106 protein-coding genes, 2 pseudogenes and 1 CRISPR repeat array (2 of these 109 running past the window's edge) are annotated in these 114,361 nt (G+C 64.2%); of the genes and pseudogenes, 45 read left to right on the forward strand and 63 right to left on the reverse strand.

Annotated elements, in window-relative coordinates:
* The 6 genes from HUTA_RS07020 to HUTA_RS07045 form a co-directional block, all read left to right on the forward strand.
* Positions 1–1,686 carry the 3' portion of an ATP synthase subunit A gene (locus tag HUTA_RS07020; protein ID WP_015789187.1) on the forward strand. Its footprint begins 78 nt before the window's first position, so the window shows 1,686 of its 1,764 coding nt (coding positions 79–1,764); its start codon lies off the left edge, out of view; it ends in the stop codon at positions 1,684–1,686.
* The gene (locus HUTA_RS07025) at positions 1,683–3,098 is read left to right on the forward strand and encodes a V-type ATP synthase subunit B (protein ID WP_015789188.1); all 1,416 of its coding nucleotides are present in this window, start codon (positions 1,683–1,685) and stop codon (positions 3,096–3,098) included. Before HUTA_RS07020 ends, HUTA_RS07025 begins: the two co-directional genes overlap by 4 nt.
* 27 nt (positions 3,099–3,125) lie before the next feature.
* Complete coding sequence (locus HUTA_RS07030) at positions 3,126–3,323, forward strand: hypothetical protein (RefSeq protein ID WP_015789189.1); 198 nt, start codon at positions 3,126–3,128, stop codon at positions 3,321–3,323.
* A gap of 50 nt (positions 3,324–3,373) precedes the next feature.
* Entirely contained in the window at positions 3,374–4,426 is a 1,053-nt protein-coding gene (locus HUTA_RS07035; RefSeq protein WP_245529147.1) for a Brp/Blh family beta-carotene 15,15'-dioxygenase, read from the forward strand.
* 398 nt (positions 4,427–4,824) lie between these two features.
* The gene (locus HUTA_RS07040; RefSeq protein ID WP_015789191.1) at positions 4,825–5,502 is read left to right on the forward strand and encodes a V-type ATP synthase subunit D; all 678 of its coding nucleotides are present in this window, start codon (positions 4,825–4,827) and stop codon (positions 5,500–5,502) included.
* Between the two features lie 88 nt (positions 5,503–5,590).
* A complete protein-coding gene (locus HUTA_RS07045; protein ID WP_015789192.1) occupies positions 5,591–6,712 on the forward strand; it encodes an RNA ligase in 1,122 nt (373 codons plus the stop codon).
* A 27-nt stretch (positions 6,713–6,739) separates the two neighbouring features.
* On the opposite strand, the gene HUTA_RS07050 is transcribed toward HUTA_RS07045, so the two are convergent.
* From HUTA_RS07050 to HUTA_RS15850, 4 genes are all read right to left on the reverse strand, one after another.
* Positions 6,740–8,581, reverse strand: coding sequence for a UvrD-helicase domain-containing protein (locus HUTA_RS07050; RefSeq protein ID WP_015789193.1), 1,842 nt, complete (start codon positions 8,579–8,581; stop codon positions 6,740–6,742).
* Between the two features lie 75 nt (positions 8,582–8,656).
* Positions 8,657–8,959 (reverse strand): DUF7521 family protein, encoded by a 303-nt coding sequence (locus HUTA_RS07055; protein ID WP_015789194.1) that lies wholly within the window; start codon positions 8,957–8,959, stop codon positions 8,657–8,659.
* A gap of 72 nt (positions 8,960–9,031) precedes the next feature.
* Complete coding sequence (locus HUTA_RS07060; protein WP_015789195.1) at positions 9,032–9,382, reverse strand: ArsR/SmtB family transcription factor; 351 nt, start codon at positions 9,380–9,382, stop codon at positions 9,032–9,034.
* A 103-nt stretch (positions 9,383–9,485) separates the two neighbouring features.
* Positions 9,486–9,671 carry an HVO_0416 family zinc finger protein gene (locus HUTA_RS15850; RefSeq protein ID WP_049941231.1) on the reverse strand — a complete coding sequence of 62 codons (186 nt, stop codon included), beginning with the start codon at positions 9,669–9,671 and terminating at the stop codon, positions 9,486–9,488.
* 117 nt (positions 9,672–9,788) lie between these two features.
* On the opposite strand from HUTA_RS15850, the gene HUTA_RS07070 reads away from it, so the two are divergent.
* Positions 9,789–10,136, forward strand: a complete 348-nt coding sequence (locus HUTA_RS07070; protein ID WP_015789197.1) for a hypothetical protein — start codon at positions 9,789–9,791, stop codon at positions 10,134–10,136.
* Between the two features lie 203 nt (positions 10,137–10,339).
* Positions 10,340–13,721: a CRISPR direct-repeat array (repeat unit 30 nt; unit sequence GCTTCAACCCCACGAGGGTCCGTCTGAAAC).
* Positions 13,722–13,823: 102 nt separating this feature from the next.
* On the opposite strand, the gene cas2 is transcribed toward HUTA_RS07070, so the two are convergent.
* The 8 genes from cas2 to cas6 are packed head-to-tail and all read right to left on the reverse strand — an operon-like array spanning position 13,824 to position 23,103.
* Complete coding sequence (gene cas2, locus HUTA_RS07075) at positions 13,824–14,087, reverse strand: CRISPR-associated endonuclease Cas2 (RefSeq protein ID WP_015789198.1); 264 nt, start codon at positions 14,085–14,087, stop codon at positions 13,824–13,826.
* A gap of 1 nt (position 14,088) precedes the next feature.
* Positions 14,089–15,081 carry a type I-B CRISPR-associated endonuclease Cas1b gene (gene cas1b, locus HUTA_RS07080; RefSeq protein WP_015789199.1) on the reverse strand — a complete coding sequence of 331 codons (993 nt, stop codon included), beginning with the start codon at positions 15,079–15,081 and terminating at the stop codon, positions 14,089–14,091.
* A gap of 3 nt (positions 15,082–15,084) precedes the next feature.
* Entirely contained in the window at positions 15,085–15,663 is a 579-nt protein-coding gene (cas4, locus tag HUTA_RS07085; RefSeq protein WP_015789200.1) for a CRISPR-associated protein Cas4, read from the reverse strand.
* Positions 15,660–18,254: a CRISPR-associated endonuclease Cas3'' gene (locus HUTA_RS07090; protein WP_015789201.1), complete on the reverse strand. Its 2,595-nt coding sequence runs from the start codon at positions 18,252–18,254 to the stop codon at positions 15,660–15,662. Before HUTA_RS07090 ends, cas4 begins: the two co-directional genes overlap by 4 nt.
* On the reverse strand, positions 18,255–19,049 hold the full coding sequence (gene cas5b / locus HUTA_RS07095; RefSeq protein ID WP_015789202.1) for a type I-B CRISPR-associated protein Cas5b: 795 nt from the start codon (positions 19,047–19,049) through the stop codon (positions 18,255–18,257).
* Positions 19,050–19,051: 2 nt separating this feature from the next.
* Positions 19,052–20,131 (reverse strand): type I-B CRISPR-associated protein Cas7/Csh2, encoded by a 1,080-nt coding sequence (cas7b, locus tag HUTA_RS07100; RefSeq protein WP_015789203.1) that lies wholly within the window; start codon positions 20,129–20,131, stop codon positions 19,052–19,054.
* Position 20,132: 1 nt separating this feature from the next.
* Positions 20,133–22,304 carry a type I-B CRISPR-associated protein Cas8b/Csh1 gene (gene cas8b / locus HUTA_RS07105; RefSeq protein ID WP_015789204.1) on the reverse strand — a complete coding sequence of 724 codons (2,172 nt, stop codon included), beginning with the start codon at positions 22,302–22,304 and terminating at the stop codon, positions 20,133–20,135.
* Complete coding sequence (gene cas6 / locus HUTA_RS07110) at positions 22,288–23,103, reverse strand: CRISPR-associated endoribonuclease Cas6 (protein ID WP_015789205.1); 816 nt, start codon at positions 23,101–23,103, stop codon at positions 22,288–22,290. Before cas6 ends, cas8b begins: the two co-directional genes overlap by 17 nt.
* Before the next feature lie 893 nt (positions 23,104–23,996).
* Here cas6 and HUTA_RS07115 point away from each other — a divergent pair.
* A complete protein-coding gene (locus tag HUTA_RS07115) occupies positions 23,997–24,752 on the forward strand; it encodes a ribonuclease H-like domain-containing protein (protein WP_015789207.1) in 756 nt (251 codons plus the stop codon).
* On the opposite strand, the gene HUTA_RS07120 is transcribed toward HUTA_RS07115, so the two are convergent.
* The 4 genes from HUTA_RS07120 to HUTA_RS07135 all read right to left on the reverse strand — a co-directional run bounded on the left by HUTA_RS07120 (position 24,753) and on the right by HUTA_RS07135 (position 27,782).
* A complete protein-coding gene (locus tag HUTA_RS07120) occupies positions 24,753–25,388 on the reverse strand; it encodes a rhomboid family intramembrane serine protease (protein ID WP_015789208.1) in 636 nt (211 codons plus the stop codon).
* A 68-nt stretch (positions 25,389–25,456) separates the two neighbouring features.
* Entirely contained in the window at positions 25,457–25,639 is a 183-nt protein-coding gene (locus HUTA_RS07125; protein ID WP_015789209.1) for a hypothetical protein, read from the reverse strand.
* Positions 25,636–27,540, reverse strand: a complete 1,905-nt coding sequence (feoB, locus tag HUTA_RS07130; RefSeq protein WP_015789210.1) for a ferrous iron transport protein B — start codon at positions 27,538–27,540, stop codon at positions 25,636–25,638. The genes HUTA_RS07125 and feoB overlap by 4 nt, the downstream gene beginning before the upstream one ends.
* A gap of 2 nt (positions 27,541–27,542) precedes the next feature.
* A complete protein-coding gene (locus HUTA_RS07135; RefSeq protein ID WP_015789211.1) occupies positions 27,543–27,782 on the reverse strand; it encodes a FeoA family protein in 240 nt (79 codons plus the stop codon).
* A 169-nt stretch (positions 27,783–27,951) separates the two neighbouring features.
* Between HUTA_RS07135 and HUTA_RS07140 the strand changes: the two genes are divergently transcribed.
* From HUTA_RS07140 to HUTA_RS07150, 3 genes are all read left to right on the forward strand, one after another.
* Positions 27,952–28,380, forward strand: coding sequence for a GIY-YIG nuclease family protein (locus HUTA_RS07140; protein ID WP_015789212.1), 429 nt, complete (start codon positions 27,952–27,954; stop codon positions 28,378–28,380).
* A 39-nt stretch (positions 28,381–28,419) separates the two neighbouring features.
* Entirely contained in the window at positions 28,420–29,055 is a 636-nt protein-coding gene (gene thiE / locus HUTA_RS07145) for a thiamine phosphate synthase (RefSeq protein WP_015789213.1), read from the forward strand.
* A gap of 119 nt (positions 29,056–29,174) precedes the next feature.
* A complete protein-coding gene (locus HUTA_RS07150; RefSeq protein WP_015789214.1) occupies positions 29,175–31,166 on the forward strand; it encodes a PAS domain S-box protein in 1,992 nt (663 codons plus the stop codon).
* Here the strand turns inward: HUTA_RS07150 and HUTA_RS07155 are convergent.
* The 3 genes from HUTA_RS07155 to HUTA_RS07165 form a co-directional block, all read right to left on the reverse strand.
* Positions 31,126–33,603: a heavy metal translocating P-type ATPase gene (locus tag HUTA_RS07155; RefSeq protein WP_015789215.1), complete on the reverse strand. Its 2,478-nt coding sequence runs from the start codon at positions 33,601–33,603 to the stop codon at positions 31,126–31,128. The genes HUTA_RS07150 and HUTA_RS07155 overlap by 41 nt on opposite strands.
* Before the next feature lie 566 nt (positions 33,604–34,169).
* Complete coding sequence (locus HUTA_RS07160; protein WP_015789216.1) at positions 34,170–35,045, reverse strand: hypothetical protein; 876 nt, start codon at positions 35,043–35,045, stop codon at positions 34,170–34,172.
* Between the two features lie 91 nt (positions 35,046–35,136).
* Entirely contained in the window at positions 35,137–35,883 is a 747-nt protein-coding gene (locus HUTA_RS07165) for a helix-turn-helix domain-containing protein (protein ID WP_015789217.1), read from the reverse strand.
* A 328-nt stretch (positions 35,884–36,211) separates the two neighbouring features.
* Here HUTA_RS07165 and ppc point away from each other — a divergent pair, with 328 nt between their 5' ends.
* Positions 36,212–38,908: a phosphoenolpyruvate carboxylase gene (gene ppc, locus HUTA_RS07170; protein WP_015789218.1), complete on the forward strand. Its 2,697-nt coding sequence runs from the start codon at positions 36,212–36,214 to the stop codon at positions 38,906–38,908.
* Positions 38,909–38,984: 76 nt separating this feature from the next.
* On the opposite strand, the gene HUTA_RS07175 is transcribed toward ppc, so the two are convergent.
* From HUTA_RS07175 to glpA, 3 genes are read right to left on the reverse strand one after another with little or no spacing between them, the layout of a single operon-like run.
* The gene (locus tag HUTA_RS07175; RefSeq protein WP_015789219.1) at positions 38,985–40,364 is read right to left on the reverse strand and encodes an anaerobic glycerol-3-phosphate dehydrogenase subunit C; all 1,380 of its coding nucleotides are present in this window, start codon (positions 40,362–40,364) and stop codon (positions 38,985–38,987) included.
* Positions 40,365–40,368: 4 nt separating this feature from the next.
* Entirely contained in the window at positions 40,369–41,661 is a 1,293-nt protein-coding gene (gene glpB / locus HUTA_RS07180; RefSeq protein ID WP_015789220.1) for a glycerol-3-phosphate dehydrogenase subunit GlpB, read from the reverse strand.
* A complete protein-coding gene (gene glpA, locus HUTA_RS07185) occupies positions 41,645–43,402 on the reverse strand; it encodes an anaerobic glycerol-3-phosphate dehydrogenase subunit GlpA (protein ID WP_015789221.1) in 1,758 nt (585 codons plus the stop codon). Before glpA ends, glpB begins: the two co-directional genes overlap by 17 nt.
* Positions 43,403–43,610: 208 nt before the next feature.
* On the opposite strand from glpA, the gene glpK reads away from it, so the two are divergent.
* Complete coding sequence (gene glpK, locus HUTA_RS07190) at positions 43,611–45,143, forward strand: glycerol kinase GlpK (RefSeq protein ID WP_015789222.1); 1,533 nt, start codon at positions 43,611–43,613, stop codon at positions 45,141–45,143.
* Between the two features lie 3 nt (positions 45,144–45,146).
* Positions 45,147–46,211 (forward strand): hypothetical protein, encoded by a 1,065-nt coding sequence (locus tag HUTA_RS07195; RefSeq protein ID WP_015789223.1) that lies wholly within the window; start codon positions 45,147–45,149, stop codon positions 46,209–46,211.
* Positions 46,212–46,245: 34 nt separating this feature from the next.
* On the opposite strand, the gene HUTA_RS07200 is transcribed toward HUTA_RS07195, so the two are convergent.
* Both HUTA_RS07200 and pyk read right to left on the reverse strand, forming a co-directional pair.
* Positions 46,246–47,220: an ROK family protein gene (locus HUTA_RS07200; protein ID WP_015789224.1), complete on the reverse strand. Its 975-nt coding sequence runs from the start codon at positions 47,218–47,220 to the stop codon at positions 46,246–46,248.
* A gap of 128 nt (positions 47,221–47,348) precedes the next feature.
* Positions 47,349–49,097, reverse strand: coding sequence for a pyruvate kinase (gene pyk / locus HUTA_RS07205; protein WP_015789225.1), 1,749 nt, complete (start codon positions 49,095–49,097; stop codon positions 47,349–47,351).
* 353 nt (positions 49,098–49,450) lie between these two features.
* On the opposite strand from pyk, the gene HUTA_RS15750 reads away from it, so the two are divergent.
* From HUTA_RS15750 to HUTA_RS07245, 8 genes are all read left to right on the forward strand, one after another.
* Positions 49,451–50,086, forward strand: coding sequence for a VOC family protein (locus HUTA_RS15750; protein ID WP_015789226.1), 636 nt, complete (start codon positions 49,451–49,453; stop codon positions 50,084–50,086).
* A 135-nt stretch (positions 50,087–50,221) separates the two neighbouring features.
* The gene (locus HUTA_RS07215) at positions 50,222–51,175 is read left to right on the forward strand and encodes an endo-1,4-beta-xylanase (protein ID WP_015789227.1); all 954 of its coding nucleotides are present in this window, start codon (positions 50,222–50,224) and stop codon (positions 51,173–51,175) included.
* Between the two features lie 431 nt (positions 51,176–51,606).
* Entirely contained in the window at positions 51,607–52,281 is a 675-nt protein-coding gene (locus tag HUTA_RS07220; RefSeq protein WP_015789228.1) for an HAD family hydrolase, read from the forward strand.
* A gap of 292 nt (positions 52,282–52,573) precedes the next feature.
* Positions 52,574–53,113 (forward strand): pyruvate ferredoxin oxidoreductase subunit gamma, encoded by a 540-nt coding sequence (locus tag HUTA_RS07225; RefSeq protein WP_015789229.1) that lies wholly within the window; start codon positions 52,574–52,576, stop codon positions 53,111–53,113.
* Entirely contained in the window at positions 53,110–53,403 is a 294-nt protein-coding gene (locus HUTA_RS07230; RefSeq protein ID WP_015789230.1) for a 4Fe-4S binding protein, read from the forward strand. The genes HUTA_RS07225 and HUTA_RS07230 overlap by 4 nt, the downstream gene beginning before the upstream one ends.
* A 1-nt stretch (position 53,404) precedes the next feature.
* On the forward strand, positions 53,405–54,640 hold the full coding sequence (locus tag HUTA_RS07235; protein WP_015789231.1) for a pyruvate ferredoxin oxidoreductase: 1,236 nt from the start codon (positions 53,405–53,407) through the stop codon (positions 54,638–54,640).
* A complete protein-coding gene (locus HUTA_RS07240; protein ID WP_015789232.1) occupies positions 54,640–55,596 on the forward strand; it encodes a thiamine pyrophosphate-dependent enzyme in 957 nt (318 codons plus the stop codon). Before HUTA_RS07235 ends, HUTA_RS07240 begins: the two co-directional genes overlap by 1 nt.
* A gap of 148 nt (positions 55,597–55,744) precedes the next feature.
* On the forward strand, positions 55,745–57,229 hold the full coding sequence (locus tag HUTA_RS07245; protein ID WP_015789233.1) for a methyl-accepting chemotaxis protein: 1,485 nt from the start codon (positions 55,745–55,747) through the stop codon (positions 57,227–57,229).
* Between the two features lie 134 nt (positions 57,230–57,363).
* Here HUTA_RS07245 and HUTA_RS07250 read toward each other — a convergent pair whose 3' ends face one another.
* Positions 57,364–58,545 carry a polymer-forming cytoskeletal protein gene (locus HUTA_RS07250; protein ID WP_015789234.1) on the reverse strand — a complete coding sequence of 394 codons (1,182 nt, stop codon included), beginning with the start codon at positions 58,543–58,545 and terminating at the stop codon, positions 57,364–57,366.
* Between the two features lie 126 nt (positions 58,546–58,671).
* Here HUTA_RS07250 and HUTA_RS07255 point away from each other — a divergent pair, with 126 nt between their 5' ends.
* On the forward strand, positions 58,672–58,869 hold the full coding sequence (locus tag HUTA_RS07255) for a DUF5800 family protein (protein ID WP_015789235.1): 198 nt from the start codon (positions 58,672–58,674) through the stop codon (positions 58,867–58,869).
* A gap of 26 nt (positions 58,870–58,895) precedes the next feature.
* On the opposite strand, the gene HUTA_RS07260 is transcribed toward HUTA_RS07255, so the two are convergent.
* The 4 genes from HUTA_RS07260 to HUTA_RS07275 form a co-directional block, all read right to left on the reverse strand.
* A complete protein-coding gene (locus HUTA_RS07260; protein WP_015789236.1) occupies positions 58,896–61,397 on the reverse strand; it encodes a DEAD/DEAH box helicase in 2,502 nt (833 codons plus the stop codon).
* Between the two features lie 90 nt (positions 61,398–61,487).
* Entirely contained in the window at positions 61,488–62,111 is a 624-nt protein-coding gene (locus tag HUTA_RS07265; protein ID WP_049941432.1) for a diacylglycerol/polyprenol kinase family protein, read from the reverse strand.
* A 28-nt stretch (positions 62,112–62,139) separates the two neighbouring features.
* On the reverse strand, positions 62,140–63,900 hold the full coding sequence (glyS, locus tag HUTA_RS07270) for a glycine--tRNA ligase (protein WP_015789238.1): 1,761 nt from the start codon (positions 63,898–63,900) through the stop codon (positions 62,140–62,142).
* Entirely contained in the window at positions 63,897–64,748 is an 852-nt protein-coding gene (locus HUTA_RS07275) for a CBS domain-containing protein (protein WP_015789239.1), read from the reverse strand. Before HUTA_RS07275 ends, glyS begins: the two co-directional genes overlap by 4 nt.
* A 158-nt stretch (positions 64,749–64,906) precedes the next feature.
* Between HUTA_RS07275 and HUTA_RS15565 the strand changes: the two genes are divergently transcribed.
* Complete coding sequence (locus HUTA_RS15565) at positions 64,907–65,077, forward strand: DUF7556 family protein (protein WP_015789240.1); 171 nt, start codon at positions 64,907–64,909, stop codon at positions 65,075–65,077.
* A gap of 165 nt (positions 65,078–65,242) precedes the next feature.
* The gene (locus HUTA_RS07280; RefSeq protein WP_015789241.1) at positions 65,243–66,829 is read left to right on the forward strand and encodes an NAD(P)-dependent oxidoreductase; all 1,587 of its coding nucleotides are present in this window, start codon (positions 65,243–65,245) and stop codon (positions 66,827–66,829) included.
* 26 nt (positions 66,830–66,855) lie between these two features.
* Here HUTA_RS07280 and HUTA_RS07285 read toward each other — a convergent pair whose 3' ends face one another.
* From HUTA_RS07285 to HUTA_RS15255, 3 genes and pseudogenes are all read right to left on the reverse strand, one after another.
* Entirely contained in the window at positions 66,856–67,164 is a 309-nt protein-coding gene (locus tag HUTA_RS07285; protein ID WP_015789242.1) for a hypothetical protein, read from the reverse strand.
* Positions 67,165–67,264: 100 nt separating this feature from the next.
* Positions 67,265–68,536: a threonine synthase gene (gene thrC / locus HUTA_RS07290; protein ID WP_015789243.1), complete on the reverse strand. Its 1,272-nt coding sequence runs from the start codon at positions 68,534–68,536 to the stop codon at positions 67,265–67,267.
* Between the two features lie 162 nt (positions 68,537–68,698).
* A pseudogene (locus HUTA_RS15255) lies at positions 68,699–68,827 on the reverse strand (ornithine carbamoyltransferase); the annotation flags it as partial.
* A 61-nt stretch (positions 68,828–68,888) separates the two neighbouring features.
* Between HUTA_RS15255 and HUTA_RS07295 the strand changes: the two are divergent.
* Together HUTA_RS07295 and HUTA_RS07300 are read left to right on the forward strand one after the other, a co-directional pair.
* Positions 68,889–69,134, forward strand: coding sequence for an AbrB/MazE/SpoVT family DNA-binding domain-containing protein (locus HUTA_RS07295; RefSeq protein WP_015789244.1), 246 nt, complete (start codon positions 68,889–68,891; stop codon positions 69,132–69,134).
* On the forward strand, positions 69,134–69,562 hold the full coding sequence (locus HUTA_RS07300; RefSeq protein ID WP_015789245.1) for a type II toxin-antitoxin system VapC family toxin: 429 nt from the start codon (positions 69,134–69,136) through the stop codon (positions 69,560–69,562). Before HUTA_RS07295 ends, HUTA_RS07300 begins: the two co-directional genes overlap by 1 nt.
* 207 nt (positions 69,563–69,769) lie before the next feature.
* Here HUTA_RS07300 and argF read toward each other — a convergent pair whose 3' ends face one another.
* Genes argF through HUTA_RS07340 form a run of 9 tightly spaced genes read right to left on the reverse strand, consistent with a single transcriptional unit; the run spans position 69,770 to position 78,514 of the window.
* Complete coding sequence (gene argF / locus HUTA_RS07305; RefSeq protein ID WP_015789246.1) at positions 69,770–70,663, reverse strand: ornithine carbamoyltransferase; 894 nt, start codon at positions 70,661–70,663, stop codon at positions 69,770–69,772.
* Positions 70,660–71,736 carry a [LysW]-lysine hydrolase gene (locus HUTA_RS07310; RefSeq protein WP_015789247.1) on the reverse strand — a complete coding sequence of 359 codons (1,077 nt, stop codon included), beginning with the start codon at positions 71,734–71,736 and terminating at the stop codon, positions 70,660–70,662. The genes argF and HUTA_RS07310 overlap by 4 nt, the downstream gene beginning before the upstream one ends.
* Positions 71,736–72,863: an aspartate aminotransferase family protein gene (locus HUTA_RS07315; RefSeq protein ID WP_015789248.1), complete on the reverse strand. Its 1,128-nt coding sequence runs from the start codon at positions 72,861–72,863 to the stop codon at positions 71,736–71,738. The genes HUTA_RS07310 and HUTA_RS07315 overlap by 1 nt, the downstream gene beginning before the upstream one ends.
* Positions 72,860–73,702 carry an acetylglutamate/acetylaminoadipate kinase gene (locus HUTA_RS07320; protein ID WP_015789249.1) on the reverse strand — a complete coding sequence of 281 codons (843 nt, stop codon included), beginning with the start codon at positions 73,700–73,702 and terminating at the stop codon, positions 72,860–72,862. Before HUTA_RS07320 ends, HUTA_RS07315 begins: the two co-directional genes overlap by 4 nt.
* 16 nt (positions 73,703–73,718) lie before the next feature.
* Positions 73,719–74,777, reverse strand: a complete 1,059-nt coding sequence (argC, locus tag HUTA_RS07325) for an N-acetyl-gamma-glutamyl-phosphate reductase (RefSeq protein WP_015789250.1) — start codon at positions 74,775–74,777, stop codon at positions 73,719–73,721.
* Positions 74,777–75,652, reverse strand: coding sequence for a lysine biosynthesis protein LysX (gene lysX, locus HUTA_RS07330; RefSeq protein WP_015789251.1), 876 nt, complete (start codon positions 75,650–75,652; stop codon positions 74,777–74,779). The genes argC and lysX overlap by 1 nt, the downstream gene beginning before the upstream one ends.
* The gene (locus HUTA_RS15570) at positions 75,649–75,807 is read right to left on the reverse strand and encodes a hypothetical protein (protein WP_015789252.1); all 159 of its coding nucleotides are present in this window, start codon (positions 75,805–75,807) and stop codon (positions 75,649–75,651) included. The genes lysX and HUTA_RS15570 overlap by 4 nt, the downstream gene beginning before the upstream one ends.
* Positions 75,800–77,296 (reverse strand): argininosuccinate lyase, encoded by a 1,497-nt coding sequence (argH, locus tag HUTA_RS07335; RefSeq protein WP_015789253.1) that lies wholly within the window; start codon positions 77,294–77,296, stop codon positions 75,800–75,802. The genes HUTA_RS15570 and argH overlap by 8 nt, the downstream gene beginning before the upstream one ends.
* A gap of 3 nt (positions 77,297–77,299) precedes the next feature.
* Complete coding sequence (locus tag HUTA_RS07340) at positions 77,300–78,514, reverse strand: argininosuccinate synthase (protein WP_015789254.1); 1,215 nt, start codon at positions 78,512–78,514, stop codon at positions 77,300–77,302.
* 331 nt (positions 78,515–78,845) lie between these two features.
* Here HUTA_RS07340 and HUTA_RS07345 point away from each other — a divergent pair, with 331 nt between their 5' ends.
* Both HUTA_RS07345 and HUTA_RS07350 read left to right on the forward strand, forming a co-directional pair.
* Positions 78,846–79,025, forward strand: a complete 180-nt coding sequence (locus HUTA_RS07345) for a DUF7554 family protein (RefSeq protein ID WP_015789255.1) — start codon at positions 78,846–78,848, stop codon at positions 79,023–79,025.
* Between the two features lie 42 nt (positions 79,026–79,067).
* Positions 79,068–79,571, forward strand: a complete 504-nt coding sequence (locus tag HUTA_RS07350) for a 2'-5' RNA ligase family protein (RefSeq protein ID WP_015789256.1) — start codon at positions 79,068–79,070, stop codon at positions 79,569–79,571.
* A gap of 28 nt (positions 79,572–79,599) precedes the next feature.
* On the opposite strand, the gene HUTA_RS07355 is transcribed toward HUTA_RS07350, so the two are convergent.
* Complete coding sequence (locus tag HUTA_RS07355; protein WP_015789257.1) at positions 79,600–80,838, reverse strand: CBS domain-containing protein; 1,239 nt, start codon at positions 80,836–80,838, stop codon at positions 79,600–79,602.
* A 104-nt stretch (positions 80,839–80,942) separates the two neighbouring features.
* Here HUTA_RS07355 and HUTA_RS07360 point away from each other — a divergent pair, with 104 nt between their 5' ends.
* On the forward strand, positions 80,943–81,227 hold the full coding sequence (locus tag HUTA_RS07360) for a DUF5808 domain-containing protein (protein WP_015789258.1): 285 nt from the start codon (positions 80,943–80,945) through the stop codon (positions 81,225–81,227).
* Positions 81,228–81,339: 112 nt separating this feature from the next.
* Positions 81,340–81,924, forward strand: a complete 585-nt coding sequence (gene rdgB / locus HUTA_RS07365) for an RdgB/HAM1 family non-canonical purine NTP pyrophosphatase (protein ID WP_015789259.1) — start codon at positions 81,340–81,342, stop codon at positions 81,922–81,924.
* A gap of 23 nt (positions 81,925–81,947) precedes the next feature.
* Here the strand turns inward: rdgB and HUTA_RS07370 are convergent, their stop codons facing one another.
* From HUTA_RS07370 to HUTA_RS07390, 5 genes are all read right to left on the reverse strand, one after another.
* Positions 81,948–83,354: a sensor histidine kinase gene (locus HUTA_RS07370; RefSeq protein WP_015789260.1), complete on the reverse strand. Its 1,407-nt coding sequence runs from the start codon at positions 83,352–83,354 to the stop codon at positions 81,948–81,950.
* Positions 83,355–83,520: 166 nt separating this feature from the next.
* A complete protein-coding gene (locus HUTA_RS07375) occupies positions 83,521–83,928 on the reverse strand; it encodes a hypothetical protein (protein ID WP_015789261.1) in 408 nt (135 codons plus the stop codon).
* Between the two features lie 252 nt (positions 83,929–84,180).
* Entirely contained in the window at positions 84,181–85,458 is a 1,278-nt protein-coding gene (locus HUTA_RS07380; protein WP_015789262.1) for an adenosylhomocysteinase, read from the reverse strand.
* Positions 85,459–85,611: 153 nt separating this feature from the next.
* Positions 85,612–86,712 carry a surface glycoprotein gene (locus HUTA_RS07385; protein ID WP_015789263.1) on the reverse strand — a complete coding sequence of 367 codons (1,101 nt, stop codon included), beginning with the start codon at positions 86,710–86,712 and terminating at the stop codon, positions 85,612–85,614.
* A gap of 184 nt (positions 86,713–86,896) precedes the next feature.
* Entirely contained in the window at positions 86,897–88,186 is a 1,290-nt protein-coding gene (locus tag HUTA_RS07390; RefSeq protein ID WP_015789264.1) for an amidohydrolase, read from the reverse strand.
* A gap of 193 nt (positions 88,187–88,379) precedes the next feature.
* On the opposite strand from HUTA_RS07390, the gene HUTA_RS07395 reads away from it, so the two are divergent.
* Both HUTA_RS07395 and HUTA_RS07400 read left to right on the forward strand, forming a co-directional pair.
* The gene (locus HUTA_RS07395; protein WP_049941235.1) at positions 88,380–89,054 is read left to right on the forward strand and encodes a helix-turn-helix domain-containing protein; all 675 of its coding nucleotides are present in this window, start codon (positions 88,380–88,382) and stop codon (positions 89,052–89,054) included.
* Positions 89,051–89,746 (forward strand): nucleotidyltransferase family protein, encoded by a 696-nt coding sequence (locus HUTA_RS07400; RefSeq protein WP_015789266.1) that lies wholly within the window; start codon positions 89,051–89,053, stop codon positions 89,744–89,746. Before HUTA_RS07395 ends, HUTA_RS07400 begins: the two co-directional genes overlap by 4 nt.
* A 78-nt stretch (positions 89,747–89,824) precedes the next feature.
* Here HUTA_RS07400 and HUTA_RS15045 read toward each other — a convergent pair whose 3' ends face one another.
* Both HUTA_RS15045 and HUTA_RS07405 read right to left on the reverse strand, forming a co-directional pair.
* On the reverse strand, positions 89,825–89,983 hold the full coding sequence (locus HUTA_RS15045) for a ribbon-helix-helix protein, CopG family (RefSeq protein WP_015789267.1): 159 nt from the start codon (positions 89,981–89,983) through the stop codon (positions 89,825–89,827).
* A gap of 83 nt (positions 89,984–90,066) precedes the next feature.
* Positions 90,067–91,692 carry a sensor histidine kinase gene (locus tag HUTA_RS07405; protein ID WP_015789268.1) on the reverse strand — a complete coding sequence of 542 codons (1,626 nt, stop codon included), beginning with the start codon at positions 91,690–91,692 and terminating at the stop codon, positions 90,067–90,069.
* Positions 91,693–91,839: 147 nt separating this feature from the next.
* Between HUTA_RS07405 and hisG the strand changes: the two genes are divergently transcribed.
* The gene (hisG, locus tag HUTA_RS07410; RefSeq protein WP_015789269.1) at positions 91,840–92,688 is read left to right on the forward strand and encodes an ATP phosphoribosyltransferase; all 849 of its coding nucleotides are present in this window, start codon (positions 91,840–91,842) and stop codon (positions 92,686–92,688) included.
* Between the two features lie 64 nt (positions 92,689–92,752).
* The gene (locus tag HUTA_RS07415) at positions 92,753–93,031 is read left to right on the forward strand and encodes a DUF7536 family protein (RefSeq protein ID WP_015789270.1); all 279 of its coding nucleotides are present in this window, start codon (positions 92,753–92,755) and stop codon (positions 93,029–93,031) included.
* Between the two features lie 26 nt (positions 93,032–93,057).
* Here HUTA_RS07415 and HUTA_RS07420 read toward each other — a convergent pair whose 3' ends face one another.
* Positions 93,058–94,275, reverse strand: a complete 1,218-nt coding sequence (locus tag HUTA_RS07420; protein WP_015789271.1) for a potassium channel family protein — start codon at positions 94,273–94,275, stop codon at positions 93,058–93,060.
* Between the two features lie 211 nt (positions 94,276–94,486).
* Here HUTA_RS07420 and citZ point away from each other — a divergent pair, with 211 nt between their 5' ends.
* Complete coding sequence (gene citZ / locus HUTA_RS07425) at positions 94,487–95,626, forward strand: citrate synthase (protein ID WP_015789272.1); 1,140 nt, start codon at positions 94,487–94,489, stop codon at positions 95,624–95,626.
* A 75-nt stretch (positions 95,627–95,701) separates the two neighbouring features.
* Positions 95,702–96,133: a universal stress protein gene (locus tag HUTA_RS07430; RefSeq protein WP_015789273.1), complete on the forward strand. Its 432-nt coding sequence runs from the start codon at positions 95,702–95,704 to the stop codon at positions 96,131–96,133.
* Between the two features lie 90 nt (positions 96,134–96,223).
* Here the strand turns inward: HUTA_RS07430 and HUTA_RS07435 are convergent, their stop codons facing one another.
* Positions 96,224–97,087 carry an aldo/keto reductase gene (locus tag HUTA_RS07435; protein ID WP_015789274.1) on the reverse strand — a complete coding sequence of 288 codons (864 nt, stop codon included), beginning with the start codon at positions 97,085–97,087 and terminating at the stop codon, positions 96,224–96,226.
* Positions 97,088–97,188: 101 nt separating this feature from the next.
* On the opposite strand from HUTA_RS07435, the gene ilvA reads away from it, so the two are divergent.
* Positions 97,189–98,400 carry a threonine ammonia-lyase gene (gene ilvA / locus HUTA_RS07440; protein WP_015789275.1) on the forward strand — a complete coding sequence of 404 codons (1,212 nt, stop codon included), beginning with the start codon at positions 97,189–97,191 and terminating at the stop codon, positions 98,398–98,400.
* A gap of 28 nt (positions 98,401–98,428) precedes the next feature.
* On the opposite strand, the gene HUTA_RS07445 is transcribed toward ilvA, so the two are convergent.
* Entirely contained in the window at positions 98,429–99,118 is a 690-nt protein-coding gene (locus HUTA_RS07445; RefSeq protein WP_015789276.1) for a PT domain-containing protein, read from the reverse strand.
* Between the two features lie 94 nt (positions 99,119–99,212).
* On the reverse strand, positions 99,213–99,560 hold the full coding sequence (locus HUTA_RS07450) for a hypothetical protein (RefSeq protein ID WP_015789277.1): 348 nt from the start codon (positions 99,558–99,560) through the stop codon (positions 99,213–99,215).
* A 129-nt stretch (positions 99,561–99,689) separates the two neighbouring features.
* On the opposite strand from HUTA_RS07450, the gene HUTA_RS07455 reads away from it, so the two are divergent.
* On the forward strand, positions 99,690–100,814 hold the full coding sequence (locus tag HUTA_RS07455; protein WP_015789278.1) for a tRNA (guanine(26)-N(2))-dimethyltransferase: 1,125 nt from the start codon (positions 99,690–99,692) through the stop codon (positions 100,812–100,814).
* A gap of 39 nt (positions 100,815–100,853) precedes the next feature.
* On the opposite strand, the gene HUTA_RS07460 is transcribed toward HUTA_RS07455, so the two are convergent.
* The 5 genes and pseudogenes from HUTA_RS07460 to HUTA_RS07480 all read right to left on the reverse strand — a co-directional run bounded on the left by HUTA_RS07460 (position 100,854) and on the right by HUTA_RS07480 (position 104,053).
* Positions 100,854–101,153: a hypothetical protein gene (locus HUTA_RS07460; protein ID WP_015789279.1), complete on the reverse strand. Its 300-nt coding sequence runs from the start codon at positions 101,151–101,153 to the stop codon at positions 100,854–100,856.
* Positions 101,154–101,227: 74 nt separating this feature from the next.
* Positions 101,228–101,500: pseudogene (locus HUTA_RS07465) on the reverse strand (winged helix-turn-helix domain-containing protein); the annotation flags it as partial.
* A 72-nt stretch (positions 101,501–101,572) separates the two neighbouring features.
* Positions 101,573–103,042, reverse strand: coding sequence for a molybdopterin-dependent oxidoreductase (locus HUTA_RS07470; protein ID WP_015789281.1), 1,470 nt, complete (start codon positions 103,040–103,042; stop codon positions 101,573–101,575).
* A complete protein-coding gene (locus HUTA_RS07475; RefSeq protein WP_015789282.1) occupies positions 103,035–103,475 on the reverse strand; it encodes a hypothetical protein in 441 nt (146 codons plus the stop codon). Before HUTA_RS07475 ends, HUTA_RS07470 begins: the two co-directional genes overlap by 8 nt.
* Positions 103,476–103,675: 200 nt before the next feature.
* Positions 103,676–104,053: a hypothetical protein gene (locus tag HUTA_RS07480; protein ID WP_015789283.1), complete on the reverse strand. Its 378-nt coding sequence runs from the start codon at positions 104,051–104,053 to the stop codon at positions 103,676–103,678.
* Positions 104,054–104,344: 291 nt separating this feature from the next.
* Between HUTA_RS07480 and HUTA_RS07485 the strand changes: the two genes are divergently transcribed.
* Positions 104,345–105,754: a YihY/virulence factor BrkB family protein gene (locus tag HUTA_RS07485; protein WP_015789284.1), complete on the forward strand. Its 1,410-nt coding sequence runs from the start codon at positions 104,345–104,347 to the stop codon at positions 105,752–105,754.
* A 2-nt stretch (positions 105,755–105,756) separates the two neighbouring features.
* On the forward strand, positions 105,757–106,608 hold the full coding sequence (locus HUTA_RS07490; RefSeq protein ID WP_015789285.1) for a phosphatase PAP2 family protein: 852 nt from the start codon (positions 105,757–105,759) through the stop codon (positions 106,606–106,608).
* Positions 106,609–106,630: 22 nt separating this feature from the next.
* On the opposite strand, the gene HUTA_RS07495 is transcribed toward HUTA_RS07490, so the two are convergent.
* A complete protein-coding gene (locus HUTA_RS07495) occupies positions 106,631–108,001 on the reverse strand; it encodes a glutamine synthetase family protein (RefSeq protein WP_015789286.1) in 1,371 nt (456 codons plus the stop codon).
* A 126-nt stretch (positions 108,002–108,127) separates the two neighbouring features.
* Here HUTA_RS07495 and lrp point away from each other — a divergent pair, with 126 nt between their 5' ends.
* The gene (gene lrp / locus HUTA_RS07500; RefSeq protein ID WP_015789287.1) at positions 108,128–108,586 is read left to right on the forward strand and encodes an HTH-type transcriptional regulator Lrp; all 459 of its coding nucleotides are present in this window, start codon (positions 108,128–108,130) and stop codon (positions 108,584–108,586) included.
* A 189-nt stretch (positions 108,587–108,775) separates the two neighbouring features.
* On the opposite strand, the gene HUTA_RS07505 is transcribed toward lrp, so the two are convergent.
* The 4 genes from HUTA_RS07505 to HUTA_RS07510 all read right to left on the reverse strand — a co-directional run bounded on the left by HUTA_RS07505 (position 108,776) and on the right by HUTA_RS07510 (position 111,814).
* Positions 108,776–109,444: a potassium channel family protein gene (locus HUTA_RS07505; RefSeq protein ID WP_015789288.1), complete on the reverse strand. Its 669-nt coding sequence runs from the start codon at positions 109,442–109,444 to the stop codon at positions 108,776–108,778.
* Between the two features lie 483 nt (positions 109,445–109,927).
* Complete coding sequence (locus tag HUTA_RS16100) at positions 109,928–110,071, reverse strand: rubrerythrin-like domain-containing protein (RefSeq protein ID WP_143920340.1); 144 nt, start codon at positions 110,069–110,071, stop codon at positions 109,928–109,930.
* 147 nt (positions 110,072–110,218) lie between these two features.
* Complete coding sequence (locus HUTA_RS16155) at positions 110,219–110,311, reverse strand: hypothetical protein (protein WP_015789289.1); 93 nt, start codon at positions 110,309–110,311, stop codon at positions 110,219–110,221.
* 42 nt (positions 110,312–110,353) lie between these two features.
* Positions 110,354–111,814: an MATE family efflux transporter gene (locus HUTA_RS07510; protein ID WP_015789290.1), complete on the reverse strand. Its 1,461-nt coding sequence runs from the start codon at positions 111,812–111,814 to the stop codon at positions 110,354–110,356.
* A 377-nt stretch (positions 111,815–112,191) separates the two neighbouring features.
* Here HUTA_RS07510 and HUTA_RS07515 point away from each other — a divergent pair, with 377 nt between their 5' ends.
* The 3 genes from HUTA_RS07515 to prs form a co-directional block, all read left to right on the forward strand.
* Positions 112,192–112,731 carry a pyruvate kinase alpha/beta domain-containing protein gene (locus tag HUTA_RS07515; protein ID WP_174256016.1) on the forward strand — a complete coding sequence of 180 codons (540 nt, stop codon included), beginning with the start codon at positions 112,192–112,194 and terminating at the stop codon, positions 112,729–112,731.
* Between the two features lie 86 nt (positions 112,732–112,817).
* Positions 112,818–113,630, forward strand: a complete 813-nt coding sequence (locus HUTA_RS07520; RefSeq protein WP_015789292.1) for an HVO_0234 family beta-propeller protein — start codon at positions 112,818–112,820, stop codon at positions 113,628–113,630.
* 54 nt (positions 113,631–113,684) lie between these two features.
* Positions 113,685–114,361, forward strand: the 5' portion of a protein-coding gene (gene prs, locus HUTA_RS07525) for a ribose-phosphate diphosphokinase (protein ID WP_015789293.1). The gene runs 163 nt beyond the window's last position; the window shows 677 of its 840 coding nt (coding positions 1–677); the start codon lies at positions 113,685–113,687; its stop codon lies beyond the right edge, outside the window.

Genomic DNA, 114,361 nt, shown 5'->3' on the forward strand with positions numbered 1-114,361 from the left:
GGCCTGCAGGCCCGGATGAACGACGTGGTTCGCGTCGGTCGGGAGGGCCTGATGGGAGAGATCATCGAGATCGAAGGTGACCTGACGACGATCCAGGTGTACGAGGAGACCTCCGGCGTCGCGCCGGGCGGCCCCGTCGAGAGTACGGGTGCGCCGCTATCGGTCGACCTCGGCCCTGGACTGCTGGACAACATCTACGACGGCGTCCAGCGCCCCCTCGAAGGGCTCGAAGAGAAGATGAACTCGGCATTCCTCGACCGTGGGGTCGACGCCCCCGGGATCGACATCGAGAAGACCTGGGAGTTCACCCCCGAGGTCGAGGCAGGCGAGGAGGTCACCGCCGGCGACATCGTCGGGACCGTTCCAGAGACCGAGAGCATCGACCACAAGGTGATGGTGCCGCCCGACTACGACGGCGGCGAGGTCATCGACACCAAGAAAGGGAACTTCACCGTCGAGGAGACGGTCGTCGAACTCGATACCGGCGAGGAGATCCAGATGCGCCAGGAGTGGCCGGTCCGGCAGGCCCGGCCCGCCGGCGACAAGGAGACGCCGACCGATCCGCTGGTGACGGGCCAACGCATCCTCGACGGCCTCTTCCCCGTCGCGAAGGGCGGGACGGCCGCGATTCCGGGGCCCTTCGGCTCCGGGAAGACAGTCACCCAGCACCAGCTCGCCAAGTGGGCCGACGCGGACATCGTCGTCTACGTCGGGTGTGGCGAGCGTGGCAACGAGATGACCGAGGTCATCGAGGACTTCCCGGAGCTCGAGGACCCGGTGACCGGCAAGCCGCTGATGAGCCGGACGAGTCTGATCGCCAACACCTCGAACATGCCCGTCGCGGCGCGTGAATCGTCGGTGTACACCGGCATCACGATGGCCGAGTACTATCGGGACATGGGTTACGACGTCGCGCTGATGGCCGACTCCACCTCGCGGTGGGCCGAGGCCCTCCGGGAGATCTCCTCGCGGCTCGAGGAGATGCCCGGCGAGGAGGGGTATCCCGCCTATCTCGGGGCTCGCCTCAGCGAGTTCTACGAGCGTGCGGGGTACTATCAGAACGCCAATGGCACCGAGGGATCGGTCACCGTGGTCGGTGCCGTCTCGCCGCCCGGCGGTGACTTCTCGGAGCCGGTCACCCAGAACACGTTGCGGATCGTCAAGACGTTCTGGGCGCTGGACGCCGACCTGGCCGATCGCCGGCACTTCCCGGCGATCAACTGGGACGAATCGTACTCGCTGTATCGCGATCAGCTCGACCCGTGGTTCGAGGCGGAGGTCGCCGACGACTGGGCCGAGATCCGCCAGTGGGTCATCGACGTTCTCGACGAGGAAAGTGACCTCCAGGAGATCGTCCAGCTGGTCGGGCAGGACGCGTTGCCGGCCGACCAGCAGCTCACCCTGGAGGTCGCCCGGTACATCCGGGAGTCATATCTCCAGCAAAACGCGCTCCACGACGTCGACACCTACTGTGAGCCCGAGAAGACCTACCGCATGATGGAGGCGATCCGGACGTTCAACGACGAGGCCTTCGACGCGCTGGACGCGGGCGTCCCGGTCGACGAGATCACGGACATCGACGCCGCGCCGCGGCTCAACCGGATCGGGACGACCGAGGAGTACGACGAGTTCGTCGCCGAGCTCGAAGACGACATCGAATCCCAGCTCAGGGGGACCTACCAATGAAAGAATATCAGACGATCACCGAGGTCAGTGGGCCGCTCGTGTTCGTCGAGACAGACGAGCCGATCGGGTACGACGAGATCGTCGAGATCGAAGTCGGCGACGGCGACACCCGTCGCGGACAGGTGCTCGAATCGACCAGCGATCACGTCGCGATCCAGGTCTTCGAGTCCACCCAGGGGATCGACCGAGAGTGTTCGGTCCGGTTCCTCGGCGAGACGATGAAGATGCCCGTCACCGAGGATCTCCTGGGACGGGTACTCGACGGGACCGGCCGGCCGATCGACGGCGGGCCGGACATCGTGCCCGAGCAGCGCCAGGACATCGTCGGCGCGGCGATCAACCCCTTCTCCCGGGAGTACCCCCGGGAGTTCATCCAGACGGGGATCTCCGCCATCGACGGCATGAACACCCTCGTCCGGGGCCAGAAGCTGCCGCTTTTCTCCGGGTCGGGGCTGCCCCACAACGAACTCGCCCTCCAGATCGCCCGGCAGGCCGAAGTGCCCGAGGAGGACGACGACGAGGAAAGCGAGTTCGCCGTGATCTTCGCGGCGATGGGGATCACCGCCGAGGAGGCCAACGAGTTCATGGACGACTTCGAGCGTACCGGCGCACTCGAGCGGTCGGTCGTCTTCATGAACCTCGCGGACGACCCCGCCGTCGAGCGGACGATCACGCCGCGGCTGGCGCTCACCACGGCGGAGTACCTGGCCTTCGAGAAGGGGTATCACGTCCTGACGATCATGACGGACATGACCAACTACTGTGAGGCCCTCCGGGAGATCGGGGCCGCCCGCGAGGAGGTTCCGGGTCGCCGGGGCTACCCCGGGTACATGTACACCGACCTGGCGAACCTCTACGAGCGGGCGGGCCGGATCGAGGGCGTCGAGGGGTCGATCACCCAGATCCCGATCCTGACGATGCCCAGCGACGACGACACCCACCCGATCCCGGACCTGACAGGGTACATCACCGAGGGCCAGATCTACGTCGATCGTGGCCTCAACAGCCAGGGCGTCCGGCCGCCGATCTACGTGCCGACCTCGCTATCGCGACTCATGGACGAGGGGATCGGCGAGGGGCTGACCCGCGAGGACCACGGTGACGTCCAGTCACAGCTGTATGCGGCCTACGCCGAGGCCGAGGACCTGCGTGACCTGGTGAACATCGTCGGTCGCGAAGCACTCAGCGAGCGTGACAACAAGTATCTGGACTTCGGCGACCGCTTCGAGAGCGAGTTCGTCGACCAGGGCTACGACACCGCCCGGTCGATCGACCAGACGCTGGACATCGCGTGGGATCTGCTCTCGGACCTGCCCAGAGAGGAACTCAACCGTATCGACGAGGAGTTCATCGAGACCTACTACGACGAGGGGTCGGACGCGACGGTCGAAGCCGCCGAAGCCGACGACTGAAGCCGATCGCGTTTCCGCTCCTCACACATGGTCGAAGCCGACCCACTCGTTCGCGCCGCCCGGAACGGGTTTCTCGCGACAATTCTTCTGCTGGTCGCCATCGGTGGCTATCAGTTCGCGACGGGCGGGACCGTCACGACGCCGGTCGTGGCGACGTGGGTCGTCGCCGTCCTCACGTTCTACGCCTCGAAGTACTACTATCGCCGGCGTGACGACGGTAGCTGACGGCGAGGGCCGACCCAACGGTTTTGCACCTGCCCATCGAGTTCGAACGCGTGCAACAGCCGACCGAGCGGGGCGGGTTCGACGGGTCGGTGGCCGCCAGCCTCGGGGTCTTCCTCCGGTGGACCGGGTGGCTGCCGCTACTCGCACTCGCCGTCGTCGTCCCACTCCTCGCCCCGCTACCGGAGTCCGTCCGCTACCTCCCGCTGGTCGCGAGCGTCGTGGTCTTTGGCCTGCCCCACGGCGCGCTGGACTACGTCGCCCTGCCGCGGGCACTGTCCGGCCGGGTTGATGCGCGGGGACTCACGATCGTGGGCGTCCTCTATGCAATTCTCGGCGGGGGCTACCTCGTGGCGTGGCTGATCGTACCCGTCCCGGCCGCCGTGGTGTTCATCGCGCTGACGTGGTTCCACTGGGGGCAGGGCGAGTTGTTCGTGCTCCGGGACGCCTTCGGCGGCGGCCACCTCGACGATCGCATCCAGCAGGCGCTGACGACGGTGGTCCGCGGCGGATTGCCGATGGCGGTTCCGCTGGTCGGGTTTCCCGAGCGGTATCTGGCCGTCCTCGAAACCTTCGTCGAGCCCTTCGGCGGGTCGATCGGGTCGGCGTGGCTGTTCGAGCCGAGCGGGCAAGCGATCGTAGCGGTCGGGTTCGGGCTGGTGACCGTCGTGACGCTGTGGCGCGGGTGGCGGCTGGCGAAGGCGAACGGTCGTCGGCAGAGCGACAACGGCGGTTGGCGACTCGACGCGGCCGAGACGGCACTGCTTTGGGTGTTTTTCCTCCTCGTCGAGCCAGTGCTCGCCATCGGGGCGTACTTCTGTCTGTGGCACTCGCTGCGTCACATCGTCCGGGTCGGACTGCTCGACGAGCGGACAGTCTCCGCGCTTTCGGCTGGCGAGTGGCTCCGGCCGGCCGGACGGCTGGCGGTCGAGGCGTTGCCGACGACGCTCGCTGCCGGCGGTTTCCTGTGGGCGCTGTACGTCCTGACGCCGGCGAGCGAGGGGGTCGCGAGCGCGATCGGGGTCTACCTCGTTGGCATCGCCGTCCTGACCCTGCCCCACGTGGTGATCGTCACCTGGATCGACCGTGAGCAAGGGTTCTGGTGAGGCGTTACGTGGGTGGATTCGGATATGCAGGCCCGACTGTGAACAGCATGAAAGCCCCGAGCCGTTCGAGTCGGGAGGCTCGTTGCGCGCTTCCCTCGCTTCGCTCGGTCCAGTGCTTACGTCGCCCGCCGTCCCCGAACGGCTCGCCCCTTTCAGTCCCACCCGCGTGTCCTGGCTGGGCAGCCGAAACGGGTGGGACTGAAAGGGGCCGCTCGCTCGACCTGGCCCGGACGAAGTAAGGACCGCAACGGAGTGAGGACCGCAGCGAGTCCCGGACAGTCGAGCGAGCGGGGGCTTTCATGCTGGTCTCATATCTGTCAGACCTAAAGTAGCGTATCAGAGCTCTATCTCATACCGACTGAAAAGCGTTAACTGAGTGGCTCGGTTATCGGGTGGTAATGGCCCAGGACGTCAAGCCGACGCGAAAGAACCTCATGCAGATCGAGGACCGGATCGAACTCTCCGAGCGGGGCCACGACACGCTCGAGCAGAAGCGTGACGGCCTCATCATGGAGTTCATGGACATCCTCGACCAGGCCCAGAACGTCCGTGCGGATCTCGAAGAGACCTACGACCGCGCCCAGGCCCGCATCGACATGGCGCGGGCGATGGAGGGCGACGTCGCGGTGCGAGGCGCGGCGGCGGCCTTGAAGGAACACCCCGAGATCACCACCCAGTCGAAGAACATCATGGGCGTCGTCGTCCCCCAGATCGAATCGACGAAGGTGCGCAAGAGTCTGGACGAACGCGGGTACGGCGTCCTCGGGACGAGCGCCCGGATCGACGAGGTCGCCGAGGCCTACGAGGAACTCTTAGAACAGATCATTCTCGCTGCGGAAGTCGAGACCGCGATGAAGGAACTGCTCGACGAGATCGAGACCACGAAGCGGCGTGTCAACGCCCTGGAGTTCACGCTGTTGCCCGATCTCCGATCGAGTCAGGACTACATCGAGCAGAAACTCGAAGAGCAGGAACGCGAAGAGATCTTCCGGATGAAAAAGATCAAAGCCAACAAGGAAGCCGAGGAGAAGGCCGAGCGCGAGGCCGAAGAGGACGCCGAATCCGCGTCTGCGTGAGGGCTTCGGAACTCAGTTGCGGTATCGAGTGGCAGTTGGCGTGTTATCAACCCCCATAGCTATTGCGCACGGCATCGTAGCCCTCAGTATGGACGAGGATCGCGACTGGGCGGCGGTTCTCGGCGTCAGGAGTGCGGAAGTCGATTCGGTCCTCGCGGCGTTCGAGGAGAGCGTCTTCGAGGGGCGGCGCTACCGCCACCTCTCGGCTGCCCGCCACGGGATCGAGCGCGGAACGGCGATCGTCGACGGGACCGTGATCCGTGGGTTTCCGTCGATCCCGCGGACGCTTGTGCTCGACCCGGGGATCGTCGAGCACTTCGACGGGCGAGTGACGATCGAGGAGAAACGCAACGGGTACAACGTCCGCGTCGCCCGGATCGACGGCGACGTCCTGGGGTTCACCCGGAGCGGATACGTCTGTCCGTACACCACCAGCAAAGTCAGGGAGCTACTCGACCCCGACTCGTTTTTCGACGCCAATCCCGAGCGCATGCTCTGTGGCGAGTTGATCGGCCCGGAGAACCCCTACACGCCACACGAGTATCCCGACGTCGAGTCCGCGGCTTTCGAGGTGTTCGACGTCCGCGATCGAGAGACGGGCCGGCCATTGGCGGTCGATCACCGGCGGGACCTCTGTGCGCGCCACGACCTGGCGACGGTTCCCGCGTTCGGCGAGTGCGATCCGGTGGAGGCGGCCGAGGCCGTCCGGGAGGTGATCGCCGACCTGGACCGGGCAGGCAAAGAAGGGGTCGTGATGCAGTCGATGGACGGTACCCGGCAGCTGAAGTACACGACCTCGGCGACGCATCGAGCCGATTTGGAACACGCGTTCTCGCTCCCCTTCGACTACGGGCGGGACTTCGTCTTTCCGCGGGTTCTCCGGGAGGTGTTCCAGGCCGTCGAGCTGGATCGAACGAGGGGCGAGTCCCGCCAGCGAGCCCAGGAACTCGGGGAGTCGATCCTCTTGCCCGCGGTCGAAACCGTCAGGGCGGTCGAGCGCGGCGAGACTGTGGGGGAGGAACACACCGTCCGGGACGACCCTGCCGTGATCGAGGCACTCCTCTCGCACTTGCAGGAAATGGGCATCAAGCTCGAAATCCAGCAGGATCGAGACGAGAACGGCGAGCGCGTCGTCTCGTTCGTGAAAGTATCACAGTCGACCCGTGACAACGTCGAAAACTATCTCGACGGACAGGTGATCGACGAGTGAGCGAGCGTGGCTATCGCTTGGGTGCGATCAGTGGACGGCAGCCGCTTCCTCGCCGAGGATCGACGCGAGGACTGCCTCGGGATCCTCGCTGGGTTCGTTGTTCAACAGGACGTCGATCGGCAGCGTCGGCGCGCCGCTGACGAGGTTTTCGAGGATCACAAGTCGCTCGCGGGCACGGGAGAGTCCAACGTAGAAGACCCGGCGCTCGTTGTCGGTCAGCGTCGGGACCGGATCGGTGTGTTTGGTGAACTCATCGACAGCGGGCACGTCGATCTCGTTGCGCTCGACGGTCGCGGCCATCTGCTCGACGACCTTCTCGGTGAGGTCGGTCGCGACGAAGACGTGATCGGCCTCCCGACCCTTCGCGCTGTGGATCGTGCCGAGGCGAACCCGGCCAGGGTCCATCCCCTCGTAGTCGCCGGCGAAGTACGCGTCGATCGTCTGTTCCTGGAAGCTGGTGACTTTCCGAACCATGTCGGCGGCAGCCGGCGGTTCCGGCAGGAACGGCGCGTGATCGCGGATGAGATCCGGCTCGACCTCGATCTCGGTGAGGTCGTCCGTCTCGGCGGCCTCCTGGCGATCTTCGAGATCGTCGAAGAGATCGTCGCGTTCGCCGGTACCGAACGCCGTGTCTTCGAGCATGTCCGCGAGCCGTCGCCCCTCCAGAGCCGTCAGGGGTTCGTCCGCCGCGAGGGCCTCGATCCCGTTGACGTAGTCCGTAAGGCGATCGGTCCACATCCGCTGGTCGGTCATCGTCCGGAAGGGGATGCCCTCGTCGATGAACTCGTCGATGAACTGGAACATCTGGTAGCGCGCCCGGAACAACACCATGATGGTGCCGTCGTCCTCCTCGACGGTCCCCCGGACGTTCCGGACGAGATCGAGCATCGAGGGGTTCCGGACGGCCTCGACGTTGCCCCCCTGCTTGCGCGGCGAGAGGTTCTTCTCCTGGCGCTGGTCGATGTGGGTGACCTCGCGCTGGACGACCTCCAGGATCTCCGAGGGAAGTCGATGTGAGGTGTCGAGGATGACGTCCTCGCCCTCCTCTTCGAGCAGCAGGTTGGGGTCGGCTCCCTGCCAGGCGTAGACGACCTGGTCGTCGTCGCCCGCGATCAGTGCGTGGTCGACGTGGGCTTTCCACTCCTCGTAGACGTCGTATTGCAGCGTCGTGATGTCCTGAAACTCGTCGATCGCGAGGTAATCGACGCTGGGGAGCAGCGAGCGCTGTTTGACGCGTTCGAGCATGTCGGCGAACCCGACCAGCCCGTGTTCGCCCTTATACGACCGCCAGGCGCGGATGACCTCCGGGACGTCGATCCGGTCGTCATCACTGGGCCACGTCGGGGTGTACTTGTTGCCCGTCTGGGCGTTCTCGTCGATCTCCGGCGGCAGTCGGACCTTCTCGTCGTTCCACTTGAAGGGGACGTCGTACCAATCGGCGACGTCCCGGCGAGTGCGCTGGAGCCACTGGCTCGTGGCGATGATCTTGTTGCCGATGGTCGTCGAACGGGCCGTCCGCCGTCGGCCACCCTCGTACTGGTCTTCGTACTCGATGCCGTACTCCTCGGCGAACTCCTGTTTGTCGGACTCGCCCACGACGTCGCCACGCGAGAGGTTCAACAGTTCGTAGGCCTTGGCGTGCATCGTACAGACGTTGCCCTTGAGCGAGCGGGGCGAGACGTCGAGTCGCTCGGCCAGCCGTTCACGGACCTCGGCAGCAGCAGCCCGGGTGTAGGAGACGACGAGGACGTCCCGAACGTCGACATCGTCGTCTTCGAGGAGTTCCTCGACGCGGTCGAGCAACGCCGTCGTCTTCCCGCTGCCAGGCCCGCCGAATAATCTAGTTACCTTCGAGGTCGGTTCGGTCATTGCACAGTAACTAGGACTGGTGCCTCATAAGCGACGTGACTTTTCTCCGGCCCTGCCAGCGGCGTTCAACGGTGGCTACCGATACAGCGAGACGTACAACATGGCGAAGCCGATGATGAACGGAACGGTCTGGGCCATGTCGAAAAACAGCCGGGCGCGGGGGGCCGGCTGGGTGGTGAACATCTGTGAGACGATGTTACTGACCGCCACCCCCATACTGATGAACGCGAAGCCGATGAACGCGTATTGGAGTCGCTCGCTTCGTCGTTTCTGGTAGGCCTGAAAGCTGATGAGCGTGATCCCGAGCGTGAGCCCGAACAGCACGAGCCGTAACAACACCAGCGCCCCCTGTCCGTACTGCACCACGGTGTCGACCATAGTACACTCACCTCCCGATTGACAACCTCACTATATTAAGGTACTCAAAATGCTGCGAACGGCGAGCCCTGCTCACTCCAGGTTGAGATCGTCCCAGAGTTGACTGAACCGGTCTGGCAGGTTCTCCGAGCGATAGATGCGAACCTGGTATTCGTCGTCTTCGAGTCGGATGACCGTACTTTCGAAGTTCGACTCGTAGACCTTGTAGTGGTTGCCGTCTTCGGCAACGCTTGTCTGGTCGGAAACCAGCTCGTGCTCCTCGAGGATCTCGAGGCGACGATAGACTGTCGGCAGCGACAACTCGAGTTCCTCGCTCAGTTGTTTGGCCGACTTGGGTGACTGACTGACTGCCGCCAGTACCTCGCGCGCGTGTTGATCCCCGATCGTGTCCAGCACCTCTTCGATGGGGCGTTTTTCGTCCACTGACAGGGAGTATTCTGGCAGTGCTCAAAAATGTTGGGAGACACGACGCGGATCGCCGCACGGCGGCGATCCCGTCAAACAGCCCACATTCGAGGGGCCAGGCCTAGCTCGATCTCGCCGGCGACCACTCACATACCGAGCATTGTGTGGCGGTGGTCTCGTGTAACCCGCCACACTCGGGACATTGCTTTTTGTTATAGCTCTCGTCCCATCCGACCGCGTCCGTTTCGTGCCCACGCTGGGCGAGGAACTGGTCGATCACGTCGTCAGTGCTCGGTGCGGTCGCCATACATGACATGGTATACCACACCAGCATATAGGTTTGTTGGTTTAGACAGGTGTTACCATACCGCAATAGAGCACTCGAATGGCGTGACTTTTGATGGGTGCTCGCGTATGCAGTGGTATGTCATCCCGTGAGCGGCGGCAGGGGGGATCCGATTCGGGGAACCGAAAGCATCTCGCGGACATCCTGCCGATCGACCGGGCTGCGATCGAATCGCTGAGTTGGGCACTCGGCACGCGCGTGACGGGTGCTGGTGCGACCCGGCTGTTCGAGGCGGCCAATCCGTCGACCAGGAGTACGCTTTCGGTCTTCGAAGCCACTGAATACACCTGTATCGTCCGATTCCGGACGCCTGTCGGCCGCGAGAAGTTCTTCGGTGTCGCCGCTTCGGATCTTCGGCCAATGCTTGAAGAACTACTCGAGCATGAAGACTGGCAATCGCGGGACGGACAGATCGAGAACGTGTAGGGTTCGGTTGCAATCAGAGTGATATTCCCGGGTGGTCGGAAACGCCATTCCGTCACAGTGCTGGTGTTGGAGGTATTCGCCCCACGAAAGTCCGCCCTGAACTTGTGGACTGCGCCGATGTTTCTCCCTCGTCTGGTTCCAACCCAACAAAGGGTCCTGCTGAAACACGATCACGGCGACGACCACGACCACAGTCACGCCGAGTTTCAACCCCACAAGGGTCCGTCTGAAACCAGTCGAGCAGGCGCTCGGCCCGGTCCTGAATCTGGAGCTTCAACCCCACGAGGGTCCGTCTGAAACGAGTACAGTAACGACGTCTCAGGGTTGAATACTGTCCGCTTCAACCCCACGAGGGTCCGTCTGAAACGCCCCGACCCCTGGGGGAGCAATCACAATTGCCAGCTTCAACCCCACGAGGGTCCGTCTGAAACCCTTTTCGCCAACCGGACGCCGGCCCTGAAAATCGGGCTTCAACCCCACGAGGGTCCGTCTGAAACGCGACCATGCCGCCGAACATCACCGTCGACAGGAGCTTCAACCCCACGAGGGTCCGTCTGAAACGCGCTCGACGCGATCAAGAACGGCGCGACTGAGAGCGCTTCAACCCCACGAGGGTCCGTCTGAAACGAATACTCAAACGACGTTTCAGGGCTGAATACCATCCGCTTCAACCCCACGAGGGTCCGTCTGAAACTGTCGTCGGTCCGGGATCGACCCTCGATGACTGCAAGCTTCAACCCCACGAGGGTCCGTCTGAAACAATACTCAAACGACGTTTCAGGGCTGAATACCATCCGCTTCAACCCCACGAGGGTCCGTCTGAAACGGTGATGACGCTATTACTCATCTCCCTAAACGCGATGCTTCAACCCCACGAGGGTCCGTCTGAAACTGGTCGCGCTGTCGGCCCCGTCGATCGCCGTGATCGTGCTTCAACCCCACGAGGGTCCGTCTGAAACTGGGCATGATCCAGGCTTTCGACTTCCACGTCCGGGCTTCAACCCCACGAGGGTCCGTCTGAAACCTGCCTCACGTTCGCTATCCACGAAACCCCAGTCCTGCTTCAACCCCACGAGGGTCCGTCTGAAACCTGCCTCACGTTCGCTATCCACGAAACCCCAGTCCTGCTTCAACCCCACGAGGGTCCGTCTGAAACCCGAAGCGGGCCTGGGTGATCGCCAGAGCAGCCAGGCTTCAACCCCACGAGGGTCCGTCTGAAACGATCGCATCACCTTCATCGGGGAGCGTGCCCCGCTCGCTTCAACCCCACGAGGGTCCGTCTGAAACCAGTCAGGTCGGTGTGGTGAACGTCGAACTCACCGGCTTCAACCCCACGAGGGTCCGTCTGAAACCCTGTTTTCACAGACGGAGTTCTGGGTTCGAATCCAGCTTCAACCCCACGAGGGTCCGTCTGAAACGCCGAGTTCTATGCTCGATGGCCCGCCGATTCAGCCGCTTCAACCCCACGAGGGTCCGTCTGAAACCGGCTCGGTGACTGTCTTGATGCCGAGATCCTCGTCGCTTCAACCCCACGAGGGTCCGTCTGAAACTCGGTCTCGACGCCGACGAGTACCGCGAGCAACTCGCTTCAACCCCACGAGGGTCCGTCTGAAACCGGAATCGGCTCTGGCACCGTCGAGAAGCTCCGCGAGCTTCAACCCCACGAGGGTCCGTCTGAAACCCGACGTCGGCTTTGCCGAAGCCCTCTCCGCTGGCTTCAACCCCACGAGGGTCCGTCTGAAACCCGGGTGGAGGTCCTTGCCGGTGTGCCCGACGACCGCTTCAACCCCACGAGGGTCCGTCTGAAACCCAGCATGGAGGCCGGCCCGTCGAACTACCCGACGCTTCAACCCCACGAGGGTCCGTCTGAAACCAGCCAGTCACGTCGCGCTTACAGGTATCGCAATAGCTTCAACCCCACGAGGGTCCGTCTGAAACTGGAACGTCAACGTCTTCGGTCCAGGTCACAGAGTCGGCTTCAACCCCACGAGGGTCCGTCTGAAACCGGGCAAGAAGACTCGGTAGCCGTCGCCCTCGGCCTCGCTTCAACCCCACGAGGGTCCGTCTGAAACTAGTCCGCAAGTTCCAGCATTCGCGAGTCGAGCATCGCTTCAACCCCACGAGGGTCCGTCTGAAACGATTCGGATGTCTTTATGCCCTCGATCAAAACCAAGCTTCAACCCCACGAGGGTCCGTCTGAAACTCGACGAGCTCGAGGAGAAGGTCGACCAGGTCCGCGAGCTTCAACCCCACGAGGGTCCGTCTGAAACGGCTCGACGACGCATGACGCACGCACTGATCGCCGCGCTTCAACCCCACGAGGGTCCGTCTGAAACGAGACGACTTGCGGACCGTCGTCGGTCGGTGCCTCGCTTCAACCCCACGAGGGTCCGTCTGAAACATACCGGGATCGGGATCGACCCAGATCCGCCGCTTGCTTCAACCCCACGAGGGTCCGTCTGAAACCCGTCGACGCGATCGTCGCCCAGACCGAACCGATCGAGCTTCAACCCCACGAGGGTCCGTCTGAAACAAATCCCACACGATGCCATGGTTGTGATTGTCTTGGGCTTCAACCCCACGAGGGTCCGTCTGAAACGACCTCCACGCCGAGGAGGGGCCGATCCCCGTGAGGCTTCAACCCCACGAGGGTCCGTCTGAAACATCGCCAGGTCGAGCTGGTCCTGCTGCAGCTCCCAGCTTCAACCCCACGAGGGTCCGTCTGAAACATGCACTCGCCACCGTCGACGATCCCGGACGTCGCGCTTCAACCCCACGAGGGTCCGTCTGAAACCGACGACGGCGCATATGACGAGTTCGCCCGAATCCTCGCTTCAACCCCACGAGGGTCCGTCTGAAACTGCTGGAGATCCTCGCCCCTGGCGACGTCGAGACGCAGCTTCAACCCCACGAGGGTCCGTCTGAAACGCCCGAGGACGTCTACCGCGAGCACATCCTCGCGACGCTTCAACCCCACGAGGGTCCGTCTGAAACCATCGCCCGCCTTCTGGTCGACCGCGCGGAGAATCTCGCTTCAACCCCACGAGGGTCCGTCTGAAACCCGCGACCGCCCCGATCGCCGTCGACGACCCGACGCTTCAACCCCACGAGGGTCCGTCTGAAACGGCCGGCGTCTGGGCGAGCGTGTCCTGGAGTGCAGGCTTCAACCCCACGAGGGTCCGTCTGAAACTCCGACGCACGGGACCTGTACGTGGTCGGAACTCCTGGCTTCAACCCCACGAGGGTCCGTCTGAAACTTAGAAATCACCCCCGAGATTCATGACAGTCTGCTTGCTTCAACCCCACGAGGGTCCGTCTGAAACGATGTCGGAGATGTTCGAGAGGGTCCGGCTCATTAGCTTCAACCCCACGAGGGTCCGTCTGAAACCCGCAGTGAACGCACTCCGACATCGTTAGGCCTCCAGCTTCAACCCCACGAGGGTCCGTCTGAAACCCACTGAAATCAAAGTCCGACTCCTCTCCGGATCGGCTTCAACCCCACGAGGGTCCGTCTGAAACCGCGATATATAATATATATGCTCGCGTCCTGAACGTGCTTCAACCCCACGAGGGTCCGTCTGAAACCATGGCCGAAACCGGCCATATAGCACGTGATACCACTGCCTGGGAGTTAGTGTTTTCGTCGACCGTCAATAGCCCACGAAACCCGGGGGGTCGATGACGACACTATAGAAATTGGCTGTCCTCGGTCGGATCCTCGCCGTAGACAGTACGCGAGACATACTGTTCGGAACTCATCCGGTAGACGATCACCGACTCGCCGGGCTCTAGCATCGAATCAAGTTTTCCCTTGACCTCTTCGAGATCGCCCTCTGTGATTTCACCCTCAAACACCGAGTTCTGTACGTGTGTGAGATACCGACGCAAGAAGTTCAGAAAGAGGTAGGTTCGGTCCGCTTCGACGTCGTAGACGGCGACAACATACACCATGTTACCACCACCGCTCGAAGGACTCGTAGGACTCGCCAGTCAACAAGTGCTTCTTGAGTTTGTACGCCTCGACCCGAAGGAGATACTGATAACTGACCTTCCGGTTGAGATTTGGGTGTTCGATCGTCCGATCGAGCGTCTGCTCGAACTCCTTCGAGAACGTCTCCCGGCCACTCTCGGTGAGCAGACACGCGTTCATCTCCGAATCGAAATCATCGTCGGACAACTGCCCTCGATTCACGAGTCGGAAGACGACGCGATCAGTCAGGACGGGTTTGAAGAGATCGGCAAGATCCAGCGCCAGTGAGTACCGTCGCTCGCCAGGCTCGTGGAGATAACTGATCGTCGGATCGAGTGCCGTGGCCCGGATTGCCGAGACGATATTCGCGTAGACCAGGCTGTTCCCGAACGAGATCAGGCTGTTCACCTTGTTGTTTGGCGGATTGTACTTTCGACCCCCGAAGACGAAGGCGTCGGGAAGAATCTGATCGAAGATCGCGTAGTAGGCACGTCGCGCACTCGCTTCGACGCCCATTGCTTCCTCGACTGACGCCACGGACTTGATCTCGTCACGTCGACGATCGAGTGACTCGAGTGTCGCGCTGAGGTCGTAGTCCCGGTTGTCGTAATAGGTGACGTTCGCCCGCATGTTGTGGATGCTTCCCGCCACGATCTCACGGGCGATGTTGCCACGATGGGCTTCGTCGTCGTAGGCCCGGACCTGTTCGACGACCGTTTGACCCGACGTCTGGCCACGCTCAGGCATGATCGAGCCCGAATAGTAGTCGTTCCAGCCGAAGACGTGCATCGCGACACCGTGATCGTCGAGAAACGAGATCACTCGCGTATTGAAGTCGATCTGCCCGTGGAGGTACAGCGCCTCGGCGTTCTCGATCGGGAGGTACTTCTTCTCGTCGTCCTCGGTGACGAGCCGTACCGTGTCGTTGTGGCGCTCGACCCGTCCGTCCGAGAAGATGTGGTAGTTGTCGTTCATGGATCAACAGCTCCAGCAGAAGTCGTAGTACGCACACGACTCACAGAACGGCTTTTCCGTCGCGGGCGGTGGCGTCTCGCTTCGAACGACGTCGTAAATCCCGCGAATCGCGTCCTCGACTTGCTGTACAGTTTCGTCTGTCAGCTCGACCGATTCGCGCTTGCGTTCGGTCGGATGAGCCAGAACACCCTCTTTCTCGACGCCGACGACCCGATCGAGATACCAGAGGTAGTACAGCAACTGGAGGCGTGCCGGCTCGACCAGCGTCGAGGACGGCTTTACCTCGACGACGCGCCCGTCGTCCAGCAGATCGGGCGCGATCCGACCGTCGATACTCAGGTTCCGTCGTTTCTCGTCGTAGGCCGTCTCGTCGACGTGCGTTCCCCGGACGACGTTCGGGTTCTCCCGGTCGATCTCGATGTTGCGGCTCTCGAACCAGAGTTCGCGCTCACACACTTCATAATATTGCATCATCACACCAGTGACGTGAAACGACGACTCGACGGCCTCGTCGCGTGCTGATTCGAGGAGGAGATCGACGGGATCGGTTTCGCCGGTCCGCTCGTCAGTGTGTCCACTCATAGGAACTGGTGATCGACGCTCGCCTCGGGAACGACGAAGCCCGTCGTTCGGTCGAAGTGTGACGGATTCTGCTGCACGTCGAGTTCATATATGCCTTCGTCTTCGACGAGTGGCGGAAGATCCGTGATGGCATCGGCGGTTTCGCTATCCTCGGAGTAATACGGGACAGAAATACGCAGCGGCTTCGTCTCGTCGACCAACTGGCCAAGCGTCTCGAATTCGAAGTTGCGTTGAGCGTTCCGTATCGCTTCCGCCCGCTCCCGTTCAGCAGGCGTTCGGGTAACGACGATCTCTGCCGAAAGCTGTTCGTCGATGAGCGAAATGGTCCCGAGTTCTTTCGCTTTCGCGTCGTCAACCCAGTCGGCATACGTTTGCTTCCCGACATCCTTGTCTTCTCGCAGCCGTTCGAAATACCACTCTACGCCCCTTCGAGCTACGTCAGTCTCGGAAAGCGATCCGGATTCGTCCCGGATCTGTCGGAGCGTGTCTGCGACAGTAGGAAGCAGCGTCGTCCCGCGATTGTACACGGCTTCTGCCGGCGTCTTCGACTGCTCGTCGGGCACGTCGAGCCACCAGACAGTGACGACTCCCTGTTCGCGCTCGAAGGAACGGTTACACCGCCCGGCTGCCTGAACGATACTGTCGATCGGAGCGAGGTCGCGAAACACACGATCGAAGCTGATGTCGACGCCGGCCTCGACGAGTTGCGTCGAGATCGCGAGCGTCGGATGGCCCCGTTCGGTGAGCGCTTTCGCCGTCTCGATCAACGTGAGCCGATCCGCAGGCCGAAGTCGAGTCGACAGGTGAAGGAGTGCATTGTCGTCGGTCGCTGCAACGCGCTTCGCGAGTTCGACAGGATCAACGTCGTCAGCTGACCCTGCTTCCTGTAGTTCGTCGTCGTAAAGACGACCAACGTCGACAAAACTACCGTCGCCGACTTGCTCTGTGAGTTCTCTCGCACTGTCGATAGTGTTGCAGACAGCGAGCGTTGTCTGTCCCGATTCAACAGCCGCACGGAGTTCGTTGGCGGCCGCCGCGTAAGATTTTGGCTCGCTCTGAGACTCGATGTAGCGCTCGGTCGAATCGTCGAGTTCGTAGGAAACGCGACGGACGACTTCGAAATATCGGTCCGGGTCGTCCACGAGTTCGAATTCGTCCTCGAACAGTCGTGGCTGGGTGGCAGTCATCGCGATAACCGTCGCGTTGTATTGCTCGGTAAGCACGTCCACAAGTCGAGGGACGAGTTTCCACCAGTCCAGCGGGAGGCTCTGTGGTTCATCGAGAACCACGACGGCGTCACGGAGGGCAGGGAGTTTCATCGACTGCCTGTTTTGCGGTCCGGCCAGGCTCTCGAACAACTGGACGAACGTCGTGACTGTCACGCCCGCCCGCCAGCTTTCACCCAGCATCCCTGCGACGTCGTCGTTCCGATCAGCATCGTCGGCAGACTGGTCGTCCGTATCACGAATTGTCGTTTCGGAGAGGTGATGGTGCGCAGTAAGGAGCCGGCCTGCAGTATCTGTCTCGTAGATTTCCTGGATTTCGTCGACGACCTGATCGATGATGCTCGTGAACGGAAGGCCATACACCACGCGATTGCCACCGAGGGCGTCTCTGAGTGCGAAAGCGGCCGACAATCCGGTCAGCGTCTTGCCCATCCCCGTCGGGAGCGTGAGCGTCGCGACGCCGCCACCACTCTCGGCGAACGACGCCACGTTGTCGAGCACATTTTTCCGGGCGTCCGATCGATGGTAGTTCAGGCGCTCGGTTTTCGTCCCGGCCTTGTCGGCATCGACACCTGCCTCCAGATCCTCGATATAATCGGAAATCGTCTCGAATCCCGGTTGACTGGGTGCGTACGTCTCCGATTCGTTTGCCGCACCGGCGGCACTGGTTTTGTCCGCGAGCACGAGTGCACTCCAGCACTGCAAGACGAGCCCGTAGCACGACGAGGAGAGTGCATCCGGATCGACGCCGCGACCGGCCGTCTGCGTTCCCACCGTCTCCTCGATCTCACTCAGCAGCGACCCCGACTGATAGCTTCGCACGAACGATTCCCAGCCCCCGGAACCACCAGTCGCGTTCTCGAACACCGTCTCCGCGAGGTCCGGGACAGTGTCGTGGATGTCCCCGATCTGTTTGAGGACCACCGTCTGACGCTTTTCGACGCTATTCTGTCTCGAATCACCGTCTCGTCGGTGTGTTCGATCGACGACGTACTCCGCGACGTTCGGGAGTCTGCCGTGATGTTTCGCCACGGCGACGAAGCCTGCCAGACACGTTTCGGTATCGAACCCCTGCGTATCGAGGGCATGGTATGCCGCGAACGACCCGATCGGAGCGTGATGCCGTAACATAGGCGGGTCAGCCTCACTGTCTTCGAGGAGGTACTCCTGGAAGTAGGTCGTCGCTTTCCCGAAGTCGTGAACCCAGGCCAGCGTTTCGACGACAGACCGCAGTGATCCGTCCGTCGGAGTCGTCGCATCGTCAGGGACGACGTGTGCCACCCGGTCGGCGACGTCGGCGAGGTGGACTTCGAGTGCGACCCCCTCCCGCCCGCCCTCGGGCGGATGGGAATACCGTTCCGCCATTCAGACGAACACCACGGTCCGGTCGTCGACGCGCGAGGTTGGTACGTCCCTGACCTGCAACGGCTCTGCGTCGGGATTGTATGTATACGTGGTGTACTCCGTGGTCGTCCGTCCGCTACCGTCGGACGCCATGAACGCCGGCGACTGTTCGATCTGGCAGCGCGTTTCGGGATCGAGGACGACATCGTCCATCGCGTCGGGCACCGCCGAGTCGACGGCGATGGTCCCAGAAGCCGGGCCAGGTTTGACGTCGAACTCCCCGAGGTAGTCGATCTCGGCGAGGTACTCGGAGAGACCGAGACTCGGGACGTAATGAGATTTCCCGGCAGCCAGCGTTTCTCGAAGCTGTTCGTACCGCTCGTCGTCAGCGAGCGCAACGTCGATCCTGTAGGCAGGGTCGACGAGGACCTCGTAGTTGTGTTGTTGGCGGAGCTTCGTGGGGTTGGGGAGTTTGATGCTGATCTTCCCGCGTGGATTGAGCGAAGTGAGGTCTCCCGCTGCCGTCGAGAGGGTATTCATCGGCATGTTGACCGTCCGCAGTTCCTCGACGGGCTGGATGGCAATCGCGGATACTTCCGGCCCGAACAGATCGTAATACCCGTCCCGGTCGATGCCCAGCACCGCCGCGATCAACCCGGCGACGGTCGTTCGTGGAACGATCCGGTAGGTCTGTTTGACAACGTTCCCCTCGACGCGCCGGAAGTGTCCCCACGGACCCCGGATCTCGAAGGACAGACAACGATCCAGATCGCTGCCGTCCGTCCCAGTCCTCCCATTCGACGATTCCTGGTCCATGGTCACTCGCCGGTGCTCTGTGGCAGCGTTTCAGGATACTCGTCGTAGACATCGACGACATCGACTCGGTCCGGTCCGATTGCCGTTCGAAGCGCGTCGTACAGGAGGTCCGGCCCACCGCTGTCGGTCCCGTGAGAGAGTTCCAGGACGTCGCTCGCGACCACCCGGATGCGTTCGATCTGGTCGCTGGCGTTCGAGATCCGATCCACGAAATCATCGATCTCCAGCGTAAGATCGCGGATGTTTCGGAGTTCGTCGTGGTCCTTCGAGGCCTCGTCGTCAAGGGTGAGATCCTTGTCCAGGCCGCCGAGATGGTAGCTTTCCTCGCCGTATTCGACGCGACAGTAGAGACGTGGCTCCTGGCCGACTTTGCTCCGACTGATGGTCTGGTTCTTGATCGCCCGCCAACAGAGTGTATCGAGACGCTCTACGTCCGCTCGCGTGAGATTCGTGTCGGCGGCCCCGTGTTCGTCGACGAGTCCGTGGAACCGAATGAGCCCGTACTGGATGCGGTGGTCGTCGAGGTCGAACCCACCCTGTTCTTTCCCCTCCTGGGTGGCGATCACGCTGGTGAGACTGTCATATTCCTCGTTTTCGTTGACAGCGTGGATCGACTTGCCTGGCGAGAACTGAACTGGGCCAGTGAAGTGGTCCGGGAGATGTTTCGCGTACGCATTGTCAGTATCGACAGACATCGTCGCGCCGAAGTAGCGTACGTCGGCACTCTCTTCGAGGTATTCCCCGAAGACGTCGTCCCGGAACTGCGCCGCTGCCTCGTCGTCATCGAGGTCGTAATCGTCGGGATCGACGGCCTTCAGCCTGTCTTCGAGGAGTTCGGCGCGTGTGTACTGCGTGCCCTCTTCCTGAACGTTCCGGATGTAGACGCCGTGGCCGTCGTCGTCCAGCTGGTCGCGGAGGTACCGCTTCAGCCGAACGTCCGTGACGATCGCCTGCTGGGTCTGGGGATCGATCCGCGGCCTGTTCGATCCGCTCAGCGGATTGCCGTTCGGGTTCGCGTCGACGGCATCGTACAGGAACACGATCTCGGAACGGTTCTCGACGGTCTGTGTGGGTTCGCTCATGTTAGATGTCCTCCTCGGTGTCTTCAGTCGTGGAATCCCATTCGGGATGGTCGTTCAATCCGTACGTCACGCCGAGGGCGTAGTAGAACCGGAGGTCCTCGGTGTCGATGTCCCAGTCGTCGGGGTCCGGGTTGACGATCGTCTTTCGAAGTTCCTCGACGACGTGTTCGAATTTCGTTCCCGGGAAACTGCCGCCGCTTTTCTTCTCTTGACGGGTGTAGGTGAGCGTCTTGCCGATCGCTTCGCGTGTGACTTTCTTCACCCGGGATTGCGTGATCGACTTCACCGGGAACTGATCGACAAGTGTCGTAGATCGGTCTTCGCTGTACTCCTGATAGCTCCCGACCTCACCGACGAGAGCGCCGAGCATGAACGCACCTCGACGCTGGTTTCTGACCGACTGGCGTCGCTCGGCGTCCGCCTCGTCGAGCGCGTCGTCTGCGTCTGACTGTCGCGCGATCGCAGGCGTCTCTTCGATGAACGATTCGAGTTTCGGTGCGGCGGGATGGCCGCCGTCTGGGATGATCTGAATGTCTTCGAGTGATTCCATCGTGTCTACCTCGTAGTCTGGTTCGATCGTAATCGGTCGCTTCCCTGGGTCGTCGGTCGTCAGGAGATCGAGTGTCTCGGTCGCCAGAGCACACAGTTGGGCGAACTGTGAGGCGACACGGAACGACGGGAACCCCTCGACCTCATCGTCGTCTTCGTCTGCGATGATCCGGTCGACGTACTCCGAGAGGAGCGTCTCAACGGCGATCGCGTCCCCGCCGAGAACGCTGACGAGTGCCTCGATCCGGGGGTCGTCGGCGTCGGCTTCGTCGTCGTCACGCTCGCCAAACGTCTGGTAGAAGTACCACCCCGACGAGACGGAGTGGAGTGCTTCGTCGTCTGCTGTCAGCAGCCCCCAGTTCTCGTTGGTCGGCAGCGGCGCGCTCCAGTCAGTGTCGGTGTTGAACGCCGAAGTGTCGCTGACGATCCGATTGTGATGCCTCGCGAGGTCCCGAGGATAGAGCAGTCGGCCGTTCAGTGTCTCACCGAAGACGTCGTAGCGAGACATCTGGTGTGGCATGACTGCCGAGACGTAGAACCTGAGCGACGTGTCATCGTTCCCCTGAAAGTCCTCGTAGGCCTTCTCGACAGGTGTGAGATCGTCATCGTCTGTCGCTGCCTGGTACAGTAGGTTGTACAATTCGTAGATTTCCTCGGTCGAAGCCCGACCGAAGAAGTACGGCAGATAGTACACCTTCGCCCCGAAGGTTCGATACGTACAGGCCTCGACGAACGTCTCGGCGTTCATCACCGTCACGGCCGCATCTTCGGAGATGGAATGGGTTCGCCAGGCTTCCTCGATGTCAAGGCCCGGGAACTTCTCCAGTTGCTTGCCCAGGAAGTAGTTCTGTGGGTCTTCGGACGTGCCAACGGTCCGTGTTCGCTGCCCGGTGACGAGATCCGTGGCCTCGCCAGAGGAATCATCGGCCTTGTTCTTGGTGACGAGTTTCGAGAGCTTGCGCTGACGCATCGCCTCGTTGAACACGTCGAGATCGCCGGGCCACTGGTATCCACCGTCGGGCTCGGTTTTGACCTGGACAGTGAGCAACGCGGTCGTGGACTCACCGCCGAGTTTGGTGGTAAGGTCGTCCTCGATACGATCGAGTGCGTCGTCGTCTTCGCCCAGCGTTGCCAGTGCCTCGACGATCCAACCGTCCTCGTGATCGGCTGCCGCTTCCTGAACGACAGAATCGGTCGCCCACTTCGTGAGACGCTCTTTCGCGTAGCGGGCGAGTTTCTCGGGATCGCTGTTCCGACCCGCCTGGTGAGTGACACTGTGGTCGATGCCCCGCGCTGCCGGATACTTGCAGTGGCCGACGCGTTCGACCAAGTCGGCGCTGTAGCGGCTGACCTCGACGGGACCGCTGCCGTTCTTGGCGAGCGCCGGCTCCTCGCCGCTTAGATCCACTCGGACGACGATCAGGCTGTCGTCGGTATCGATGAGATCACCCGCTTCGTCCGGCGTGAGATAGGGGCCGTACGTCCCACCGCCCGCCGTCGCGAGCGTGTAGAGCTTTCCGTAGAGGTACTGGATCGTCCGGAGCGACGTGATCGGTATTTCGGGAAGTTCGTCGTCCAGTCGCTCCGGTGGGTACTCCTCGCGAAATTCATCGGGCGAAAGCATTCTTACCCTCCATCGCGGATTCACCTGGGCCGGTTTTGTCGACGATGTTCACGAACCCAAACCCGAGCGAATTCCGTTCGCCGATACCCACGTCCAACAGCAGGTTCAGGTGTCGCCGATGGTCATCATTCCGAACAGTGTACTCGAAACGCCACTTGCTCAACACCCACGTCTCAGTCTCGCCGGTGGTCGGCGTGACCGGAATCGCGAACGTCTTGAGCAACTCGTAGCCGTCGAACAACTCGCCGTCGACCTCGCTCGGTCCGGGCAGGTACTCCGGACAGAACAGATCATGTTTCTTGTCCAGGTTCGCCTCGATCTGGTTGCGGAACGGCTCCATCGTGTGTTCCGGTCGCCAGAACTCCGCCTCGTCGTGTTCCGTCTCGATCCCATACTCCTCGAAGCGCCAAGGAGGAATTCGAACCAACACGCCGGTTCCAGTCGAAATGGTCCCGCTCGTTCCGGGTTCGCCGACATCGGGCGCGAGCGGCGTGATCTCCTCGACGGTGAAGGGCATCTCGCCGATGTTCAGCTCGGGGTCGTCCTTCAGGTCGGCGGCGACGTGGGCCAGCAGATCCTCGTACGGCGAGGCGACGAGGAGCGTTCGCTCGTCACCTTCGTCCATGTCGCCCGGCGGGAAGGGGTTCGAGTAGGTAAACGCCTTCGGACGGTTCTCGTCGTGGCTGGCCTCGTACTCGGTCCCGTCCAGCGCTTTCCAGAGTCGCCCGCGGAGCTTGTGATGATACGCGTTGTCGTATGCCGCGTCGGCTCGTGCCCGCAACCGGGCGAGTACACGCATCCAGCGTCACCCCACCTCTCGTCGTTTAGTTGTTAACATTCCGCCATTGAAATCATACGGCTCTTTAATAAGGTTCATCATACCAATGTGAAAGTGAAGCCCACAGGGGGCCATCTGAAACGATACCTCGGTCTGACCAACAGCCAAGAATGGCTGACTTCAACTGCGCAGCGCTCCATCCGAAACAGCCGCGATTGCCGAGGCATATAACTCAATATTCGGCTAGATTATGACTATTTCGTGTCCTCCTCCAAATCGTTCGGTGAGGCACCAACGTGACCGTTCCTAAGCCAGTTGAATGTCGGTTCTTCGTCGAGGGTGGTAGGCGGTCGGAGCATGGATCTTGAGCGACCACCCGAAACGCCTAATTCCAAGGAGACACCATTATGTAATGGCGCTCCCGCATCGTTTCGGGGGTTTTGCCTAAACTGACGCGCTTCACCTTGGAGGGGGATCGCGTCGGTGCCGTCTTATGCGGCATATACGACTAGTGTGCTTTATCGTATTAAATCTAGGGGACCAACAGATAAGAAAGGCTGGAAAGTACTACCGGACCTCCGTTGAAATGCAATACACACTTCTGTTGAATCGGTCACGACGAGATCGAGATCGACGAAGTCGTACAGCGGTGGCTTGTCGAAATCCGTGGCGTTGTGGGTAACGAACGTGCCACCTGCGGCGTAAGCAGTAGCAGGGTTGAGCAGATCAGCGGAGGCCAATCGAATATCCTGTGAGCGAAGTTGTGCGTCCAGATGCACGGCTTCGAGGGCACACTCGTCGGTCCAGCAGATCGTTGAACGACGCATCATCCCATTTCAGATCGCCTAACCGCTCTGTGACGTCCTCGGAGACATCGCGACCTTTAGGACCGCCCACCACTCACTGGTAGTATCGTGCGCGTCGAGCAGAGTTTCATTCCGGTCAGGGGCGTCGGCGAGCAGACCGAGCGCAAGCTGTGGCGGCAGGGAATTACCCACTGGGACGACTTTTACCCCGACGCCGTCGGCTCGACGACCGCCGAGCGAATCGAGACGTTCATCGACGATGCTCGCGAGCGGTTGGCTCACGGTGACAGCCACTACTTCGGCCGGCAGTTCCCCAGCCAGGCCCAGTGGCGACTCTACGAATCCTTCCAGGACGGCGCAGCCTTCTTCGACATCGAGACGACCGGCTTGGATCAGCGCCACGACACGGTGACGACCGTCAGCGTCCGGCAGGGCGGCGAAACGAAGACCTTCGTCCGTGATCGCGACCTCACCGCCGACCGCCTCCGGGAGGTCTTCGCCGACGCCGACCTGCTGGTCTCGTTCAACGGCAAACGCTTCGACGTGCCCTTTCTCCAGCAATCGTTCGACCTCGACGGCGTCCTCGACCGGCCGCACCTCGATCTCATGTACCCCTGCCGGCAAATCGATCTGACCGGCGGGCTCAAACAGATCGAGAAAGACGTCGGCATCCAGCGCGACCGGCCGGACCTCTCGGGAAAGGACGCCGTTCGGCTGTGGTACGAGGCCGAGCGCGGCGACGATGCCGCTTTGGAGACGCTGATCTCCTACAACCGCGAGGACGTCGACCACCTGGAGACTGTCGCCGATCGGGTCGCCACGCGTCTCCACGAATCGACCGTCCCCGACGACTGTACGTTCTGATCAGAACTGGCCCCGTCGACCGCCGCGGGGCGGCGATCGAGTGGATTGCTCGGCTCGTAATACGTGTGCCCGCCCGGCGAGCAGCCCGAGCACGAGGCCGGTGAAGTGGGCGACCAGTGCGACCTGACGGCCCCGCGTCAGCCACGTGATCGCGAGGGCGACGCCGATCATGACGAGGATCGCCACCCGCGGATCGACACTGATCCGGTCGGCGACGGCATCGGTGATCGGATTACCCGACAGGATGTACCCGAGCAGGCCGAAAACCGCGCCGCTGGCACCGAGAACCGCCACCGGTCCACCCAGCACCTGGCCGACCGTCACCTCCAGCACCCCGGCGATGACCCCGACGACGACGAAAAACGCATAAAAGCGCCAGGGTTCCGTCCGGCGTTCGAGAATGATCCCGATCACGAACAGGAAGAGGGCATTCGGGACCAGATGCATGATCCGACGGTGGACGAACACGCTCGTCACCAGCGTCCAGGGGTTCTCCGAGAGCGGCCAGGCGAGGGCGAACGCGAATGACACGCCGAAAACACCAAGCAGTTCCTGAAAGAGGAACACGACGACCAGCACGCCGATCAGTACCGTGGTTGGACTGCTCGCCTGCGCCGTACTCCCGGCCCGGTCCATACCACGACGTGGGGCCACAGGGAAAAGAAACGGTCGGTCGAGCGAGGTGTGGCCGGTGAGCGGGGAGCCTACTCCGTGCCGCCGTCGGCACGCAGCCGATCGGTGGCGGTCCGGCGGAGTTGTTCGAAGACGCCCTCACAGGCGTCACAGTCGCCACAGGTGACCGTCGAGCAGGACAGCGACGCGCCACAGCGGGGGCACTGCAGGTCCTCGGTCGGCTCGAAGTCGAGGCCGCAGGTCGGGCAGTTCATACCCCGAGCACCCCCAGCGTGGCGGCCGCGACCGCGCCGACGCTGAAGGCCGCGACCCACGAGCCGAGCCACATCAGGAGCGCGCTCTTCTTGCCGCGCTCCTTGAGGATCATCGTCATCGTCAGAATACAGGGGACAAACAGCGTGATGACGATCAGGCCGACGAATATCTGGGCGTTGCTCAGCGCCATGTCGGTCATGCCGGCGGCGGCGAAGTCACGCCGGATCAGCCCGAGGACGAGGATCTGCCCGAAGTCCGCGGGCATGCCGATCAGCGTCGTCAGCGGTCGCAGGCCGTCCATGATCGCGTCCAGTCCGCCGACGTAATCCAGAGCGGAGACGACCAGGGCCGTCGCGGCGAACAGCGGCGCGGCCTCCCGCAGGAACATCTTGGTGCGGTTGTAGGTCTTCCGGAGGAGGTTGCCCGGCCGGGGGACGCGCAGCCGTGGGAGTTCCGTCACGAGCGCCTGACCCTCCCCGGGCAGCGTCCGGTCGAGGACGAGTCCGGCGATGCCGAGCACGGCCAGCAGGACGCCGAGGTAGCCGAACCACCAGACCAGCCCGAGTCCCGCGAGCAGCCCCATGATGACGCCGATCTGGGCCGAACACGGCACGGCCAGGCCGAGCAGCGCGGTCGAGATGAGGCGCTCGCGTTTCGAGCCGACCATCCGGGTGGTGATGACCGCCATCGTCACGCAGCCGACGCCGACGATCATCGGGACGACCGCCCGGCCGTTGAGGCCGATCCGGTTGAGACCGCGATCGGTCAATACCGCGAGCCGGGGCAGGATACCCGAGTCCTCGAGCAGCCCGATAGCGAGGTAGAAGGCCAGCACCAGCGGCAGCAGGACGCCGACGACGTACTGGACGGTGATCGTCAGCAGGCCGAGTTCGGGGTTGATCAGCAGGAACTCGATCGGGTCGACCCAGGCCGCCTCTGGCAGGAGGTCACTCACGAACGCCTCGACGGCGGGGTTGTAGTGCTGGGCGAAAATGTCGCCCTCCGTGATGCCGACGATCCGCTGGGCGACCACCCCGCCGATGAGGTAGAAGATGAGTCCGAGCATCGCCAGCGCGATCGGCGTGCCCGTCAGGGGGTGGATCATGAGGTCGGAGAGCCACTCCCTGATCCCGCCCTCGACCTCGGTGACGGTCTGGACCTCGTCGGCGATCGACTGGACGCGCGAGCGACGGCCCCCGTAGATCTCCTCGCGCAGTCCGGGCTCGACCAGGGCGGCCGATCCGCCGTCGGCCATCACGCCGCCGACGTCGACCTCGCGGGCCAGCGGCTCGTCACCCTCGACCAGCAGCGTCTTCTCGGCACGTGTCGCCGTAAGTTCGTCGGGGAGTTCGTCGTAGTAGTCCTCGACGGCGGTCGTTTCGGGCGCGGTCGCCTCGGGGATCCGCTCGCGAAGGTCGTCGGTCCCCTCGCCGTCGACGGCGACGGTCGGGACGACCGGGACGCCCAGGGCATCCTCCAGCGCGTCGACGTCGATATCGATCCCGCCGGCCTCGGCCTCGTCCATCATATTGAGGGCGACGACGGTCGGGATACCCATATCGAGCAGTTGCAGCGTCAGGAACAGATCCCGGTCGAGGTGGGTCGCGTCGACGACGTTGACCACGGCGTCTGCCTCCAGGACGATCTCGCGGGTGACCCGCTCCTCCTCGTTGAACGCGGAGATGCCGTAGACGCCGGGCGTGTCCGTCAGCTGGTAGTCGCCGAACTCGGCGAGCGTGGTGTCGACGGTGGTGCCGGGGTAATTCGAAACGTCGACGTACTGCTCGGCGAGTTCGGCGAAGACGACACTCTTGCCGACGTTCGGACAGCCAACCAGCGCCAGGGTGGAATCGGCGTCGATCTCGCTCGCGTCACACCCAGTGTCGTGACAGCCCTCCATGGTCACTCACCCGCCCCCGCAGTCGGCCGTTCGACCTCGATCTCGCCGGCGAGGTCCGAGCCGAGGGCGAGATCCGTCCCGTTGCGCCGCACGATCACCGGCCCCTTCCGGATGTGGTGCCGACACTCGACGGCCCCGTCCAGGAATCCCAGGCGTAACAGCCGTGCTCGTGTGTCCCCGTCCGGTACCTCGGTCAACCGGACGGACTCCCCTGAACCCACGTCGGCCAGTACCTCACTCATTTAGTCTCACCTAACTACGGATTCGCTAGGTTAACCAAAAAGGACCCATGGGTGTTCCCGGTCGATGAAAACAGAGGTGGACAAACGTGATGGTTTAGGCCGACCAAGAACGCGATCGGGTCGCTCGACTCCGGCAGATCTTTCGGCGCCAGTGGCATACGGAGCGACGATGACTGCCAAGGGGACCTACACCCTCGTGATCGAACTCACAGAGAGGGCGACGATCACCTTCGGCGCGGCGGGCGAGCGCGAGCTGGCGGCTGGCGGGTACGCCTACACCGGCAGCGCCTTCGGGACGGGCGGGTTCGGCCGGATCGACCGCCACCGCGAACTCGCGGCGGGCGAGCGGGACGTTCGCCACTGGCACGTCGATTACCTGCTGGGGCACCCCGGGACGGAATTGACGGACGTGGTGAAGACGGTCGGCGAAGACGTCGAATGTCAGGTCGCGCGGGCGATCACGGCCGCGGCGACACCGATCAGCGGGATCGGGGCCTCGGACTGCGGCTGTGAAACGCATCTCGCGTACGCGCCCGATCACGAGGGCCTCCAGCGACGGGTCGAGGGTGCCCACCGGGCAAGCGACGCCGAGAACTGAACCGCAACGCACTCAGTGGCACCGGTCCGATCCACAGTCATGACTGACTGGCGTGTCTACCTCGTCACGCAGGCGTCGCTGTCGGGCGATCGAACGACACCCGAGATCGTCGAGGCGGCCATCGAGGGCGGCGTCGACGTCGTCCAACTCCGCGAGAAGGACGTGAACGCCCGCGAGCGCTACGAGATGGGACGGGAAGTGCGCGAGCACACGCGGGAGGCGGGCGTACCGCTGATCGTCAACGACCGTGTCGACCTCGCACTCGCACTCGAGGCCGACGGCGTCCACCTCGGCGACGAGGATCTACCCGTGGCTGTCGCCCGCGAACTCCTCGGCGAGGACGCGATCATCGGCCGGTCGGTGTCGTTCGTCGACGACGCCCGCGAAGCCGAAACAGCCGGCGCGGACTACCTCGGCGTCGGCGCGATCTTCCCGACGGGCTCGAAGGACGACATCGACGACGCGGAGTACGCGATCGGGATCGACCGTGTGGCTGCAATCGTCGACGCCGTCGACATCCCAGTCGTGGGAATCGGGGGCGTCACCGCCGAGAACGCCGATAGCGTGATCGACGCCGGGGCGGCGGGGGTTGCCGTCATCACCGAGATCACGAACGCCGACGATCCGGAGGCGGCGACCGGAAGGCTGATCGACGCCGTCTCGAAGGGGCAGTGACGGCCGTCCGAGGCGGTGACCCAGTCATACCGCCGGGTTCTGGCAGGGACCGATCAAGGCCCAATCACGGATTGCCCTCGCCGGGCGAATTAAGACCATGCCGAGTGTCAGTATAGCACATGCAGACTACGCGGCGAATCCTGACACTCGCCGTTGGACTCGGAATGTCCGTCTGGGTTCTCGATGCGGCACTGGACACCCTGTTCTTCTACGAGGAGACACCGTTCGTCGCGCTGCTCGTGACAGACATCCCGGCCCACGAACTGTACATTCGACTGGTGATCATGGCCGTCTTCGTGGCCGCGGGAGCCGTCGCGGCGAGACAGGCCACACAGATGCGAGAACACGAGCGGGACGTGACGCTGTTTCGTCAACTGGTCGATGACGCCTCCGACAGCGTGTTCGTCATCGATCCCGAGACCGGTCGCATCACGGACGTCAACGAGACCGCCTGTGAGGTGCTGGGGTACGATCGGTCGACGCTGTTGGAGATGACACCCGCCGACCTCAACACCGAGTTCGATGATGCGACGGCATTCCGCGAGTTTCTCACGGCACCCGAACACGAGACCCTGGAGTACTACGAGACGGTCCACGAGCGGGCCGACGGGACGACGTTCCCGGTCGAGATATCGGCCTCGATGGTGACGATCGACGACCAGCAGTTTCGAATCGCGATCGCCAGGGACATCTCCAGCCGGAGAGAACGCGAACGCCGGATTACCCACTACAAACAGGCCGTCGAGAGTTCGCGAGACCTGCTGACTGCAGTCGATTCGGAGTTGCAGTTCCTGTTTGCCAACGAGGCGTTTCGGCGATTTCACGGCATCGGGGCGGAGACGGTTCAGGGAGAACCACTCGAAAGCGTTCTCGACGACCAGGAGTTTGAGATAGTCGAGCCCCGCCTCCGGGACGCGCTGGCGGGCGATCGAGTCTCCTTCGAAATGGTTCGGACCCATGCTTCGGAGGGCGAGCGTGTACTCGACATCCGCTACTGGCCACTTCGGGACACCGACGGGGCGATCCAAGGGGTGGGAGCGTCACTGCGGGACGTCACAGAGCAAAAGGAGATGGTCGAGGACCTCCGGCGGGCCCGACAGCGCTACGAGTCGCTGTTCGACAGCATCAGAGACGCCATTCTGGTCGCCGATACCGACCGCCGGATCGTCGACTGCAACCCGGCGTTTACGGAGCTGTTCGGCTACGACTTGGCGGAAATCGAGGGCAAGCCGACGGGGTACGTCTACGAGAATGCCGACGAATTCGAGGCGATGGGCGAATCCCTGGGTCAGCACATGGACGATCCGACCTTCGTGCAGACAGTCCACTACGAGAAGAAGTCCGGACAGGTGTTTCCCGGCGAGACGAACGTCTTCTACCTCCGGGATCGGGACGGTGAGATAACCGGATTCATCGGACTCATCAGAGACGTCTCGGATCGGCGCGCCCGGATTACCCAGATCCGGACGATCGACCGCGTTCTCCGGCACAACCTCAACAACGCCCTGACGGTCATCCTGGGCAATGCCGACTCGATCGTCGACGCCACAACGGGCGATCCCCGACGGAGTGCCGAACGGATCATCCGGACGGGAGAACAGCTCCGGGCCACGGCAGAAAAAGAGCGAAAGATCACGAGTTTCCTGGCAGAGTCCCGACCCACCACCGGGCGTGACGCGTCCGCAATCATCGAGAGCGTTGTCGCCGACCTGCGCGAACAGTACCCCGAGGCCGATCTGACAGTCGATCTGCCGGCCGAACAGCCCGTTCTCTCGGTGGACCAGCTCGACCGGGCGATCAAAGAGCTCGTCGAGAACGCCGTCACCCACTCGGATCGAAGCAGTCCATCGGTCACGGTGTCGGTGGACACCAACGGCGACATCGTCGAGATCAGCGTCGCCGACGACGGACCCGGGATCCCCGAGATGGAGCGCCAGGTGTTGATCGGCAACCAGGAGATCGAACCGCTGTTTCACGGACAGGGGATCGGGCTGTGGCTGGTCCATCTGATCGTCCAGTATTCCGACGGCCAGCTTTCGGTCACCCAGAACGACCCCCGCGGGAGCATCGTCACCGTTCGGCTGCACTCTCCTGGCGAGAAGGGGCAGTAGTCCCGTGGCTGTCGTTGTCAGGCGCGATCCGGGACAGGCGCATCGCGTTGCCGGTGACACCCAGGCTCATGCCCATGTCACCGACGACGACGGCGACCGCGACGCTGACGTACCCCAGCGGGACGCCGACCGCGAGCAGGGCCTTCACGCCGAGGCTGGCCCAGATGTTCTGTCTGATCACGCCGTTGGCCCGGTTCGACAGCGAGTACAGATAGGGCAACTTGCCGATATCGTCACCCAAAAGCGCGATATCGGCGGTTTCCAGCGCCGTGTCGGTTCCGGCGGCACCCATCGCGACAGCCACGTCGGCCGTTGCCAGCGCGGGCGCGTCGTTGATGCCGTCCCCGACCATCGCCACGTCGCCGTACTCGGCCTGTAACGTCTCGACGGCGCTGACCTTGTCCTCGGGCAGCAGTTCGGCACGGTAGTCATCGACGCCGGCTTCCGCAGCGATCGCCCGGGCGGTGCCCTCGTTGTCGCCAGTCAGCATGATGACGTGCTCGACGCCGAGGTCGTGAAGCCGCTCGACCGCACGCCTGGCCGTCGGCCGGACTTCGTCGGCGACCGCGACGACGCCCCAGACCTCGCTCGCGGTGCCGACGACCACGATGGTCTTGCCCTCGCGCTCGAGGGCGGCGATCCGCTCGGCGACGGTCTCTCCGGACGCCGCCCGGCCCTCGAGACTGCCGCCGTCGGTCCGGGCGTCCCCGCCCGTCTCGAACCCCAGCGCCCCCAGATCGAGTCCAAGCTCGTCGAACAGCGCCGGCGTGCCGGCGTAGGCTGTCTCGCCCCCCACCTCGGCCCGGACGCCCTTGCCGGTGAGGCTCTCGAAGTCGTCGGGGTCGGGCGGGTCGATCTCCGCGCGATCGGCACGCTCGCGGATCGCGGCCGCGATCGGGTGTTCGCTCCGGCGCTCTAAGGCCGCCGCCCGCCGGAGTACGTCGCCTTCCTCGCGCTCGCCCACGGGAACGACGTCCGTCACCGCGAGTTCGCCCTTCGTGAGCGTGCCGGTCTTGTCAAGCGCGATAGCGTCGACTTCACCCATCGCTTCGAGGTGATTGCCGCCCTTGATCAGGACGCCGTTCTTCGCGGCGCTCGTGATGCCCGAAACGACCGAGACGGGCGTCGAGATGACGAACGCACACGGGCAGGCGATGACCAGCAGCGTCAGCCCGCGGACGAACCAGGGCCGCCAGCCACCCGGCAGGACGAGTTCAAAACCTGCGAGCGCGAGCGTCGCGCTCCCCGTGATCAACAGCGGTGGGACAGCAGCGGTCAGAATCGCCAGCACGACGACCACGGGCGTGTAGTAGCCGGCAAAGCGGTCGACGAACTGCTCGCTCTCGGTCCGGTTTTCCTCGGCGCTCTGGACCATCTCGATGATGCGTGCGAGCGTCGAGTCTCCCGAAGTCGAGGTGACCTCGACCTCCAGATATCCTTCGGCAGTGATCGAACCCGCGAAGACCTCCTCGCCCGGCCCCTTCTCGACGGGCATGCTCTCGCCGGTGATCGGCGACTCGTCGACCGCGCTCTCGCCCTCGATCACGGTACCGTCCAGCGGAATCTTCTCCCCGGGCCGGACGAGCACGGTCTCGCCGATCTCGACGTCCTCAGCGGGGACGGTCACCTCCTCACCACCTCTGCTCGCGGTTTCACCGCTCGCTCGTTCGGAGGCCTCACTCCCGTCGGTCGCTGCGGCCTCCCGCCGAACTGTTGCCTCGTCGGGCGACAGCTCCATCAACTCCCGCAGGGAATCGCGCGCCCGGTCCATCGCGTAGTCCTCCAGCAGTTCGGCGATGGAGAACAGCACTGCAAGCGTCGCGGCCTCGACGACGTACCCGATCGCCGTCGCCGCGAGAATGGCCACACCCATCAGCAGGTCGATGTCGAGGCTCCGGTTGCGTGCCGAGTGGATTCCGCTGCGGACGACCGGCGCACCGCTGACGATGATCGCGACGAGGAACAGGGCGTCGGCGACCGCGATGGGATAGTCGAGGACAGTGGCGACCTCGACGTTCCCGCCGGTGAGGAGGAACTCGATGGCCAGGCCGAGCGTCAGAAAGACCGCCCCGACCCAGGTCTTGATCGCCCGGGAACTGGTCCAGATCTCCGTCGGCGGGGCGATCTCGGGGTCACCGCTGCCCGTCTCGTCGTCTCCGTCGCGACTACCGGGGACCTCGTAGCCCGCGCCCTCGATGGCCGCGATCACGTCGCGTTCGGTCGTGCGATCGGGATCGTATGTGACTGACGCCGTTCCTTTCGTCGGCGACAGCGAAACCTCCCTGATCCCGTCGACGCGCTCCAAGCTCCCGTCGACCTTCTTCGCGCAGGACGGACAGTCCATCTCGGGGACGGCGAGCTGGATTTTCCGGCCGTCACTGGCTCGCTCCCCCGTCTGCGCTCCCTCCTCGGCGTCCCGTCCCGGCTCGTCACTCATTGCGTCGACGTAGGGACGGCAGTTCGATAAGCCTTGGTTGGAATATTCCAAGAGGGCTGCTCATAGCGGACACAGCGCGGAAACCGACCCGTCAAAGCCCCTCGGAACCGGTCAGTATCGGAAATATCCGATGCAGAGAGTGAGTCCATTACTCGCCCCGTAATGCGTTTCGTATACGTGTTCAGGACAGCGGTCGGAGCGGCTGACCAATAATTATACTATTGAAAACATAATAAACGATATTCCCTGACAGGGTTCCCCTAGCTTTTTGTCAGTCCAGTATTGAATGCCACGATGTACCATGGGATTGTTCGGATCTGACACGTACTACTGTACTGTTTGCGGAACCGAAGCGGATGACTCGAACGCTGAACAGTGTACACAGTGTGGGTCGGTTACCCACCATGAATGTTTCAAAAGGACCAGTAACGCCAAAAAGGAGGACAATCTGATAACCAGCGACGACGTGGTGCTCCGCTGTCCCGATTGTGGACACGTCGGCGAAGTATGACATCCTCCTCTGTCGGAGAACACATGGATTTGTGACAGCACCTCGAAGAGAGTGATCACGGGGAGATCTCGATGGAGAGCGTCGATTCGACGGTCGGGCCCCCCAGAATACTCGGCCGTGGGATACGTTGGGAGACGTTGAATTGATACGTACTGTTGGACGGTTCGAGTAAGAAACCCTCATACTGAACGACGTGGGCAGCCACACTGTCGCAATTCCACCGGTAGCCTCTTTCGGACTCCGCATCTGGGTGGCCGTCGTAGTCAGTCGTTTGGTCCCTATGGAGCGCATAGAGGAGTCCAGTCCGTGTCAATCGATCGGATCGCTCGGGTGAATAGTGGTTCAAGAAGGCGTCGATCAGTTCGAAATCTCGTTCCACATGTTCGTTCTCTCTCAAGCCAGTCGTCCCGGTGAACGTCCCGCTCGTGATGAGATCCCTGATCACGGACGGATCGTCCAGCTGGCCACGTTCGACCGGAAGGTTCTCGGTGAGAACGGCCGGCGAGACGAGAGCGCCTCCCTGAATCGAATCGTAATCAAGTGGATTGACCGGCGTTAACAGACGGGTTTCGGACGATCCGATATCCAGCCAGTGTCGGTCGAACGATGGCCTGTCCGCACCCGAGTTGCCGTGTGTGATCGTGACCCCGATGACGTCAAACAAACGGTGATCGTGAGAGTTCCGCCCATTGTATTGCACACCGATGAGTTGTGTGAGATCCATCTCCGGCAGCCGCTCCCCGAACTGAAAATTCGCTACCGAGACCTCACCCACTTCAGGAGCCCGCGATACCTGCCGTGTTTCGGTCCGGTCGATCGACGACCGATGTACTGGGTTGTCGGTCGAATAGCCCAGAAAACCGAGCCCGGAAGCCCCGACTGCACCTGCTCCCGCGAGTAGCTGTCGACGAGTGGGGCCGCTTGATCTCATTGGTGTCAAATCATCGTTTCAGGTATAACTATTTTCTGTGTTAGTGACTTCTCCGTCTTGCTGTGGAAAGCGAAAGCACAGTCGACCTTGCTCACCCTGTCGGCGGCGCTTCCGGACGGGGCTCTCCCGCCACGTACTGCTTGGCGAGGTGTTCCTCCGCACGCCGCAAGCGATAGGTCAGCGTCGACCGGGGCACGTCTAAGTGCTCGGCGAGATCGGCGACGTCGACGTCCCGCGGATTCTCGTAGTAGCCGTGCTCGACGGCCGCCCGCAGGGCAGCCTCTTGTTCAGGGGCGAGAAGCGTCGCCTCGCCGTCCTCATCCGATCCGGGATCGGCCGTCGCGCCCGTCCGAAGCATCTCCATCTCGGCGCAGTCCCCGACGGCGGCCGCGAGCGCGTCGAAGAAGGCCCCGACATCGCCGGTCCCCGAGTGGATGATCCGCCAGGTGTAATGGCGGCCTTCGTGGCGGGTGTCAAAGAGCAGTCCGTCGCCGAGGTGATCCAGCGCCAGGTGAGGAACCGAGACACAGACGGGCGAGCGTTCCCAGTACGAGTAGAGGACGAGCGTCTCTTCCGAGCGGTCCAGGACATCTGTCGACTGCGTCGCACCGCAGTCATCGGTCGCGAGGCAATCGGCGTAGTAGTCCGTCGATTTGAAGGCCGACTCGATAGCATCGAGCGCGTCGGGCGACCCGCTCGCGTGATCAACCCGCCAGAGGCGTTCGTCGGTGGCGTGTAACGACAGCGACCGAATGTGCGCATCCGGGAACTCCGCGAGCGTGTCCGCGACGCGATTACAGCCCGGGGCGTACTCCAGGGCGAAAGCCAACTCGCGCATGCCCCCGATACGCACTCACGAGGGAAAACGAACCCGTCGCGTCGAGACGTCGATGGAGCAATCCCGTTCGCCAACGTAGCTGATAGCGAGGCAAGGGAATGGTCATGGAGATGAAAGACACATGCCTGCCACACCCGGCCATGTCGTTCCGTGAGGAGAAACCAATCGACCTGACAAAAATATCTTATTGGTGATATTATCCTCATAGATCGTAATAAATTCGAAGCCGAAACCAAAAGACGGGAGGATATTCAATGATTGTTTAGCGCGGATATGACATTCTTCCAATTCCGCTAGTGTTATACCCTTCCAATGTTCATAGGGTGGTATGACTTTACACGGCAGAGAGCTCACCCAGGACGTGCGCGAGCTGGGGGAACTGCTGGGGACCATCATCGAGGCACAGGACTCGACGGATGCCTACGAGACCGTCGAGACGATCCGGAACAGCGCGATCGCGTACCGTCGTGGGGACGGCGAGTCCCGTGAGCCGATCCACGACGAACTCGATCGACTCTCCCCGGAGATGCAGGACGTCGTCGCCAGGGCCTTTACTACCTACTTCGAACTCATCAACCTCGCCGAGGAGCGCGAACGGGTCCGCGAGATCAGGGAAGGCGTCCAGAGCGGCGACCTCTCGGACACCGTCGAGGAAGCCGTCGAGACGCTCGATGCCGAGGACGTCGATCCGGACACCGTCGAGGAGATTCTCGAGGACGTCATGATCGAGCCGACGTTCACGGCCCATCCGACTGAAGCGCGACGCAAGACGATCAAAGCCAAGCTCTGGTCGGTCGGGAAGATCATCCAGGATCTCGATCAGATCCGGCTCACCGATCGGGAGAAGCGACGGATGAAGCGCGAACTCCAGGCAGAAGTGACGAGCCTCTGGCAGACGCCCCAGGTTCGTGATCGCCGCCCCGACGTGACCGACGAGACGCTGAACATCCAGTGGTATCTCGAGAACAGTCTCTTCGACATCATCAGTGAGGTCTACGACGAACTCGAACACGCCCTGTCGGAGACCTACGATGGCGAGGTCGACGTCCCGAAACTCTACGAGTTCCGGTCGTGGGCCGGCAGTGACCGTGACGGCAATCCCTACGTCACTCCCGAAGTCACGGAGGAAACCCTCGAGCGCCAGCGCAGCGTCGCGCTCGAACTGTATCGGGACGATCTCAAGAGCCTCTCCGGCGTGTTGAGCCAGGACGTCGAGAACCTGGAGATGAGCGACGCGTTCGAGGAAAGCCACGAGGCACACAAACAACGCCTCCCGGGCGTTGCCGACGGAATAGAGGAGCGATATCCCGACGAGCCCTATCGACAGAAGCTGAAGTTGATGCGTGAGAGTGTCCTCCGGGTTGATGACGTCCGATCCGGTGCGTACGACAACGACGATGAACTCCTTGCCGATTTGGAGATCATCGCCGAGAGCCTCCGGGAGAACGACGCGGACGAGATCGTTGATGCGCACGTCAAGCCGCTGATCAGGAAGGTCGACACCTTCGGGTTCTCGCTGGCGAACCTCGACCTGCGGGATCACCGCGAGAAACACACGAACGCACTGGTCGAGACCCTCAAACGGGAGGGGATCGACTACGAGTCGATGTCCGAGGACGAGCGCGTCGAGTTCCTGACGGAAGCGATCCTCCAGGACGACCCGGTCATCGACATCGAAGACGACGAAGGGCTCTCCGAGGAGTCAGCCAAGGTCCTGACGCTGTTCTCCGATGCCGCCGGGTGGCAACGGGAGTACGGCGTCGACGCCATCGACACCTACGCGATCAGCTGGTTCGAGGAGTCCTCACACGCCCTGGAGGTCCTCTTCCTGGGCGATCAAGCCGGGATCGTCGATCTCCCCGGCTACTGCGGGTTCGACATCGTCCCGCTGTTCGAGAGCGAGTACGCCCTCACGCGCGTCCGGGAGATGCTGGGGACGCTCTTCGAGAACGAGGCCTACAGCCAGGCCCTGGAAGCCCGGAACAACACCCAGGAGATCCTGCTGGGATATTCGGACTCCTCGAAGGAGAACGGCTATCTGGCCGCCAACTGGGAACTCTACCGCAACCAGAAGCGGATGGCCAACATCTGTGACGACTTCGGCGTCACCCTCCGGCTGTTCCACGGGCGGGGTGGTTCGATCTCCCGGGGCGGCGTCCCGATGCACGAGGCGATGCTCGCCTTGCCGAACCAGACCGTCAACGGCCAGATCAAGTTCACCGAGCAGGGCGAGGCGATCGCCGAGAAGTACGGCAACCCCGACATCGCCGAGCGCAACCTCGAACAGATGCTCAACGCGCAGGTCCTGGCGCGGTACAACGCCATGGAAAACCCCGTCGAGGACATCCCCGAGGAGTGGATCGAGGCCTTCGAGACGGCGGCCGAGCACGCCAGCGCGGAGTACCGGGACCTCCTGGAGACCGACGGGTTCGTCGAGTACTTCGAGCAGGCGACCCCGATCACGGTCATCGAGAACCTCAACATGGGCTCGCGGCCGGCCTCCCGGACGGAGGATCGGAGTCTCGAAGACCTCCGGTCGATCCCGTGGGTGTTCTCCTGGACGCAGGCCCGCTGTATCGTCCCCGGCTGGTTCTCCGTCGCCACGGGTATCCAGGGCTACCTGGACGAGGGCGGCGACATGGAGACGCTCAAGGAGATGTACGAGGAGTGGCCGTACTTCGGGACGATCCTCGATCACGCCGGGATGGCGCTGGCCAAATCCGACATGGAGATCGCCACCGAGTACGCCGACCTGGCCGACGACGAGCTTCGAGAGCGGTTCTTCCCCTGGATCCGGAGCGAGTACGAGAACTCCGTCGAACTCATCCAGGAAATCTCCGGGCGCGAAACGTTGCTCAACCGATCGTGGATGGAGGAAAACCTCCAGCGCCGGAATCCGTACGTCGATCCGCTCAACCTGCTGCAAACCCGGTTGCTCGCCCAGTCACACCTCACAGAGACCGAACGCCGGGCGCTCCGGCTGACGGTCCACGGCATCGCCGCTGGCATGAAGAACACGGGATGATCGCACTCGGCCGCTGAATCGCAGGCCGTTTTTCGACTCAGTCGTTTGGTCTCTCGTGGGTGCCTGTCCTCTTTGCTCAGGTGAGTACTGTTTCGAGTAGCTGCATCGGGTGGGAAATCTCATAGCCCGTCCCATGTTCCATCTGCATCGAGCAGGTTGGACACTCCGTCATCCCGTGTTCGGCGTCGGTTTCTTCCATGTGCTCGAACATCTCCTCGCCGATCTCCATCGAGGTCTCGTACTTCTCGGATTTCCAGCCGTAGGTGCCCGAGATCCCCGAACAGGAGTCGCCGACGTCGGTCACGGTGACGCCCTCGACGTCTTCGAACAGTTCGACGGCCTGTCGCCCGAGGCCCTGATTGCGGGAGTGACACGGCGCGTGGTAAGCGACGTCCGGGAACTCCTCGGCGTTTGCACCGGCGAGTTCGGCTTCGAGATCCTCGTGGATCCGGAGGTATTCCATGGCGTCGTAGGTGTGAGCGGCGAGTTCGTCGATGCCCTCCAGATCGAAGAGGTCGGGGTACTCCTGGCGAAGCGCAAGCGAGCAGGAGGAGCAGGTACAGATCACGTCGTAGCCATCCTCGATGGCGTTGCCCAGATGCTCGACGTTGACTTTGGCGTGTCGCCGGGCGTCGTCGACGCGGCCGTTGGCGAACATCGGCGTCCCCGAGCACTTCTGTTTCGGGACCGTGATCTCGTAGCCCAGCGACTCGTAGACCCGGACCATCGCCTTGGCGACCTGGGTCGTGTTGTAGTTCGAGTAACAGCCGTGGAAGTACGCGATGCGCTTCTCGTCGCTTTGCACGTGGGCACCTCCACGCTCTGCTCGCGCCTCCCGCGCTCGCTCTTTCGAGGTGGCTTCGCCACCTCGCTCTGCCCACCATTCCCGAAACGTCTGCGTGGCGAACTCGGGGAACTCACGTTCGCTGGGGATCTTCATCGTCTTCTCCATGAGCCACCGGACCGCCCCGTTGTTCATGAAGAAGTTCGCCGTCCGGGGGAGTTTCGATGCCAGCCAGGCCGACGTCCGGTAGTTGGCGAGGATCCGGTTGCGGATCTTCTTGATCGAGAGGGGCTGGTCCTCTAAGACGTACTTCGCCCGCGCCGTGTTGTGCATCTCGCTGAAGGGGACGCCGGAGGGACACCCGCTATCGCATTGCAGGCAGTTCGAACACTCGGTGATCGAGTCGTCGATCTCGACCTCGCCCTTCTGGGAGAGTCGCCACTGTTCCGGGCCCTGGAACTGCGGGCCGGGGAAGTCGTCGTTGACCTCGGCGACGGGACACTCGGCGTCGCAGGTCCCGACTTTCGTGCAGTTGTCGGCCCCGGCCCGGAGATCCATCTCCGTGGTCGAGTCGAAGACGTCGCGTGGTTCGTAGCCCTCCTCGTCGCTCTCGACGTCGGCGTCTGTCTCCGTACGGTCTGTCGCGGTATCACCGCGCTGTGTGTCACTCATTGGATTAGACCTCCTTCGCTGCACGCCAACCGGCAGCGTAGCCAGTCGCGATGGAAACGCCACTCGCTGATTTCTCTGCCGGGTAGTCGTAGCCGCCGATCACGGCCCCCGCCGCCCGGAGGTTCGAGAATTCCGGGGTGCCCCCCTCACCCATCGGCCGGAGCGCGTCGTCGACGACGACCCCGAACTCGGCGAAGGCGTGCTCACCGAACGCCTCGCCCTCGAACCACTCGTAGCGATCGTCCGGGTGGGGCACGTGACAGCCGAAGATCGGCTCGGTGACGCCGTCACGGTCCGAGTCGATCCCGCCGCCCGCGACGTCACCCGTCGCGAGGACGTACTGTTCGGCCGCGTAGGGTATCTGACTGCCCGATCGGTCCATGTATACCGCCGAAATCATCCCGCCCTCGGCGTCAAAGTCCACGATCGGCCCGCCGCCGGACTCGATCTGTCCGCCCGCATCATCGAGCGCGGCATAGAGCCGGTCTTCGAGCCGACCACCGAGAACGCTGGGCGGCCCCATCGGGACCTCGAAGACTGCCGCACCGAGACGATCTTCGAGTTCGTTCCGGATCTCCGCCGGGTGGTCGACGCCCAACACCGCAGGGAATCCGATCCGTTCGGCCTCGCCGACGTGCGGTTCGATCGCGTCGGCGAGGGCGGCCCGGACGCGCCGATCGCTGCCAGCACCGTCGACCGTCGGGTTCTCGTCGAGCAGGTGAGCGTACCGCGTCACTTTCGCGTCGTCGCGCACGACGATCGGGAACTCGACAGTGGCGGCGCTCGTCTCGGCCGGAATCTCCGCGGCTTCGAGGTGGTCCGCGGCCACACCGGCGTCGAAGCCGGTGAGCCGCTCGAAGCCGACCAGCAGCAACTCCCGGTCGTCGCTCGCCAGACCCGCCGCGACGCTCGCTGGATACCGCGCCGTCGGCTTGACCGTCCCGCCGTGGGTCGGGACGAGGGCGTTCGCGTCGGTGTGGCTGCCGTGATACGTCTCGCCCAGTACGTCGTCGATCATCGCCAGGCCATCGCGGACGGCTTCCTCGCCGACAGTCGCGTACGGGTGGGAGTCGGGCAGGTCCCCGATGGCGTCGAACGGGTCGACCACCGGCCCGTCACCGTCGGCGTTCGGCGGGTAGCCCAGGACGTCGAGCAGGCCGCTTGCGTGATGGAGCGTCGTCTCGGCCTCGCTGACGAGTCGCACGTCGGCTCCCGCTCGCCGGGCGGCGAGGGCGGTCGAGAGGCCGGCGATCCCGCCGCCGATCACGAGGACATCCGAGTCAATCGCCACGGCCATCCCCCCTGCCACCGTCGGTGGCGACGCCTGGTGGCCCGTCCGCCGGTTGTCCGTCGTCGGTCGCGGGAGTGTTCGACGGCCCGGAATCGAACGCGCCGAAGTCAAGCGATCCGCCGCCGGCGGGATCGCGATCGCGGTTCATCGTCAGCGCGTGCATCGTGTAGGTGATCATCGCCTGGGAGAGCTGTCTCCCCCAGAGCGCGTGGCGTTGGCCCTTCCAGCGCTCCTGGTAGAGTTCGTCGAGCGCCGCCCGTGCGCGCCCCTCGTCGAAATCGGGGTGGAGTTCGTTCGCCAGCCGATGGCTGCAAAAGCCGCCCTGGCAGTTGCCCATCCCGGCCCGGGTGCGGATCCGGACGGCGTTGAGGTCAGTGCCGGACTGCTCGATGGCGTCGTTGACTTCCGCACGCGTCACGGCCTCACACCCACAGACGACCGGGTTGGGCTCGTTGGTGTCGAGAACCTCCTGCGTTCGTGACCCCAGGCGCTCGGCGCTCCGTTTGGCGATCGGCGAGCGCAGGCCGAAATCGTCCATGGCGTCGTCGATGACGCCTTCGTCTTCACTGCCGGGAAGCGGTTCCTCGGCGGTGCGGCAGGTGGTGTCTACGTCAAATTTCTCGGCGAGGTGATCGACGAGTTGCTCGGCCATGAGTCGGTAGGTCGTCAGCTTCCCGCCGACGATCGTCGTCATGCCGGGGAGAGCGTCGCGCTCGTCGTGATCGAGCAGGAAGAACTCCCGCGTGATGTCCGTCGGATCGTCGGTCCCGGTGTCGGGTGGTTCATAGAGTGGACGGACACCCCAGAACGAGCGGATCGTCCGCGCGTCGTCGAGAATCGGGACGAGCTTTGCGAGTTCCTCGATCATGAGATCGACCTCCCACTCTTCCTCCGGGTAGTCCTCCGGGTCGCCGACCTCCTCGTCGGTCGTCCCGAGGATCGCGGTCGTCTCGTGGGGCACGACGATGTCGGCGTCGCCCTTGGGCTGGCAGCGGTTGATCACGGTGTCGACCTGCCGGACGTTCATGATGGTCATCACTCCCTTCGAGGGCCGGACCTCCACGTCGATGTCGGCCATCGCCGCAATCTCGCCCGTCCAGGCCCCCGCGGCGTTGACGATATGATCGACGCGGATCTCCTCGACAGACCCCTCGACCCCATGGACGCGGTTGCCCTCGCCGCTCTCGTGGGTGACCTCCGCGCCGACGATCTCGCCGTCCTCGACTAGCAAGTCAGTCACTTCCGAGAACGTCTCGATGCGAGCGCCGTGGTTTGCAGCACTGATGGCGTTGGCCACGCACAGCCGGAAGGGGTCGATCGCCGCGTCGGGCACCTCGATTGCCTTGTCGATGTCCCGGGCGAGAAACGGCTCTTTCCGGCGTGCTTCTTCGGCGGTGAGTTCCGTCGCGGGGATCGAACACTCCCTGAGCCCGTCCAATTTTTCCTGGTAGTACTCCTCGGTGTCCTCCGGTCGCTTGACGAAGAGTCCGCCCGTGTCCTCGACGCAGTGGGTGGCGATGTCCCGGAGGATCATGTTCTCGTCGATACACTCACGCGCGCTCGCCTGATCGGAGACGGCGTAGCGACCGCCGCTGTGGAGCAGCCCGTGCATCCGGCCGGTCGTCCCGTGGGTGAGGTTGCCCTTCTCGACCAGCGTCACGTCGAACCCACGCATCGCAGCATCCCGGGCGATCCCGACACCCGTCGAGCCACCGCCGATCACGAGCACCGAGGGGGAAGATGTCATATGGTATCGTATTCCATGGGCTACGGCCACTTTATTGTTCCCACCCGCAATCATTTCAAAATTTTTAATATCCTATATTAACACCGGCATGAAATAGTACTACGGTGGCGGATAGCGGAAAGCTATTCTGGTTGCTTCGATTTTATAACTATTTATAACCATACTATTTAACCGGTAGCACATCCAGTGCCCGACCGAGAGCCCACTCATGACAGACACCTACGTCGGCGCGATCGATCAGGGAACGACCGGGACGCGCTTTATGGTGTTCGACCGCGACGGCCAGGTCGCGGGCAACGCCTACGAGAAACACGAACAGTTCTATCCGGAGCCAGGATGGGTCGAGCACGACCCGCTAGAGATCTGGGCGAACACAAAAGCGGTCGTCACTGCGGGACTGGCCGATGCCGGACTCGAGGCCGAGCAGGTAGCTGCACTGGGAATTACGAACCAGCGAGAGACCACGCTCGTCTGGGACAAAGACACGGGCAAGCCCGTACACAACGCCCTCGTCTGGCAGGACCGCCGGACCACCGACCGGGTCGAAGAGCTCCAGGACGAAGACAAAGTCGAGTGGATCCGTGGGAAGACCGGCCTCGAACCCGACGCGTACTTTTCGGCGACGAAAACGGAGTGGATTCTGGACAACGCCGAACCACTGAAACTCCAGAGTCACCGGGCCAGTGACCTCCACGACCGCGCCGAAAGCGGCGAGTTGTTGATGGGGACGATCGACGCGTGGCTGATCTACAATCTCACGGGCAATCACATCACGGACGTCACCAACGCCTCCCGGACGATGCTGTACAACGTCCACGAGATGGCGTGGGACGGGGATCTCCTCGCCGAGTTCGGGGTCCCCGAGGCGATGCTTCCGGAAGTGCGGCCCTCCTCGGACGAAAACCTCTATGGCCACACCGATCCCGACGGGTTCCTCGGCGCGGAGATCCCCGTCGCCGGCGCACTGGGCGACCAGCAGGCAGCCCTGTTCGGCCAGACCTGTTTCGAGGAGGGAGACGCGAAGAACACCTACGGCACCGGCTCCTTTTACCTGATGAACACGGGGACGGAAGCCGTTGAATCCGACCACGGCCTGCTGACGACGATCGCGTTCCAGCGGTCGGGCGAGCCTGTCAGGTACGCCCTGGAGGGGTCGATCTTCGCCACCGGGGCGGCGATCGAATGGCTCGAGGACGTCGATCTCATCAACAACGCCGCCCAGACCGCGGACCTCGCCAGTGCGGTCGACTCGACCGACGGCGTCTATCTCGTCCCGGCCTTCACCGGCCTCGGCGCACCCCACTGGGACGGGCGCGCTCGCGGGACGATCGTCGGGATGACCCGCGGCACCCGGAAGGAACACATCGTCCGGGCGACGCTGGAGGCCATCGCCTACCAGACGCGGGACGTCGCCGAGGCGATGGAAGCCGACTCGGGGATCGAGACGACCACACTCCGGGTCGACGGCGGGGCCGTCAAGAACGACTTCCTGTGTCAACTCCAGGCCGACGTCATCCGGACGGACATCGCTCGCCCCGAAGTCGACGAGACGACGGCCCTCGGTTCGGCGTATGCGGCTGGCCTCGCCGTCGGCTACTGGGCTGATCTCGACGAACTCCGCGAGAACTGGCGCGTCGACCGGGAGTTCACCCCGGAGATCCCGGTCGAGGACGCCGATCGGATGTACAGTCGCTGGGACGACGCCGTCGAGCGCGCCAGAGACTGGGCTAGGGAGGAGTGAGCCGTGTTGCAAGCAGTCCTGGCGCTGCCGGTCGTCGGCCTGGGCGTCGAGGAGTTTCTCGTCCTGCTGATCGCCGCGCTGGCCGGCGGGGCTTTCGGCGCGGCCCTCGGGGCACTGCCCGCGTTCGTCTTCACCGGCTTCGTCGTCTTTCTCGGCGAGGGGCTGGCGATCCTCGAGGGGAACCTCGGCGACCTCTCGGCCATCGAAGGCGACATCGCGACCGGCGTGACGGGGACGATCGGCTTCGGCATGGTGACCGGCCCCCACGTCGCCTTCGCCGGCGGCGTCGCCGCGACGGCCTACGCCGGCAAGAAGTATCCCGACATGGAACCCGACGACTGGGGGTATCACTTCGGGAAGGACATCCTCTATGCCTTCGGGACCAAACCCGATATCCTCGCCGTCGGGGCGATCTTCGGCGCGCTCGGGATGGTCATCACGCAGGTCGGCGGCGGTCTCGGTATCCCGACGGACAACATCGCACTGTCGGTCGTGGCGACGGCCGTCCTGGCGCGGGTGGCCTTTGGCTATCCGCTGATCGGTCGCGTCGCCGGAACCAGCGTCTTGGACATGTCGCCGTTCGAACGCGGCGAGGACCGGCCGGCCGCCGAGGGCGAATCCACCCGCCCGGCGACCGAACCCTGGCTGCCCCACCAGTACGAGTGGGCCGGCGTCACCGCGATCGGCCTCGTCGGCGGGATCGTGGGTGGATACATCTGGCTCGAAACGGGAAGTGTGTTCATGGGGTATGCCATCTCGGCGATGAGCCTGCTCTTTCTCAACCTCGGCGTCGAGAAGATCCCCGTCACCCACCACATCACGCTCATCGGGTCGGTGGGGGCAGTGCTCGCGATGGCGACACTCGACAGCGAGCCGCTGGTCCTGCTCGTCGCCGGTGGCTTCGGGATCCTCGCGGGCCTGCTCGGCGAGATCACCCAACGGCTCTTCTACGCCCACTCGGGGACCCACGTCGACCCGCCGGCGATGGCCATCGCGATCGTCATGACACTCGTCGGGATCCTCTATCTGGCCGGGTTCCTCCCGAACGCGGGGTACCTCGGGCTCTGATCGGCGGTCCGGCGGCGAACGGGACCACGGCCGATCACTCGCGAAGTTTCTCGCGGTCGCCGGTCCCTTCGGTCAGGGCACTCGCCAGGGCACCTTTGACCACCACGTCGTCGCCAAGGGTCGTGATGTTGATCTCCGGGATGTTGCCAAAGACCATCTCCGGGAGGCGCTCGCGGATCTTCCCGACGACGAGTTCCGGATTGTTCTCGGCAACGGCTCCGCCGATGTGGATCACCAGCGGCGCGTACGCCTGGACGATGTTGGCGACGCCCATCGCGTTGAACGTGGCGAGGCGGTCGATGAACGCGTCGGCAAAGTCGTCCTCACCGGCATATTCGAAGAGGTCCGGGGCCCTGAAGTCGGCGTCCATGACGGGCATATCCGTCTCCCAGTCGCCGGCCTGGTAGAACTCGCGGGCGTACCGGGGGATGTTCTGTCCGGAAGCGTAGGCCTCCCAGTGGCCGTCCTGGCCACACCCACACGTCATCATCCCGTCCGAATCGAGCGTCATGTGGCCGACTTCACCGACGTTGCCGTCCCAGCCACTCAGAACGTGGCCGTCGACCGCGACGCCCGCGCCGATCCCCGTCGAGATGGTCAGATAGGCCATGTTGTCGGGGTTGCGGTCGCTGTGAAAGCGCTCGCCGATCACACCGGCGACCGCATCGTTGTGGAGGTAGACCTCGTCGGTCCCGGTGAGGTTCCCGAGCGGCCCAGTCAGCGGGATCGTCTCGATCGTGTCCGGGAGGTTCGCCGGGTTTTCGACAACACCTTCGGCGAGATCCAGCGGGCCGACGGACGCGACCCCGACCGCTTCGACGTCGGTGGGGTCGACCCCCGCATCCGTACAGGCTGCACGCAGCGTCTCAAGCACCGTCTCGGTCACGGCGATGCCAGTCGGGCCCGGTGGCGTTTCCCGCTTGTCCTGCCCGAGTTCCTTGCCAGTCCCATCACCGACGACGGCGCGGACGTACGTCGCACCGAGGTCGACACCAGCGTATACGGCCATATACGTTCAGAAATGGCATTGCCCCACTTAACTACACGCGTTTCGGGGGCGGATATCTCAGGCGAGTGAAAGCACGCACGGTTCCATCAAAACCCGCGACGAACGGTCGAAAACAGGTGAGTCAGTGTTCAGTCGTCGAGCGTTCCGAGTTGTCCCCTGTACAGGACGCCGCGTTCGGCATCGAGAGTCACGGTCGCACCGTCTTCGAGCTCGTCGGGAACCGTCACGTGGCTCACCGTCGGAATGTCGAGCCGGCGGCCGACGGTGACGGCGTGCCCGCGCCGGTTGGTGTGGCCGTCGATGATGCCACCGAGCTTCGACGGGTCGCCGAGGAATTCGTCGTCGAAATCGGCGGGAACGGACAGGATCGCGCCCTCAGGCACTGATTCGAGATCACCGTCAGTGGTTCGGACGAGCGGCCCCGTCACGAGTCCGTCGACGACGGATTGACCCGTCGTGACGGTCTCGGCCGCCAGGTGAACCTTGAGCATGTTCGAGGTGCTGGTGCCCTCGAGTTCGGTCATCATGCCGGAGATGACGACGACGGTGTCGCCGCTCTCGGCGATGCCGGTCTTCAGCGCCGATTGGACGGCGTTCTGGACGATCGCGTCGGCCCCCTCCGTCGTGAAGGGAGCGGTCGTCGGGAAGATGCCACGCGCGAGGGCGAGCTGTCTGCGGACCCGCTCGCTGGGCGTCGAGGCGATGATCGGCACCTCGGGGCGGAACTTGGCCGTCCGCAAGGCGGTGTAGCCCGACTCGCTGGCGGCGACGATCGCGGTCGCGTCGATGTCATCGACCAGGGTCCGGGCCGCATGGGCGAGGGCGTCGGTACGCGTCTTATCCGAAGGCGGGAGTCGCTGTTCGCGAAGTTCGGCGAACTCCGCGCTCTGTTCGACCTCGTTGACGATGTCCGCCATCGTGGAGACCACCCGCGCCGGGTGGTCGCCGATGGCCGTCTCGCCTGACAGCATGACCGCGTCGGTCCCGTCGAAGACGGCGTTGGCAACGTCCGAGGCTTCCGCGCGGGTGGGCCGCCGGGACTCCTCCATGGAGTCGAGCATCTCCGTCGCTGTGATAACCGGCACGCCGGCCTCGTTGCACTGCCGGATGATCCGTTTCTGATACAGCGGCACCTCTTCGAGGGGTAACTCGACACCGAGGTCGCCACGGGCGACCATCACGCCGTATGACGCCTCGATGATGCTGTCCAGGTTTTCGACTGCACCCTTGCGTTCGACCTTCGAGACGACCGGCACTTCCGTCCCTTCGTTCTCCAGGAAATCGCCGATCTTGCGGACGTCGTCACCGTCGCGGACGAAACTCGCCGCCACCAGATCGACTTCCTTCTCGGCAGCGACTTCGAGTTCCGTCCGGTCCTGCTCGGTCGGGAACGGGAGCCCGAGTTCGACGCCAGGGACGTTGACGCCCTTGCGCGCGCCGAGTTTCCCGCCGTTCTCGACGTGGGCGTAGACGTCGCCGTCCTCGACTTTTTCGACCGTCGTCTCGATGCGACCGTCGTCGAGCAGGACGCTGTCGCCCGGTTCCACGACGGAGATGTCCACCGAGAGCCCGACATCTTCGGGCGTCGCGTCGTCGCCCTTGTAGAACCTGATTGTGGTCCCACCGTCGAGTTCGATCGGTTCGCGGATCGGTGCGGTCCGGACTTCCGGGCCGGGGATGTCGTGCATGACCGCGAGAGACTTCTCCATCTCCGCGTCGACCTCGCGGATGCGGTCGATCATCGTGCGCCGGTGTTCCGGCGAACCGTGACTGGCGTTGAGCCGCGCGACCGACATGCCGGCCTCAGCCAACTCCTTGATGTCCGCTTTCGATTCCGATGCAGGTCCGAGCGTACAGACGATTTTGGCGTTGCGCATTTGTTAGTGCCTCCGTCCGGAGGGTGACGGCCACCGTCGGCTGGCGGGGCCCGCCATGTCTAGAGGGCTCTGTCCCCCAGGGATATGAAACTTATCAGAGCGATCTGATACGGCAATAATTACCACAAAGGCCCGTGGCATGTGACATCGCACCGTGATTGAATACGCAAACATGACAGAAGTTGAAGGAGATTATTACCTACGTGTGAAATCGGTTTCGTCTGTATCATGGCATGGATCGTCCCCCCACCAGCAAGAACTGACAACGGGAACGCCAGTGGACGGATAATTTTGCGAGGTGGGTGAGAATATCCAGACGGATGGGTCCAGCCGCAGACCCATGAGAGCGACCGATGTCATCGTTTACGCTCACCAGTCCCGCCTTCGAGGACGGGACACCGATCCCAAGAGAGTACGGCTACACTGAACGCAACGTCAATCCCCCGCTGTCGGTTTCGGGTGTGCCTGGGGCGGCGGTGTCGCTGGCCATCGTGATGGATGATCCCGACGCGCTCGAACCTACACGAGCCGGCAATCACCGCCAAGCAGTAGAGCTAATGTGCCAACACGCAAACCGTCGCGGCATGGAACCGCGATTGACAGTGCTGACCCTCGGCGTCGAAGACATCGACCGATCGGTCGCGTTTTATCGGGACGGCCTCGGATTCGACGTCCTCGAACGGATGGGCGAGTTCGTCGCCTTCGAGTTGAACGGGTTCGCACTCGCGCTCTTTCCGCGTGATGACCACGCGCATGGGGCGAACCTCGACCCTGCGGAGACCGGCACCGGTGATGTCTCACTGGCACACAACGTCGAGACGCAAGCGGACGTCGACGAACTCATCGCGGAAGCCGAGGCGGCCGGCGCAACGATTACGAAACCGCCGGCCGAGACAGCCTGGGGCGGCTACTCGGCGTACTTCAGGGACCCGGACGGGCACCTTTGGGAAGTCGCCACGGGTGCCGAGGCGTTCGAACAGTTCATCTAAATCCCACGGTCGCTTCGGACCGGTTCGTCCATGCTCCCGAATGGATGTCCAGTCCGGTATTGCTCATCGAAGTACCGCTCGCGTGCCCCGACCATGGCACCAACACTTATCCCCGGAGATACCGATGATGCTGGCATGTCGGATACCCTGCGAGATGTGGCAGACGACAACGACATCAAAATCGGCGCAGCGGCCGCAGCCGATCCGATCCGAGGGGACTTCCAGTATCGGGACGCCCTGCGGGAGTTCAACGCCGTCACGGCCGAGAATGCCATGAAGATGGGGCCGCTACGACCCGACGAGCATACGTATGACTTCACGGACGGCGACCTGATCGCCGAGTTCGCCCGCGAACACGACATGTACTTCCGCGGTCACGTGCTGGTCTGGCACAACCAGCTGCCGGAGTGGCTACTCCCCTTCCAGTACACCGACCGGGAACTCCGCCGCTTGCTCGAAGACCACGTCCGCACGGTCGCCGCGCGGTACGCCGGCGACGTCGACACCTGGGACGTCGTCAACGAGGCCGTCGCCGACGACGGCGGGTTGCGCGAGACGCCCTGGCTGCGAGCCTTTGGCGAGGAGTACCTCGACAAAGCCTTCGAGTGGGCCCACCAGTCGGCACCCGAGGCCGACCTCTTCTACAACGACTACGGCGCGGACGGCATCAACGACAAGTCCGACGAGATCTACGAGATGGTCTCCGGAATGCTCGATCGAGGAGTCCCGATCGACGGCGTCGGCCTCCAGCTGCACGCACTGCACGACCCCGTCGATCCCGACTCGGTCGCCGAGAACATCGAACGCTTCAAAGATCTCGGCCTGGCGGTCGAGATCACCGAGATGGATGTCGCCTACACGGCCGAGGATCCGCCCGAGGACCATCAGGAAGTCCAGGCCGACTACTACCGCGAGGTCGTCGAGAAAGCCATGGCTGCCGGCTGTGACACCTTCGTCATCTGGGGTGTCGCCGACCACCACTCCTGGATCCCCCACTTCGACGACACCCTGACCGATGACCCGCTCCTGCTGGACGACGGCTACGACCGCAAACCCGCCTACGACGCGATCGTCGACCTGCTGTCCTGAGCGGAGAGCGGGACGTACTTGCCCGGAAACGGCGGTTTCCGATACCGTCGACGGGGCCACGTCGCCCCGGATGCTGTCGGAATTCCGTCGTATACAAAAACAATAAGTGACTGGTGGCAGAAACTTAACGAATGTCTATGTCAGAGAAGGGGATCATAGACACGGTCAAATCGGCGCTCGGGCTCGACAGCGACGACGACGATTCCGAACCGTCGTCGGGCTGATCGGACCCGTCGAGTCGTCGTCACACGACAATGTCGTCGAGGCATCGTTCACACGTTCTGGTCCCCGCCGTGTCGAACCGCCGGGGGAAGCGGATCCGGCTTTCCGTTCGCTAGTAGTTGTACGTGTCACATGTACCTCAATGATCGCGATACCGCAGACTTACAATCACAACATCTACCTGCGAGTTGCCCGAAAGAACGGTATCCGTGTCCTACGACGCCATCGTCTTCGACCTGGACGGCGTGTTGCTGACGGGCTATCACACGGCCCCAGCCGTCTACCGCGAAGCCGCCCGGGAGACATTCGCTGACTTCGACGTGACCGTCGGGGCGGTTCCCGACGGCCTGGTCAACCCTGACGACACTGGCGAAGTCCGGGCGTTCTGTGCCCACCACGACCTCCCGCCCGAGGCGTTCTGGGGCTATCGCGAACACGCCTCGACCGTGCTCGAAAACGACCGAATCATCGCCGGCGAACGCGAACCGTTCGACGACGTCGACGTCCTGCCGTCGCTGGCCGAGGAGACGACGCTGGGGATCGTGAGCAACAACCGCCACGGTACCGTCCGGTTCGTCCGTGAGTATTTCGACTGGGGCGATGCCTTCGGGGCCGTCCGCGGCCGAGCGCCGACGCTCGATGGCTACGATCGAATGAAGCCCGACCCCCACTATCTGGGGCATACCATCGACGCGCTCGAGGTGGAACCGACCGAGACGCTGTTCGTCGGCGATCGGCTCTCGGACGTCGAGACGGCCGATCGGGCTGGCACTGACTCGGCGCTGCTGGTCCGGGACGACGACCGGCCGACCGGCGATCCGGATCCGACGCACGTCATCGATTCTCTCCGGGACCTGGAACCGCTTGCGAGCGACGGATACTGACCGCCGACACACTTCGTTGCCCCCCTGAATTGCCCCCCACAGCTGTCGGCTAAGTATAACAAAAGATAATTTAGAATGATCGGCTACCTTACATACGTTCGGGGTAAATCGTGAAAAACTGGACGTACTACCCTTAAACACCCCGAATTTTGGGGGTATACTTTAGTTATAATGTATTACATACATTGAAGTAGGTGGACTCTCCGATGACCGACGACGTGCGACGACACGGAGGGGGTCAGCCAGGAGCCCACCATCGCACGTTCGATGTCACTCTATCACGGTGATCACAATGGAAGAAATACGCATTCACGGTCGTGGCGGCCAGGGTTCGGTTACACTGGCACAGTTATTGGCACAAGCAGCACACGAAGAAGGAACCTGGGCACAGGCGTTCCCGGCGTTCGGCGTCGAGCGACGTGGCGCGCCCGTCGAGGCGTTCGCGCGCTTCGACGAGACGAAGATCACGGATCGCAGCCAGGTTGACGAGCCCGACTACGTCATCGTTCAGGACACGAGCCTGCTCGAGTACGTCGACGTCACCGATGGACTCAACGAGGACGGCCTCGTGTTGGTCAACACTGACGCCGACCCCGAAGAGTTGGATATCGAGACCGACGCCGAGGTCGTCACGGTCGACGCGACCGAGATCGCCCTCCAGCACCTCGGTCGCCCGATCATGAACACCGCGCTGCTCGGGGCCTTCGCCGGCGCGACCGGCCTGCTCGGTCAGGACAGCATGGAAGCCGTCATCACCCGGAAGTTCGGCGGCGAGATCGGCGAGCAGAACGTCGCCGCAACCAACGAAGCCTTCTCGGAGGTATCAGCATGAGCCAATCAGAAGACCCATACGAAGACCTGAAAATCACGACCGGTGCCGTCGTGGAACCGAACACCTCCCGCGTGAACAAGACGGGATCCTGGCGGCAGTTCAAGCCCGTCATCGATGCCGAGACCTGTATCGCCTGCGGGCAGTGTGACACGTTCTGTCCCGACCAGGCGGCCAAGCCGGTCGAGGGAGAGGACTTCTACGCGTTCGACCTGGACTACTGCAAGGGCTGTGGCATCTGTGAAGAGGTCTGCCCGGTCGACGCCATCGACATGATCCGGGAGGTGAAGTGACATGGCCAAAGCTGAGCAAGAGCCAAATCCGTCCGGCGAGCAGGAAGTGATGAAAGGGACGTCGGCCGTCGCCAAGGGCGTCATGGCCGCCGACCCCGACGTCATCTCGGCGTACCCGATCACCCCCCAGACCGGCGTCGTCGAGAAGCTCTCGGAACTCGTCGCCGACGGCGAACTCGACAGCGAGTTCATCAAGGTCGACAGCGAGTTCAACGCCGCTTCGACGTGTATCGGCGCGTCGGCGGCCGGCGCTCGCGCGTTCTCCGCGACGTCGAGCCAGGGCCTGAAGCTGATGAGCGAACCGCTGTTCACGGCGGCGGGCATGCGCCTTCCGATCGTGATGGCGGTCGCCAACCGGTCGCTGTCGGCCCCCCTCTCGATCTGGGCCGACCACACCGACGCCTTCGCCGAGCGCGACGGCGGCATGTTGCAGTTCCACGCCGAGGACGTCCAGGAAGCCATCGACCACGTCCTGATGGGCTTCCGTGTCGCCGAACAGGTCAATCTCCCTGTCCTCTCGAACTTTGACGGCTTTATTCTGACCCACGTCCAGGAACCCGCCGACATCCCGAGCGAGGAGGAGGTCAACGAGTTCCTGCCGCCGCGTGACCCCGCGTTCACGCTCGATCCCAGCGATCCGAAGACGATGGGTGCCTACGCCCGGCCCGAACACTGGACGGAGGCGCGCTACGAGATCCAGGCCGCGATGATGGAGTCCAAAGAGGTCTGGGCCGAAACCGTCGAGGAGTTCAAGGAGGTCTTCGGCCGGGACTACACCGAGTACAACGGCATGATCGACACCTACCACGGCGACGCCGACTACCGCCTCGTCGCCCTGGGGTCGATGTGCGGGACGATCCGCGGCGTCATCGACCAGTACCGCGAGCAGGGCGTCGACGTCGGGCTCGTCCGCCCGCGCGTCCACCGGCCGTTCCCGACCGAGGAGATCCGGAAAGCGCTCGGCGACGCCGAGGCCGTCGGCGTCCTGACCAAGGAGATGTCGCCCGGCTACGAGTCCGCACTCGCCGGCGAGATCAAGGGGACGCTGTACCACGCCGAGAACCAGCCGCCGATCAAGAGCTTCGTCATCGGGATGGCCGGCCGGGACATCACCGCCGCCGAGATCGGCGCGATGATCGAGGAGACCATGGAGGCCTCCGGGCCGATGACTTTCGACGAGCAGGAATCGTGGCCACAGCTGCGTGAGGAACTCCTCCAAACTGGAGGCGATCAATAATGAGTTCAGACTTACAGGACCAGGACTACACCGACGAGGTCGAACACGGCGAGGAACTCTGGAACCCCGGCCACCGCGCGTGTGCCGGGTGTGGCCCCGCACTGGCGATGAAATACATCACCGAGGCCGCCGGCGAGAACACCATCATCAGCCAGCCCACTGGCTGTATGGAGGTCGTCTCGACGCCCTACCCCGAGAGTTCCTGGGGTACCAGTTACATCCACAATATCTTCGAGAACGCGGCGAGCGTCGCCTCGGGCATCGAGGCCGCCTACAAGTCCTTCGACCGCCGTGACCCCGATCACCTGGATGTCGAGAAGGAAGACGACGTCAACATCATCGCGGTCGGTGGCGACGGCGCGACCGCTGACATCGGCATCCGCGCACTCAGTGGTATGATGGAGCGCGGTCACGACGTCACCTACATCATGTACGACAACGAGGCGTACATGAACACGGGCGTCCAGCGCTCCAGTCAGACCCCGCTCGGGGCCTCGACGACGACGTCGCCGGCCGGCGAGGTCAGCATCGGCAACGACACCAACAAGAAGGACATGGCCTCGATCGCGGCCGACCACGGCGTCGGCTACGTCGCGACGGCCTCGATCTCGAACCCCAACGACTTCAAGCAGAAAGTCGAGGAGGCCCTCTCGCGTGACGGACCGAAGTTCCTGCACGTCTACTCGCCGTGTCCGGTCGGCTGGAGCTACGAGTCCTCGAAGACGGTGGAACTCGCCGAACTCGCCGTCGAGACCGGGCTGTTCCCGGTCTTCGAGATGGAGGACGGCGAGATCACGAGCGTGAACAAGATCCGCGACCGCAAGCCGGTTCGCGAATGGCTCGAAACCCAGGGCCGGTTCAAGCACCTCTTCAAGGACGAGAAGGGCGAGCAAGCCATCGAGGAGCTTCAAGAGTGGATCGACGACCGCGCCGAGGATCTCGGTCTCGACGCCTAACACAGCGACACGACTACATTCTCACCCGATATTTCTGAAGTGGGGTTCGCCGATTCTGACAGGTAGCCGGCCTCTTTTCCGCACAATCCACCAATCTTGAGGGGGCGTGGTAGAAGAATATATATGCATCATCTGACTAGGTTAGCCCATGGCACGCCCCCTCACGCGAGAGACGCGCGCCGCTCTTGCATTCCAACTGATACATGCTGTGATACAGGCCGCGTTGCCGTTCGTGGCCCCCCCGACAGCGTATCCGTTCCTGGCAGGTGGCGGTTTCGTTCTCGCGATCGCAGCACTCGCCGGTGCTTTCAGTACGATCCGCGGTCGGATCGAGTCGCTCGAATCGACGCGGACGGACCTCGAGCGCCGGATCGATGATCTACAAGCCGATCGATCCGCGCTCGAAGCGGACCGGTCGACACTCCAGCGAGAACTCGCGGACGCGCGCGAAACGATCGAGTCGCTCCGTGCGCAGTCCGATCGACCAGTCGCCGCAGGGACCGCGTTGACACCGGACGGCGGGACGCGGGTCGGCAACGACGAGGCCGGCGAGTTCGACACGACAGTGACCCAGTACGCACAGACGATCGGCGCGGCCGGCGAGGGCAACCTGACGGTCCGGTTGCCCGCCGATGCCGATTCCGGGTCGCTGTCGGAACTCGCCGACCGCTTCAACGAAACCGTCGTCGCCTTCGAGCGGACGATCCGGGCGGCCGACGAGTTCAGCGACGACGTCGCGGATTCCAGTGGACAGGTTTCGACAGCAACCGAAGCCGTCCGGGAGGCCAGCGAGACGATGGCCGACAGCATCCAGGACATCGCCGATGCCTTCCACGAACAACACGAGCAGGTGACGGGGATCTCCGAGGAGATGGGCCAGATGTCGGCGACGATCGAGGAAGTCGCCGCCTCCTCGGACGAGGTCGCCGAGAAGGCCGACCAGACCGAACGCCGGACGGTCGAGGGGATCGAGTCCGCGCGTGACGTCAGCGACGCGATGAACGAGGTCGACGACCAGACAGAACACGTCGTCGAAACCGTCGAGACCCTCGACAACCGGATGGACGAGGTCGGACAGATCGTCGACCTCATCGACGACATCGCCGAGCAGACCAACATCCTCGCGTTGAACGCCTCCATCGAGGCTGCCCACGCGAGCAACGGCAACAACAACGGCTTTACCGTCGTCGCAGACGAGGTCAAGAGCCTCGCCGAGGAGACCAAGGAGGCCACCGGCGAGATCGAGAGCCTGATCACCGACATCCAGGATCAGACGACCCAGACCGTCGAGGAGATGCAGACGATGCGGGAAACCGTCAGTGAGGGCCAGGAGACGATGGACGAGGGTCTGTCAGCCCTTGAGTCGGTCCTGGATCACGTCCAGGACACGACCAGCGGCATCAAGGAGATCAGCGAGGCGACCGACGACCAGGCTGCCTCCAGCGAGGAAGTCGCGAGCATCGCCGACAGCGCCGCCGAGATCAGCCGCGAAAACATGGAGGAAGCCGAGAGCGTCGCCGCCATCGCCGAGGAGCAAACGCTGGCCCTCGGCGAGATGTACGTCAACGCCAAGACGCTCAGCATGCGCGCAAAGCAACTCTCGACGCTGTTCGATCGCTACGAGACGGAATAACGCAGACCGGCAAAGGGGTGGCCAAGAGAGTGCGGGTGGTTTCCTGACGGAAAATGTGTCTACAGGGCAGTGAGTGTCCAGCATGTCGTCAATTGCAAATCTCACCAGATACGCCGGTCTCGACAACGACTCTGTCAATCTGGAGTCTCTGACGCATCTCCGCCGGACCCCTGCGCATCGTCATCGTCGGCAGCGTCTGTCTCAGCTGTGGGCGTCGTGGCTTCCTGCTGTTCGGATGCCTCGTCTGCACCGGCCCCCACAGCGCCGTCCTCGTCAGCAGCATCCGTCTCGGATCCGGACTCCGTAGCCGTCGGTTGTTCGAGGGGATCAACCTCGTCTGCGTTTGGTTCTGTCGCCGCCTGTTGTTCGTGTTCGGAGGCATCCGTTTCGCCGGTCTCGACGGCGTCGAGGTTATCGGCGACGGCGGCCATGGCTTCGGCCGCCTCGTCGACGTCTTCGAGGACGCTGTTGGTGTGCATCCGCATCTCGTTGGACGCCCGTATCGTCCCGTCGACCGTCGCGTTTTCGTGGAGCGCGACGTTTTCGGCGGAGATGTCACCCCAGACGTGGACGCCAGGGCCGATCGAGACAGTGCCGTTTCGTGTCGTCACGTCACCCTTGATCTCGCTGGCACGTCCCACCGTGAGGTCGTTTTTCGCCCGGAGGCTGCCGAAGACAGTGGTGTCCCGGCCGACGGTGAGTGACTCGGCACGGAGGTTGCCGTGAAGTCGACAGTCATCACCGATCCGGGCCGGCGCGGAAACCCGCCAGGCGTCGTCGCTGACGTGTGTCCCGCGGGGGACGAGCAGCGGCTGGGCCTCCCGGTCGGCGTCCAGTGCCGCCGCGAGGACGTCCTCGGCGGTGTCCTCTTCACCGATCCGCAGCAAGTGACTGAGATAGACGAACAGGAAGACGATCGTCGGCATCGGGTTTCGGATGACAATCCAGCCGTTGGCCTCGAACCCCTCGTCGATATCGACGTCGTCACCGATGTCGAGATCCCCCGCGACTTTCAGTTCCCCGCCGATGTGGACGCGTTCGCCGAGATACGCGTCCTCGCCGACGAGGACGTCCTCGGCGACGTCACACCACATGTCGAGCCGACAGTCACCCTCGGCCTCGATGTGGCCCTCGAAACGGGTCCGTTCGCCCGCGATGACGTTGTTCCCCCGGACGCCGAACTCGACAGTGCTCTGGCCCCCGACGATCACGTCACTGTCAGTGACGAGGTCGTGCTCCTCGACGGTCGTCCCGTCGGGGATTACCAGTTCTTCGAGCGGCGTCGATCGCAGCACGTCCCTATCTGTGAAATCCACTGTATTAAACCCCGACCATGTTCCGAGCCTGCATTACCGCTCGATCGGCCGCTAGTTGCCGGCTAACGGGGGCTGTAGAATGACGGCTCCAAGAGGCTTTTATCCGGGTGCGTGCAATCTCTTCGTATGACCGCCCTGTCATTCGACGAAGACGGCGTCGATGTCGTCTACGAGGGAACCGACTTCCGCCTCGACAAGCAGATGATCGAGGACGCAGTAGGGAAGTCCTACCCCGACGTGACGGACCACGAGGTGCTCCAGCTGGTCGACCCCGAGCCGTCGCTGTCCGGCGAGCCACAGCGGATCGCGGAGATCATTCCGTAGCGGTCCACAAAATCCGCTTGGCGAGTCTACCCCTCGTACTCGCTGCCGACAACTTCCCGAATTCGCTCGGCAGTTACCTCGCCGACGCCATCGACGTCCAGGAGGTCGTCCTCGTTTGCGGTCATCACCGCTTGCACACTGCCGAAGTGTTCGAGCAGCGTCCGCGCGATGACCGGCCCCACGTCGGCGATCGACGCGACGACGTACGCCTGCTGTTCGGGCAGCGTCTTCGAGCCCTTCTCGCCGTGAACACTGATTTCGCGGTCGTCGGTCTCCTGCTCGCGAGTGGCGATGGTCGCCAGGAGGTCGGCCGTCTCGCCCTCGTCTTCGGTCCGGAGGACGCTCGCGCCGAAGTCGACCGCGAGCGACGCCAACGCGCCCCGAATCGCGTTCGGATGGACGTTGCGCTCCTCGTAGAGTCCGTCACCCTCCAGAATCACGACCGGCCGGTCGTAATAGCGGGCGTCGTCTTTGACCTGCTCGAACATCGAGCGATCGCCGCCGGTCAGCGTATCGAGGAAGTCCGAAATCGTCTTGCGTTCGACGACGACGCGATCCGAGAGGACGTAGTCGCCCACGTCCAGGGTCTCCAGGCGGGTCTCGAAGCCGTCGCGACGCGAGAGATCACGCCCGATCGAAGCGTCGAGTTCGCGCTGGTCGATGACGACCTCGACTGCCTCCTCGCCGCCGGCCGTCGCGACCGTCCCCTCCTCGTCCGGCTCGGGGTCGGTTTGCTCCGTGGGTGACTCGGTGGCGTCATCGTCTCCCGGTGCGAACGCGTCCAGGCCGGTCTGGCCGTCGTCCTCGGCGTCATCGGCTGCTCCCTGGACGGCTTGCTCGTCATCATCGTCGGCGTCTGCCGGGTCGTCAGTCGTCTCTCCGGCACTGTCGGCCGTGTCGTTTCCGGCGGCCGTGTCATCCGAATCCGCGGACGCCTCCCCGTATCCCTCCAGCCCCATCTGTTCGCGGAGGTGGCTCTCGATGTCGCCGGCCATGTCCTTCAGCGTCCGGAGTTCGTCCTCCATGCGCTTCTCGTCCTGGCGGGCCTTCCAGAAGTAGGCCTCGTCGCGGGTGTCCTCGGCGATCAGGACCACGACCGCGCCCTCGGTCTGGCGGCCGGTCCGGCCCTTGCGCTGGATCGACCGGATCGCTGTCGGGACGGGTTCGTAGAAAAGAACCAGATCGACTTCCGGGACGTCCAGGCCCTCTTCAGCGACGCTGGTCGAGACAAGGACCTCGAATTCGCCGGCCCTGAAGGCTTCTAAGGTCTCCTGCTGTTCGGTCTGGGTCATGCCGTCGCTGCCGTCGGTGTCACTCTGGCCGACGAACTTCTCGACACTGAAATGCTCGCCTAAGAAGTCCGTCAGCGTCTCGGCGGTGTCCCGGGACTCGGTGAAGACGATCACGCGCTCGCCGTCGTGGATGCCCAGCGTCTCGGCGATCTGCATCCGCGTCCGGCGGAACTTCGGATGGAGGTCCTCGAAGTCCTCGGCCTTCCGGCGGGCCTCCCGGACTTTCGGCGCGCTGATGAGGCGCTGATCGGCCTTCGAAGCGCCCGACGACCGGGCAGCCTCCCGGAGACGTTCGAGATACCGGCGCAGGCTCTCGACGCTCTGGGTTTCGGCGTAGGTCACGGCCGTCCGGAGTTTCCGGACCTCGGCGAGCAGGCTCATCCCCTGATACCCCTCCGATTGGTCGTTGTCCATCAACTCCCGGAGCTTGGCCTGGATCTTCCGGATCTCCCGCTCGGAGACGTCGGCCTGGGTCGAGGACGTCACCCCGAGTTCCTTCAACTGCGTCATCCGGTCGTGGATGACGTCCTGGAGGGCGTCGCGGATCTCGATGACCGGTTCGGGCAGCTCGACGCGTTCCCAGTTGACGCTCGTGTTGTGGGTGTAGGCCTCGACGTCGGCGTCCTCGCTGGTCATCACCTCGACCTCGCGGATGCCGAGGTTGTCACACACCCCGAGGATCGCCTCCTCGTCGTCGCCGGGCGAGGCGCTCATGCCCGTCACAAGGGGGTCGTCGCTGTCCTCGTGGTAGCGCTCGGCGATGTAGGTGTAGGGGTACTCCCCGCTCGCACGGTGGCACTCGTCGAACGTACAGTGGGTAACCGGCGAGAGATCGATCCGCGAACCGAGGAGGTCGTTCTCGACGACCTGCGGGGTGGCGATCACGACAGTCGCGTCGTCCCACAGCGCGGCGCGGTCGTCGGGCCGGACTTCGCCCGTGAAGACGACGATCTCCTCGTCGTCGATCGTGAGGGCTTCGCGGTAGAAATCGGCGTGTTGCTGGACCAGCGGTTTGGTCGGCGCGAGCAGCAGCGACTTCCCGCCGACCGCGTGGAGTCGCTCGGCGGTCACCAGCAGGCTGACGGTCGTCTTGCCCAACCCGGTCGGGAGGCAGACCAGCGTGTGATCGGCCGCGGCAGCGTCGGCCAATTGGATCTGGTAGCCCCGGTTCTCCAAGACGCCGGGCTCGAGCAGCGGGCGATCGATAGATTCCTCGGACGCGTCAGTAGCCGCCATCTGTCCGCTGATTCGTGTCGTTCGCGGTTAAGGGTTCTTGTAGCGCGGTGAAAGTGAAGCGGCCGTCTCCTCGAGTTCCAGCAGTGTCGGTCAAACCCCCAGCGCCGGCAGGTACTCGATGGCAACGAACATCGCGACGGCGGCCGACGGCGCGATCGTGAGGTTGTCGTCGACGACGTACCCACGGATCACCGGCTTGGCTCCGTCCGCTACGGTCGCCGCCAGGCCACCGAGGATCGCGGGAAGTGGCGGGACGAACGCGCTTGCGATGAGCGTCGTGAGGCCGAACATCGCCAACAGCACCCACGTCTGTTTGACGGCCTGGAGTTCGCCCGCACCGAGCAGGCCACTGAATGGATCACCGATCGTCAGCATGAGCATCGCCGGGACTGCCACGGGCGATGGGTCGAACGGACTGCCAATCAGCGGGTCGGCTCCCGCCGGCGGAAACGCAAATGCAACGACCGTGAGCCCGACGCCGCCCAGGAAGTACGCCGCAAGGTTCTCCTGTTCATATTCACGGGTGAGCCGATCGAAGATCCACCAGTCGAGACCGACATACAGCCGGACGATCTCGAGACCGAGCGCGCCGACCATCGCGAGGACCAGCAACGCCTGGACGTGTCGCCAGGTCAGCTCCGCGACGAACACGTAGGCAAGCGGAAGCACGCTCGTACTCGCGTGGACGAGTCGGCGAGTGACTTCGTCGTCGATGCGATCGAGGAAAGAGGCGAACACGGTTTCAGAGATTCTGGAAGGTACTGTCGCCCTCGACGAGGGCCTCGATAGTCGAAGCGAGATCGTCGGCAGCGACGCGGGTCTGGTCGGTGCTGTCTCGATCTCGGATCGTCACGGTCCCGTCTTCGAGGGTGTCGTAGTCGACGGTCACGCAATAGGGTGTGCCGACCTCGTCCTGGCGGCGGTAGCGACGGCCGATGGCCCCGGAGTCGTCGTAGGCCACCGCAAGGCCGTCCGCCCGAAGTTCGGCGGCAATCTCGCGGGCACGCTCGCCGAGGCCGTCCTTGTCCATCAGCGGAAAGACACCGACCGTGGTCGGTGCGACCGCGGGCGGCAGTTCGAGGTAGGTTCGCTCCTCGCCATCGACTTCGTCCTCCCGGTAGGAATGATCGAGTGCCGTATACAGCGCCCGGTCGATCCCCAGCGAGGGCTCGACGACGTGGGGCATGATGTGCTCGCCGGACTCGGTGACCTCCTCGATCGCGAAGCCGGTCTGCTCGACCGGGACGGTGTACGCCTCGCCGTCGACCTCGACCGTGACGTCCTCGCCCGCGAAGGCGTCGGGATCGTCCTCGGCCAGTGCTTCGAGTGCGTCGGCGACATCGCCCGCCGCCCCGCCGAACTCGGGGCCGAGATAGCCCATCTCCGGATCGACGGTCGGCTGCTCGACAGTTACCGGGTCGTCGTACTGCTTGAAGATCGTGAACTCCGCCTCGGAGTGAGCGTCGTGTTTCGAGAGATCGTAATCCGCGCGATAGGCGAACCCGCCGAGTTCGATCCAGTCGGGATCCTCATCCGGGTCGCTCACGTCACCCTCGGCGTCCCAGCAGTCCTCGGAATAGTGGGCGAGTTCGCCCGGCCGGTGCTGGCGAAAGCGAAAGCGATCCATGTCGAGGCCGATGGCCGCGTACCACTCCGCGGCGACGCCCAGATAGTAGGCGATCCACGGGTCGGCGACGATCCCATCCTCGACCGCCTCGCCGATCGTCATCTCGACTGGCTCGCCGTCCGCGCGGTCCTGCGCTTCGGCGGGGTAGAACTGCGCGGTCACGTCGGCCACGGCGGAGAGATCCGGCTCGTCTTCCTCAGGATCGACGAACAGTTCGAGTTCGGCCTGGGTGAACTCCCGGACGCGAAGCAGGGACTTGCGGGGACTGATCTCGTTGCGGTAGGCCCGGCCGATCTGGGTGACGCCGAAGGGCAACTGGTTGCGGGCGTATTCGGCGAACTGTGGGAACTCGATGAAGATCCCCTGGGCAGTTTCGGGCCGAAGGTACCCCGGCGAGGAGCTGCCGGGGCCGATGTTCGTCTCGAACATGAGGTTGAACTGCTCGATTGCCTGGCCAGCCAGCCCCGTCCCACAGGTCGGACACGCGAGCTCGTACTCGGCGACGACCTCCTCGATGCGTTCCGGGGCCAGGGACTCGGCCTCCTCGATCCCGGTCTCGCCGTCCTCGACGATGTGGTCGGCGCGGTGGGATTGCCCGCACTCGGGACACTCGACGAGCATGTCGTCGAACCCGTCGAGATGGCCCGACGCCTCGAAGACCGGTTCCGGTAGGACCGTGGGGGCGTCGATCTCCATGTGGCCCTCTTGGATCGCGAATCGGTCGCGCCAGGTCTCCTCGACGTTGCGTTTCATCGCAGCCCCCTGCGGGCCGAACGTGTAGAAGCCGGAGACGCCGCCGTAGGCATCCGCAGACTGGAGGAAGAAGCCGCGGCGCTTGGCGAGTTCGACCAGGGCCTCGGCGCTGACCGACGTCATTGTACGGCCTTGATCACGTCGATGTCGCGGACGATGCCCGCGAGGTCGTCACCCGAGACGAGCGGGATCTGCTCGATCTCGTGGCGGATCAACAGCTGGGCCGCCTCCTTGGCGGTCCGACGGCTGCCGACGGTCACGAGATCGGCCGTCATGTACTCGCTGACCGGCTCATCGGGGAACTCCACGTTCCGCGTCGGCATGTAGCGGTTCCCGACAGCCTTGATCCCCTCCCACATCCACTCGTCGTCCTGGTTGGCGATGGACTCGCCGGTGCCGGTCTCGCCCTCGACGACCTCGGCGACCTCGATCACGTCGACCTCGGTCAGAATGCCGGCGACTTCGGCGTCATCGTCGAGAACGACGCCGTAAGGGACATCCGCGTGTGAGAGTTCGCGTTCGGCGACACCCAGCGGCGCACCGGCGTAGACACAGTTGACGTCCGGTCGGGCCAGCTCCCCGACCGGCGTGTCGCCGTCGTCGACGCCGCCCTCGGCGAGCGCGCGGATGACGTCGGTTATCGTGACGATCCCCTCGAGCTGTCCGTCGACGACGGGGATCCGGCGCTCGCCGGTCTCGACCATCGTCCGCGCGACGCTCGCGAGGGACGTCTCGCCAGTCGTCGTCGGGACATCCTCGACGAGCATCGCGAGCTGATCCTCGTCCGGGTTTTTGATGAGCGCGTCTCGCGTGACGAGCCCGCGACACTCCTCACCTGCGTCAGTCTCTTTGATCACTGGAACGGACGAGAACTGTCGTTCCTGTAAGTACTCGAGGACATCGTCCCGGGTGCCCGGTAACTCGGCCGTGACGACGTCAACTCGTGGCGTCATGACGTCAGCGACGTTCATACTGGAGAATACTCTTCGGCCCTCCTACTAAGTCCTTACACATCCGTGCTATCGTTCGACGTGTTCGCGCGGCGCGTCGGTCGCGCGTCAGACACGGTTTCGGTATTCCCTATGGTCTTTCGGCACGTTTATGTATGGGTGTTACCAACTAACATAGTATGTCGCAAGAGCCCGACGCGCTCGCGGCAGACGTCGCAGTGGACCGTGAAGTCATGGCAGCCGTCGAGCGAGACGAGCAAGCCGTATTCGTCATCGCCGACGTCACCCGCGACAACGCGTATCTCTCGATGGACCTCGAGGACGCGGCGACACTGTCCGCGTGGCGGTAGGGCTCACTGCGGTGAGGAACGGTCTCCGATCAGCGAGTGTCGTTCATCGGACCAGTCTCTCCAAGGACCGACACTGCCCAGTCGGTCTGGGGCCACCCAGTCGGTGACTTCCCGGTTCGCCGAGAGAAAACAAGCGTTATGCCGACCGGCAGTGTCACCCCCAATATGGAGATCGTAGTTACGAGTTCCGTCGAGGACGCGGGACTGGCGGCACTCACCGACGCGGGCCACGACGTCCGGACCGTCTCGGTCGACGGGGCTGAGGAACTGGCTGTGGCCGCCGAGGGAGCGGCTGCGTTGATCGTCGACGAGGAGACACCGGTACCTGCCGCGGTGTTCGAGCGTGCAACGGACGTACAGATCGTCGGCCGAACCGGGATCGACGTCGACGGGATCGACGTGGCCACGGCGACCGAACACGGCGTGATCGTCGCCAACGGCCCGGAGGCAGACGTCCAGGCGGTGGCCGAATACATCATCGGGCTGCTGTTCGCCACGGCGCGAGGGATTCCCCAGGGCCACGTTCGACTGAAAGACGGCGAGTGGGCCAAAGGCGACATCATCGGCTCGGAACTCGACGGCAAGACCGCCGGACTTGTCGGCTTCGACAGCGTCGGCCAGGAGGTCGCCAAACGACTCGACAACTTGGGGCTCGACGTCGTCGTCTACGCACCCGACGGGGATGGCGAGCGGGCCGCACAGATCGGTGCCGAACGCGTCGATCTCGACACCTGCCTCGACCGCGCGGACTTCCTCTCGATGCACGCGGGAGCCGATGCGATCCAGTTGGGCGAACGCGAACTCGACGCACTCGGGGAAGCCTACCTCGTCAACGGAACGGACGGAAATGTCGTCGACGAGTCGGCACTCGCGAACGCTGCCGAAGACGGTGATCTTCAGGGAGCAGCCCTCGACGCCGTGTCGGTCTCGCCGCTGCCGGACGACAGCCCACTCCGGGACGTCGAAAACATCCTCGTTACGCCCGAGATCGCCAGCCACACCGCAACGAACGGCGAGTCGGCGTCCGCGAGCGTCGCGGCTCAGGTACTCGCCGCATTCGACGGCCAGCCGGTCAGCAACGCCGTCAACGTGCCGTCGATTCCACCCGACGCGTATCCGGTCGTCAAACCATATGCTGACCTGACGGAAACAGTCGCCCGGATCGCGATCCAGCTGTTCGACGGTGACCTCGAATCGGTATCCATCGAATACGCCGGCGACATCGTCACCGAAACGATCGAGCCCATCACGGCCGCCGGGCTCACTGGCGTGTTCGATCCGCTCGGCTGGGACGCAAACCAGGTCAACGCGCGGCACGTCGCCGACGAGCACGGCATCGACGTCGACGTCTCGACGATCCGAGAAGCGCCCGACTTCCAGAACCTGGTGACCGTCACCGTCAGCGGTGGCGGTGACGAACTCAGCGTCGAAGGAACGCAGTTCGCCGACGGCGAGCCCCGCATCGTCAGTATCGACCGCTACTGGGTCGAGGCGATCCCCCACGGCCACATGCTGATCGTCCGCAACGCCGACGAGCCGGGCGTGATCGGGTTCATCGGAACCGTGCTTGGCGAATACGACGTCAACATCGCCGGCATGTTCAACGCCCGGGAAGCCATCGGCGGCGAGGCGCTGTCGGTGTACAATCTCGACGACGAACCCGGCGAGGACGTCCTGGCTGCGCTTAACGACGACGACCGCATCCTCGAGACCACCGTCGTCGAACTCAACGGACAGAACGCCCGCGAGTGAGGACTCCCACGGCCACTGCTCCGGCGTCAGTCCCTCCCACACTCCGGATCACCGGTTGGCGCGGTCCACACGAAACACCCGTCCGTGGCCTCACCACCGTAGGTTCCCCAGAGTCGATCCCTGGCGGCGACGGCCCGGTGGACCGGCGAGGGGTTCTCGATCGGCGGCCCGCCGCGGTCGGTCGTCGCTATCCGGACTGATTCGGAAGCTGAGCGGTGGGTTACACTGTCTCCCCGGCTCACCCCACACGCCAGCCGCAGTTTCCCGTCGAGACGTGGTTCCGGCGGCTGCAACCGATTTCGTTCTGTCGACGACGAATCGTGATCAGCTGACATAGCAACACACGATGGACGTCACGCATCAAAAAGCGCCGGCAGACGCGCGTCCGCTCCGTGCATGACGGGCGCGCGATCCACGGCGGAATCGTCCCCCAACTCAGGACCGCAGATGTTCGAGCACGTCGTCGGTGTCGGCGGGAACCGGTTCGGGGTCGGTTCCCGCCTCCGCGGCCGCGTCGGGATCTTTCAGGAGGTGCCCGGTCGTCAGGCAGACCACCTGCTCGTCAGCGGTGACGACGCCCTCCTCACGGAGTTTTCGAAGGCCAGCGATCGAAGCGGCCGAAGCGGGTTCGACCCCGACCCCTTCCTCGGCGAGGGATCGCTGGGCGTCGGTGATCTCCTCGTCGCTAACAGCGATGGCCGTCCCGCCAGTCTCGCGGATGCCCGGCAGTGCCTTTGGTGCGTTGACCGGGTTGCCGATCCGGATCGCCGTCGCTCTGGTCTCGACATCGTCCCAGCGCTCGATGTGATCCCAATCGTGCTCGATAGCCTCGACCATCGGTGCCGCGCCCGCGGCCTGGACGCCCGTGATCTTCGGGATCTGGTCCTCGTCGATTGCCCCGGTCGCTTCGAGTTCCCGGAAGGCCTTGTACAGCGCGGCCGTGTTGCCCGCGTTGCCGACCGGCAGCACGATCCGGTCAGGGAAAGCCCCCTCCTCGTCGCGGAACTGCTCCATGATCTCGAGGCCGATGGTCTTCTGGCCCTCCAGTCGGAACGGGTTCAGCGAGTTGAGCAGGTAGGCCTCGCCGCGGTCGGCCAGGTCCTTGACGATATCCAGACACCGATCGAAGTTGCCATCGACCTCCAGAATCCGCGCGCCATGGAGACTCGCCTGGGCGATCTTTCCGGCGGCGACTTTCCCTGCCGGCAGGAGCACGAGCACTTGCAATCCCGCCCGGGAGCCGTAGGCCGACAGCGCCGCGGAGGTGTTGCCCGTCGAGGCGCAGGCCAGCCGACCCACGCCCACTTCCTGGGCGACCCGAACACCCACCGTCATCCCGCGGTCCTTGAAGCTGCCCGTCGGGTTCATCCCCTCGTGTTTGACTCGCAGGCGCTCGACGCCGATCTCGTCTTCGAGTCGCGGGACATTGTGGAGTGGCGTGTCGCCCTCCGGGAGGGAGACCCCTTCGTCGAAGGGAAGTGCGTCGCTGTAGCGCCAGACGCCGCCGTGAAACGCCGACTCGTCGTCCCCGAAGTCCGCGAACGTCGGCAGGTCAGCGTACCGGACCTCGAGCAGCCCCTCACACTCGTCGCACGTGTAGCGAATCCCCGCAAAGGGCGGGAAGTGCTCGCCACACTCGATGCAGGTCAGCCAGACGCCGTCGGTCGCCTCGGTTGGCTCCTCCTGGGTGATCTCTAGATAGCTCATTGTGTCACCCGACGTGGGCCACCAGAAAAAAGCCGCGGATCCACCTTTTTACTTCGGAGGGTTCGCTCGCGAACCCTCCTCGCAAAAAGCTGGGCCAAAAACACCTGCTGGCTCAGCCTTCGGCTTCGCCAGCAGCGAAACGCTGTCTTCGACAGCGTATGCTTACGACGACCGATCGGCCAGCCACACCAGCCCCCTCTTCTGGGCATGCAGGCGGTTCTTCGCTTGCTCCCACACGATAGCGTTGTCGCTCTCGATGGCCGCGTCGGTGACCTCCTCGCCCCGATGGGCCGACCGTCGACGGACCACATGTGAAGAAACATGTATAGGACAGGAGACAGTATACTCACGTATGGCAACCGAGTCAGGACCCGAAGAAACCAAAGTCAGCGACCGCGGGATGGTCACCATCCCGGCGGCGCTTCGGCGACGCCTCGACATCGAGGCGGGGGACAAGCTCCGGTGGACGGTCGACGACGACGGGGACCTCTCCGTCGAAGTGCTCCACCAGCGAGAGGGTGTCTTCGACGATTTCGAGCCGGTCGACGCCGGCGAGACCGACGCTGTGGCACTCGAATCGGAGTTCGGAGCCGAGTGATGGCACGCATCGTCCTCGATACGAACGTTCTGTTCGCTGCTGCGAGCGCCCGTGACCGCTATCACGACCGCGCACGGGAGATCGTTCGCGGGATCGACCACGGCGACCTCCCGGAGGCCGTCGTCTCGAACTACGTCCTCGCGGAGACGCTGAACCTCACGCGCGAGAAACTCGGCCCCGAGGCCGCGAACGCGCTGCTCGATCGCCTCCTCGAGGGTGCCCACTTCGAAGTCAACCACGCACCGAGAGCCGATTTCAACGCTGCCCAGGCGCTGTTCCGCCGGTACGACGCCCTCTCCTTCGTTGATGCGACGATCGTCGCGTATCTCGAGCGCGAAGGAAGCGAGTACCTGTATTCCTTCGACGACGATTTCGACGCGGTCGAGGAGCTGACACGACTCGATACTGCCGTGAACCCGTTCGAGTGACCACCGGTTTCTTCGTCGGGCATCCTCGGCTCGCTACGCAAGCCTGCGTACCCACTGCCTCGAAAAGCCGGGCCCAAAAATGCTCACTCCGTTCGCGAACCACTCTCACGGCGTCGCCGTTCGAGCGCTCGGCGGCCTCGTCCCACTCGGCCGCCCACTTCTCGAAAATCTGGATCAGAAATCCGGTCGCTCGTCTCTCGCGACCGGTTATGCCCGCTCGGCCAGCCACACCAACAACCCGTTCTGGGCGTGCAGTCGGTTCTCCGCCTGCTCCCACACGATCGCGTTCTCACTCTCGATGACCTCGTCGGTGACCTCCTCGCCGCGGTGGGCCGGCAGACAGTGCATCAGCGTGCGATCGCCGAGCAACTCGGTCGTGACCTGAAAGCCCTCGAAGGCCGCGAGTTTCTCCTCGCGCTCGTCCTCCTGGCCCATGCTGACAAAGACGTCCGTGTAGACCACGTCGGCGTCTTCGACGGCCGCTTCGGGATCGTGTGTCGTCTCGGGAGCGGTCCCCAACTCGGCCGCACGATCGAGAACCTCCTCGTCGATTTCGTAGCCCTCCGGGGTCGCGACGGTCAGATCGAGGCCGACCATCGCCGCGCCGAGGACCAAGGACTGGGCGACGTTGTTGCCGTCGCCGACCCAGGCGACTCTGACGGTGTCGAAGCCACCGAACTCCTGGCGGATCGTCAGTAGGTCCGCCAGCGTCTGGCAGGGATGGGCATCGTCGGTCAGGCCGTTGATCACCGGCACGGTGGCGTACTCGGCCAGTTCCTCGGCGTCAGCGTGGTCGAACAGCCGCGCCATGATCGCGTCGGCGTACCGCGAGACCGCCCGCGCGGTGTCCTTGACCGGTTCGCTATCCCCCAGGTGGATATCGTCCGGCCCGAGGAAGATGGCGTGGCCGCCGAGCTGGGTCATCCCGGTCTCGAAGGAGACCCGGGTCCGGGTCGAGGGCTTCTCGAAGATCATCGCGAGCGTCTCGTCTTCGAGGGGGTTGCCCGCCTCCTCGCCGGCCTTGATGGTGGCGGCGCGATCGAGGACGGTCGTCAGTTCCTCGCTCGTCAGGTCGTCGATGTCGAGTACGTTGCGTGTCATGGCTCCTCCAGAAGTCTCGTGGTCACGTCGTCCAGTACCGCGACCGAGCGGTCGAATTCGGGCAGCGGGAGGTGCTCGTCCGGGGCGTGATCGAGGTCCGAGTCGCCGGGGCCATACGAAACGATCTCGACGTCCCAGGCGTCGGCGTAAATGTTCATGTCCGCGGTGCCGGTCTTGCGCAGGAGGCGCGGATCGCCACCCTCCTCGCGGATCGCCGCGCGAAAGGCGCGCGCGACCCCCGTACGGGGACTGGTCATCACCGGTTCGACCCAGTCGTCCCAGTTGACGGTCCCGCGATCGAGATGACCGTCGGCCAACTCGCGGATCTCGTCAGTGGTGTACTCCGGGGGCACCCGAAGCTGGACGCGCATTGTCGTCTCGACCGAGAGCCCATCCGAACTGACCCCGCCGTCGATGTCGACCGGCTTGCAGGTCACCCGTTCGAAGACCGGGTGCCACTCGTCCTTGGCGAACTCCGCCTCGACGCGGTTCCACCAGTCGATGGCGTCCTCGATGGCGTTGTTGTCCGGCCGCGAGGAGTGGCCGGATTCGCTCGTAGCGACGTAGGTGCCACCGAGCAAGCCACGATACCCCAGCGTGATCCCGTCCCAGCCCGACGGCTCGCCGTTGATGACGGCGTCGGGTTCGATCTCCCGATCCTCGACCAGATAGCGGCCGCCGGTCGAGTCGACTTCCTCGCCGACGACGCCGGCGAAGCTCGCACCGGTCCGGACCGCCACGGCCGCCATCGCCGCCAGCGAGCCCTTCGCATCGACGCTCCCCCGGCCCCAGAGGACCGTCTCGCCGTCCTCGTTCTCTTCGAGCCGGACCGGAATATCGCCCGGGACGGTGTCGATGTGGGACGTGAGGAGCACACCGTCATCTGCGGGGGCACGGACGTTGCCCACATCGTCGATCCAGACCTCGCGGCCGTGAGATTCGAAGAACGCCGCCAGCTCCGCGGCGGCGTCCTCGACATCGCCCGAGACCGAGGGGATCTCGACGAGGTCGATCAGCAACTCGCGGGCATCCTCGGTCGAGACGTCGGCCGTCGGAACACGCGTCGCGCTCATCAGTCGATCGCCTCCGCGAGCGCGGCGACGACCGCGTCAGCCTGTGCCTCCTCGACGATCAGCGGCGGGAGCAGGCGGACGACTGTTCGGCCGGCCGGGAGCGCCAGCACCTGGTGGTTCAGCGCGAGGTCCTTGAGCACCCGGTTGGCCCCGCGCTTGATCTCGACGCCGATCATCAACCCCTCGCCACGTACCTCACGAGCCGCCTCGCCCAACTCGTCCTCAAGTTGCCCACGAAGGTACTCACCGACGTCGGCGGCGTGCTGGGGGATCTCTTCCTCGACGAGCGTCGAGACCGTCGCCTCCGCAGCGGCCGAGACGACCGGACCGCCGGAGAACGTCGAGGCGTGGCTGCCGTAGTCCTCGGCGATCCAGTCGGCACACAGCGTCGCACCCATCGGGAAGCCGTTGGCGAGACCCTTCGCCGTCGTGAGCATGTCCGGCACGACGCCGGCCTTCTCGCAAGCCCACAGCGTTCCCGTCCGGCCCATGCCGGTCTGGACTTCGTCGAAGATCAGCGCCGCGCCGGCCTCGTCGGTGATCTCGCGGGCCGATTCGAGGTACTCGGTCGACGCGGGATGAATGCCGCCTTCGCCCTGGATGGGCTCCATGATGACCGCCGCCGTCTCGTCGTCGACGGCCTCGGCGAGGGCCTCGCTGTCGTCGTAGGGCACGAACTCCACGTCGCCGATCAGCGGTTCGTAGGGCTTCTTGTACTTGTCCTTCCAGGTGGTCGCCAGCGCGCCCATCGTCCGGCCGTGAAAGCCCTGCATCGTGGCGACGATCTTCGAGTCGCCGGTCGCCGACCGGGCGAACTTCAGCGCCGCCTCGTTGGCCTCCGTCCCGGAGTTACACAGCCAGACGTTGTCGATGTCGCCCGGCGCTGCCACGGCGAGCGTGTCGTACAGTCGCGTCCGCGTCTCGACCGGATAGGACGCCTGGACGTAGGTCAGATCGTCGACCTGGTCTTTGACGGCCGAATCGACGGCCGCGTGGCTGTGCCCCAGCGGGACACAGGCGTAACTCGCGCCCATGTCCAGGTACTCGGTGCCCGCCTCGTCGTAAACAACCGCGCCATCGCCGTTCTCTATCTGTATCGGTTTTTCGGAAAATACGAATCCGCTCATGTGTGTTCCTCCGTTTCTATCGCTGTCTGGTGGACGTGCGTCCCACTACCTTCGAGGGCACCACTGATCGGTTCGTCGACGTTGGCATCGGCGACGACGACCTCGGGTGCCCCACCGCTAAGTGCCTCCTCGGCGGCCATGATCTTGCGCCCCATGAAGCCCTCGGCAGCGTCCTGCAGGTCGTTCCAGTCATCGCCCGTCTCTACAGACTCGATCAACGTTTCCGGATCCTCAGGGTCCGCGTAGACGCCTGAAACGTCCGTAAGCAGGACGAGCGTCGCGTCGAGTGCCCCGGCAATCGCTGCTGCTGAGCGGTCCGCGTCGGTATTGACGGGCAACCATTCGTCATCGTCCTTCCCGATCATGGGTGGTCCAGCCACTGGCGTGTATCCACCGTCTAACAACGTATACAGCAGCTCGTCGTTGACCTCCTTGATGGACCCCGAGTGGTCGCCGCGCTTGATCTTGCGTTTGCCGTCCTCCATGACGCGCACCGCCGACTTGCGGGGTCCCGCGAGCAGTTTCCCGTCGACGCCGCTGAGTCCGACGGCGTCGACGCCCTGGCTCTGTAAGCCCGCGACGAGTTGCGTGTTGAGGTGCCCGAAGGCCATCTCGAAGACCTCCATGGTTTCCTCGTCGGTGAAGCGGCCGACGACGCCCGATGGCGTCTCGACGTACTCCGGTTCGATCCCCATGCGTTCGAGCGTGTCGTCCACTTTCGTCGAGCCGCCGTGGACGACCACGACGTCCTCGCCGTCCGCAACCAGCTGGGCCACGTCCGCCAGCGCCCCTTCGGGATCGACCGCGCGAGCGCCGCCGACCTTGACGACCACCGTCATCCGAGATGCACCCCCGTCATGGCGATCCCACCGGGTGCATCCCCGCGAACTCCAGTCCGGCGGTCTCCTCTAAGCCGAGCGCGATGTTGGCCGCGTGGACGGCCTGGCCGGCCGACCCCTTCATCATGTTGTCGATGGCCGAGAAGACGACCAGGCGCTTGTTTCCAGGGTCCAACTCGAAGCCGACCTCGGCGTAGTTCGAGCCCGCAACGGCCTTCGGTTCGGGGTAGCGATAGACGCCACCGCCGCCGGCGACCATCCGGACGAACGGCTCGTCCTCGTACGAGCCGCGATACGCGCCCCAGAGGTCGCCCTTCGAAACCGGCTCCTCGGGAAACGCGTGGATAGTGGCGCTCGCGCCGCGGATCATCTCGACGGCGTGGACGGTAAACGAGACGTCGACGCCGAGGAACTGCTCGATCTCGGCCTCGTGGCGATGGCCCGTCGGCGCATAGGGGCGGACGACGCCCGAGCGCTCGGGATGGCTCGACGCTTCACCGCCGCCCGCGCCACCTTCCGACGAGCCGACTTTCACGTCGACCACGATCTGCTCGTCCCCGGAGAGGACATCATGCTCGAACAGCGGGAGCAGCCCGAGGATCGTCGCCGTGGCGTTACAGCCGCCGGAGGCGATCAAATCTGCGTCAGCAAGATTCTCGCGGTTGAGTTCCGGCAGCGCGTACTCGGCGTCGGCCAGTAGTTCCGGCCGGCTATGGCCGTCGTACCACTCGTCGTACTGCGCTTCCGAATCCAGGCGGAAGTCCGCCGAGAGGTCGACAACCGTGTCGGCAGCGTCCTGAAACGCGTCGATGTGGTCCATCGAGACGCCGTGGGGCGTCGCCGCGAACAGGACATCCACCGACTTCAGGTCCTCGGGCGAGCTAAAGCGCAGGTCCAGCCCCCGGAGGTTCGGGTGGACGTGGCCGATCGTCTTGTTTTCCTTCGAGCGACTCGTGGCCTGGGCGATCTCGAAGTCGGGGTGCCCGGCGAGCAACCGCAGGAGTTCGCCGCCGGTGAACCCGCTCGCGCCGACGACGGAAGCGGTCAACGACGGTTCGCCCTCGTTGGCGTTCATCACTCGCTCACCCCCGCTTTCGTCTCCAGCCAGTCGACGACCTGGCCGGGGACGTCCGTCTCGACAGCGTCGTTCAGTGCCTTGAACTCGACGGTGTGGTTGACCTCGTGGACGGTGTAGCCCGTCGGATTCCCGTCCCCGTCTTCTCCTGTCTCCATCAAGTCGATACCCAACAGCCCGCCGCCGACGGCTTCGCTGGCCTCGGCAACCAACTCCTTGGCACGGTCGTCGAGTTCGAAGGCATCGGTCTCAGCGCCTTTCGCGGCGTTGGTCAGCCAGTGATCCGACGAGCGAACCATCGCCCCGACCGGCTCGCCGTCGGTCGCCAGCACACGGATGTCTCGCCCCGGTTTCTCGACGAACTCCTGGACGTAGAAGACCTTGTGCTCGTAGTGCCCCAGCGTCGCCTTGTGCTCGAGGATGGCCTCGGCGGCGTCGCGGGTGTCGATCTTGGCCATCAGGCGACCCCAGGAGCCGATGACGGGCTTGAGCACGCACGGATAGCCGAAGTCCTCGATGATTTCGAGGGCGGTGTCCTTGGTGAACGCGACCTCCGTCGTCGGCGTCGGGACGCCGGCCTGCTGCAGCGCGAGGCTGTTGGTCACCTTGTCGGCGCAGGTCTCGGCCGTCTCGTGGGTGTTGACGACCGGAATATCGTAGGCTGAGAGGAACTCCGTCGCGTAGAGGCTCCGGCTGGTCGCCAGACAGCGATCGAGGACGATATCGACGTCCTCGAAGGCCTCGGGCGGTGAGTCGAGGCCGAAGCGCTGCTTGCGCACGTCGATCTTCGTCACCTCGTGGTCGCGCTCGCGAAGCTCCGAGAGGAGGAGTTTTTCGTCCTGACGGATGCGCGAGTAGAGGATCCCGACGTTCACGCGCCCACACCTCCTGATTCGGGGGCCAGCGCGTTCGATGCTGTTGGGAACCCGCCGCCGACAGTGGGCAGGTGGCGCGATTCAGTGCAGTGTGTCGTGGTCATCTCGTGTATGCTCCGTGTTATCCCATTCGCTGTCGCAATCGTCTCAGACATACGTCTCCACCTCCGCCTGTAGCTTCTCGGCCGCGTCGTCGATCGCCGTCCGGCGCTCGGCCAGTGTATCGCTGTCGGCCGCGTGGTCATCCCGTGCGCTCGCGATCTGCTCGGCGACGGCTTCCGGTGCTGGGCCTCCCGCCGAGTCGCGACTCGCGACGCTCTCGGCGGGATCGAGTGCGGCTTCGATCGTCTCACGGTCGACGTACGCTGTCAGCGATTCACCGAGCGTGTCGCGCGCGGCGGCGTCCAGCGCATCAAAATCCGCGTCGTCGCCGGCGACTTCGGCCGCGCTCGCGACGACCTCGTGGGCCGTCCGGAACGGGACGCCGGCCATCGCCAGCGCGTCGGCGACGCCCGTCGCCGTCGAGAAGCCCTCGCCCGCTGCGTCGGCGAGTGCCTCGTCGTTCCACTCTGCCGTGGCGATCGCGCCGGCGGCGACCTCGGTGGCCTCGCTGACGCCGTCGATCGCGCGCCAGGCGTGGCCGCCGGCGCGCTGCAGGTCGCGATTGTAGGCCCGTGGCAGTCCTTTCAAGGTCGTCAGCAGGCCGTTGAGGCCCGCCGCGGCGTCGCCCGCGCGAGCGCGGACGAGTTCGAGCGTGTCGGGGTTCTTCTTCTGTGGCATGATCGAGGACGTCGAGGCGTAGGCGTCGTCCACCTCGACGTAGCCCGACTTCGCGTAGATCACGACATCCTCGGCAAGCCCCGACAGCGTCGTCGCCAGGGTCGCCAGCGCTGCCGTCGATTCGACGAGGAAATCCCGCGCGGAGACGGCGTCCATCGCGTTGGCCATCGTTCCCTCGAAGCCCAGCAGGTCGGCCGTCCGCTCGCGGTCGATGTCGAAGGGTGTGCCCGCGAATGCGGCCGCGCCGAGCGGTGATTGATTCGTGCGATCGTACGCGTCGAGCAGGCGGGCCGTCTCGCGAGCCAGCGCGCGCTCGTAGGACAGCGCCCAGTGAGCGACGGTCGTCGGCTGGGCCGGCTGGAGGTGGGTGAACCCCGGTATCACCGTCTCACGTTCGGCCTCGGCAGTCTCGATGAGCGCGCCGCGAGCCTCCAGGGTCGCCTCGATGGCGTCGAGGAGATCCGCACGCAGGCGGTACCGAATGCAGGTCGCCACCTCGTCGTTGCGCGAACGGGCGGTGTGCATCCGACCGCCGTCGGGACCGGCGCGCTCGATGACGGCCGTCTCGATAGCCTCGTGGACGTCCTCGCCCTCGGACAGCGCGTCGTGGCCGGCATCCTCGATCTCCTCGAGGGCAGCCAGGATCTCGCCGGCAGTGTCGGCCTCGACGATCCCCTGCTCGGCGAGCATCACGACGTGGGCGCGGTCGACCGCGAGGTCGGCGGCGAAGATGCGCTCGTCGGCCGAAAGCGACGAGAGGAACCCCCGGGCGGGGCCGCCGCTGAAACGGTCCCGGCGGACGACGCCCTCGCTGCCGTCCTCACCGCCGTCTTCGTCGCCGTTCGCCGTGGGTTCCTCGCTCATGGCTCACTCCTCGTCAAGCGATTCGGTCACGCGCTTGGCCAGGCGCGACTGGAACCCGTGATACTTTGCGACGCCCGTGGCGTCGTCCTGCGTGATCCCGCCGGTCACGTCCTCCTCGTTGAAGGAGGCCGCCGACTCGCTGTAGACGGCGTAGTCGGATTCACGCGAGACGGCTCTGGTGTGGCCACCTTCGAGTTTGACGGTCACCGTCCCGGTGACACGAGTCTGGGTTTCGTCGATGAATCCTTCGAGGTCCTTCATCAGCGGCGCGTCGATCAGTCCCTCGTAGGCCTTCTCGGACCAGCGCTGGTCGATCGTGGTCTTGAACTGGCGCTCCTCGGCGGTGAGGACGAGTCCTTCCAGGGCTTCGTGGGCCGTGAGCAGGACCGTCGCGGCGGGATGCTCGTAGTTCTCCCGAACCTTCAGGCCGAGCATCCGGTCTTCCATCATGTCTGTGCGGCCGATCCCGTGGGCACCGGCGCGTTCGTTGAGTTCCTCGATGAGTTCGACCGAGCCGAGTTCCTCGCCATCGACGGCGACGGCGGTGCCGTCCTCGAAGGTGATCTCGACGAGTTCGGCCTCCTTGCCGGATGGATTCTCGGTCCAGAGGTAAATGTCGTCCTCGGGGATCGTCGCCGGGTCTTCGAGTTCCGAGCCCTCGATCGAGCGACTCCAGAGGTTCGTGTCGATGGAGTACCGGCCGCCGGCCCCGCCCTCGACGGGCAGGCCCTTCTCCTCGGCGTACTCGTTCTCCCACTCCCGAGTCAGGCCGAGTTCGCGGATCGGTGCGATGACGTCCATGTCAGTGTCGCGCCAGACGGCCTCGAAGCGCAACTGGTCGTTGCCCTTCCCGGTACAGCCGTGAGCGAGCGCGCTACAGCCCTGTTCTCTGGCGACATCGGCGATCCCCTCGGCGATGACCGGCCGCGCGAGGGCGGTCCCGAGCGGATAGCCCTGGTAGTCGGCGTTGGCCTCGACGGCCTGCAGACAGAGGTCGGCGAACGCCTCGCGGGCGTCGACGACGTAGTGGTCAAGCCCGAGGGCCTCGGCGGTCTCCTCGGCCTCGTCGAACTCGTAGTCGGGCTGGCCCACGTCGACCGTGACGCCGATGACGTCGTCGTAGCCGTATTCTTCCTTGAGCAGCGGTACGCAGACTGTGGTGTCGAGCCCGCCGGAGAAGGCGAGCGCGACTGTGCCGTTTCCGTCCTGTTGTGTCATGGGTGTGGTGACTGTCGGGTGAGAGATGACCGCCCCGGAACCCGACGGTGGGCGGCAATGAAATGAGACGAAACCAGTCTGAGGTGAATGTATTCGGGCCTAACGGCCCGGTCGTCGGCGTCGGAGAAGGAAGACGGACCCGCCGGTCGCGGCCACGCTCGCGTCGGACCGGCGGATCGGCGTCATGTACCCCGGAATATCCGGTAAGCGATACTAATATCTTCCGGGTTGGAGCCGGCGTGTGAGTGGGTCACGGGCCATAGAATCCCCGGGACGTCCGATCCAGCGATCCGCCACAACGCCTATTGGGGTTGCGTGTGAAGTGAGCTACATGAGCCTCGACGTCGAAGACCTGCTGAAGATTGTCCTCCTGCTGGTAGTCGTCCTGATCGTCCTCGAAATCGTCGGAATGGTCATCGATGGGATCGCATGGCTCCTCGGTCCGTTCCGACCGCTGCTGGGGCTGATTATCGTCGTCCTGATCGTGCTGTGGTTGCTCGACCGGATCTGATCGATCGAGTCGCTTATTTCCCATCGAACCTGCAGGAGAGACGTGTACAGCCTGAACGTCCCGGTTCCCTCGTCAGTCGCCCGATTGGCGAGTGAACTGGCCCACGACGTGCCACGGGCCCAGGAGCGAACGCGCGGCGAGCACACGCTGGTGCTGAAGCGCCTCGGGCAAGATCGGTCGGTCCCGCGAATCCAGGCCCAGGTGCGCGAATACCTGACCGGGCAACCGCCATTCGAAGCGCAGGTGACCGGGGTCGATTATTTCGCTAATCCGACAAACGGTCCCGCGCCGGTTGTTTACCTTACTGTCGAGAGCCCCGAACTCCGCCGGGTTCACGGACGACTCGTCGACCTGTTCTCCCCGGTCGAGGGGCTGGAAGGCGACGAATACAGCCCACACGTCACGATCGCCCGGGGTGGCGATGACGAGCGGATCAACCGGCTCGTCGAGCGGTCGATCGACCCGATCACCTGGACGGTGACGCGACTTACCGTTCGCGATGCGCGACGCGGTGAGCCGGCCAGTAGCATCTCACTCCCCGTGTGAGCCAGCTCAGGTCCGGGCTTAGGCCGGCTCAGTCCTCGAAACGGCGATCGTCCTGACCCGCCCGTTCGTCATGCGACATTGTCGTCGGGACGCCACCGTTGAGCGCCCGCCCGCTCATCGCGGTGTCGCGACCGCTCTCCTTGATGATCGAGAGTGCCGTCATCAGGTCCGATCGGGTGAGCAACCCGACGAACTCGTCGTCCTCCATGACGATCAGGCGGCCGATGTTGTGCTCCTGCATCCTGGTCAGGGCCGTCATCGCGTTCTCGTCGGGATGGATCGTCCGGAGATCCGTCGTCATCACTTCCTCGGTCCTGAACGCTTCCCGTTCGACTTCCCGGACCGCGCGGGCATCTTCCAGCGTAACCAGACCGAGGACCCGTCCGCTATCGACGACGGGAAACCCGGTGTGGCGCTCGCGGAACATCAACTCCATCAGCTCGGCGACCGAGAGGTCGGGATCGACGGTCTGGACGCGGTCGGCAGGCGTCATCACGTCCCGAACGGACACGCCCTCGAAGGCGGCCTTCATCGTCGTCATCTGGGCCTCGCTGGACGCGCCGATGTAGATGAAGAAGGCGATCGCGACCAGGAACAGTCCGCCCCCGCCGAACAGGCCGAACAGGCCAAGCAGGAGGGCAAAGAGCTTGCCGACCTCGGCGGCGATCTGGGTCGCCTGGGCGAAGGGGCGATTGCGGGCCAGCAGCGCCCGGAGGACCCGGCCCCCGTCCATCGGAAATCCGGGCAGCATGTTGAATATCGCCAGCGCGAAGTTCATCAGCGCGAGGTATCCGAGCAGGAACTTCACGGAGGCGATCCCGACGGCATCCCCCGTCGGCACGAGCAGAAAGCCCGCGTAGGAGAGTCCCGCCAGCGCGACACTGACGATCGGGCCGGCCAGCGCGATGAACAGCTCTTGTTTCCAGTCCTCGGGCATCTCATCGAGCTGGGCGATCCCGCCGAACAGCCACAGCGTGATCGACGAGATGGGGAAGCCATACCGCATCGCCACCACCGAGTGGCCGAGTTCGTGGAGGACGACGCCGGTGAACAGCCCCACCGCCGCCGTGGCGCCGAGCACCCAGGGGAGCTGTCCGGTGGCGAGCGGACCGACCGGAATGCCCGCCCCCCAGATGTCATTCATCAACTCGACCGACTGTCCGACCTGTGAGCCGATGATCCAGGCGAAAAGCGGGAGGACAAGCAGGAAAGTCAGGTCTAGCTGTATCGGGATTCCGAACGCGCTGCCGATCCGGAAACGTCGCATGAGAGGGGATTGGCGAGCCAGTGCCTTAAGAACGGTGTCGAGCGCGACCCGACTCAGCACGCGCCGGGACAAACGTCTTAACGGATCCAGTCGTACGGAAATGTATGTCCGAAAAACCACAGACGGGCGAGATCTTCGGTATCCCGTACAACTTCGAGCGGCCGAGCATGAAGCGACTGCTCTCCGCGTACTGGCAGCCGGGAGAGGGCATGCTCACGAAGAAGCCCTTCGGCGTCGGCTATACGCTCAATCTGGCGAACTGGCGATCGTGGCTCGTCCTCGGCGTCGCCGGCCTCCTGCTCTACCAGCAACAGTCCGGTGAGGAGGGCGACGTCGATACCGACGCCGAGGACGAAGACAGCGAGCCGGTCGAAGTGATGGTGGAGTAACTGACGGGACGCCAGACAGCGGCGTGGCTCACGGGACGCCTGATAACGGCGTGACGGCGTGGGCCACTCCCGGACCGACGCCCCTTTTTGAGCGGGGAGCCTCACCCTGGCTATGCTTCGGTTCGTGACCGGCAACGACGGGAAGCTTCGAGAGGCACGGGCGGCACTCGACGACGACGTGACGCAGTTCTCCTTCGACTACACCGAGATCCAGAGCCACGACCTGGGAGCGATCGCCGCTCACGGGGCACGGGAAGCCTACCGCGAAGTCGGCGAAGCCGTGATGGTCGAGGACTCGGGGCTGTTCGTCGACGCACTCGATGGCTTTCCCGGTCCCTACTCCGCGTACGTCGAGGACACGCTGGGGATCGAACGCATCTGGCGGCTCACGGAACCCGAGGCCGATCACGCCGCCGCCTTCCGGTCGCTGATCGCCTACTGTGACGGCTCCGCGTTCGGTTCCGCCCCGACCATCCGGGACGGCGACCCGCCGGTTGCGATCTTTGAGGGGCGAGTCGACGGCCAGATCGTCGCGCCCCGGGGCGAGGGCGGGTTCGGCTACGATCCGATCTTCGAGTACGACGACCGCACCTTCGCCGAGAGGGATCCCGACGAGAAGAACGAATACTCCCACCGCGGACGTGCCCTGGACGCCTTCGCCGAGTGGTATGACGGAGAGGGCGACGCCGACAGCTAACAGCCCCCTGTTCGACCGACCAGCTAGCACGACTCGACGCCGGTGATCTCGAAGCGTGCGCCGCCGGACTCACTTTCGGTGGCCGTAACCGTCCAGTCGTGGCCCTCGGCGATCTCCGAGACGATCGCCAGTCCGAAGCCCGTTCCGTTCTCTCCAGTGGTGAACCCGAGCCGGAAAATGTCCCCGCACATGTCTTCGGGAATACCCGATCCGTCGTCGGCGACGTAAAATCCCGTCGCATCCGCCAGCGGCCCAACAGTGATCGTCTCCGGGTCGGCGTGTTCACAGGCGTTGAGCATGAGGTTCTCGAGGAGTTCGAGCACGCGCTGGTGGTCGCCATGGAACCGGAGATCGCCAGCGATATCGAGTTCGACGTCGCTCGTTTCGACAGTCTCCCAGGCTTCACGGGCGAGTGCCGCCAGGGACACGGGTTGGGGATCGATCGCCGACTGGCCCTGACGGGCAAGTTCGAGAATGTCCGCGATCAGTGCATCCATGCGGTCGAGTGCAGCCCCGATACGTTCCAGCCGGCTATCGTCGGATTCCTGGCGAAGCAAGTCGACGTTGCCCGCCGCGACAGTCAATGGGTTGCGAAGGTCATGAGAGATGACCGAAGCGAACTTCTCTAAGCGTTCGTTCTTGCGTTCGATCTCCCGCTCGTACTCTTTTTTCTCGGTGATGAACCGGGTAACGCCGATGAGTCCGTTGATCTCGCCGTCCTCGCCGTACCACGGCACTTTGGAGGTGAGCGTCCACTCGCCGTTGTCCTCGTTGTACTCCTCCTTGTTGATGATCGGTTCGCCCGTCTCGATAACCCGACAGTCGTCTCGGGCAGCCTCCTGGGCGAACTCGTCGTCGCCGTAGATCTCCCGGTCAGTCTTTCCCAGGACTGCCCCCGGAGCGACGTCGTAGTCACTCATGTACAGGTGTCGCCCATCCGTATCCTTCACGTAGAGTGAAACGGGGAGTTGCTCGAAGAGCTGGTCGAGGAGGTTCGCCTTGTCTTCGAGGAGATCCGCGGGCTGTTGGGAATCCGTTTCGGCGTTCCGGACTGCTTCTTCGATTCGGTCGGCGAGCCGGTCGTACTGCTCTGGCTGTCGAATGACATAGTCGTCGACACCGGCGGCGATGGCCTCACTGGCGACAGACTCACTCCCCGCATCGGTATACAATACGAACGGAACATCTCCGTGACGCTCGCGGACGAGTGTCAGCAACTCGGTCCCGTCCATCCCCGAGAGGTGGTGGTCACTGAGAACACAGTCGAAACGGCCGGAATCGAGCTGAACTAGCCCCGCCTGTGGCGTCGGAACGGGCAGGACCGTGATCCGATCACTCTCGCGCTCCAGTGCCGTTTTCGTCTCCTCGGCGACCTCGGTATCGGCCTGGACGTAGAGGACGTGGATCGCTCGATCCCCCTGGTCGCTCATGTGACTGTCCGGTCGACCAGCAGGGCCAAGAAGGTAACTCTTGACGGCCAATAGATTCCGTCCTCGCAGAATCCAATATTCGCTGCTTTTCGGGCGTCAGACCGCCAGTTTCACCCTGACGATCCTCGTCGTGAATCGCGTACCGCGTCGCCTGTTGTCCACTCCGTCACTGGAACGCGCCACCCTCGTCGTAGAGGAAGTAAATCGCCATGCCAGACAGCACTATGGACGGCGCCACCCAGAAGTTACCGACGAGGAGGATCGGGATCGGCCCGACCAACGACGGGACGTGTACAGCGTATCCGAGCATGCGGCTTCGAGGGGTTCGTTTCCAGAGACAGTAGGCGACGGCGGCGAAGAGACCGCTGAACAGAAAGGCCATGAGTGCGATCACGATCAACACATTCTGGACGCCGTAGAGGAGATAGCGACCGCCGAACAGCAGGGCAGCGACCACGAACGCCCCACTCAACAACGTCACGATCGCGTAGAAGGCGGTCAGGACGCTGACAAACCCGATCTTACTCGACCGTTGCTCCCGTGTCCTCCCCTGAGCATCTGTCACCGTTGACATGCATTCGAGTGGGAGCAGTCTGATATATAAAGTCGCGGGCAGCGGTGGGCGAACGTTCCCACAGCAGCGCCCGACCGTGGTGGCGGTCTGTCGATGGCGGGGGTTGCTGACGGTCTGGAAGCGTCGGCGGGTACTGTCAGTCTGAAATGTTCCAGGAGCCAATCCGAGACGCAGTCGAGCGCGGATCCAGGGCGAAAACGGGAACCACAGAAGAGCCGGAATACAGAGTTGCGACCGGGCAGCCGTCGTCACTCACGTCCCGTGTTGCCAGGAGTCCATGTACTCGCGCTGTTCGGGCGACAACTCGTCGATCTCGACGCCCTCGGCGTCGAGTTTGATCTCGGCGACTTCCTTGTCCAGTTCGTCGGGGACGTTGTGGACGCCGGCCCCGTACTCCTCACCGTTCTCGACCATTTCACGGGCTGAAACGGCCTGGATCGCGAAGCTCTGGTCCATGACTTCGACGGGGTGACCCTCCGCGACCGGCGACGCCAGATTCACCAGACGTCCCTCGGCGAGGACGTTCAGTTGGCGACCGTCCGGGAGTTCGTACCCGCGAACGCCGTCTCTGGCCTCGAAGGTGTTCTCGGCCATGTCTTCGAGCGTCTCGAGGTCGATCTCGACGTCGAAGTGCCCGGCGTTCGAAAGGACGGCGCCGTCCTGCATGTTCTCGAAGGCGTCACGCGTGATGACGTCGCGGTTGCCCGTCGTCGTCACGAAGATGTCACCCTCGCTTGCGGCCTCGACCATCGGCATGACACGGAACCCTTCCATATGGGCCGCAAGTGCCTGTCGAGGCTCGACCTCGGTAACGATAACGTCGGCGTTCATCCCGCGTGCCTTCATCGCGACGCCCTTTCCACACTGGCCGAACCCGCCGACGACGACCGTCTTGCCGGCGATCGAGAGGTTCGTCGTGAGTTCGATCGAGACCAGGCTGGCCTCGCCCGTCCCGTGGACGTTGTCGAACAGTCGCTTCATCGGCGTATCGTTGACGGCGAACATCGGGTACTCCAGCGCGCCGTCGTCGTCCATCGACCGCAGGCGGTGGACGCCGGTGGTCGTCTCCTCACAGCCGCCGACGATGGAGTCGATGAGTTCGGGGTACTCCTCGTGGACGCGGAACACGAGATCGGCACCGTCGTCGATGGTGATCGTCGGCTCGTGGGAGAGGACGGCGTCGATCGCACCGTAGTAGGCCTCGTCCTCGACGCCGCGCTCGGCGTAGGACGTGATCAAGTCGTTGGCATCGAGAGCGACGCTCACGTCGTCGTGGGTCGACAGCGGGTTACACCCGGTGATGGCGACCTCGGCCCCGCCGGCGGCCAGCGCCTCGGTCAGGACGGCCGTCGTCGCCTCGACGTGCATTGCCATCCCGATCGTCTCGCCCGCCAGGGGTTGTTCGGCCTCGAACTCCTCGCGCAGGGCGGCCACGATCGGCATGTGCTCGCGCGCCCAGTCGATCTTGCGGCGGCCCGACGCTCGCTTTCCATCGGGATCCTCGACCCGCTCGGTAATCGGTTGACTCATGAATGAAGTATCGACACACGGCGGGAAAACGCTACCGAAGCGTCGACCGAACGGACGCTCAAAAGCCAAATCTCAGCGGTCCCGAACTCAATCACAGCCGGAAAATTTCGATCGCAGCGGTTCAGCAGCCAACACGGTAATTCGATGTCAGCGTTATCGTCCGGGACCGGCGTGTGCGGGCGGGCCGCGTCGGTCGTTGTTTTCGTCCGCATCAGTGTCCTCTTCGTCGGCTTCTTTTTCCTCGTCAGCGTCCTCCTCGTCAGCGTCCGCCTCTTCACGTTCCTCGTCTGCGTCATCGTCTGCGTCGGTCGCGTCACGGTCCTGATCACGATCCGGCTCCTGATCGCCAGCCTGGGACGGACCGCGGTCGTCAGTCTCGTTGCCGTCCGGACCGGCGTGTTCGGGCGGACCGCGTCGGTCGTCGTCAGTCTCGTTGCCGTCGTCGCTCATTCCGGGACCGGCGTCAGCGGGGGGACCAGCGTCGCCGGGCGGCCCGGCGTGGTCGGGGCGGTTATCGTTGCCGGGGTTGTTCTCGGTCACGAAGTCGGCGACTGCCTGTCCGAAGCCGGGGCCAGCGCCGCCACCAGCGAGCATCTCCTGGACGAACGCACTCACTTGCTGGCCGAACGCGTCGTCATCGCCGGCGTCGGCCGCTTCGAGCGCGACGGTCGTCGTCGCAGTCCGGTTCCCGACCGTCGCCGTGACCTCGACGGGCATCTCGGTCTCGGGAGCCGGAAGGGCGACGGTACCGTTTTCATCCGTCGTGTACGTCCCAGCGCCCGCGTACGTGTCGTTCTCTTCTTCCTCAGTCTCCTCTTCTTCCGTCTCTTCTTCCTCAGTCTCCTCTTCTTCCGTCTCTTCTTCCTCAGTCTCCTCTTCTTCCGTCTCTTCTTCCTCAGTCTCCTCTTCTTCCGTCTCTTCTTCCTCAGTCTCCTCTTCTTCCGTCTCTTCTTCCTCAGTCTCCTCTTCTTCCTCCGTCTCCTCTTCCTCCGTCTCGTTCAGGTCATCTTCTGTCTCGTTGAGTTCCTCGTCCGTCTCGTTGAGATCCTCGTCGGCGTCGTCCGTCGCGACGCTCACGTCGACGGTGGCGTTCGAGACGGCTGTCCCGTTGTCAGTCACCGAAATCGTCACGTCCGCGTTGTTACCGGCCTGTGTCACCGAGACCGCGAGGCCGCCATCGGCAGCCACCGCAGGAGCGGCCACCGAGACGACCATTAGCGCGGCCAGGGCGACGGCAGTTAGCTTTTGATTCATCACATCTCTCACTCGGGACTACGGGAAGATATACCCCGAGAGCCGTTCACTCCGTTCGGGAGTGTTTGCCGATCGAAATAGCGCCCGCTGAATCGTTTATACTGTTTAGAATAGTTTTACAGCGTTCTATTCTTGCTCGTCACTCAAGTATTCAATGACAGAATGGTCACCCGGGCGACGACGATCAGGTCGCACGGTCGACCAGCGCGTCGGCGTGGTCGACGGCCGTCTCACGGACACTGTCCTCGTCGAAGACAGTTACCTCCCGGTCGCGCATGAGCACCTGGCCGTCGGCGACAGTGTGACGAACGTCCGAGCCGCGGGCGGCGTACGCCAGGTGTGAGACCAGATCGTGGGCCGGTGTGAGATGCGGCGATTCGAGGTCAAGAACTGCCAGATCGGCGTTCGCGCCGACCTCGATCCGGCCGGAATCGAAGCCGAGAAGCTCGGCACCGTTTGCCGTCGCCATCTCGACGACGGTCGCCGCATCGACGGCGCTCGCATCGCTCGCGGCGAGCTTGCCGAGCATGGCCGCGTCGCGCATCTCGTCGAACATGTCGAGATCGTTGTTCGAGGCCGCGCCGTCGGTACCGATGCCGACGGTGACGCCGGCTTCGAGCATGTCCTGAACGGGGGCCATCCCGCTGGCGAGTTTCATGTTCGAGGCCGGGCAGTGGGCGACGCCGGTGTCGGTCTCGACCAGCAGGTCGATCTCGCTGTCGTCGACGTGGACGCCGTGGGCGACGTAGGTATCGCCGGCGAGGAGTCCGAGGTCCTCGGCATAGGCGAGTGGACGCACGCCGTGTTCCTCGACGATTGGGGCGACCTCCTCGGGCGTCTCGTTGGCGTGCAAATGCGTCGCCAGCCCCGCCTCGTTGGCCCGCGGGACGAACTCCCGGAGGTACTCCTCGCCGACGGTCGTCAGCGAATGTGGCTGAAACGTCGTCCGAATCCGACCGTCGGCCGCACCGTCGAGTTCCCGCGCGACTTCGAGGCTCCGTTCGAGGTCCGCCCGGGCGCCCTCGTCGTCCTTGCCGACAGTCACGGCAGTATAGCCGAGCCGTGCCCGAACGCCGGCCTGCTCGACCGCTTCGGCGATCTCTTCGACCTCGAAGTACATGTCCGATAAGGCCGTCGTGCCGGACTTGATCATCTCGATCAGCCCGAGTTCCGCACCGACGCGGATGTCTTCAGGGGTGAGTTCGGCCTCGACCGGCCAGATGTCCTCTTGCAGCCAGGCGTCCAGCGGCTTGTCGTCGGCCAGTCCCCGGAGCAGCGTCATCGCGACGTGGGTGTGGGCGTTGACGAGCCCCGGGATGATCAGTCCGCCTTCGGCGTCGAGTTCGTCGTCGCCACCGCCGGGATCGCCAACGGCCTCGATCGTGCCCGCGTCCTGATCGACGAGCACGTCCGCGCGTTCGACTGTCATGTCCGGACGGAGAACCCGTCCGCCCGTGACGAGGAGGTCACTCATGGCGTGTGGTTTTCGCGGGACGAATAAGACAGTGGCGGGTTCCGAAAGCGACACGACGGAATTACGGAGAATCGAGGAGAAAGACTCGCGCTGCAGCGCGGGGAGGAAGTCAATGTTCGTCAACGAGAGATCGCCAAACGACCGGCCATTCAGTAAAATTTTTAACTATTACCCAATTACTGGTAACCATAAGATGTACGAGGTTATCGGGGAAACTGCGGCGCAGGTCGTCCTCGCGGCCGAGGACGGCGACTCGATTCGCCGAGTCGCTCAACGGATACAGCGGCCATACGAAACGGTCCGACAAGCGGTCAATCGGCTCGAAGACGCGGGGTTTCTCGGCTACGACGATGGCCTGACCCTGCCGGACCACCATGTCCGCGAAGCGGCCCGCGATCTACTCGCTTCGAGCGCCCGCGTCAGTCCGCCATCGATCGAAGAGGCGTACGTCCTCCCGCAGTTCGGCGATTGGCCGTTCGCGTTCACCCGGATCGACGCCGTCTACGTCTGGACACACGGCGGCTACCAGGTCGCCCGCGAGCCCGACGACTACCCGCTGTTCGTCGCCGTCCGTGAACGGGATATCGACAACTGGGAGACCTTTTTCGATTCGTTCGGGTTGCCGACCGCGCTCGAACGCCAGCCCAGCGAGGCAGTGCAGGGACCACTGCAGGTCGTTCTCGAACCGCGTCCGTCCCTCGACAGCGAATACGTTGAAGGGTATCCAGTGATCCCCCGGGCAGAAACGGTCACGTACATGCGTGAGCACTCAGCGCAGTTCCAGTCGGCACTCGCGATGCTCGATCGGCTGTACGAGGATCTCGACCTCGGTGTCGCTTACCGGGAAGGTGAACGGGCCCAGCCATGAGCCTCGGCGATCGTAGTGATGCGCTGGTCTCACTCCTCGCAGACCTCCAGGAGAGCGATCTCTCGTACGTGCTCGTCGGTGGGTATGCAGTGTCGGTATTCAACGCCCGCTTTTCGACGGACCTCGATATCGTCGCTCCGCCGGACGCGGTGGACGAGTTCGTCGAATTTCTTGAGGAGCGAGGGTTCGAACAAACGGACAGTCATTCGAAGCACTGGATCTACGACACCGAAGTCAGGGAGTTCGAGAAACGACTCGCGCCCAGACAGCCGATCGGCTTCGATCTGCTGGTCAACGGCCTCGGTTGTCGGCAAACTGAAGCCCAGTGGTCGTTCGAGTACCTCTCCGAACACAGTCACCGACGCGAGATCAGTGGCGGAACGATGACCACGTCCGCAAACGTCGTCGACGGCACCGTCCTCGTCGCGACGAAGCTCCACAGCGGACGCGAGACGGATCTCCGGGACGTCCTCGCAGTGGCCGAAGAGGTCCGTCTGGAGGCGGTAACGCCCCATCTGCACCGAGGGGACGAACAGGCACGCAAAGAACAACTCGAACGGGGGAAGGAAGTTCTCGCAAGTGACGGACTGCGACACGGGTATCGGAGTGATTTCGGCGAGTCGTCGATCTCAACAGGAACGGTCACGTCTCTTCGGGAGTACCTCACCGAGCAGATCGAACGGCTTGGATGACCACTGGAGAGACCGTTCACGCTATCCAGACCGCCACGATCGGCACTGCACTGAACGAATCGGCCGCCGTACTCGCGGTCACTCCTCGCGCTCTTTCAACCACTGGTCCAACAGCTCCCGAATCGCGGCCTCGCGGTTGTCCCGGTGATCCCGGAAGGCCTTCTCGTCCAGCACCTCGATGGTCTCCTCGTCGAACTCGACGGTCACTTCTTCGAGGTCCGATAGAACGTCGTTCATTATGCAAGATCGGCGGACGGCATCGACAAATAGGTTCGTCAGCCACCCGTCCGACGCCCGTCGATTCACTTAAATACTCGCGCTCACGTCCGGATCTCGAATCGCGTTCCCGTCTCGACGTCCGCGAGGTCGATCGTCCACTCGTGAGCGGCGACGATCTGCTCGACGATCGAGAGCCCGAACCCGGTGCCGTCCTCCGCGGTGCTGTAGCCCGACTCGAAGACCTGGTCACGTTCTTCTTCGGGGACACCGCGTCCGTCGTCGACGACGAAAAAGCCCTCCGTGTCATCGAGTGCGCCGACCGTGACGGTGACGTCCTCGCCGCCGTGTTCGATAGAATTCCGGAAGAGGTTCTCGAACAGCCGCTGGAGGCGGTCCGGATCGGCCTCGACATCGTGATCGGAGTCGACGACCAGTTCCGCCTCGGCCGTCTCGACCATTCCCCAGGCGTCCCGGGCGATCGCCCCGAGGCTGACGCGGTCGGTCTCCTCGACGGGCTGGCCCTGGCGGGCGAGCTGGAGGACGTCCTCGATGAGCGTCTCGATGCGGGTGAGAGCGTCGTTTGCCGCCACGAGGTGTTCGCTATCGTGTTCGTCACGAGCAAGTTCGAGCCGGCCCTGGGCGACGTTCAGCGGGTTCCGCAGGTCATGAGAGAGCATGCTGGCGAAGGAATCCAGCCGGTCGTTTTGTCGTTCGAGCTCCTTGCGGTACTGTTCGCGATGGGTCTCGTCGGTGAAGACGAGGGCCCGTCCCAGCGAGGACTGGGAGGCCGAGAACTGCTGTTCGGTGACGCGGTAGTACCGCGTCTCGCCGTCCCGGTAGACCGTGACGAGCGGGTCATCCGTCGCGATTTTCTCCGCACACCGCGGGGCGACGTCAGCAAAGCGGTCGCCGATCACCGACCGGTCGTCCAGGGCGGGGACCAGTCGCGTGGCCGCGCGGTTGTAATCCTGGATCCGATCGTCTGCGTCGAGGACGATCACGGGATCGTCCCGATCGCCGGCCAGCCTGATCGTCCGGAAGCGCTCGAAGTAGACGAACGAGAGCCCGACGGCGAAGGCCGCGACGCCGACCGGCTCGTAAGTTATCTCCATCAGACCGGGAACGAGCATCCCCAGCACGTCGAAGCCGACCGGCAGGGCCGTCAGCCCGAGGAGGGCGAGCAGCGGCCGCGAGTCGTGGCTGACGTGTCGGAAGCGCTCGTAGAGCATGAAGTATCCGACCGTCGCCAGCGCGTAACTGCCGGCCATGACCGTCCAGTGTAACGTAGTGCTCGCGATCGCGACGTGGGGAAACGGCGTCGATACGACTTCACTCGAGAAGTACAGGCCGTGAAAGTCATTGGTGAGCTTTACGGCGACGATCGCGAGGAAGACGGTGAGCGATATCTGCCGGATCCGTGGGTCGCGGTGGAGCGACCGGCCGGTAAAGGCCGAACAGAAGTACAGCCAGCCACCGATCGTACTCAACCCGACGACGAGGCCGATCTGGTAGAGGAACACGCCCAGTTGCTCGTCGGCTGTCGCCAGGTAGCCGACGTGGGCAAGTGCCCACCCGCCGCTGGTGAGCAAGAGCGCGACCAGACCCCGTCGGGTGTCGCCCTCGGCGATCCGGTTGACTCGGACCGCACTGACGAACGTGGCGACCGCAGAGAAGCCGAAGATCGCCAGGTACCAGAACCGGGCACCGATCAGCAACCCGTCGATCATCGGGGGCTCGACTCACCTCTCCTGCGCATGATAGAACGGTCCGGAGCCACGGTAATGAATGTATCTTCCGACGAGTTACTCGCCGTCTCGAGTCGTACGCCCGACCCGTGCCGAAAGACAATTGCGCCTCTCGCACGGAGAGTGAGTATGCGAATCGCCTTGCCCAATAAGGGCCGGCTTCACGACCCGAGCGTCGAATTGCTCGAACGCGCCGGGCTCCACCTCGTCGACGGCGCTGACCGACAGCTATACGCCCGGACGGTCGACGACGACGTGACCGTCCTCTACGCACGCGCCGCGGACATCCCCGAATACGTCTCCGACGGCGCGGCCGACCTCGGCATCACCGGCTACGACCAGGCCCAGGAGGCCGACCGGGAGAACCTGGTTTCCCTCCTCGATCTGGACTATGGCCAGTGCAGGCTCGTCCTCGCCGCGCCCGAGGACGGCGACATCGAGGAACCCACCGATCTCGAGGGCGGGACGATCGCGACGGAGTTCCCGAACGTCACCGCAAACTACCTCGACGACGCGGGCATCGACGCCGAGATTACGGAGGTTTCCGGGGCGACGGAACTCACGCCGCACGTCGACATCGCCGACGGCATCGTCGACATCACCTCGACGGGCACGACGCTGCGGATGAACCGCCTCGCAGTCATCGACGACGTCCTCGAGAGTTCAGTCCGACTGTTCGCCCGCGAGGACGTCGCCGACGATCCCAAAGTCCAGCAGATCGAGATGGCGCTGTCCTCGGTGCTGTCAGCCGAAGACAAGCGCTACCTCATGATGAACGCGCCCGAGTCCGAACTGGAGGAGGTCAAAGACGTCCTGCCCGGGATGGGCGGGCCGACCGTGATGGACATCGCCGGGACGGAGGATGTTGCGGTCCATGCCGTCGTCGACGAACGCGAGGTCTTCGAGACGATCAACCGACTGAAGCAGATCGGCGCGAGCGATGTCCTCGTGACCGAGATCGAACGCCTCGTCGAGTGACACCGAGGCCCCGGATTGACCGCAATCCGGAGGTCTTTGTCCCCGGCCCAACTATCGCTTTAGCGTGTCAGACCCATCGAACAGTGACGCCAACCTCCCCAGAAGCGGCAAAGCCCAACTCGTCGCGGCCCTTCGCGTTCGCACACACGCAAAACGCGGGATCGCGACGGGCACCGTCTTCGCTATCGCCGCCTACGCCGTGTTCGTCTTCGGTCGCGCATCGGCGCTCGGGCAAGTGCTGTATCTCTCACTGCTGGCCGTGCTCGCGATGACAGCCGGGGCCGTCGTGACGACGATCCTGGTCGGGATCGAGGCCTACCGACTGGCCAAAACGGACGAGTAGCGACAATCAGTGGCCGACGGCGCGACTCACTCGCTGCCAGCCAGTTCGCCCAACCGCTCCGCGCCGCTCCGTGTTCCCTTCGCGATCACCACGTCACCGGCGTCGATCGTCGTTGCCGGTCCCGGCGAGAGTTCCCAATCGGTCGAATGCTTGCCGGTCGGATGGGTCGCCGGCCGGCGGACGGCGATCACGCGCATCCCCGTCCGGGTCTTGACCTCGAGATCGCCCAGTGTCGCGCCGTCGAGGTCGCTGCCATCGGCAACAGTCTCCCGGACGATCACCTCGTCGCTCGCCTCGATGGCCGCCTCGACGACGGGATGGGTGCCGAGGCCCCTGAGCACGCCTTCGCTGATCTCGAGGGCGGCGTCGGAGATGACCTCCGTCGAGCGCGCGAGGTGGACCAGCCCACGGAGGGCGATGGGATCGTCGACCCGGCCGGCAGCCTGGAGCGTCCAGGCCTCGAAACGGGACTGGAGGGCGTCGACCTCGGCCTCGAGTTCGAGGACTTCCTCGGCGACGGCCTCGCTGTCGAACAGCACCGCGCCGTAGGCCAGGTCGACCGCGAGTTCGCTCATGTTCTTCATCAGGACTATCGAGTCGACCGCCCGCTCCAGATCCTCGATGTCGCTCTCGGGCGGCGCGGGGGGCTCGTAGGTCCCGCCGGTGGTCGCCGCGTAGACTTCGGCGATGCCCTCCTCGGGCCCCCTTGCCAGCAGCACGTCACCCGACCGGAGCGTCGTCTCGGCGTCGGGGTTCATCAGCCACTCCCCAGACCGACGGATCGCGATGATGCGGACGCCCGTCGCGGTTTCGAGGTTGAGACCGCCGAGCGTCCGGTCTGCGTACGTCGAGTCGGCCGCCACCGTCGCCCGGACCAGCGTCTCGACTGCCTCCGGCAGAGTCGCCCGCATCGCCGCCGGCAGGCCGATATCTTCCAGGACGACCTTCGCGATATCGCCCGCCGCATCGCTGATCTTCTCCGCCGCACCGACGACACCCAGCACCGGGGCCAGCGCCTCGGCGTCCTCGGGGTTGCGGGCCGCCATGAGGAGGCTCATCCGTGCCCGGAGGTGGAGGACGTCCATACGCTCTTCGAGGGCGAGGACTTCCTCGGCGATTTCGTCGCTGCCGAGCAACACCGCCGAATAGGAGAGGTCGATCAGCAACTCGGCGGTGTCTTTCATCTCGGCCAGCACGTCCTTGACGCTGACCGGTTCGTACGTGACGTCCTCACCCGATGCCATGTGTTGTCGGTTCGACACCGCGGGCCAAAAGTATTGCCGCCCGGGGACCGCGTCCAGTAGTGATCCGCCACGACCCCCCTAATCTGAACAAGCGTCGAAAAGTGCGAGAGGAATGCAAACATACCCGGGGCATACGTGTCAATCTGAAAGGTACGGGAAAACGTAGCCTGAAAACGGTAATGCTTTTCCTTGAAGGTGAGCAGTGTATGGTATGCCCGACGAGCTCAGAAAGGGACTGGAGGGAGTGCTGGTCGCCGAATCGTCGCTGAGCGACATCGACGGCGAGGAGGGGCGACTCGTCTACCGGGGGTACGCGATCGAGGATCTCGCACGCAACACCTCCTTCGAAGAGGTACTGTATCTGCTCTGGGAGGGCCACCTCCCGACTGAATCCGAACTCGAACCGTTCGAAGAGCAGATGGCCGAGGAGCGGGCGGTCCGCGAGGAGGTACTCTCGACGGTCCGGGAACTCGCCGCCGCCGAGGAGAACCCGATGGCCGCCCTGCGGACTGCCGTCTCGATGCTGTCGGCCTACGACCCGGACGACTCGACGGGCGAGGCCGGCGACGGCGAGATCGCCCAGCGGAAGGGTCGCCGGATCACCGCGAAGATGCCGACGATCGTCGCCGCGTACAAACGACTTCGGGACGGCGAAGAGCCCGTCGCACCCCGGACGGACCTGAGCCACGCCGAGAACTTCCTGTACATGCTCAACGGCGAGGAACCGGCCCAGACCCTCGCGGACGTCTTCGACATGGCGCTGGTCGTCCACGCCGACCACGGGATCAACGCCTCGACGTTCGCCGCGATGGTGACAGCCTCGACGCTGTCTGATCTCCACAGTTCGGTCACCAGCGCCATCGGCGCACTGAAGGGAGGACTCCACGGCGGCGCGAACCAGAACGTGATGCAGATGCTGCTTGAACTCGACGAGAGCGACCTGACGGCCGTCGAGTGGGCCCGTGAGGCCGTCGAGTCCGGCGATCGTATCCCCGGATTCGGCCACCGCGTCTACGACGTCAAAGACCCACGGGCGAGGATCCTCAGTGCCAAGTCCAAGGCGCTGGGCAAGGCCGCCGACGAACTCAAATGGTACTCTTACTCTCGCGCCATCGAGGAGTTCATGGCCAAGGAGACCGGCATCGCGCCCAACGTCGACTTCTACTCGGCGTCGATGTACTACGAGATGGGCATCCCGATTGACCTCTATACGCCCATCTTCGCGATGAGTCGCGTCGGTGGCTGGGTCGCCCACGTCCTCGAATACCAGGAAGAGAACCGCCTCATCCGCCCCCGAGCGCGTTACGTCGGTCCGGAAGATCGGGAGTTCGTCCGGATCGAGCAGCGGTAGGCTCGCCAGGGTGACGACGACAGAAGTGGCTTCGAGGGTGCCGTGTTTCTTGTGTCTGGCTTCCCCATCCATACTATGGCACCCACCCACGTCCTCGTCCCCCTGGATGGCTCCCCGCTGGCTGGGCAGGCGTTGCGTCACGCACTGGAGAGCTACGACTGCGGGATCACGGTTTTGAACGTCCTCACGCCGATCGGGAGCACGATGAGCGAAGGCGGGATTCAGGACCGCACGGAGCACCGCGTCGCCGAAGCCGAGGACAGAGCCGAAACGATGGTCGCGAAGGCCCGTGAGCAGGTCGGAGCGCACGACCAGCGTGTCGAGGCAGTGATCGAGGTTGGAGACCCGGCCGAGGTTATCGTCTCATCCATCGACGAGTACGGCGTAGATCACGTTGTCATGGGTGGTCACGGGGGTGACAGCGATGGCCTGGTCTCGCGCTTGCTCGGGACGGTGGCGACGGCAGTCGTTACCGAAGCACCGGTGACGGTGACGGTGGTTCGATAACCGATTCACTCGCTGTATCTCACATGCCGTTCATGACGGATGGCGGGCGACACAGCCGAAAAAGCGAGAAAAGCAGCCGCTCTGCTCCCCCTACTGCGGGTCGATCCCGTCCAGCGCGGCGCGATCCTCGTCGGTCAGGTCGATGTGGGTCGAGGCGACGTTCGCTTCGAGGTGCTCGACGCTCGACGTTCCCGGGATCGGCAGCATCACGTCCGAATGATCCAGCAGCCACGCGAGCGCGATCTGTCGCCGGGTCGCATCGTGCCGGGCGGCGACGTCGTCCAGTACCCCAGCGACGCCCTCGTCGTCGACCGTGTACATCGGTCCCCAGGGGATGAAGCCGACGTCGTGGGATTCACACGCTTCCAGCACCGCCTCGTCCTCGCGATGGCCGACGTTGTACTGGTTCTGGACCGTCGCGATGTCGACGATCTCCATCGCCGTCTCCAGCTGCTCGACGGTGACGTTCGAGAGCCCGACGTGGTCGATCTGGCCGGCGTCCTTCATCTCGGCGAATGCCTGGACCGAATCCTCGAAGTCGCCGTCGGGATCCGGCCGGTGGAACTGATAGAGATCGATCTGATCGGTCCGGAGTCGATCGCGACTGGCGAGTACCTGGTTGTGGAGGTACTCGGGGTCGCCGTGGGGCGTCCACTCGCCGTCGCGATGCCGGAGCAGGCCGGCCTTCGAGGCAACCACGACGTCGTCCTCGGCGGTCAGGGCCTCACCGAGCAGGCGCTCGCTGACGCCCGGGCCGTAGGAGTCGGCGGTGTCGATGAAGTCGACGCCAAGTTCGACGGCCCGGCGGATCACGTCCTTCGCGGCGTCCTCGTCCGCCGGCGGACCGATGATGTCCTCGCCGGTCAATCGCATCGCGCCGAATCCAAGTCGGTGGACCGTCAGCTCCCCGCCGATGTCGAACGTGTCGCTGTCGTTGTGTGGGTTTTCAGCCATCGCTTCGCACGTCGAAGGCCAGCCTCAAAGCGTTGGCGGGGCCGGCGATCGACAGTCCCCGCGCCCGCCACAGTTACCACTGTCCGGACGCAATCTCGGGCATGCTCACTCGCGAGGACGTGCTCGTAGCTCGCGATCGTGTGTCCGAAACGGCCCGACACACGCCCCTGGAGCGATCGTACTCCCTCTCGGCGATGACCGGCGCGGACGTCCACCTCAAGTACGAGACCGTCCAGCGGACGGGGTCGTTCAAGATCCGTGGCGCGACCAACCGGATCGCGACGCTCACCGACGAACAGCAGGCCGCCGGCGTCGTCGCGGCGAGTGCCGGCAACCACGCCCAGGGGGTCGCGCTCGCTGCAACCCGGATGGGCGTCGATTCGACCATCGTCATGCCCGAGCGGGCCCCAGTTGCGAAGGTCAAGGCCACCCGGAGCTACGGGGGCGACGTGGTCCTCCACGGCAGGGATTACGACGCGGCGGCCGAACGTGCCCACGAGATCGCCGAGGCGGAGGGGCGCACCTACGTCCCCGCCTTCGACGACGAACGGGTGATGGCCGGCCAGGGAACCCTCGGCCTGGAGATCGCGACGGACTGCCCCGACGTGGACACGGTCGTCGTCTCGGTGGGTGGCGGCGGCCTCATCGCTGGCGTCGCCACGGCGCTCAAGGCCTGGAACGACGACGTACGGGTGATCGGCGTCCAGGCGGAAGGCGCGGCGAGCCTCCCACAGTCGCTGGAAGCGGGCGAAATCGTCGAGCGCGAAGCTGTCGAAACGATCGCCGACGGCATCGCCACGCGGAAAGTCGGCGAGTTGCCCTTCGAAGTGATCCAAAATCGGGTCGACGAAGTCGTCACCGTCCCTGACTCAGCGATCGCCGTGGCAGTGACAACACTCCTCGAACGGACCAAGACGCTCGTCGAGGGCGGCGGTGCGGTGCCGGTCGCTGCCCTCTTGGAGGGAGCCTTCGAATACGAAGCGGATGAGACGATCGTCCCGGTGCTTTCGGGTGGAAACATCGACCTCAACGTCCTGACGACGGTCATCATGCGCGGGCTGATCGAGACCGGCCGGTATCTCCGGATCAGGACAGTCCTGGAAGATCGCCCCGGGGCGCTGGAGGAACTCGTCGAGGTGATCTCACGGGAGCGTGGGAACATCTACGCGATCGAGCACGACCGCGCCTCGCGGGACATCGCGATGGACGACACCGTCGTGGACCTGGATATCGAGACCCGGGGGCCCGACCACGTCGAATCGTTGCTCGATGCGCTCGAAGACAGTGGCTACGAGGTCGAGGTGCTCGTCTGATCGTGGCGACCACCGCGACGTGCCCGAATCACTCGAGGCGGACGTCGTCGAGGACGCCGACAGCCGTCGTCTCCCAGACGATATTGAGGCCGACCGCGATCAATCCCTCGCCGTCGTGCTCGACGGGATACTCGTAGGTCTTCCAGCCCTCGTGATCGGCCAACTGGTTGGACCGGTCAAAGTCCGCCTCGGCGAGTCCGTCTTCGGGGATCGGCCCCGCATAGGTGGCGACCTGGAGAATCTCGTTGAACGACTCCTGATCGCTGTAGCCGGCGACCGAGAGGGCCTCGACGTCGGTGAGGTCGACTTCCTGTTGGACCCAAACCGTGCCGTCGTCGGCACTGCCGTCGATCTCGATGGCGAGGGCCGTCTCGCCGTCGGCCGATAACTCCGTCGTCGTCCGAACGTCCGAGTCGACTGGCTCCCCGGAGTTGTTCGGGTCCTCCGGCAGGTCTTTCCCGACCGTCCACCCCTCCAGGCCGGACTCGAAGCTGGCGTTCCGGAGGGGCCGGGATGGCGTGTCCGTGGGTGTGTCCGTTGGACGCTCCGTCGGGGTGTCGGTGGGCGAATCCGTGGGTGTATCGGTCGGAGAGTCAGTTGGCGATCCAGTGTCCGGGTCAGTCGTCGAGTCGTCAGCAGTCTCATCGCCGTCGAGACAGCCAGCCACGGCGAGCGTCGCGAGCGATCCGGTCGTTGCGAGGAAGGTACGTCGCTTCATGTCAGCCACAACGACCGGGAGGGAAAAGTGCCTTCCCGAGCGTCAAACGCGGGTTTGATCGACCAACGATCCGGACCGCGTCCCGGACCGGCGATCACAGGAAGTCCCGGACCTCGCTGTAGAACATGTCGTGGTGGTCGACCGCGTCGATCTCGCGGGCGATCAGGACGGCGAGGACGTGCCAGCACAGGTCGGTCGGATCGTCGGGATCGAGGTTGTACGAGGCGTCCTCGCAGGTACAGGCCTCACCCTCGATGACGTACTCGTCGCTGTGGCCGACCACCACCGTGAAGTCCTCGTACTCCTTGACGCGGTCCTCGGCGACGGCCTCGATGGCGCGAACGCCACGGGAACCGTGGACGGTGGTGATGCGGTCGACGATGTCGGGCGAGAGTTCTCCCGCCTCACTCAGCGCGGCTCGCCACTCGTCGACTGCCGTCACGGGGCAGGGATTGGACGCGGCGGGTCAAAACAGGTTCGATGCCCACACCGTGGCGTTTCGTGGCGAGATGTCCACCGGAGTCCGTGCCAGGAACGAGGCGCTTTTCCTCACGGCCGGCCCAGCGGAGGTATGCGCGAACGCGAAGGACGGGTCACCGTCACGGTCCCCGAGCAGGCAGAGGAGGGGGTCGGCGAGTCAGTGTTTTTCAATCCCGTCCAGGAACTCAACCGCGATCTGACGGTGGCCGCGATCCGGGCCGTCCGCGAGCGCGTGGCCGAGCGGGACGGCCACCCGGTCGAGACGTACCTCGACGCGACCGCGGCGACTGGAGTCCGCGGCGTCCGGGCGGCCGAAAACGGCTTCGACGCGACGCTGTGTGACGTCGACGAGGCTGCGGTCGAGCGCTGCCGTGAGAACCTCGCGGGTAACGACCTCGACGGCGAAGTGCTCCACCGGGACGCCAACGCTGTCATGCACGAACGCCAGTTCGACATCGTGGATCTGGACCCCTTCGGCACGCCGATCCCGTTCGTCGACGCCGCTCTCCAGAGCGCCGGGCGGATGCTCGCGGTGACGGCGACCGACCTCGCGCCGCTGTGTGGAGCCCACTTCGAGAGCGGCGTCCGCTCCTACAGCGCCGTCCCGCGAAACACCGAGTACCACTCGGAGATGGGTGCCCGAATCCTGCTGGGGTCCCTCGTTCGGACCGCCGCGCGCTACGACATCGCCGCCCGTCCCGCGCTCACCCACGCCACGGACCACTACGTCCGGACGTACCTCGATCTCGAGCGCGGCGCGCGGGCGGCAGACGACGCGATCGGGGAACTCGGGTACGTCCATCACTGCCAGCAGTGTCTCTACCGCGAAGCTGAGAATGGACTGATCGCCCATCCCCCCGAAGCGTGTCCGAAGTGTGGCCAGCACCTCCAGACCGCCGGCCCGCTGTGGCTCGGCGCGGCTCACAAAACGGACTTCCTCGAGCGCGTCCGCGGACAGATCGACGACGGGATGGGAACCGCCGAGGAAGGTCGGGAGTTACTGGAGACGCTCGCCGACGAACTCGACGTGGCCACCCACTACGACCAGCATCGACTCACGAAGCGGTGGGGTGAAAGTGCCGTGGCGATGGCGGACTTTCTCGACGCGCTCCGGGAGGCAGGTCACGAGGCGTCCCGGACCCACTACGGCGGGACGACGTTCAAGACGACCGCCGACGTGAGCGAGATCCGGGCGGCGACCGCCGGGGACGAGTAGCGGACGCCAGAAATGGCGACTGGAAACGGGGGCGGCAGGTTATCGAAGTGAGATGACCGTCAGGAATGACACGGCGACGAACTGCAGTCCCCGCATCGCGAGGACGGCCAGCTGGGCCGATTCCGAGCCCGCGTAGAGCATACCCATGCTGAAGAAAAACGACAGTGCCACCAGGTTCTCGATGATGAGCACGGCCGCGAACCCGAGCAATCCGAGCGTGAGCGGCGTCCGAAATTCCCGGTAGTTCTGTGCCCAGATGCCCCCCAGGACCAGCAGCAACAGGATGTTCAGCCCCGAGAGAACGCTCGCCGCGGTCAGCAGTGTGTTCATGCTAGCCATCGTTAGTTTGGTGTCTCCGTTTCGGTGTCCGTCGGGTCCCCGTCTCGGCTTGACTTCGCGCCGGCCACCGCGAGGTCGGCCTGGTTGATGATGCGTTCGAAGGCGTCACGGTTGGCTTCGAACCGGTCGGAGAGGAAATACAGTTCGCCGTAATCCTCCCCGCCGGCCTCGACGACGTCGTGATCAACCAGCATATCGAGGTGGTGGCGGACGGTGTTGTAGTCGACATCGAGTGCCTCCGCGAGTCGGTTGGCGTTCCGTGGTCGCTCGTCGAGCAGGCTGATGATGCGGGCCCGGTTGGCGCCGCCACGCGTTCCCGACAGGAGGTACCACAGTGCCTTTTCCATCGCGACGTGTGTATGCGTTTAGTGGATCGGATATAGTATTCCCGATGGCGGTAGCAATAGTGAGACAGAGCCTCATGCGCTGATCTCTTTCGACACCCAGCCGGTCGCTCCGCTGGGGAACGAATCGGACTGATCACGGGGCTGTCGATCTCCCTCGCCGTCGATCGCTCTGACGACCACCTCGTGGTCGCCCGTTGGCTCATACACGTGACTCCACTGCCGCCAGACATCCTCGCCGGGGAGCGGCGCAGAGAGGGTGGCATCGGTCCAAGAGGCGCCACCGTCGGTCGAGACTTCGACGCGCTCGATCCCGCGCGTTCCTGCGTATGCGTGCCCGGCCACCTCGATGCGGCCGTCGTCCAGTCGGGTGTCGTCCCAGAGCTTTGCGACGGTATTGACGGGGCCAGTGCCGTGCCAGCCGCGCTGCTCCCAGTAGCCGTCCATCGCTTCGTCGAGGAGTTCGATCTCGGTGAGCCACTTGACGTTGGTCTCTCCCCAGTGGCCCGGCACGAGCACGCGTACCGGATGGCCGTGGGACTTCGGGAGCGGCCGGCCGTTCATCTCCCAGGCCAGAAACGCGTCCTCGAGGGCTTCGACCGGGAACTGCACGAAATAGCCGTCTTCCGCCCGGAGCATCGCACAGTCACAGTCGCCTTCGGGATCGGCTTCCTCAAGCAGGGGCTTGATGGGGGTGCCCGTCCAGACGGCGGTGTCGAGTTTGCGCCCGTTGAGACTCTCACCGACACAGCGGAGGGTAACGTACCGGTGTTCGGTCGGCCTGTCGGTCAGTTCCTCGAACGTGACCGAGAACTCGGTTTCGACCTCGCCAGTGAGTCCCATCGACCAGTCGTCATCGGCGATTTCGGGATCAAATTCCGCGATGTCGACGTTGTAAAACTCCCCGATTGAGCTGACGAGTCCCGGAACGTTGTCGGCTGCCAGATCCAGCGACTGCGTATTTGCTTCTTCGAGCCGGCGAGTGACCGGCGACGGTGGGTCACTGGCTGGCTCCTCGTCGGCGGTCTCGGTATCGCTGTTGGTTTTGATCCAGCCAGCGCCGCCAGCGACGACGACAAAGCCGATCGCACTCTGGATCGAACCGAGCGCGCGCCGCCGAGATGGGTCGTGGTCAGCCGTAGACAGCGACCCGGCCCCGATAACGGTAAAGAGGGCCACCGGCAGCGCGGCACCGAGGCTAAGCACTGGTTCGGTCGTGATCGCAACCGTGAGCGCCCACGCCAGGACGCCGGCCACTCCCGGAGCGAGGAACCACCGATCCAGTTTCGCGCCGACGAACTGCCCCAAAACGGCGGTCGTCCCGAGCAACACGCCAGCGATGGCCATCGAGAGCGCGATATGGAGCAGATGGCCTGCGTCGCCGACGTTCGTTATCATCCAGGCCACGATCGGCCCCGGTGTCGATCGGACGACGACGGCGTCGATCGGCGCGACGATGAACTGCCGTGTGTATCCCGCGAGTGCGTACGAGCCAGCGACGCCACTGATACCGGCGAGCGCGAAAACCTGAACGCGTTTATCCATCATCCGACGTGGTTTCGTTCGTCATCGTCTCGTTCCCCATCGACCCATCGTCCATCGTCTCGTTCCCCATCGACCCATCGTCCATCGTCTCGTTCTCCATCGACCCATCGTCCATCGTCTCGTTCTCCATCGACCCATCGTCCATCGTCTCGTTCTCCATCGACCCGTCATCCATCGTCTCGTTCCCCATCGACCCGTCATCCATCGTTTCATTCCCCACCGTCCCGTCATCCATCGTCTCGGTCTCCATCGACCCGTCATCCATCGTCTCAGTGCTCATTGCGTCGTCGGACGTTGTTTCCTCGGCCATCGAGTCGTCACTCGATTCCTCGTCTGCGGAGTTTGAATCCCTCGAACAGCCGGCAAGGGAGATCGCTATCGTGCCGCCGATGGCACCCACGAATCGTCGTCGCGTCGTGTCGATTTCGAGCATACATACCGTCGCAGGCAAGGGAACGGAAAATACATTTTCCAAATTTGATACGAAATTCGTTCACGTCTCTGCAAGGACTGTGCAAACTCTATGCAAATTTCCGCGAGCAGTGCGCTCTGGACTGGTTGAAAGCGGGAGGATACTGATTGATGACCCAACCGTCTGGGGTCGACTTGCATTCTCGCGCGGGTTGAGCGCGATCAGGTCACGCGCGTGATCAGTCGATAGCCGAGACCGTAGACGGGGCGAAGCAGGTGATTCACGAGCGAGAGGAGGCCAAGGACGCCGCCGAGGGTCTGGAGTTCACCCGGCGACGCGCCAGCAAACCAGATGACGACTGCTCCCGCGAGGACGGGTGCAACAGGCACCGACGTGAGGTACGCGTCGACGGCAGGATGGGAAACGAGCCCGGTCAAGTGATGACGGAAGGACAGCGCGAACGCACCGACGGCAAGCAGCGCGAGGCCGACCGCCATCGTGCCCGATTGGCCCGCGACGCCGAGGGCGATCAACAGCACGCCGGCGAGAAAGCCCATGCCGGTGAGTTGGCGGACGCGACGGACCAGTCGCTGATGCATACCGGGTGGATGGGAGGGGTGCAGGTAACAGTTTTCGTTCCCCACGCGGGGCACTCGGTGGCCAGTGGAGATCCGACAACTCACGCACAACCCAAGGAGGTGTCGAGCGTCGCCTCGCCCAGGAGGACGACGCCATGGATCCGCAACCGTGGGTCAGCCAGTGATTACCTCACGCTCCTGCATTGGGGCTGCTCCTGGATAGTCTGGAACCGCCCGGACACCGGGAGTGACGTCGGCGATCCGTGCCAGAACCGACCAAGCGGTTTTGTCTCCAGGGCACGGAATCCCGGCATGATTTCGACCGCACGCACGTTCCTCGGGACCGGCCGCAACATCGTCGGCCTGACCCGGAGGTCAAGACTCTCCTTTCTGGCGGCTGCCACGGCCTACTACGCGTTCGTCTCGGTGTTCCCGCTCGTCCTGCTGGTCATCGCCATCGGATCGCTGCTCGGCGGTGACGCCCTGGCCGAAGCGGTCCTTGCGGCGGTCAGCGATGTCCTCTCGCCCAGCGGGCGGGACGTGCTGCGTGACGCACTGGCAAGTGGTGCCGGCCGCGGTGAGGCGACCATCGTCGGGGTCGGCGTGCTGTTCTGGAGTGGGCTGCGCGTCTTCCGGGGCCTCACGCTGGCATTCGGAACAGTCTATGGAACGAACGAGGCCACCACGTTCCTGAGGCAACTCCGAAACGCCGCACTCGCCCTTGTCTCGCTGGGGTTCGGTGTGGTCGCGGTCGTCGTCGGGAGCGTGGCCCTCTCACGTACCGGCGTCGTGCTCCCGGGAGTCGCCCAGCCGATCGGCATCGTTCTGGCGCTGACGGTCGTGCTACTCCCGCTGTACGTCGTCGTGCCGGACGTACCCGTTGGGATCCGTGAGGCCATCCCCGGGGCGCTGACGGTGGCCATCGGCTGGACGCTGTTGAGCGTCCTCTTCCGGCTCTACGCCGGGAACGCCGGCCAATTCGATGTGTACGGTGTGGTGGGCGGCGTGTTACTGTTCGTCACCTGGCTGTACTTCGGGGCGACCATCCTCCTGCTGGGCGCTGTCGTCAACGCCGTCCTGGCCCGAGACCGGCAACTACAACTTGAGGGGGATCCCAGGGAAAGGCAACCACTGACAATGACCGGGACGGACGGCACGGCCGGGGACGGGCCGGACGACGACGGAGACGACACCGAACGACCGGACGCCCCGGACGCTGCGACGGGCCCGGACGGCCGGAAGACCGACTCGGACGACGTGAGACCGGACGGCCGGAAAGCTAACTCGGACGGTGTGAGCTCGGACAGCCGGAAGACTGACTCGGACGGTGTAACGGGCCACCAGCATGGCAGCGCCCAGCCGGCCGAAACGGCGGCAGAAATCGAGGCGCTCCGTGAAGAGATCGACCGGCTGGAAGACGAGATCGACGACCGGACAGTGCACCGCGAGAGCGTCGAAAGCGACCTTCGTCGGTACGTCCGCCGTCGTGTCCGTCGCGGGAAGGCTCGCGGCTGGGGCCCGTATCTGGTCTTGCTCTATGGCACCGTCATGACGCTGGGGGCGTTTCACTTCCTCGGCGGTGGCTGGGCCATCCTCGCCATGCTCGTGATCTGGCTGTCGACACTTGGGCTGTACGCGCTGATGCTATTGGTCGGTGTGACGTTCAAGATCGTCGGCGCACCGGGGCGATTGCTGGATCGCGTGCGGGACTGGCGTTCCTGACCGTGGCTTCGCTCGATGCGGCGGTCTGGTTCGGCGTCTCGCTGGTGACACTCCTTGGTGACCCGCTGGTGATCGCCGGACTCGGCTTTGGACTCTACTGGTTCGGCGGCTGGGTGCCAGTGATCGGTGACCGTCTCGACGAACTCCGCGTCGAACTCGCCTTCGCCACGATCGCCGGCGCGCTCGCGCTCTCGGCGGCACTCAAGACCGGGTTCGCCCTGGAACGGCCGCCGGGGGCGGCCGCCCTGCCCGGCACCGCCGGCATGCCCGACATCGTCGTGCCGATATACACCTGGATCGTCGGCCCGGGCGGCCACGCCTTCCCGAGCGGTCACGCCACGGCGGCGACCGTGGGGTGGCTGGGTTTGGCGTGGGCGTATCGGGGGAAGAACCGCGACCGGGCGCTCGTCCTTGCCGGCGGGCTGGTCGTCGCGATCGCGACCTCGCGCGTCGTCCTCGGCGTCCACCGGCCCCACGAGGTACTCGCCGGGATCGGCGTCGGGCTGGCGTACCTGTTCGTCACCTTCGGCTTGCTCGGGCGACCCCGGCGGACGTTCGCCCTCGCTGGTATGATCGGCGTAGCCGGTCCCATCGTCGTCGGGTTGACCGGGGACAGTTTGCTGGTTGCCGGCGTCGCCCTCGGGATGACTGTCGGCTGGGAGTTCGCCCGCGAGCGGGATCGACCGGCCGTGACGCTCCCGGTGCTGGCGGCGGTGATCGCAGCGGGGGGAGTGGCCGGGGCCACGTTCGTTCGGTCGGGCACGTTCGAGACGGGGCTGGCACTGCTCGGCGTCGGTAGCGGCGCGACGATCGTGGCTGGACAACGTGTGATTCGAAGGGTCAAAAACGAGTGAAAGCGATCGGGTCCGCGTGGCCTCAGAACGTTTCGAGGTATCGGTCGAGTTCCCACTCGGAGACGTCGACCAGGTACTCCTTGTGTTCCTGGCGTTTGGCCTGGCGGAACTTCTCGCCAGTGTGCGGGCCGAGCGCGTCCAGAATGACGTCGTCGTCTTCGAGCGCGTCGAGGGCCTCGCCGAGGTTCTCCGGCAGGGTGTCGATGCCGTACTCCTCGCGTTTTGCCTCGTCGAACTCGTAGATGTTCTCCCGGACCGGACCAGGGGCGTCGATTTCCTTCTCGACGCCGTCGAGGCCGGCGTGGATGAGCACGGCGAACGCCAGATACGGGTTACACGACGGGTCGGGGAACCGAGCTTCGATCCGGCTGGCGGCCGGGACGCGGGCAGCCGGTTTGCGGATCAGCGCCGAGCGGTTGCGGTCCGACCAGGCGACGTAGACCGGGGCCTCATAGCCCGGAACCAGACGCTTGTAGCTGTTGACGGTCGGGTTGGTGACGGCGGTGATCGCGGGGGCGTGGTCGAGAATACCCGCGAGGAACTGCTTGGCCGTCTCGCTGAGGTTGAACTCGTCGTCGCCGTCGTGGAAGGCGTTCTCGCCGTCATCGGTGAACAGCGAGATGTGGGTGTGCATGCCCGACCCGTTGATCTTCGGGATCGGCTTGGGCATGAACGTCGCGTGGAGATCGTGTTCGGCCGCGATCGCGCGGACGACCGACCGGAAGGTGGCGACGTTGTCGGCCGTCGACAGCGCGTCGTCGTAGGTGAAGTTGATCTCGTGTTGCCCGCGGGCAACCTCGTGGTGGGAGGCCTCGATCTCGAAGCCCATGTCTTCGAGTCCGAAGATGATGTCACGACGCACGTCGCTCGCGAGGTCTTTCGGCGCGAGATCGAAGTACCCTCCGTGGTCACCCGTTTTCGTCGTCGCGTAGCCGTCCTCGTCCTCCTCGAAGAGGAAGAACTCGGGTTCGGGCGCGACGTTGACCTCGTAGCCCATCTCGTTGGCGCGGTCGATGGCGTTTTTGAGGATTCCGCGCGGATCGCCCTCGAACGGTTCGCCGGTCGAAGTATTGATGACGTCACAGATGAGGCGCGCCGCAGCACTGTCCTCGCTGGTCCGCCACGGGAGCAGCGAGAACGTCGACGGATCGGGGTCGAGGCGCATGTCCGACTCCTGGATCCGAACGAACCCGTCGATCGAAGAACCGTCGAAATAGATTCCCTCAGTGAACGCCTTCTCGGCCTGGTCGGCCGTTATCGAGACGTTCTTGACTGTCCCCAGAATGTCGGTAAACTGCAACCGCAGGAAGTCAACGTTCTGTTCATCGATCTCCTCGAGTACCGCCTGTGCCTCGGCGGAGAGACCGCCGTCGGTGACCTGTTCGTTTGTCATCTTTCTCGTCACATGGAGGAAATGCGCCCGGTATAAAAGCCCTGCCGATCTGCGCAAATCTTCCGCTCCCGGTCAGGAATTGGATGTTCGTAAAATTCTAATGGGAGGGACGCATGATTCAGTCCAATGACGTACGAAAATCTCGACCGCAAGCTGATCAATGCGCTACTAGACGACGGCCGTGCGAGTCTCCGAAGCCTCGCCGACGACCTCGACGTCTCGGTGACGACCGTCTCGAATCACCTCTCGACGCTCGAAGAGGAGGGGATCATCGAGGGCTATACGCCGAAGGTCGACTACGACAAGATCGGCTACGACGTCACAGCGATCTTACAGCTCAAGGTCGAAGGGAGTGCGCTCCCGGAGGTCACTGAAAGTCTCAGGGAACACGAACAGATGGTCAGCGTTTACGAGGTCACCGGCGATTACGACATCATCGCCGTCGGGAAGTTCGCCGACACCGACGACATGAACGCCCAGATCAAGAGCCTGCTCACCGATCCGGCGATCCTCGAATCCAACACCAGCGTCGTGTTGAATGCCGCCGTCGAACACGAACAGTTCGAACTAGAAGTCGAAGAGTGAGCCGACAGGAAGGCGGGTTTTCTATCGGACAACCCCGCCGTCGTGCAGTCGTCTGACGCGGTTTTAAGTGAGGCGACGAGCATCCACCAGGTGGGCGCGCACCGACGGCCACGTCGTTCTTTCCCATCCTCCCACAGCGCGCCCGGGCACCCATTTTCGGCCCGGACCAGAGCGCCGGGTGACAGGCGCTCAGGCAGCCGGCTCCTCGGCCGCTAAACTGCCCCGGACATCCTCGATAGCTCCTGGCGGGGCGGTGATCGCGATCCGGTCGCCGGCCTGGATCGTCGTTCGCGGCAGCGGGATCGACATCGGTTCGTCGTCACGACCGTGGGCATACACCTGTGCGTCACCGGGGAGTTCGAGCGTGACGACGCGCGTCCCGATCACCGGAGATCCGTCGGGAATGCGGATCGACGCGACGGTGAGGTGCTCGGTCAGATCCGCGAGCACGTTAAAGTCGCCGCCGAGCAACGCTGTCTTCGCCCCGGCCGCCCCCAGACGTTCGGGATAGATCACCTCGTCGACGTCGCTGGCGTACTTTTCGTAGAGTTCCTGACGGTAGTCCTCGTCGATCCGCAACACCGTCCGCGCGCCGTGATGTTTGCCGATCATACACGCAGAGAAGTTGGCGTTGAGATCGCCGGTCAATCCCGCGATGGCGTCGGCAGTGGCGATCCCGGCCGCCTCCAGGACATCCTCGTCGTTGCAATCGCCCAGAACAGTCTCGAAGCCCTCTTCGCGTGCTCGCTCGGCCTTTTGAGCGTCGATCTCGACCATAGTCACGTCGTGGCCTTCCTCTGTCAACACGCGGGCAGTGCGCATGCCCACGCGACCGAACCCCACGATGACGAAGTCCATACCTGTGTGATGTGCCACCATACCTAAAAACGCTCCCCTCGCTGCAAGCGACGCACAGATGACTCGAGTGGGGACAGCACAGCGAGGTATCGACGGGCGATCAAAACGGAAACCGGAGATGGGGGACACCAGTCGAGGACCGGTGTCAGCCCGCTCCAGCGTCACGGGACAGGTCTCTGGCGTTTCGCGCTCAGGTGGCAGTATTCGGTGGTCAACGAACGAAACAACCGATCAGTGGTCGCTGCACCGCGTGACAGGCGTGGCAAGCCGCCGTACGGTCCAGCGATCAGGGATAGCTCGTGTGTAGGTGGCTCACCTCTGTATGTGCCATGTTCACACCCGCCACAATATAAGTCTTTCTGCTGGTGCAAAATTCGACCGCGAGAAAGGTCACGTTCAAAGAGTTTTTCCGGAAGAGATACGTGATCTATACTACGTCAACCAGGAAAAGTGTATGAACAGCAGTTTCTCGGGCAGAGTCTCTTACTCTCGCGGGATCGCCAAGTTTCGCAGACGGCCGCCACACTCCGGGCACTGACCGATCCGGTCGTCGCGACGCAGGACGGTGAGACAGGACCGACACTCGAGTCGATACGTCGACGGGGTGTAGGGATCTGATCGAACCATGCGCCAACTCCGTCTATCCGGACTGGTAAGCGTATCCCTAAAATGCACTGAATAATATATATGAATTCGCAATTTTCACACAATAGCCCACATATTTTGGGTGAAACTGTACGAACGGCCTATGTGGTTCTGAGGGGACACACTTCCCTAGCCCGCCAGCACGGTGTTCACGACGAGCGCGAGTGCAGCCAGTGCGGAGAGGGCAACTGTACCGAGAACGATCTTTGTTGCAGTGCTCATGGATTGGGCTATGGCAGGATCGTATAAATACGATTGGTGCGGTCACTCCTCGACACCCACACCCGATCGGCGGGCGACTTCCTGCCAGGCACCGCCCGCGAAGCGTCCGGTGTTGACGGAAGCCCGGACGTAGAAGTCGGCGACGATCGCGACGAACACGGCAGGTGGTCCGAGCCCCACGCCGAGCGGGAGCGAGGACCCGGCGACCGTGATCGCGTAGCCCGCCGGCAGCGCCAGGGCGGCGATCGGGAGTCGAACGGCGTAGATGCCTAGCGTCGTCCCGTACAGCGGGAAGCGCGTGTCACCGGCCCCACGCAGACTCCCGCGCATCGTCCGCGAGACGGAAAAGCCCGCGACGGCCAGCCCGAAGACGCGAATGAAGGTGACCGTCAGATCGACGTATTCGGTCCCGAAGGCCACCGCGATCGGGCGGGCGGCGATCACGAGGACGAGCGCCACCGGGAGTTGGGTCGCCAGCGCGATCCGGAGTGTCTGCCAGCCGTAGCCGGTCGCCTCGTCCTCCGCACCCCGGCCGAGGCTCTGGCCGACGAGCGTACTCGCCGCAGTGGAATACCCCCAGGCAGGCATCAACGCAAGCATGATTACCCGACGGCCGATGGCGTAGGCGGCGACGACCGGTGTCCCCAGCACGCCCAGAATGAACAGGAAGGGAAACCGGCCGAACGTCTGAAACAAACGCATCCCCGCAAGCGGCGTGGCGACGCGGACGATCTCGGCGGCGAGTCCGGGGTCGACCTGTCGGCCACCGAGCCGAAGTGAGACGGTAAAGCGGCCGGAGACCAACAGCGCGAAGAAGGCCATCGCGGCGACGACGTTGGCGATCACTGTCCCGAGGGCCGCACCGGCGATCCCCAGCCGCGGCGCGGGACCGAGCCCGAATATCAGGAGTGCGTTCAGCGTGACGTTGATCGGCAGCGTCAGCAGCCGGACGTACATCGGCGTTTCCGTGTCGGCACCGCCGGCCAGCGCCCGGGAGGCGACCATGCTGAAGAACCGGAACGGGAGTGCAAGCATCACGAGCCGGAGATACGTGCCACCGAGGTCGATCACCACAGCGTCGCCGGTCAACAGGCCGACCAGCGGCTCGGCGAACAGCCACGCGATGGCAGTCAAGGGGAGGGAAATCGCCAGGGCCAGCCACAGCGACTGTTTGACCGCCAGGTCGGCGCGTGCGTGCCGGCCGGCCCCCTTCAGCCGGGAGACGACGCTGATCGTCCCGCTCGTGACCGCCAGCGAGAGCCCGAAGCCGATGAAGAAGTACTGAAAGCCGAACTCCAGGCCGGCGATGGCGGCGTCGCCGAGCGCGATCCCGACCATCATGAAGTCGGCCATCCGCAACAGCACGCGCAACGCGCCGGTCACCATCACCGGTGCGGCCAACTCCAGCGCGTCAGTGGCCTGCCGGCGCTCGAGAAGCCCCAGGCGAGCAAGCCCTGCCGGAAACGCCCGGAGGGTTCGACGGAGTCGATCGCCCAGCCCCATCGTGATCCGACTGTCGACCACCACGTCTCTCAACCTTTCGACTCCTGGGTGCCCGGAGCCGCGCCCACTCGTCTGCCACGCGTCTGACGCCCGTCAGCGATCCGCTCGATCACAACCCCTCCGCTTCAGGTCGAACGAGGGGAGATGACATGTCACAGACTACCAAGACCCACGACCCCAGGGAGAGACACACCCGTCATGCACGTACTTCCCGTGGACCGCCCGGGAAGTCACGTGCTTGGGGGCCGGAGCAGGTGCAATGGAAGGATCCGTTCCAGTGGATCCACTCGAAACAGACCATCGGAGCCCGAGAGGGCCGAGTCGAAAAGCACTCCGGACAGCCGCAAGACGGTCAGATCATGATCCGGACGGACGACATGGACACGGAAGAACTGCTCGACCGAGCGGCAACCTACGCCAGCGATCACGACGTCGACGCCGTCTGTGTCGCCTCGACGTCCGGCGAAACGGGCGCGGCGGCCGCCGAGCGTTTCGGCGAAGATCTCGTCGTCGTCGGCCACTCGTATGGCTTCGACGAGCCGAACGAACAGGAACTCGACGCCGAGCACGTCGAGACGATCGAGGCGGCCGACGGTGACGTCTTCGTCGGCCCGATGGCGTTCAGTAACGTCGGCTCGGCAGTTTCCGAGCGCGACGGCTACGCGACACACGAAGTCATCGCTGACGTCCTCCGGCTGTTCGGCCAGGGGACGAAAGTCGCCGTGGAGTGTCCGCTGATGGCGTGCGATGCGGGGCTGGTCGACAGCGGGTCGCGCGTGCTCTCGATCGGCGGGACCGGTAGCGGTGCGGACACCGCCTTGCTGGTCAAGGCGGCCAACTCCCGGGACTTCTTCGACGCGCGCGTCCTCGACGTGGTCGCCAAGCCGGCCGATGCGGCGAACCTCATCTACTGGTGAGGCCGTCGGGCCCGGCGGCCTCACCACGCGGCCGGCCACGACCCGGAGTCGACACACGTTTGACGCCGCCGGTCGGTGCCCCTGGTATGGGCGAGATGGCAGAAGACCGGATCTACGCCGACCGCCGGGGCAAGGCCGACGTCTACGTCGGCTCACCGCTTGGCCTGACGCTCGTGGCCGTCTCCGACGACCGCGTCGGCCGATTCAGACTCCTCCGGCGCGGGGCGGTCCGGGACGTCGCGACCGGCGACGGCTCGATACTGATCGGGACCGACGAGGACATCTATCGGAGTACAGACGGTGGCGACTCCTTCGACGCAGCCGGATTCGGGCCAGCGGTCGCTGTCGGCTTCGACGGCGACCCGATCGCCGCCGATCCGGACGGTGCGGTTGCCCGGTTTGCCGTGGCTGCGGACGAGTGGCAGCACCTCGGGAGCGTCGACGGCGCGCGCGCGATCGACGGCGCGTGGCTGGCTGCCGACGACGGCGTCTATCGAATCGGCGAAGGGGGCCTCGAGCATGCCGGACTCCAGACGGCCCGTGACGTCGCGGCGGGCGGAGCGGTCCTGGCCGCCACCGCCGACGGCATCCACCGCTACGTCGATGGCGAATGGACGACCGAGCGATCCGTGGACGTCCGGGCGGTCGCGAGCGATGGGACGCGCGCCCACGCCGTCGGACCGGACGGCCTCTACGAGTACGACGGCACCTGGGGCCGTCGCGAGTCGCCGATCGACGAACCCATCGTCGACGTGGGCTACGCGGGCGGGATCGTCGCGGTCACCGACGCCGGGACCATCCTGGTCGATCCGGCGGCATCGAAAGACGGCGCGGAAGGGTGGCGAACCCGGTCGCTCGGACTCGAAGACGTCTCGGGGCTTGCCGTTGCCGATCAGTGACGGCGTGGGTGAAAGATCGAAAACGGGTTTAGGACCCATCGCCTGGACGTAGATATGATCCTCAGCGGGTCGGCCTCACAGACCCTCGCTGCGAGACTGGCGGACGAGCTCGGGGAATCGCTCGGCGCGACCACCACCAAGCGGTTTCCGGACGACGAACTCCACGTCACCGTCACGGAACCCATCGACGAGCGAGCGATCATCGTCGCCTCGACTGTTTCGAGTGACGCCCACATCGAACTCCTCCAGCTCCAGGACGCCGCCCGCCAGGCGGGGGCCGACGAGGTGGTCACTGTCCTGCCGTACATGGGGTATGCACGCCAGGACCAGACGTTCGAACCCGGCGATATCATCTCGACGCGCGCCGCTGCGCGCGCGATCTCGACCGGAACCGATCGCGTCCTGACGGTCACGCCCCACGAGAAGAACGTCGCCTCGTTTTTCGACGTACCGACGACGGTGATCGACGGCGCACCGCGACTGGCCGACCCGCTGCCCGCCGACCTCACCGACCCGCTGTTCCTCTCGACAGACGCCGCCGCCGCCCCGCTTGCGACGAGCGCCCGTGACGCCTACGGCGCCGGCGACAGCGACCACCTGACAGACGCGACCGACGGCGAACGCCCGGCACCGACCGAGGAGACGATCGCCGGGCGAGACGTCATCGTCGTCGACGACATCGTCGGCACCGGCTCGACGATGTCCGGGGCAGTCGCCGTGGTCGCCGACGG

It is taken from the genome of Halorhabdus utahensis DSM 12940, assembly GCF_000023945.1.
Classification (GTDB): Archaea; Halobacteriota; Halobacteria; order Halobacteriales; family Haloarculaceae; genus Halorhabdus; species Halorhabdus utahensis.

Bases quoted from the DNA above. Each gene is read 5' to 3' on its own strand.
- HUTA_RS07025 (WP_015789188.1), top strand. From the start codon at position 1,683: ATGAAAGAATATCAGACGATCACCGAGGTCAGTGGGCCGCTCGTGTTC.
- HUTA_RS07030 (WP_015789189.1), top strand. From the start codon at position 3,126: ATGGTCGAAGCCGACCCACTCGTTCGCGCCGCCCGGAACGGGTTTCTC.
- HUTA_RS07040 (WP_015789191.1), top strand. From the start codon at position 4,825: ATGGCCCAGGACGTCAAGCCGACGCGAAAGAACCTCATGCAGATCGAG.
- HUTA_RS07045 (WP_015789192.1), top strand. From the start codon at position 5,591: ATGGACGAGGATCGCGACTGGGCGGCGGTTCTCGGCGTCAGGAGTGCG.
- HUTA_RS07050 (WP_015789193.1), bottom strand. From the start codon at position 8,581: ATGACCGAACCGACCTCGAAGGTAACTAGATTATTCGGCGGGCCTGGC.
- HUTA_RS07055 (WP_015789194.1), bottom strand. From the start codon at position 8,959: ATGGTCGACACCGTGGTGCAGTACGGACAGGGGGCGCTGGTGTTGTTA.
- HUTA_RS15850 (WP_049941231.1), bottom strand. From the start codon at position 9,671: ATGGCGACCGCACCGAGCACTGACGACGTGATCGACCAGTTCCTCGCC.
- HUTA_RS07070 (WP_015789197.1), top strand. From the start codon at position 9,789: ATGTCATCCCGTGAGCGGCGGCAGGGGGGATCCGATTCGGGGAACCGA.
- cas2 (WP_015789198.1), bottom strand. From the start codon at position 14,087: ATGGTGTATGTTGTCGCCGTCTACGACGTCGAAGCGGACCGAACCTAC.
- cas1b (WP_015789199.1), bottom strand. From the start codon at position 15,081: ATGAACGACAACTACCACATCTTCTCGGACGGACGGGTCGAGCGCCAC.
- cas4 (WP_015789200.1), bottom strand. From the start codon at position 15,663: ATGAGTGGACACACTGACGAGCGGACCGGCGAAACCGATCCCGTCGAT.
- HUTA_RS07090 (WP_015789201.1), bottom strand. From the start codon at position 18,254: ATGGCGGAACGGTATTCCCATCCGCCCGAGGGCGGGCGGGAGGGGGTC.
- cas5b (WP_015789202.1), bottom strand. From the start codon at position 19,049: ATGGACCAGGAATCGTCGAATGGGAGGACTGGGACGGACGGCAGCGAT.
- cas7b (WP_015789203.1), bottom strand. From the start codon at position 20,131: ATGAGCGAACCCACACAGACCGTCGAGAACCGTTCCGAGATCGTGTTC.
- cas8b (WP_015789204.1), bottom strand. From the start codon at position 22,304: ATGCTTTCGCCCGATGAATTTCGCGAGGAGTACCCACCGGAGCGACTG.
- cas6 (WP_015789205.1), bottom strand. From the start codon at position 23,103: ATGCGTGTACTCGCCCGGTTGCGGGCACGAGCCGACGCGGCATACGAC.
- HUTA_RS07120 (WP_015789208.1), bottom strand. From the start codon at position 25,388: ATGGACCGGGCCGGGAGTACGGCGCAGGCGAGCAGTCCAACCACGGTA.
- HUTA_RS07125 (WP_015789209.1), bottom strand. From the start codon at position 25,639: ATGAACTGCCCGACCTGCGGCCTCGACTTCGAGCCGACCGAGGACCTG.
- feoB (WP_015789210.1), bottom strand. From the start codon at position 27,540: ATGGAGGGCTGTCACGACACTGGGTGTGACGCGAGCGAGATCGACGCC.
- HUTA_RS07135 (WP_015789211.1), bottom strand. From the start codon at position 27,782: ATGAGTGAGGTACTGGCCGACGTGGGTTCAGGGGAGTCCGTCCGGTTG.
- HUTA_RS07140 (WP_015789212.1), top strand. From the start codon at position 27,952: ATGACTGCCAAGGGGACCTACACCCTCGTGATCGAACTCACAGAGAGG.
- thiE (WP_015789213.1), top strand. From the start codon at position 28,420: ATGACTGACTGGCGTGTCTACCTCGTCACGCAGGCGTCGCTGTCGGGC.
- HUTA_RS07150 (WP_015789214.1), top strand. From the start codon at position 29,175: ATGCAGACTACGCGGCGAATCCTGACACTCGCCGTTGGACTCGGAATG.
- HUTA_RS07155 (WP_015789215.1), bottom strand. From the start codon at position 33,603: ATGAGTGACGAGCCGGGACGGGACGCCGAGGAGGGAGCGCAGACGGGG.
- HUTA_RS07160 (WP_015789216.1), bottom strand. From the start codon at position 35,045: ATGAGATCAAGCGGCCCCACTCGTCGACAGCTACTCGCGGGAGCAGGT.
- HUTA_RS07165 (WP_015789217.1), bottom strand. From the start codon at position 35,883: ATGCGCGAGTTGGCTTTCGCCCTGGAGTACGCCCCGGGCTGTAATCGC.
- ppc (WP_015789218.1), top strand. From the start codon at position 36,212: ATGACTTTACACGGCAGAGAGCTCACCCAGGACGTGCGCGAGCTGGGG.
- HUTA_RS07175 (WP_015789219.1), bottom strand. From the start codon at position 40,364: ATGAGTGACACACAGCGCGGTGATACCGCGACAGACCGTACGGAGACA.
- glpB (WP_015789220.1), bottom strand. From the start codon at position 41,661: ATGGCCGTGGCGATTGACTCGGATGTCCTCGTGATCGGCGGCGGGATC.
- glpA (WP_015789221.1), bottom strand. From the start codon at position 43,402: ATGACATCTTCCCCCTCGGTGCTCGTGATCGGCGGTGGCTCGACGGGT.
- glpK (WP_015789222.1), top strand. From the start codon at position 43,611: ATGACAGACACCTACGTCGGCGCGATCGATCAGGGAACGACCGGGACG.
- HUTA_RS07200 (WP_015789224.1), bottom strand. From the start codon at position 47,220: ATGGCCGTATACGCTGGTGTCGACCTCGGTGCGACGTACGTCCGCGCC.
- pyk (WP_015789225.1), bottom strand. From the start codon at position 49,097: ATGCGCAACGCCAAAATCGTCTGTACGCTCGGACCTGCATCGGAATCG.
- HUTA_RS15750 (WP_015789226.1), top strand. From the start codon at position 49,451: ATGTCATCGTTTACGCTCACCAGTCCCGCCTTCGAGGACGGGACACCG.
- HUTA_RS07215 (WP_015789227.1), top strand. From the start codon at position 50,222: ATGTCGGATACCCTGCGAGATGTGGCAGACGACAACGACATCAAAATC.
- HUTA_RS07225 (WP_015789229.1), top strand. From the start codon at position 52,574: ATGGAAGAAATACGCATTCACGGTCGTGGCGGCCAGGGTTCGGTTACA.
- HUTA_RS07230 (WP_015789230.1), top strand. From the start codon at position 53,110: ATGAGCCAATCAGAAGACCCATACGAAGACCTGAAAATCACGACCGGT.
- HUTA_RS07235 (WP_015789231.1), top strand. From the start codon at position 53,405: ATGGCCAAAGCTGAGCAAGAGCCAAATCCGTCCGGCGAGCAGGAAGTG.
- HUTA_RS07240 (WP_015789232.1), top strand. From the start codon at position 54,640: ATGAGTTCAGACTTACAGGACCAGGACTACACCGACGAGGTCGAACAC.
- HUTA_RS07245 (WP_015789233.1), top strand. From the start codon at position 55,745: ATGGCACGCCCCCTCACGCGAGAGACGCGCGCCGCTCTTGCATTCCAA.
- HUTA_RS07255 (WP_015789235.1), top strand. From the start codon at position 58,672: ATGACCGCCCTGTCATTCGACGAAGACGGCGTCGATGTCGTCTACGAG.
- HUTA_RS07260 (WP_015789236.1), bottom strand. From the start codon at position 61,397: ATGGCGGCTACTGACGCGTCCGAGGAATCTATCGATCGCCCGCTGCTC.
- glyS (WP_015789238.1), bottom strand. From the start codon at position 63,900: ATGACGTCGGTCAGCGCCGAGGCCCTGGTCGAACTCGCCAAGCGCCGC.
- HUTA_RS07275 (WP_015789239.1), bottom strand. From the start codon at position 64,748: ATGAACGTCGCTGACGTCATGACGCCACGAGTTGACGTCGTCACGGCC.
- HUTA_RS15565 (WP_015789240.1), top strand. From the start codon at position 64,907: ATGTCGCAAGAGCCCGACGCGCTCGCGGCAGACGTCGCAGTGGACCGT.
- HUTA_RS07280 (WP_015789241.1), top strand. From the start codon at position 65,243: ATGGAGATCGTAGTTACGAGTTCCGTCGAGGACGCGGGACTGGCGGCA.
- HUTA_RS07285 (WP_015789242.1), bottom strand. From the start codon at position 67,164: ATGTCAGCTGATCACGATTCGTCGTCGACAGAACGAAATCGGTTGCAG.
- thrC (WP_015789243.1), bottom strand. From the start codon at position 68,536: ATGAGCTATCTAGAGATCACCCAGGAGGAGCCAACCGAGGCGACCGAC.
- HUTA_RS07295 (WP_015789244.1), top strand. From the start codon at position 68,889: ATGGCAACCGAGTCAGGACCCGAAGAAACCAAAGTCAGCGACCGCGGG.
- HUTA_RS07300 (WP_015789245.1), top strand. From the start codon at position 69,134: ATGGCACGCATCGTCCTCGATACGAACGTTCTGTTCGCTGCTGCGAGC.
- argF (WP_015789246.1), bottom strand. From the start codon at position 70,663: ATGACACGCAACGTACTCGACATCGACGACCTGACGAGCGAGGAACTG.
- HUTA_RS07310 (WP_015789247.1), bottom strand. From the start codon at position 71,736: ATGAGCGCGACGCGTGTTCCGACGGCCGACGTCTCGACCGAGGATGCC.
- HUTA_RS07315 (WP_015789248.1), bottom strand. From the start codon at position 72,863: ATGAGCGGATTCGTATTTTCCGAAAAACCGATACAGATAGAGAACGGC.
- HUTA_RS07320 (WP_015789249.1), bottom strand. From the start codon at position 73,702: ATGACGGTGGTCGTCAAGGTCGGCGGCGCTCGCGCGGTCGATCCCGAA.
- argC (WP_015789250.1), bottom strand. From the start codon at position 74,777: ATGAACGCCAACGAGGGCGAACCGTCGTTGACCGCTTCCGTCGTCGGC.
- HUTA_RS15570 (WP_015789252.1), bottom strand. From the start codon at position 75,807: ATGTCTGAGACGATTGCGACAGCGAATGGGATAACACGGAGCATACAC.
- argH (WP_015789253.1), bottom strand. From the start codon at position 77,296: ATGAGCGAGGAACCCACGGCGAACGGCGACGAAGACGGCGGTGAGGAC.
- HUTA_RS07340 (WP_015789254.1), bottom strand. From the start codon at position 78,514: ATGACACAACAGGACGGAAACGGCACAGTCGCGCTCGCCTTCTCCGGC.
- HUTA_RS07345 (WP_015789255.1), top strand. From the start codon at position 78,846: ATGAGCCTCGACGTCGAAGACCTGCTGAAGATTGTCCTCCTGCTGGTA.
- HUTA_RS07355 (WP_015789257.1), bottom strand. From the start codon at position 80,838: ATGCGACGTTTCCGGATCGGCAGCGCGTTCGGAATCCCGATACAGCTA.
- HUTA_RS07360 (WP_015789258.1), top strand. From the start codon at position 80,943: ATGTCCGAAAAACCACAGACGGGCGAGATCTTCGGTATCCCGTACAAC.
- rdgB (WP_015789259.1), top strand. From the start codon at position 81,340: ATGCTTCGGTTCGTGACCGGCAACGACGGGAAGCTTCGAGAGGCACGG.
- HUTA_RS07370 (WP_015789260.1), bottom strand. From the start codon at position 83,354: ATGAGCGACCAGGGGGATCGAGCGATCCACGTCCTCTACGTCCAGGCC.
- HUTA_RS07375 (WP_015789261.1), bottom strand. From the start codon at position 83,928: ATGTCAACGGTGACAGATGCTCAGGGGAGGACACGGGAGCAACGGTCG.
- HUTA_RS07380 (WP_015789262.1), bottom strand. From the start codon at position 85,458: ATGAGTCAACCGATTACCGAGCGGGTCGAGGATCCCGATGGAAAGCGA.
- HUTA_RS07385 (WP_015789263.1), bottom strand. From the start codon at position 86,712: ATGAATCAAAAGCTAACTGCCGTCGCCCTGGCCGCGCTAATGGTCGTC.
- HUTA_RS07390 (WP_015789264.1), bottom strand. From the start codon at position 88,186: ATGAGTGACCTCCTCGTCACGGGCGGACGGGTTCTCCGTCCGGACATG.
- HUTA_RS07395 (WP_049941235.1), top strand. From the start codon at position 88,380: ATGTACGAGGTTATCGGGGAAACTGCGGCGCAGGTCGTCCTCGCGGCC.
- HUTA_RS07400 (WP_015789266.1), top strand. From the start codon at position 89,051: ATGAGCCTCGGCGATCGTAGTGATGCGCTGGTCTCACTCCTCGCAGAC.
- HUTA_RS15045 (WP_015789267.1), bottom strand. From the start codon at position 89,983: ATGAACGACGTTCTATCGGACCTCGAAGAAGTGACCGTCGAGTTCGAC.
- HUTA_RS07405 (WP_015789268.1), bottom strand. From the start codon at position 91,692: ATGATCGACGGGTTGCTGATCGGTGCCCGGTTCTGGTACCTGGCGATC.
- hisG (WP_015789269.1), top strand. From the start codon at position 91,840: ATGCGAATCGCCTTGCCCAATAAGGGCCGGCTTCACGACCCGAGCGTC.
- HUTA_RS07420 (WP_015789271.1), bottom strand. From the start codon at position 94,275: ATGGCATCGGGTGAGGACGTCACGTACGAACCGGTCAGCGTCAAGGAC.
- citZ (WP_015789272.1), top strand. From the start codon at position 94,487: ATGCCCGACGAGCTCAGAAAGGGACTGGAGGGAGTGCTGGTCGCCGAA.
- HUTA_RS07430 (WP_015789273.1), top strand. From the start codon at position 95,702: ATGGCACCCACCCACGTCCTCGTCCCCCTGGATGGCTCCCCGCTGGCT.
- HUTA_RS07435 (WP_015789274.1), bottom strand. From the start codon at position 97,087: ATGGCTGAAAACCCACACAACGACAGCGACACGTTCGACATCGGCGGG.
- ilvA (WP_015789275.1), top strand. From the start codon at position 97,189: ATGCTCACTCGCGAGGACGTGCTCGTAGCTCGCGATCGTGTGTCCGAA.
- HUTA_RS07445 (WP_015789276.1), bottom strand. From the start codon at position 99,118: ATGAAGCGACGTACCTTCCTCGCAACGACCGGATCGCTCGCGACGCTC.
- HUTA_RS07455 (WP_015789278.1), top strand. From the start codon at position 99,690: ATGCGCGAACGCGAAGGACGGGTCACCGTCACGGTCCCCGAGCAGGCA.
- HUTA_RS07460 (WP_015789279.1), bottom strand. From the start codon at position 101,153: ATGGCTAGCATGAACACACTGCTGACCGCGGCGAGCGTTCTCTCGGGG.
- HUTA_RS07470 (WP_015789281.1), bottom strand. From the start codon at position 103,042: ATGGATAAACGCGTTCAGGTTTTCGCGCTCGCCGGTATCAGTGGCGTC.
- HUTA_RS07475 (WP_015789282.1), bottom strand. From the start codon at position 103,475: ATGCTCGAAATCGACACGACGCGACGACGATTCGTGGGTGCCATCGGC.
- HUTA_RS07480 (WP_015789283.1), bottom strand. From the start codon at position 104,053: ATGCATCAGCGACTGGTCCGTCGCGTCCGCCAACTCACCGGCATGGGC.
- HUTA_RS07485 (WP_015789284.1), top strand. From the start codon at position 104,345: ATGATTTCGACCGCACGCACGTTCCTCGGGACCGGCCGCAACATCGTC.
- HUTA_RS07495 (WP_015789286.1), bottom strand. From the start codon at position 108,001: ATGACAAACGAACAGGTCACCGACGGCGGTCTCTCCGCCGAGGCACAG.
- lrp (WP_015789287.1), top strand. From the start codon at position 108,128: ATGACGTACGAAAATCTCGACCGCAAGCTGATCAATGCGCTACTAGAC.
- HUTA_RS07505 (WP_015789288.1), bottom strand. From the start codon at position 109,444: ATGGACTTCGTCATCGTGGGGTTCGGTCGCGTGGGCATGCGCACTGCC.
- HUTA_RS16100 (WP_143920340.1), bottom strand. From the start codon at position 110,071: ATGGTTCGATCAGATCCCTACACCCCGTCGACGTATCGACTCGAGTGT.
- HUTA_RS16155 (WP_015789289.1), bottom strand. From the start codon at position 110,311: ATGAGCACTGCAACAAAGATCGTTCTCGGTACAGTTGCCCTCTCCGCA.
- HUTA_RS07510 (WP_015789290.1), bottom strand. From the start codon at position 111,814: ATGGGGCTGGGCGATCGACTCCGTCGAACCCTCCGGGCGTTTCCGGCA.
- HUTA_RS07515 (WP_174256016.1), top strand. From the start codon at position 112,192: ATGGACACGGAAGAACTGCTCGACCGAGCGGCAACCTACGCCAGCGAT.
- HUTA_RS07520 (WP_015789292.1), top strand. From the start codon at position 112,818: ATGGGCGAGATGGCAGAAGACCGGATCTACGCCGACCGCCGGGGCAAG.